Below are 115,343 nucleotides of genomic sequence, written 5' to 3'. Positions count from 1 at the left end.
GTCCTTCGACATCAAAAGCAGTTTCGGGTTTTCCAGGCCGTTGCAGGCGAGCACGAAAAGCTTGCCGGTGATGCGGTGGCTTTCCTTGTGTTGGTCGTAATAACTAACGGCTTCGATCTTGTTCTGAGCGTTGGTCTCCACCTTGTAGACGACCGAATCGACCAGCAGTGTCGCACCCTTCTTTTCCAAGCGGTGCAGCGCAGTTTCGGCATCGTACTTGGCGGCAACCGGACAGACCGGAACGCAATTGTTGTTGCCGCAGCAGGCCGGGCGGCCATCATAGGGCATGCCGCTATTACGGGCCTGTGCCACCGGGATGTTGTTATAGCCGAGCGACTTGGCGATCTCCGTGAAGCGGGTCTCGCCCGGAGAGAATGGCAAAGCGGGCATCGGATAGGGAGCCGAGCGAGCGCCGGTCTGCGGCCATTGCAGGCCTCGATCGGACGGACCGCAAATGCCGAGCTTGTTTTCCGTGCGAACGTAATAGGATTCCAGCGTATCGTAGTCGATAGCCCAGTCGCGACCGACGCCGTAGAGGGATTTCAGCCGCATGTCTTCCGGTGTCAGGCGCCAGGAGGTGCCGGCCCAATGCCACGTCGAACCGCCCGCATAACGAATGAAGGTCTGGGCGTAAGAGTCGGGGCCGCTGAGTTGCAGATAGGCGTCTTCGGGCTTCTCGTTGCCCATCGGATGGGGTGCCCAGGGGCGCGACGGATAGGCGACCGACGTATCGCCCTTCACACCGAGCGGCGCATTGCGCCAGTTCTCTACGACTTCAGCGCGCGTAACGCGCGGACCGGCTTCGATCATCAGCACGGAATGGCCTGCATCGAGCAGCTGTTCAGCAATCACGACGCCAACGACGCCCGTTCCGACGATGACGACGTCGGCACTATTCTTGGTAACCATGGGGAAAAGACTTCTCTTAGGTGGGTTTCGTCAGAAGCGTGGCATTGGGGCCGACAACGGAACGTTGGGGCGGGTCCACAGATTCGGGCCGGACAATCCGTAGGACGGAATAGTCACGACATCGCTCGTCGTCCTGAAGGTCAGCGCCTCTTCATAAGTGAAGACGGCGGCGTTGCGCTTTTCCGAGGAACAGCCGCTATACCAGGCCGAAATCACCCAATGGGCAAAATCCTTAAGCTCGCCATCCGGAATATCGGCGAAGAAATCCTCGACCTGCGCCGCATTTTTCTTCTCGGCGATGGCGATGATTGCATCGAGCATCTGCGCCAGGTTCTTGTACTCGCCGCTTGCCATATCGACGATACGCGCCCCGACAGCCGGGTTCAGCTGGTGCTGGATAAGCAGGTTGGACAGCTTCATGAACTGGCCTTGCGTGCCGGCATCAACTGCCGCAAGCGCAAGTGTGGGACAGAGCGAGGCGGCAATGCTGCCGGCAAACAAAGTTGCGCCGCCGAGCAGAATGCCGCGGCGCGACATCATCAGCGTTCCGTTAAGGTCTTTCGGCTGTCTAGTCATCGTTTTCCTGACTATGGGAGAAAGAGGCTAGCGCCCCCGGATTGAAGGGTTCGGCCACAGAGGCGCGTTGCATGTGCGCAAGATGTCGGGCAAGTTCCCGCGCGGAGTCGTTCCCCGAAGCGCAAAGCGTGGGGATAACGAGGGCGGAAGTGGAACAATGAATCTCAGGCATGCAAAAACACAAAAGGCACGAGTGGACACAATGACGCTGTCGCGAGACAGCGCGGTCCTCCCCCGCACCGAAATTAGTTGGATAGCTGATGATCAGCTACGCCACCAATTGATAATTGTCAATCTGGCAAAAGGAGGCATGCCCGCGTGATCGTCACTGCACATGAAATTCTGCATTCGCACGGCATTCTGCTGCGTCGGTGCCAACAGGTAGCGCTTGCGATGTTCACGCAGGAAGCCGGCGATCTGGGGTTTTCTCCGACGCAATATAGCGCGCTCGCCTTTGCCTATATCGAACCGGGCATCCATCAGAACGTTCTGGGCGAGCGCATCGCGCTTGATCGGTCATCAGTGACAAAATGCCTGGAAGGACTGGAGAGCAGAGGTTTCATTCGCCGGGATGTCGACCCGAAGGACAAACGGGCGCGGCTTCTCCATATCACCCCGGAGGGTGAGGAAATGTTGAAACAGGTCAGCGCGGCCGCACGCCGAGCCCGCGAGCGTTTCCACGCCACGCTTGGAGAGGCGGAATTCGGCCAGCTCATGGATCAGCTCAGCGCATTCGGGCGCGTACTCGATCGCGTGGACGAAACCGATAACGGATAGGATCAGGTACCGCGCGTGAGGCAGCGCGAGACGCTGTCCTGCCAGCCTTCGATCGCTGTCTTGCGCTCGTTGTCTGCCATCAGCGGCTCGAAACGGCGGTCGCGCTTCCAATGGGTGGCAAATCCCTTGGCATCGGGCCATACCCCAGCCCTCCAGCCGGCAAGCCATGCGGCGCCAAGCGCGGTGGTCTCCAGTAAGGCTGGGCGATCAACCGGCGCGGCCAGAATGTCTGACAACCGCTGCATCGTCCAGTTGGAGGCCACCATGCCGCCATCAACCCGAAGCACGGTCGTCGCGCCATGGCCCGTCCAGTCCTTCCTCATCGCCTCGAGCAGGTCATGGGTCTGGAATGCGACGCTTTCGAGCGCGGCGCGGGCAAATTCCGCCGGGCCGCTGCTGCGGGTCAGCCCGAAGATCGCGCCGCGAGCCTCTGCATCCCAATAAGGTGCGCCGAGACCGGTAAAGGCCGGCACCATATAGAGTCGTTGCTTGGGATCGGCCTGTCGCGCCAGCGCGCCGATTTCGGACGCGACCTTGATGAAACCCAGTTCGTCGCGCAGCCATTGCACTGCCGCCCCGGCGATGAAGATCGAACCCTCCAACGCATAGGTGGTAACGCCATCCAGCCTATAGGCTATCGTCGTCAGCAGCCGATTGGAGGATGAAACACGATCGGTGCCGGTATTGAGTAGCGCGAAGCAGCCGGTGCCATAAGTGGATTTCAGCATACCTGCCTCGAAGCAGGCATTGCCGATCACAGCCGCCTGTTGGTCGCCGGCCACGCCGAGGATAGGGATTTCAGCGCCGAAGATCGACTTGTCCGTCACGCCAAAGTCGGCGGCGCAATCCTTCACCTCTGGCAGCATCGCATTCGGAATATCAAGAATGGCAAGTAGCTCTTCGTCCCATTCATTGGTGCCGATATTGTAGATCAGTGTGCGCGAGGCATTGGTGGCATCGGTCACATGCGACTGTCCGCCTGTGAGCTTGTAGATCAGCCAGCTGTCGACCGTGCCGAAACAGACTTCGCCCCGCTCAGCGCGAGCGCGCAGTCCTTCGATATTGGAGAGCAGCCAGGAGAGTTTCGTGCCGGAAAAATAGGGATCGAGCAGCAGTCCGGTCTTTCCGGTAAAGGTTGCTTCGAGGCCTTTTCCTTTCAGGTCGTCACAAAGTCCGGATGTGCGCCGGTCCTGCCAGACAATCGCCGGATGGAGCGGCTCGCCGGTCTGGCGGTCCCAGATGACCACCGTCTCGCGCTGGTTGGTGATGCCGATCGCGGCCAGATCGCCGGCTGAGATACCTGCCTTTTCGATCGCCGACCGTGCAGTCGAAAGCACGCTCTGCCAGATCTCTTCCGCATCATGCTCGACCCAACCGGAGGCCGGGAAGAACTGGGTGAATTCATGCTGGCCAAAGCCAGCAATCGCCATCTCGGCATCAAAGACGATCGCCCGGCTCGATGTCGTTCCCTGGTCGATAGCGAGGATGTGGCCACTCATGATGTCGATTTCCCAAAAGTCAGTCGGATAAGGAACCGGGGCGCATGACGCGCCCCGACCGGATTTGTATAATTGATGAAAGCCTATTTCTGCCAGCTCTTGACCAGCTCGTCGTAGTTGACGGTGACCGGCTTTTCCTTCTCGTTGGCAATCTTCAGCTGCGGAGCAAGATTGCCCTTCGAGACGGCATCCTTGTTCCAGTATTCTAGGTCATGCTCCTCGGCGAGTTTCGGCCCCCTCTCCTTCTGGACACCGGCACGTTCGAGACGCTGCAACACCTTTTCCTGCTCGGCGCAAAGTGAATCCATCGCCGCCTGCGCGGTCTTGGCACCTGAAGATGCGTCGCCGATCGCCTGCCACCAAAGCTGTGCCAGCTTCGGATAGTCGGGGATGTTGGTGCCGGTCGGCGACCACTGGACGCGCGCCGGCGAGCGATAGAACTCGATCAGGCCACCAAGTTTCGGCGCACGATCCGTGAAGCTCTTGTGGTTGATCGAGCTGTCGCGGATCAACGTCAGGCCGACATGGCTCTTCTTCACATCCACCGTCTTCGACACGACGAACTGGGCATAAAGCCATGCGGCCTTGGCGCGGTCGTCGGGCGTGGATTTGAGCAGCGTCCAGGAACCGACATCCTGATAACCGAGCTTCATGCCGTCCTTCCAGTAGACGCCATGCGGGCTGGGCGCGAAACGCCACTTCGGCGTGCCATCGTCATTGACCACGGGTAAGCCTTTTTTCACGAAATCGGCGGTAAACGCCGTGTAGGTGAACATCTGCTGGGCGACCTCACCCTGCCCCGGAACCGGACCGGATTCGGAGAAGTTCATGCCGTTTGCGGCCGGTGGTGCATAGGCCTTCATCCAGTCAAGATATTTCTGGATCGAATAGACGGCCGCCGGACCATTGGTATCGCCGCCACGCGCGACGCAGGAACCCACCGGCTGCGACTTGTCGTTGACCTTGATGCCCCATTCGTCGACCGGCAGACCGTTCGGCAGACCCTTGTCCCCATTGCCGGCCATCGAAAGCCAAGCATCGGTAAAGCGCCATCCGAGCGATGGATCCTTTTTGCCATAGTCCATATGGCCGAAGACCTTCTTGCCGTTCACTTCGCGGCCGGTGAAGAATTCGGCGATATCCTCATAGGCCGACCAGTTGACCGGCACGCCGAGATCGTAGCCATATTTCGCCTTGAAATCGGCCTTGTTCTTGGCGTCGCTGAACCAGTCGTACCGGAACCAATAAAGGTTGGCGAACTGCTGGTCGGGCAGCTGGTACAGTTCGCCATCCGGCGCGGTGGTGAATTTCAGCCCGATGAAATCCTGCAGGTCGAGACCGGGATTGGTCACGTCCTTGCCCTCGTTTGCCATCCACTTGGTCAGCGAACGGGCCTGCTGGTAACGCCAATGGGTGCCGATCAGGTCGGAATCGTTGACATAGGCGTCATAGACGTTTTCGCCCGACTGCATCTGCGTCTGCAGCTTTTCGACGACGTCGCCTTCGCCGATCAGGTCATGGGTGATCTTGATGCCGGTTATCGCCGTAAACGCTTTGGCCAGCGTCTTCGATTCATATTCATGCGTCGTCAGCGTTTCGGAAACCACCTTGATATCCATGCCGGCAAACGGTTTTGCCGCATCGATGAACCACTGCATTTCCTTTTCCTGCTCGGCGCGGGAAAGCGAGGACTGATCGCCGATTTCCGCGTCGAGGAACTTCTTGGCGGCCGCCATGTCGGCATGGGCCGCACCCGTCATTACCAGCAGCATCACTGCCGTCGTCGTCATAAGATGCCGTCGCATATCTAGTCCTCCCGGTTGATGCGATTGCAGTTCACTTGAACCCGAAAGTTCAAGCCTTGGCAGCCGGACCTCCTCCCGCTGCCATATCGTCTTGGCCTTAGACGAAACGGAATACGCCGATCGCGTAAACCACCGACAAGGCCAGAGCCCACCACAGGCTGGGGCCTCCAAGACCCAGCCATGCGAGATTGATGAAAGCGGAACCGAGCAGCGAAACGAACAGACGGTCGCCCCGCGTCGTCTCGAACCGCAAGATGCCGACCCGCGGGCTGCCGCCCGGCGAAAAATATTCCCAAACGCCCATGCCGGCGATAAGCGTAAATATGACGATGAAGAACAGAGCCGTCGGCGGCGTCCAGGCCATCCACGAGAAGTTCATGTGATCCCTCCCCTTGTTAAACGCGGCCCAGGGCAAAGCCCTTGGCGATGTAGTTGCGGACGAAATAGATGACGAGCGCTCCGGGAATGATGGTCAGCACGCCGGCTGCCGCCAGCACGCCCCAGTCCATGCCGGACGCCGAGACCGTCCGCGTCATCGTTGCGGCGATCGGCTTGGCATCCGTCGTCGTCAAAGTGCGGGCGATCAAAAGCTCGACCCACGAGAACATGAAGCAGAAGAAGGCGGCCACCCCGATGCCGGATGCGATCAGCGGCATGAAGATCTTTACGAAGAAGCGCGGGAAGGAATAACCGTCGATATAGGCAGTCTCGTCGATTTCCTTCGGCACGCCGGACATGAAGCCCTCCAAAATCCACACCGCCAGCGGCACGTTGAACAGGCAATGGGCGATCGCAACCGCAATATGCGTGTCGATCAGCCCGAAGGCGGAATAGAGCTGGAAGAACGGCAGAGCGAAGACGGCTGGCGGCGCCATGCGGTTGGTCAGCAGCCAGAAGAACAGGTGTTTGTCGCCTAAAAACCGGTAGCGCGAGAAGGCATAGGCTGCCGGCAGCGCTGCCGACACCGAGATCACCGTGTTCATCACCACATAGATGATCGAGTTGATATAGCCGTTATACCAGGACGGATCGGTGAAGATCACCATGTAGTTGCGAAACGTCGGATTGGTCGGCCACAGCGTCAGCGGCCCTAAAATCTCGCCATTGGTCTTGAAGCTCATGTTGACGAGCCAGTAGATCGGCAGCGCCAGGAAGAGGATATAGACAACCGGGATCAGGAAACCGAGGCGGGAGCCGGAACTGTTGTTGACGGGTCTGTTGTTCATGGCGCGCTCCTCAACCCTGCTCGGCATCGCTCTGCGTCATGACGGTGTAGAACACCCATGACAGCAGAAGGATAATCAGGAAGTAGATGATCGACATGGCCGCCGCCGGCCCGAGATCGAACTGGCCGACCGCCATCTTGACGAGGTCGATCGACAGGAAGGTGGTCGAGCTGCCCGGCCCGCCGCCGGTGACGACGAAGGGTTCGGTATAGATCATGAAACTGTCCATGAACCGCAAAAGCACGGCGATCAAAAGCACCCGCTTCATCTTCGGCAACTGGATATAGCGGAACACCGAAAACCGCGAGGCGCCGTCGATACGCGCCGCCTGGTAATAGGCATCGGGGATCGACACCAGGCCGGCATAACAAAGCAGCACGACAAGGCTCGTCCAGTGCCAGACATCCATGACGATGACTGTCGCCCAGGCCGCCGTCGGGTCCTGCGTGTAATTGTAATGCACCCCGAGCGAATTCAGCACGTAACCGAGCAGACCGATATCGACGCGACCGAACACCTGCCAGATCGTGCCGACGACATTCCACGGGATGAGCAGCGGCAGCGCCATCAGCACGAGGCAGAGCGGCACGCCAATCCCGTGCTTGGGCATATTGAGCGCGATCAGGATGCCGAGCGGTACTTCGATGGCGAGGATGACCGCCGAGAAAACGAGATTGCGCCACAGCGCATCCCAGAACCGTGGCGAGGTGAGCGTCTGGGTGAACCAGTCGGTGCCGGCCCAGAAAAATTCGTTGTTGCCGAACGTGTCCTGCACCGAATAGTTCACCACCGTCATCAGCGGAATGACGGCGGAAAAGGCGACCAGCACCAGAACCGGCAGAACCAGAAACCAGGCCTTGTTATTCCAGGTCTTTTCCATGGTCAGCCCTCCTGCCTTGCAGTTTCAGTCTTGGCACGCCAGCTATCGACAAAAATGCCGATGGCACTTTTCTCGAACGACACTTTCGCATCGGTGGGGATCTCGTCATCCTCGGCGAGCACGATCGCCAGCGGCTGGCCGCAGAACGTGGCGCGGACGATCTTCTGCCGGCCGATATCCTCCACCTTGGTAATCGTCACCGGCATGCCCTCGCGCCCGAGCCGGACGAATTCCGGCCGGATACCGAGTTCGATCCGCCCGCCGGCCTTCACCGCGGGAGCGCCGCTCAAGCTTATCGTCTGGTCGCCGACACGGGCACTTGCCCCGTCGATCGAAGCCGGCATCAGGTTCATCCCCGGCGAACCGATGAAATAGCCGACGAAAGTATGGCTTGGCCGTTCGAACAGTTCCGCCGGCGTACCGATCTGCACGATCTGCCCATCATGCATGACGACAACCTTGTCGGCAAAGGTCAAAGCCTCGGTCTGGTCATGGGTGACATAGACCATGGTAAAGCGAGACTGCCGGTGCAGCCGCTTCAGCTGCGAGCGCAGCACCCATTTCATATGCGGATCGATCACCGTCAGCGGTTCGTCGAACAGGATGGCGTTGACATTGGCCCGCACCAGCCCGCGCCCGAGCGAGATCTTCTGCTTCTGATCGGCCGTCAGCCGCTGCGCCCGTCTCTTTGCCATACCGGCAAGATCGGTCATCTCAAGGATTTCGTTGACCCGCTTTTCGACCTCGGCCTCCGGCACTTTCCGGTTTCGAAGCGGAAAGGCGAGATTGTCGAACACCGTCATCGTGTCGTAGACGACCGGGAACTGGAACACCTGCGCAATATTGCGCTCCTCGGTCGACAGCTGGGTGACATCCTTGCCATCGAACAGGATGCGCCCGTCGGAGGGCTGCAGCAGGCCGGAAATGATGTTGAGCAGCGTGGTTTTACCGCAGCCGGAAGGCCCCAGCAGCGCATAGGCGCCGCCATCCTCCCATTCGTGATGCACTTCCTTCAGCGCATAATCCCCGGCGGCCTTGGCCTTGTCACTATAGGCGTGGCGGATATGTTCGAGCGAAATACGTGCCATACCGTCCTCCTTTACGCCGCGGCCGGCAATGCGGCGACGAGCGCCTTGCCGGTCTGTTGGTCGAAAGCCATCAGGTGGCGGCTGTCGAGATGCACCTCGATCTGCCGGTCCTGTTCTATGTCGTGAATGCCATGCGCAAGCATCACCCAGCGGCGCCCGGCAAAATCGAGATGGATGAAGCTTTCCGAACCGGCGATTTCCGACACCAGCGTGCGGGCCTTGAGCGGCGTCGTATGGCCGTTGGCCGCATGGAGAAACAGGTGATGCGGCTGGAAGGCGAGCGTTACCGGCCCGTCGGCAATCACCGACAGATGCGCCGGCACCGGAATGACCGGCTCCCCGTCGAGCAGGAAATCATTGCCCGAACGTATGAGCGCAATCGTGTTGAGCGGCGGATCGGCAAAGATTTCCGCGGTGACCAGATCGGCAGGCCGGCGATAGACATCCACCGTCCGGCCGAACTGCGTCACGGCCCCTTCGTTCAGGGTCGCCGTATTGCCGCCGAGCAGCAGCGCCTCGGAGGGTTCAGTCGTTGCGTAAACGAAGATCGCACCGGACGCGGCAAAGATTTTTGGCAGCTCCTCGCGCAATTCCTCGCGCAGCTTGTAGTCGAGATTGGCAAGCGGCTCGTCGAGCAGGACGAGATTGGCATTCTTGACGATCGCCCGTGCCAGCGCCGTGCGCTGCTGCTGGCCGCCGGACAGATTGAGCGGCGTGCGATCGAGATAAGGCGTCAGCCGCAGAAGCTCGGCGGCCTTTTTCACCTCACGGTCGATCGTGGCTTTATCTTTGCCGGCAATCCGCATCGGCGAGGCGATATTCTCATAGACAGAAAGCGCCGGGTAATTGATGAACTGCTGGTAAACCATCGCGACATTGCGCCTCTGCACCGGCACATTGGTCACGTCGGCGCCGTCGAAATGCACCGAACCTTCGGTCGGTTTGTCGAGACCGGCCATCAGCCGCATCAGCGATGTCTTGCCGGCGAGCGTCGGCCCGAGCAGGACATTCAGCGTTCCCCGCTTTAATGTCAGGTCGGTCGGGCGAATATGATATTCGCCGGCCACCGTCTTCGACACGTTGCGCAATTCCAGCATATGGACCTCGGGCCTCCCAACCCTTGGTTACAAGCGGTGATGTTGCGGGGGCCTCAGGCGGCCCGGCGAACTCCCGCCATGTACTCCTCCAGACCTGCGGCCTCCTCGGCCGTCAGGAACAATCCCTGTTTGGTGCGGCGCCACAACACATCCTCAGCCGTGCGCGCCCATTCCCTGTCGATCAGAAAGCGGACTTCCGCCTCGTAAAGCGTACCGCCGAAAAACCGTCCAAGCCCCTCTATCGTCTTGGCCTCTCCCATGATCCCCTTGGCATCCGTGCCGTAACAGCGGATCAGCCGTGCCGCATGGCGCGACGTGAGAAACGGATAGGCCGAGACCAGTCGACGTTCTTCTTCCAACGCTCCCGTCACCGGAAAATCACCACCCGGAAGCCGGCTTTTGGCCGTCCATGGACCGCCTTTGGTACCGATCGCCTCGCCGACCTTTTCCAGCGCATGTTCGGCAAGCCGCCGATAGGTGGTGAGCTTGCCGCCGAAAACGTTGAGCAGCGGCGCACCATCGGCCTCGTCGACCTTCAGCACATAATCGCGTGTCGCTTCCTGCGCCTTCGATGCACCATCGTCATAGAGCGGACGCACAGCCGAATAGGTCCAGACGATATCGTCGGCCTTGACCGGTTCGGCAAAATATTCGCTCGCAGCCTTGCACAGATACTGGATTTCCTCCGGGCTGATCCTGACATCTTTCGGATCGCCCGGATAGTCGCGATCGGTCGTGCCGATCAAGGTGAAATCCTGCTCGTAAGGGATGGCGAAAAAGATCCGGTTGTCCGGGTTCTGGAAGAAGTAGGCCCTCTTATCCTCGAACTTCTTCTTCACGATGATATGGCTGCCCTGCACTAGGCGGACATTATGGACATTGTTGCGGCCGATCGCACCGGCCAGAACCTGATCGACCCATGGCCCGCCGGCATTGACCAGCATCCGCGCCTTGTGGGCGGTGGTCACGCCGGACGCCTCGTCGCGCACCTCGACCAGCCAGAACCCGTTTTCACGCCGCGCCGAAACAACTTTCGCGCGGCTGAGGATCGTTGCACCCTTGTTGGCCGCATCGCGGGCGTTCAAAACCACCATGCGGGCATCGTCCACCCAGCCGTCGGAATATTCGAACGCCTTGCCGAAGACAGGTTTCAGCGGCTTTCCGGCCGGATCGGTCTTCAGGTTCAGGGTCTTCGTCGCCGGCAGAAGCTTGCGGCCGCCGAGATTGTCGTAAAGGAACAGGCCGAGCCGGATCAGCCAGGCCGGACGCACGCCACCTTTCTGGAAAGGCAGCACGAAGCGCAACGGCCAGATCACATGCGGCGCCATCGCCCACAGGATCTCGCGTTCCATCAGCGCCTCGCGCACCAGCCGGAATTCGTAATGTTCGAGATAGCGCAATCCGCCATGGATCAACTTGGTGGCGCCGGAAGACGTGCCGGAAGCGAAATCGTTCATCTCGGCAAGTGCGACGGAATAACCCCGGCCCGCCGCATCGCGCGCGATGCCGCATCCGTTGATGCCGCCGCCAATCACGAAGAGATCGAAAACCGTATAGCCTGCCATTGCCCCACCGATGACTTAAGCTTTCGCATTGCACAAAATTACGCAGTTGCGAAACCGATCCAAGTCTAATGTGAAAGAAAAACGAATGTCAAATGAAGATTGACAGAAAGCAGGAATGAGATGATTTCAACCGGTCTCGACCAGCCGAACCTCGCTCGCAGCACAGATTTTACGGATCTCCGCAGACGGACAGCGGTCGGTAATGAACGTGTGCACCTGCGAGATATGCCCCATGCGAACGGGTGCAGTGCGCTCGAATTTCGATGCGTCGGAGACAAGGATGACATGCCGCGCATTGGCGATGATCGCCTGAGCCACCTTGACCTCTCGAAAGTCGAAATCGAGCAATGCCCCGTCCGCATCGATCGCCGACACGCCGATCACTGCATAATCGACCTTGAACTGGCGGATGAAATCGACCGCAGCTTCCCCGACGATACCGCCATCGGATCCGCGCACCACGCCGCCGGCGATCACCACCTCGATCGATGGAAAAACACGCAAGCGATTGGCAACATTTATATTATTGGTGATCACCATCAACTCCCGATGATCGATCAACGCTTCGCCGACCGCTTCCGTCGTCGTGCCTATATTGATGAACAGCGAGGAATTGTCGGGAATGATCTCGGCCGCCGCCCGGCCGATCGCCTGTTTTTCGGCCGCCGCCATCGAGCGTCGCGCCTCGTATTTGACATTCTCGTTGCCGCTCGGAAACACTGCCCCGCCATGAATGCGGTTTAGCGCCTTGGCATCACACAGATCGTTCAAGTCCTTGCGGATCGTCTGCGGCGTCACCTGGAAATGGCCGGCCAGATCCTCGACCAGCACTTTTCCCTGCTCCTTGGCGAGCGCCAGAATGTCTTCCTGCCGACTGGATAAATGCATGGCCCCCTCGACTTTCGTTTTCTTCATTCTAGGCGAAAACGAAACTGCAAACAACATCGCACCAAATATCGTTGCCGATCGTTCGAGATAGACCGCAAATATCAACCACGGCGCATTTTTCGCAGGTGGTGGGGACTCTGTACGGTAGAGTCTTGGTGAATGCGCTGGAAAACGCAGCGCTGTTGCTTCACTGCCCTAGATGGTGTTGCCGCACCCCCATATTATACAAGCAACGCTACGCAGCTTGTGACGGCCGATCAGGCACGCTTGATGATGGAATAGTGATGACGCAGTTTGTCTTGGATTTTGTGGATCTCGAACAATGGAGGCTTGCCGGGCATGGCGCCTCTCGAAACCTTTTCGAAAACAGAATGTATCCCGACATCCTCATCAAGACCGTAAAACCTTCGGCGCAGACCGCGGGAGGCAATCGAAAAGTCAAAAGCAGGATCTACTTCTTCAAGAAGTGGCGGCGCTTTGGTGCCTACATGGTGTTCCGGCGGGAGCTGGAAGAATATCTCAACCTCGCGCGCAAATTTGGAGGTGAGCGGAAGAAACTGCCCATCGCCAAGATTTTTGGTTTCGTGCAGACCAGCCAGGGGCTTGGCATGATCGTTGAACGGGTCGCCTCCCGGGACGGGTCGTTGGCGCCGACGCTTCGCAGGATTATTCAGGAGCGGCGCTTCGAGCAGAAACATCTGGACGCGCTGAACGAATTCTTCCGAGAGGCGACGCGGTTCCACATCGTTCTGATGGATTGCAACCTCGGCAATTTCGTCTGGAGCGATGCACAGGACGGTGATCCCCGGGTCATCTGTGTCGATGGGACGGGCGAAAAGTCGCCAGTAGGACTTTATGCTACGAGCAACCTGCTCAATCGCATCAAACTTCGGCGCTATCAGGCACGACTGCATGGGCAGATCCGCAAGCAAGCAGAGACAGCCGGAATAAATGTGTCATCTCTGATCGGTATGAGCACATAACGAGCCGTTCAGCCTGCTGTCAGCAACGGCGGCTAAACGGACACTCTTCGCAAGGGATCATTCGCATGAAAAGTGATAGAGATATCGCAAACGACATACTCGCTCACGCGATCGATGGCGATATCGATAGGGCCAATGCAATTCTGGATACGACGCTCGCGGTGAAGCGTCAGAGTTCCTTCCGTGCCCATTCTGCCAAATATCTTGTGGCCCTCTTTTGCCTGGTGGTAATCTGCCTGGGTATCGATGCCCTGGATGGACACATTATCGACCATCTTTGAGGCAGCAGGACCGCCTTCCTAAACCAAAGCCCCTCGCCCGCGGCTAATCTGCGGATGCCAGCAGCTGCGGGCTGTCTTCCTTTACCGTCTGCATCACCACGTTCGTCGATGTGCTTGCCACGAAGGGAAGGGTTGAAATCTTCTCGCCGAGCACAATTCTATACCTTCTTATGTCTCTGGTGCGAACCTTCAGCAGATAATCGAAACGGCCGGCGATCATGTGGCAGCCTTCGATCTCCCTGATTTTGCGCGCGGCATCGTTGAAGCTTTTCAGCGCCTCCTCGCGGGTGTCGGTGAGTTTTACTTCGACAAAGGCGATATGATCGAGGCCAAGTTTCTGCGAGCTGAGGATAGCCCTGAAGCCCTCAATGAAGCCTTCATCGATCAAACGACGCAGGCGCAACTGGCACGGCGTTTTGGACAGGCCGATACGGCTCGACAGCTCGGTGATCGACAACCGGCCATCTGCCGAGAGTTCCTGAAGAATCTTCTTGTCGAACTGGTCTAATTCACTAGACATGATGCCCTGTCATTCCATTTTGTATAGAAAGTCGCCGATAATCAGGCATTATGCATAGAATAACCCGAATAACTGGGCAACTCTAAAATTCCCGTCATGTTATCTTTCGCGCCTTGTGGACGCCTCTCCTACAACCGGGACACCCTATGACGATTTCTCGCCCCATAAAAACGACCGACCTCTCAAGGGCATTTGCAAGCTTCGCACCCGCGCTGCGCGAGCAGACCGAGTTGCGCCGTGCGATCACGGCAGAATATCGCCGGCCAGAGAGCGAAAGCGTTGCGATGCTGCTGGAGCAGGCGACCCTGCCAGAGGAGGCGCGCCGCGCCATCCGCGCAACTGCCAGCCAGCTGATCAAGGCATTGCGCACCAAGCACAAGGGTACCGGCGTCGAAGGTCTGGTGCATGAATATTCGCTTTCCAGCCAGGAGGGCGTGGCCCTCATGTGCCTTGCCGAAGCGCTGTTGCGTATTCCCGACACGGCGACACGCGACGCATTGATCCGCGACAAGATCTCGGACGGCGACTGGAAGTCCCATGTCGGCGGCGGGCGTTCGTTGTTCGTCAATGCCGCCACCTGGGGGCTCGTCGTCACCGGCAAGCTGACCAACACCGTGGACGGACGCAGCCTTTCGGCTGCGCTGACCCGGCTAATCGCCCGTTGCGGCGAACCGGTCATCCGCCGCGGCGTCGATATGGCGATGCGGATGATGGGCGAACAGTTCGTCACCGGCGAAACAATTGCCGAGGCACTGAAGCGCGCGAAACCGCTGGAGGAACGCGGTTTCCGTTATTCCTACGACATGCTGGGCGAAGCCGCGACGACTGCCGCGGATGCCGAGCGTTACTACAGGGATTACGAGACGGCGATCCATGCGATCGGCAAGGCGTCTGCCGGCCGTGGCATCTATGACGGCCCCGGCATTTCCATCAAGCTGTCGGCGTTGCATCCCCGTTACGTCCGCGCCCAGGCTGATCGTGTCATGGCCGAACTTCTGCCGAAGGTGAAGGCGCTCGCCGGACTGGCAAAGAAATACGACATAGGCCTCAATATCGATGCCGAGGAGGCCGACCGGCTCGAACTTTCGCTCGATCTTCTCCAGAGCCTTTGCGAAGATCCGGATCTTACAGGCTGGGAGGGCATGGGCTTCGTCGTGCAGGCCTATGGCAAGCGTTGCCCGGCGGTTCTCGACTTCATCATCGATCTTGCCCGCACCAACAAGCGCCGTATCATGGTCCGCCTGGTCAAGGGCGCCTATTGGGATGCCGAGATCAAGCGTGCCCAGGTCGACGGGCTTGACGATTTTCCGGTCTTCACCCGCAAGGTTCACACCGACGTCTCCTATATCGCCTGCGCCCGAAAACTCCTGGCCGCGACCGACGCCGTATTTCCGCAATTTGCCACCCACAATGCCCAGACGCTGGCAACGATCTATCATCTCGCCGGGCCGGACTTCAAAAGCGGCAAGTATGAATTCCAGTGCCTGCATGGCATGGGCGAACCGCTCTATGACGAAGTCGTCGGGCCGGCCAAGCTTGGTCGCCCGGCGCGTATTTATGCACCCGTCGGCACCCACGAGACGTTGCTTGCCTATCTGGTGCGCCGCCTTCTGGAAAACGGTGCCAACTCGTCTTTCGTCAACCGCATCGGCGACAAGAACGTCTCGATCGACGAACTGGTTGCGGATCCGGCGGATGTGGTTCGCGGCATGGCCGAGATCGGCGCCCGCCACGACCAGATCTCCCTACCCCAGGATCTCTATGCCGGCCGCCGGAACTCTGCTGGCCTCGATCTGTCGAACGAGACGGTGCTGACCGCGCTTTCGGCATCGCTGAAGGGATCCTCCCCCCGTGAGTGGATTGCCCGCCCGCAACTCGGCAACACGCAAGTCGCCGGCACCAGCCGCCCCGTGCTTAACCCCGGCGACCGGCGAGATCTTGTCGGCACCGTGACCGAAATTTCGGAGGATGGCATTGAACAGGCCATGTCCATCGCCAGCACGGCGGCCGCAAGCTGGGCTGCCGTCGCACCGACTGAGAGGGCCGCATGCCTGGAGCGTGCCGCCGACATCATGCAGACGGATATGCCCGACCTGCTCGGCCTGATCATGCGCGAGGCAGGAAAATCCATGCCGAACGCTATCGCGGAAGTGCGCGAGGCGATCGACTTCCTGCGCTATTACGCCGAACAGGCGCGCCGCACGCTCGGACCGGGGCACAAGCCGCTCGGCCCGATCGTCTGCATCAGCCCATGGAATTTCCCGTTGGCGATCTTCACCGGCCAGATCGCTGCGGCCCTCGTTGCAGGCAATCCGGTTCTGGCGAAACCGGCGGAAGAAACGCCACTGATTGCCGCACAGGGCATCCGCATCCTGCACGAAGCCGGCATTCCGACAGACGTGCTTCAGCTGCTTCCGGGCGATGGCCGCATCGGCGCGGCGCTGGTCGCATCAAAAGAGACCTGCGGCGTGATGTTTACCGGCTCGACCGAAGTTGCCCGGCTGATCCAGGCAGAACTTGCCGGGCGCCTTTTGCCGAACGGCAAGCCGATCCCGCTGATCGCCGAAACCGGTGGCCAAAATGCGATGATCGTCGATTCCTCGGCGCTTGCCGAACAGGTGGTCTTCGATGTGATCGCCTCGGCCTTCGACAGCGCCGGTCAGCGTTGCTCGGCGCTGCGCGTGCTTTGCCTGCAGGAAGATGTCGCCGATCGTATCCTCGCCATGCTCAAGGGTGCCGTGAAGGAGCTCACAATCGGCCGCACCGACGAACTGAAGATCGACATCGGCCCGGTTATCACCGAGGAAGCCAAGGGCGGCATCGAAAAACATATCGACGGCATGCGCGCGCTCGGCCGCAAGGTCGAGCAATTGCCGCTCGGTCCCGAGACCGAAAACGGCACGTTCGTTGCCCCGACGATCATCGAGATCACATCGCTGAAGGACCTCAATCGTGAAGTCTTCGGCCCGGTTCTCCATGTCCTGCGGTACAAGCGCGACGATCTGGAGCGTCTGATCGAGGATATCAACGGCACCGGCTACGGCCTGACCTTTGGCCTGCATACCCGTCTTGACGAGACGATCGCGCAGGTGACCGGCCTCATCCGGGTGGGCAATATCTATGTCAACCGCAATGTCATCGGCGCCGTTGTCGGCGTGCAGCCGTTCGGCGGACGTGGTTTGTCGGGCACCGGCCCGAAGGCGGGCGGACCGCTTTATCTCGGCCGTCTGGTCGACAAGGCACCCGTGCCGCCGCGCCACAGCTCGATACACACCGATCCGGCGCTGACGGATTTCGCCCGCTGGCTCGGACAGCGCGGCCGCAACCGGCTGGCGCAGGATGCACGCGAAACCGGCGCGGTTTCAGCGCTTGGCCTTGCGACCGATCTCCCCGGCCCGGTCGGGGAACGCAACATCTACGCGCTGCATCCGCGCGGTCGTATCCTGCTGGTTCCGCAGACGGAAATCGGCCTCTATCGCCAACTCACCGCGGCGCTTTCCACAGGCAACGATGTGGCAATCGATGCGGCATCGGGTCTGCAGGCATCGCTTTCGGACCTGCCGGCCAGTGTCGCTGCACGCATCCGCTGGAGCGCGGACTGGGCCACGGATGCGCCTTTCGCCGGCGCGCTGATCGAAGGTGCAGGCGAGCCCAGTGTCGAGATAACGAAAGCGATTGCCGGCCTGCCGGGACCGCTCGTTCTCGTTCAGGCGGCAACGTCCGAAGAGCTTGGAACGGATGCGGAAGCCTATTGCCTGAACTGGCTGCTGGAAGAGGTTTCGACCTCGATCAACACGACGGCAGCCGGCGGCAATGCCAGCCTGATGGCGATCGGCTGATCGCCACATCAGACAGCGTGCACCCGACCTCGCGGCCGGGTGCGACGACATCCCTACCAAATGTAATCGACATCCGGCGTTGTTTTCGTTTCTAGATATTCGGTCAGCCGCTCGACAATCTGCCCGCAGGAAAGGCTCAAGTGTTCGCGAAGCCGCTCACCGGCGTCCCTGCTGCGACCATCGAGTATGAAGGAGATGATCTCCTTGTGGTCGTGCATGAAGGTCTCGATCGTCGGGTTGTCCGATAACGTGACCTGCAGGTATTTGCCGCAGATATAGGTCGGGGCGGTGCGCGATAGCGCCTCGATGATTTCCGGGTTGGGGCAATAACCGAGGCAGCGTTGGTGGAGATCGTTCTCCAGCCCGTCGAGATCGACGATATCGAGCGCAGGCGATACCGCTATCGCCTCGACAAGACGGCCTCGCATGGCCTCAAGCTCATGGCGCGGAATGAGAGAGGATGCGGCCTCCAGGGCGACCGGCTCCAGAATCCGTCGCAGGTCATAGAGATTTCGGCAGCGATCAACGTCGAGGCCGACGATCTGCCAGTGGCCGCCGTTTCCCCGCGCCACGATTCCGAGTTTGTTGGCCCGGAAGATGAGATCGCGCGCCACAGTCCGGCCGATGCCGAAATGCCGGGCGAGTGCCAGTTCATTGACCCTCAGATGACCGGACATCGAATGCAGGATCAGTTCGCGCTCGATCCTGAAATAGAGCTCGTCATGGGCGCTTAAGCCGGCATCATCATCGTCACCCAACGTCAGGTGATCGGGTGTCAGAGTAAAACGGAAAGGCTCGCTGTCGTTACCAACGACGAAACCCTGCCCGTCATGGGGGCGCACGCTGCCTTGCGCCTCCAGAATTTCGAAAGCCTGCTTTACCGGAGAGCGGCTTGATCCGAAGATCTTGGCAACTTCAGCGATCTTGATGATCGCGCCGGTGGCGATCCGCTCGTCACGGATCGCCCCATCGAGATGTTCGGCTATTCGCCGATAGGCCGGCTGTCGCTCCAAGTTCCTCTCCGTTACAGGCTGCCGTCAAGTGATCGCGCCGAGCTGCCAAGGCACGAATTCGTTGTTGCCGTAGTCATAGATCTCGCTCAGCGTCCGCTGCCCGGATGCGACCGCGATCAGCGTTTCGAAGATCCGCTCACCGGCTTCCTCGATGCTTTCGCGTCCATTAACGATAGCGCCGCAATTGACGTCCATGTCCTCGCTCATGTGGTCGAACATTTCCGTATTGGTTGCAACCTTGATCGTCGGCACCGGCTTGAAACCGGAGACGGAACCGCGACCGGTGGTGAAGATCAACATGTTGCAGCCGCCGGCGATCTGGCCGGTAACAGCGACCGGATCGTAACCGGGCGTATCCATGAAGACGAAGCCGGTTTCGTCAATGATCTCGGCATATTCGTAGACGGCCTGCATCGGCATCGAGCCGCCCTTGGCGACCGCGCCCAGAGACTTTTCCAGGATCGTCGTCAAGCCGCCGGCCTTGTTGCCGTGCGACGGGTTGTTGTTGAGTTCGGCACCGTGGCGCGAGGTGTATTCGCCCCACCATTCGATCCGGTCCATCAACTTCTGCGCAACTTCTGGCTTTACGGCGCGCATGGTCAGCAGATGTTCGGCGCCGTAGATTTCCGGCGTTTCGCTCAAGACCGCCGTACCGCCATGTCTGACAAGCAGATCGGATGCATGGCCAAGGGCAGGATTGGCGGAAATGCCGGAATATCCGTCCGAACCGCCGCATTGCAATGCAAGCTTCAGCTTGGAAAGCGGCTGCGTCGTCCGTTCCTGCCCCTTCAGCGCATCGAGCATTTCGACGATGATCGCCGAAGCGACCTCGACTGTCTTGCGCGTGCCACCAAGCTGCTGGATCGTCATGGTTCTGAGGAACTGGCTTTCCTCCAGACCATATTTCTCCTGGATCAGCGAGATCTGGTTCACCTCGCAACCAAGCCCGATCATCAGGATGCCGGCAAAATTCGGGTTGCGCGCATAACCGCTCAGCGTGCGGACCAGATATTCGTATCCCTCGGTTCCAGTGCCGATCGCGCAGCCCTGCCCGTGCGTCAGCGCAACGACGCCGTCGATGTTGTCGTAACCCTTCAACCCGCCGCCGCGATTGAAATGATCGGCGATCGCATGGGAGACCGTGGCGGAACAGTTCACCGACGAGATGATGCCGATATTATTGCGGGTGCCGACCTGGCCGTCCGGCCGCAGATAACCTTCAAAGGTGCGCCGCTCGGCGTCCGGGACGAAATCGATCACCGGAACGTGCGACGAGAAATGGTGCGTCACGTCGCTGTCCTGCATGGCGATATTTTGCAGATGAACGTGGTCTCCGGGCGCGATATCGCAGCTGGCAATGCCGATCGTCTGGCCGTATTTCGTCGCCGCCTCACCTTTGGCAATTGCGCGGATCGCAATCTTGTGACCTCGTGGAATGACGGCTTCAGCCACTATGCCGTTGACGCCGGACGCCTCCCCAATCGCGATCTCGCGTCGGGCCACGGCAACATTATCCAGTGAATTCAATAGAATGGCGGCTGGAATATTCGAGCCGGCCTGCACATCAATTTTCATCTTATCCTCCCAAAGAAAGAAATTGACTTTGTCGACAAAAGTCATTTCACTGACGACATCGAACTGTCAAGGAAAATAATCGGAGCAGTTTTCCGGTTTCGTGCCGTCGAGGAGGACGACACTAAACACGCTGCAAACGACCTGATGGGGAGGAGGAGGAATAATTTGGACTATGTGTTCGATTTCAGCTTTCTCGAAAGCTTTCGATCCGAGATCATCAGCGGCGTACGCTTGACCATCCTGTTGACGGTGGTCTCGATCCTGCCGGGCTTTGCGCTCGGCACGGCCTGCGCCGTCGGCCGGCTTTATGGCCCGCGCTGGCTGCAGACGGCCGTGACGATCTATATCGAGGCGATCCGCAACACACCGCTGATCATCCAGGTCTTCTGGCTATTCTTCGGCCTGGCCGTGCTTGGCGCCCGCATCGGTCCGTTCAACGCAGCGGTCATTGCACTCGTCATCAACACCGGCGCCTATTCGGCGGAGATCATGCGGGCCGGCTTCCAGGCCATTCCGAAAGGACAGCTGGAAGCGGCGAACTGTCTCGCCATGACCCGCCGCCAGATTTTCTGGAACATCCAGCTGCCGCAGGCCGCCGAACTGGTCTATCCGGCACTGGTCAGCCAGTTCATCCTGATGATGCTGGCAACTTCGATCATGTCGCAGATCTCGGTCGAAGAGCTGACTGGTGTCGGTTATCAGGTCCAGTCGATCACCTTCCGCGGCTTCGACGTCTATCTGGTGATCGCGGCGCTCTATCTTGCACTCGCCACCATGCTGCGGCTCTGTCTTCACGGCGCGGCGCAACTCGCCTTCACCCGCCTGCGCAGGCTGAGGACGCCGCTATGAGCCACTGTCCCGCCTCTATTTCCGACCGTCCGAAAGGAGATCGCCCATGCTCGGTGTGAGCCTCGATCAATACGGCTTTCTGGTTCAGGGCGCCTTCTGGACCGCCGTCCTCTCGCTGATGGGGTTTGTCGGCGGCACGATCGTCGGCCTGCCGGTGGCGCTTGCCCGCATTTCGCGCGGCTGGTTCCTCTGTCGTGCCTCAAGTGCCTATGTGCAGTTCGTGCAGGGCATTCCTTTGCCGGTCATCATGTTCGTCGTCTATTTCGGCGTCAGCATCTATGGTTTCGACGTCAATGCGCTGGTGGCAGCAGCCATTGCCATGACCCTTTATTCCAGCGCCTATCTCGGCGAGATCTGGAAAGGCTGCATCCAGGCCGTGCCCAATACCCAGTGGGAAGCCGGAGAATGCCTGGCGCTCACCAGCCTGCAGCGTTTCATCTATGTGATCCTGCCGCAGGCATTGCGCATTGCCGTACCACCAACCGTCGGCTTCCTGGTTCAGATCGTCAAGAACACCTCTTACTCGGTGGTCATTGGCTTCTTCGACCTCACCTACTCGGCCAAGATTCTTAACAACGCCACGTTTAAGCCCTTCGTCATCTTCACCGCCGCGGCGCTGATCTATTTCGCCATCTGCTTCCCGCTGTCGCGTTATGCCCGCCGGTTCGAGCTGCGCCTTAACAGGAGAAACGCATGACCGTCATTTCCATGAACTCCGTCCACACCCCGGTCGCGCCTCAAACCGGCGTCCAGCCAATGGTCTCGTTTCGCGACGTGCATAAAAGTTTCGGCGCACTGGAAGTGCTGAAGGGCATCGACCTCGATGTCATGCCGGGCCAGGTCGCGGCGCTGATCGGCCGAAGCGGATCGGGCAAGAGCACGGCTCTGCGCTGTATCAACGGGCTGGAGAAGATCAATGGCGGTGAGCTGACCGTCTGCGGCCGCAATCTGCGCGCCCGCGATTTCGAACTGCGGGACCTGCGCAAGGAGGTCGGCATCGTCTTCCAGAGCTACAATCTCTTCCCGCACCTGACAGTCGAACAGAACGTCACCCTCGCACCAAGAAAGGTGAACGGTCTCGACGCAGCCCAGAGCCGGGCCTTGGCTGCCGAAGTGCTGGAGCAGGTCGGGTTGTCGGACAAGGCTTTGAGCTATCCCGAACAGCTTTCCGGAGGCCAGCAGCAGCGCGTCGCGATTGCCCGCTCGCTCGCCATGCGCCCGCAACTGATGCTGTTCGATGAGGTTACATCGGCGCTCGATCCGGAACTGACGGGCGAGGTTTTGCGCGTCATCGGCAAACTCGCGGCCGGCGGCATGACGATGGTGCTCGTCACCCACGAAATGGCGTTTGCCCGGCAGGTCGCCGATCTCGTCGTCTACATGCATCAGGGCCGTGTCTGGGAAGCCGGCAAGGGCACGATGCTCGACGATCCGCAGACCGTTGAACTCAGGCAGTTCGTCGGTAGCGGGCTGTAAAACGGATCGGATTTGATTTTGCCGCCGTCATGGGACGGCGGATGGAGGAGGAGAAAGCATGAATATCAAACTGTCTCGCCGCGTCCTGTCCTGCGGCCTTGCCATGACTGTATTGCTCGGCGGTGCTGGAGGAGCATTCGCCAACGCGCTCGAAACCATCAAGCAGCGCGGCCGCATCCAGATCGCCGTTGATGTCGGCCATCCGCCTTACGGCATGCTGGACGACAAGGCACAGCAGACCGGCCTCGACATCGATACAGCCAAGCTGCTGGCGAAAGATCTCGGCGTCACGCTTGAAGTTGTGCCGGTCTCCGGTGCAAATCGAGTGCCGTTCCTGATTTCCAACAAGGTCGATCTTGTAATCGCTTCCTTCTCGATCACCGAGGAGCGCAAGAAGGTCATCACCTTCTCGAAACCTTACGGGGTCATCCCAGTGGTGATCCTCGGCCCCAAGGCCGAAGACCTGAAGGATGCCTCCGGCCTTGACGGCAAAAGCGTTGCGGTCGCACGCGGCACCACGGCCGATATCGAGCTGACCAAGGCGGCCAAGGAAAAAGGCGTGACAGCGAATATCGTCCGTTACGAGGACGAGGCGACCACCAATACCGCGGTTGGCACCGGCCAGCAGGACTACATGTCGGCAGCTCTTTCGACCGCCCAGGCTGTGGCCGATCAGAATCCAAGCCGAAATCTCGCCATCAAGGTCGAACTGGCCGCCTATCCGATGGCCGTCGGCATGCGCCAGAAGGAACCTGAGCTCGAAGCCTGGGTCAACGAATGGATCACAGCGAACCTCAAGAATGGCGAGCTGAACAAGGTCTACCAGCACTACTTCAAGCAGTCGCTGCCGGAAGAAATGCTCAATCAGTAAGCCGGACGGCTTTTGATACCATAAGGCAGGCCCCGCGCGGCCTGCTCCAATTCCCTTACATTTCAGGAGAGACTATGAAGCTGGTTCGATATGGAGAGCCGGGCGCGGAGCGCCCTGGCATCTTGGATGACGAAGGTCGCATACGCGACGTAAGCAGCCTCGTTGCGAATTTCACCGGTGATGCTCTATCGCCGGCAAGCCTTCAGCGGCTTCGCAATTCTGACCTTGGTGCCCTGCCCGCCGTAGAAGATGGTGTGCGGCTCGGCTCCTGTGTGGCGAAACCCGGGCATTTCATTGCAATCGGTTTGAACTATGTCGATCACGCGCATGAATCCAACATGCCAATCCCAAGCGAGCCAGTCGTATTCAGCAAGGCGCCATCCTCTATCTCGGGTCCAACCGACGATGTCGTGATGCCGGAAGGATCTGAGAAGTCGGACTGGGAAGTGGAGATCGCGATGGTGATCGGCACCGCCGCATTCAACGTTTCCGAAGCGCAGGCGCTCGATCACGTGGCGGGTTTCTGCGTCTGCAACGACGTGTCCGAACGCTCTTACCAGATCGAGCGCGGCGGCCAGTGGATCAAGGGCAAGAGCCTGCCGACCTATGGCCCCATCGGCCCCTGGCTCGTCACTCGTGACGAGATTGCCGATGTCCAGGATCTCGGTCTCTGGCTCGATGTCAACGGCGAACGCCGGCAGACCGGATCAACCAGTTCGATGATCTTTTCGCTTGCCCATATCGTCTCCTATCTGTCGCGCTTCATGCGGCTGGAGCCCGGCGACATCATCACCACAGGCACACCGCCCGGCGTCGGCATGGGCATGAAACCGCCGACCTATCTGAAGCGCGGCGATGTGATGACGCTCGGCATCGATGGCCTAGGCGAGCAGCGGCAGACCGTCCGGTAACAAATATCTCTGCGGTATTGGCTGCAAAATGACCCGTCGAACTCATGCGTCATGAGCTATGTTCATGGCGCGTGTGACACAATCGTTCGACGATGCCCGTGTCCACCTTGGTCGAGGGCATCATTCTGCTTGCCTTGATAAATCCACGTGTTCTGCCGAAAGTGTCCTAGCTTGCCAATTCAGGCACTTCTCCGCCGACAATGCGATCAGAGAAGGAGATTTTGGAGACGCCGTAACGGCTCAGAAGTTCTTGGTCCTCGTGCGAGCGGAATTCGGCCTGTTCTGTCGGCGAAGAGTAATATTTTCCGATCAGAATTGGCAGGCGCACCATCTTCAGACCCTTTTGCTGGATTGCGCCCCAAAACAGAGTATCTCCAATCGATTTGATGATCGATCCGTCATTGAAATAGCTCGGATAGTATTTTCCGATCGCCGCGGCATGCCACAATGTTGCCGGACCAAAGGTGCCGCGCTCGCCGGATCCTGAGCCCAGCCTGAGACGCTGGTGCGGCTTGGGCGGCCAGTCCGGCACGAACTCGGATGCCACGAGCAGTGGCGCCTTGAACGGCTGGTCGAGATGAGAATGATCGAAGGCAATCAGCCACTCGCCGCCAACAAGGGCAGCAGAAGAAGCACAGGAAGCACCGACCATCATCTCTACCGCATTGGTGGCCAGGCGATCGTCAAGGTTGAGGTTCATGACATAGAACGACTTGTTGAGCGCCACCGCTGCAGCCCATGCTTCGTAAATCGAAAGCGGGCCTGAAAACACATAGCAATCCGCGTCGAGCCAATCCGGCGGCGTATCGCCATTATCAAAGATGTAGAGTATGCGCACGCCAATGCTCTGACGGCGCAGATTGATATAATGTGACTTCAACAGATCGAGCTTGTTATGCTGGCGATGCCAGACCGCGCAGTACACAGTAACCAGCGCGCCTTCGAAATCGCTCTGCGTCCTCACTCGGGTATAATGCATCTCGGGGAATTCCTTCGCCGTAAGGTTCGCGCATGGCACAAGCGTCATTTACTGATTTCGAGGCATGGCATGCGTCGGGCGTTCGCGTCAATTGCCAATGGTCACGTTTTCTGGGGGGCGACCGACGAGCGTTCGCACCCCGATATGTGGGTGTATTTTCTGCGTTGCGAAGCCATTCGTCACGCATAACAAGGGTATTGGATGCAGCAGACGTTCGGCCTCACTCCTCATTGCCTGCGGATTCCGGTGGGGCGCCTGCTCCACAGAGAGTATGATCAATGCGCGTCCTGGTAACCGGGGCGGGCGGAATTCTGGGACGGCATGTCATCCGGCACCTGACACGTTTGGCCCCCGATACCGAAGTGATTGTCAACAAGGCCGATTTGACCAGTCTCGATGCAGTTAGGGCGCAGCTTGCCGCATCGCCATCAATCGACAAAGTCATCCACCTTGCAGCTCTCGTTCCTGTAGCTTCGGTCACTGCCGAACCTGCGCGCGCCTATGCTGTCAATGTCGGCGGTACGATCAATCTCCTTTCCGCTCTGGAGGGAAAAAACACCTCTTTCTTGATATGCTCATCAAGTCACGTCTACGCGCCGTCCCCGAAGCCAATCCGCGAGGATGCTGAAAAAGCACCGGCATCATTTTATGGCCGCACGAAATGGCAGGCCGAAAGTGTAGCTGCCGACATATGCGAGGCCATCGGCCGACCTTTTCTCGCGACGCGCGTGTTTTCCATTCATGACCCAGCTCAAACTGGTTCTTTCCTGCGCCCGTCCATAGAGCGGCGCCTGGCCAGCGAAGACCTACGGCAACCTTTCGAACTGCCCGGTGGCGATAGCGTCCGCGATTTCCTGCCGGCCGAGAAAGCTGCCGAATACGTCGTTCGTCTCGCCCTTTCCTCTGCAACCGGTCCGGTCAATGTCGCATCCGGCAAGGGTACGACCATCCGCGATTTTGTTCAGGGCCTAAATCCGCACCCTCTCGAAATACGTGCCACTGGTAGCGCCGACACTCTCGTCGCCGATATTTCCCGGCTTAGACAGATCCTAGGAGACCTTGATGTCTGAGACTGTTTCCATCGTCATCCCAACTTTCAACCGTGCCAACATGCTGCCCCTGGCGATAGAGAGCTCGTTGAACCAAACAAGACCAGTGGAGGTCATTGTCGTCGATCATGGATCGACCGACGAGACCCCAAGAGTGGCCGAGGCCTATGGCGACCGAATCCTCTATATCCGCCGCGAGCGCGACTTCGGGCCGCATTTTTGCTGGCTGGAGGGCGTGCTGCATGCGAAAGGTGAACTGGTGCATCTGCAGTATGACGATGACTGGATCGCTCCGAACTTCATCGAGGCCTGTGTTTCCGTTATTGCCGAAGACACCGGATTCGCATTCAGCGGTGCCGATGTCGTCGATGGGCCGGGCCTTCCGACGAAGCTGCGCCAATTTGTTGAATGGCTTCCCGAAACTGGGATATTCCCGGTCGAGGCAGTCGAGAAACAGATCCTCGGCTCGCTGATCTCGCCCGGCGCGGCGGTCTATCGTCGCCAGATCCTGATCGATGCGCTCTATCAGGGTCGCCTTCCACTGCAGACAAACGAGTATCGCGGCGTTGGCCCCGATGCCTTCATTACCCTGCTTTCGATGCTGCGTTATCCGAAAGTCGGTTTCGTGCGCGAGCCACTTGCCTTTTTCCGAGCGCATGAAGGTTCCATCACGATCGACGCCTTTGCGTCCGGCGAAAAGACAGCAAAGCTGCGTGCCGCCTATGCTGAGGTCACCCGCTATTATCTCGAAATGAAAGTGATGCGCGCGGCGCGTATCAGGGAGGCATCTTAATGTCTGGACTTCGTCCTATCCGCCTGGCTGAAGAAACCATTGCCCAGGAAGAGCTTGAAGCACTCTCCGAATGGATGCTCGCAGGCAACCGGTTGACCAAGGCCGGGCAGACGCTCGCCTTCGAAGAGGAGTTTGCGATCTGGATGAACAGCCGCCATGCGGTCTATGTGAATTCCGGTTCGTCAGCCAACCTTCTGATGATCGCCGCGCTGAAAGAGGCAGGTCGTCTACGCAATAACAAGGCTATCGCTGCCGGCGTCAGCTGGGTCACGACCGTCTCACCGCTACTGCAGCTCGGCTTCGACGTTCGCCTGTGCGATTGCGATCCGAATTCGCTCGGCATCGATCTCAATCATCTGGAGGACCTTTGCCGTACCGATCCTCCGGCGCTGCTGATTCTCGTCCACGTTCTCGGCCACACTGGCGACATGGATGCGATCCGCGACATCTGCCAACGCTATGACGTCGTGTTGCTGGAGGATTCGTGCGAAGCACTTGGTTCGACCTACAAAGGCCGCAAGCTCGGCTCGATCGGCACTGCTGGCAGCTTTTCGTTTTATTACGGCCACCATATCTCGACCATCGAGGGCGGCATGGTGGTGACTGACGACAGTGATCTGCACCAGCTCATGCTTTCGCTTCGTTCACACGGATGGAGCCGCGATCTCAGGCCGGAATTGCGCAAATCGCTGGCCGACGACAACGGCATCGACGAGTTCAAGAACCTCTACACGTTCTATCACGCCGGCTATAACCTGCGCTCTACCGACCTTCAGGCTTTCCTCGGACGTTCCCAGTTGAAGAAGCTCGATCATATCGTTGAACGCCGTCGCTTCAATTTCGAGCTGTACCGCAAGGCATTGCCCGACTTTTTTTCGCAGTCCGGCGATACTGAAGTCCTTTCGTCCTTCGCTTATGGTACCTTCATCGAAAACAGGCTTGAAACCTACAAGCATATCAACGCGCTGGATATTGAATGCCGTCCGCTGATCTGCGGTAATATTGGGCGCCATCCCTTCTGGCTTCGAGACCATAAGCAGCTTGCGCTGCCGAATGCTGACAAGGTGCACGATTACGGCATTTACCTGCCGAACCATCATAACCTGAACGAGGCGGACATCGCGCGCGTGGCTGAGGCCTTCGCTGCTGTCGCCCGTCCCTGCTGAGGAACGACGATCATGACCAATAAGGATGCGAAACGCGCACTTATAACCGGCGTTACCGGACAGGACGGTTCCTATCTGGCTGAACTCCTGCTCTCCAAGGGCTACGAGGTACACGCCATCAAGCGCCGCTCCTCCAGTTTCAATTCCGGGCGCATCGATCACCTTTACGAAGACCCGCATGAAACCCATCGCCGTTTTACGTTGCATTATGGCGACATGACCGATTCCACCAACCTGATCCGTATCATTCAGGAAGTGCAGCCGGACGAAATCTATAACCTTGCTGCACAGAGCCATGTGCATGTGAGCTTCGAGACGCCAGAATACACGGCGAATGCTGACGGCATGGGCACGTTGCGCATCCTTGAAGCATTGCGGATTCTGCACCTGGAAAAGAAGACGCGTTTCTACCAGGCATCCACATCGGAACTTTACGGCAAGGTGGTAGAAACGCCGCAGAAGGAAACGACTCCTTTTTATCCGCGCTCGCCCTATGGCGTCGCCAAGCTTTATGCCTTCTGGATTACGGTCAACTATCGTGAGTCCTATGGCATGCACGCGTCGAACGGAATTCTCTTCAACCACGAAAGCCCGCGTCGTGGCGAAACCTTCGTGACCCGCAAGATCACCCGCGCTGTTGCGGCAATCACCGCCGGCGATCAGGAGCGGCTATATCTTGGCAATCTCGACGCCAAGCGCGACTGGGGCCATGCTCGCGATTACGTTGAGGGCATGTGGCGCATCCTCCAGCAGGACGAGCCTGATGATTACGTGCTGGCCACCGGTCGCACTGTCAGCGTGCGCGATTTCGTCACCACCGCCTTCAAGGTTGCCGGTGTCGAGGTCGAATGGAAGGGCGAGGGTGTGGACGAGCGTGGCTATGAGCGCGGTACCAACCGTTGCCTCGTCGAGGTCGATCCGCGATACTTCCGCCCGACGGAAGTCGATCTCTTGCTGGGCGACCCTACCAAGGCCAAGGAAAAGCTCGGCTGGGTGGCGACAACCACGCTTGAAGAGATGATCACGGAAATGGTCCAGTCCGACATTAGCGAACATGCGAATTCCGCCCATCAGAGGGACAAGGACTGACCAATGAGCCGCTTGTTTGCGCTTGAGGGAAAAAGGATCTGGGTGGCCGGCCATCGCGGCATGGTCGGCTCGGCGCTCGTGCGGCTTCTCTCCAGGGAGAATTGCGAGGTGCTGACTGTGCCTCGCAGCGAGGTGGATCTGCGTGATCAGGCTGCAACACGCCGCTGGCTCGCGGATACAAAGCCGGACGCCGTCATCATGGCGGCTGCGCGCGTTGGCGGGATAGCCGCCAACAGCGCTTCTCCGGTCTCCTTCCTCTATGACAACCTGATGATCGAGGCGAATGTCATCGAAGGTGCGGCACGCGCCGGAGTGGAAAAACTTCTCCTTCTCGGTTCGACCTGCATCTATCCGCGTGATGCAGAACAGCCGATCCGTGAAGAATCCTTGCTGACAGGCCCGCTGGAAAAGACCAACGAATGGTACGCCATTGCCAAGATCGCCGGCATCAAGCTTTGCCAGGCGTATCGACAGGAGCAAGGGCTGGATTTCATTTCGGCCCAGCCCACTAACCTTTATGGTCCCGGCGACAATTACGACCTGGAAACAAGTCATGTCCTACCGGCGCTGATCCGCAAGGCACATGAAGCCAAGGTGAGAAAAGCCGACAGACTGACGATCTGGGGCAGCGGCAACCCGCTTCGGGAATTCCTGCATGTCGACGACCTTGCCGAGGCCGTCGTCTTCCTGTTGCGCAACTACTCCGATGCCCTACCGGTCAACATTGGTTCGGGAGAAGAGTTTTCGATCGCGGATCTCGCGCATCTCGTTTCCGATACCGTCGGCTTCGAGGGTCCGCTCGCCTTTGATCGCTCACGACCGGATGGCACGCCGCGCAAGCTTGCAGATTTAACTCGTCTGCACAGCCTCGGCTGGGACAATGCCCGGCCGTTGAAGGTTGGTTTGCAGCAAACCTATGAGAGCTTTCTCACCACACAAGGCGTATGATTTTCGAAGCCAGGATTTTAAGAAGCCGTGTTTCTGCCGGATGACGACAGATACGCTCAGGCCTTCCTGCGCATCATCAACATCAGAAACGGCGCGCCGATAAGTGTCGAGACGAGACCGGCCGGGATCTGATAAGGCGAGACGATCGTCCGGCCGACGAAATCAGCGGCCACCATGAGACCCCCGCCGATCAGAGCGGCACCGATCATTTGCGGCATGGCTCGCGTCAGGCCAGCTTCCCGCGCGAGATGCGGCCCCATGAGACCGACGAAGGACAAGGGGCCGACGGTGAGAGTTGCCGCCGCGGTCAGCAATCCGGCAAGCCCGAAAAGCGCCAATCTGGATTTCGCCAGCGGTATGCCGACCGCTGCAGACGGTGCAGGCCCGAGCGGCAGGATATCGAGCCAGTGCCGCGCAGCAAGCGCTGCGGCGATGAGAATGGTGGCAAACGCCACTTCCGCGATGGCCGACGTGCCATCCACCAGATAGGTCGAACCGCTCATCCAGCGCATCAGCAGAACCGCGCGCGGATCGCCCGTCGAACTCAATACGCCGACAACCGCATCGACCATCGCACTGAGCGCAATACCGGCCAGCAATACCCGTTCCGGAGCAAATCCGGATCGGCGGGCGCCGAGCAGGATGATCGAAACAACGATGATCGCCCCGATCATGGCAAAAGCGAACTGCCCGGAAAAGCCGGGGGCAATGGCAAAGAGGGCGACAGCAACACCGAATGTTGCGCCGGCACTGATCCCCATGACCTCGGGACTGGCCATCTCGTTGCCGGTAAGCCGCTGGAGGATCGAGCCGGCGACGGCAAGCATGGCGCCCGATGCCAGCACGGCGAATATTTTTGGTGTCCTGATGGCCAGAATATCCCGCGAGTAATCACCAAAAACGAGCACCCAGCTACCATCGACCCCTCGCCCGACAAAGATGCTGATCAACAGCAAGAAGACGAGAGCGACAGCCGCGACGGCGATCGGCACTTTTGCATCCCAGCGTCGCGCTCGTTTCCATACCGGTGCGGCCTGAATCCTGTGGCGGATCTTCAGCCGCGGCAGAAGCGCCAGAAGCAGGGGCGAACCGAAGATCGCCGTGACCGCTCCGGTCGGCAGGAACTCACCAAAGCCGCCCGCGACGAGCTGCAGGACGGAATCCGCAAAAAACAGCAGCCCAGCCCCGATCAGAGGGGACCAGAAGATCAACTGTGCAGGACGCCGCGCACCGGCTAGTCGCGCGATGGTGGGAGCCACCAGTCCGATGAAGCCGATGACACCAACGGCGCTCGTTACGAAGGCGGCAAGCGACACGGCGCAGGCGATGACGACGACACGCAGTCGAACCAGCCTGACCCCGAGCGCAGATGAACTGCTCTCGCCAAGATCGATCAGGGACAGCGGCCGGATGACCAGGCCGCAGATGATGGCGACAACAGCCAGCTTCCAGACCAGCGACAAAGGAATGACCCAGCTCTGCTGCGCCAGCGATCCGGCCCCCCAGATGAACAGGCTGGCCAGGTATTTCTGGTTCAGATAGGTCAGGATTGCCGCCAGACCGCCGCACCACAGGCTGAGGACAAGGCCCGAAAGAACCAGCGAATAGGGCGAAAAACCTCGGCGCGCCCCGAGGCTGACGACGATCACCGCCGCCGCCGCGCTACCGATCAAGGCGACGACATCACGACCGGCGCCGAGCAAACCCGGCAGAAACAATGAAGTCACGACGATCGCCAGGTTTGCCCCGGCCGAAACGCCGAGTGTCGTCGGATCGGCAAGCGGATTGCGCAAGACCTGCTGGAACAGGGCACCGGACAAGGCAAGCGCCGCACCCGCAAGCAGCGCCGTCGCAAGCCGTGGAAGCGTCGAATAATAAAGCACCATCCGCTCGATATCGTAGCCCGGAGCAACCGGCTCTGACAGTGACGGCGCAACGAGAAACCAGGATGCCGCCCCGCCTGCGCAAAGCAGAAAAAGGGCCAAAAGAGCAGGCCCGAAAGTGTCGCGACGGGATGCGGTCATGCGTCTTTTTCCAGAAGATCCGTCACCAGGGCGGCAAAACGCATCGCCTCGTTGACCATGCCGAACATCAGCGCCGGCGGGAGAATGGACATATGGCCGGGCCGCGAAAACGGAAGGCTTTTCCAAAGCGGACTATCGGCCAGTTTCGGCAGCACATCCGGCGGAACGGGATCGAACGCGATCAGGCGCGCGGCCGGATCGGTGATCGTCGACAACTGCTCGATACCGATTGTCTCGAAACCCCAGTAGTTCGATTGCTTCTCCCAGGCGTTGCGCACGCCGATACGCTCAAGCGCGTTGTGAAACAGGCCGGGCGCCGAATAGATACGGGCGTGACGGGCATCCATGAAATTCACCAGTACGACCGGAGGCACATATCTGCCCGCCAGACGCTGGCGGCAGGTTTCGAATAAGGTATCGGACCGCGCCAGAAACTGCTCTGCCTGATCTTCCCGGCCAATCTCGGTTGCGAGCCTGCGCGTCGCAGTGATGGCTGCCGGAAGGATAGGACCGCCACCTGGCATAAAAACTTCCAGCCGGACAACCTTTGCAATCGGCTGGAGCTTGGGCAGGAGATCGTCGAGATAAGGCGTCGTCAGGATGATATCCGGCCTCAGCTGCACGAGTATTTCGAAATTCACCTCGTAGGCACTGCCGATATCGACGACCGATTGCGGCATTTCTGGTGCGACCACCCACCTGCCCCAGTCGGCAAGGTCGGAAATCCCGACAGGCGGCAATCCGAGCGACAGGAGCGTCGAGGCCAGCCCATAGTCGAGGCTGACGATCCTCTGACCGGCCACTTCGGCAAACAACGGCGTCGGCATCACCGTTGCCGCCGCCGCGCATTGCAGAAATGATCGTCGCAAGATCGCCATCATCCCTGTACCTCAGCGAGCATAGGCGAGCGGATGGGACAGGCTCGATGTGGCAATGACATCCATGTCTATTCCGTAAATGGCCCGAAGCGTGTCGGGCACGAGAATGTCGGCAGGCGTTCCACTTGCGACCACGCGGCCGCCTTTAAGCGCATGGATCCGGTCACAGAAGCGGGCGGCCATATTGATATCATGAAGAACGATGATAACGCTCCTGCCGCCCTCATGGGCCAGCCGCCGCACGAGCGACAGCACCTCGATCTGATGAGCGATATCGAGCGCTGCGGTCGGCTCATCGAGCAGCAGGCAACGCGCATCCTGGGCAATCAGCATGGCTATCCATGCACGCTGGCGTTCTCCGCCGGACAGCGTGCCCACCACCCTGTCGGCAAATCTGCCTATATGTGTCGCCTTGATGGCTTCCTCGACCTTTTTCCGATCGATCGCAGAGAACCGGCCGAGCGCTCCATGCCAGGGATAACGCCCGCATCCTACGAGTTCGCGGATCGTCATCTCCGATCCGGTGCTCAGATCCTGCGGCAGATAGGCAACGGAACGTGCGAAATCGCGCCCATCATAATCCTTGAGATCGCGACCAGCATAGGCGACCGAGCCGGTGGTCGGGGTCAGCTGCCGTGCCAGGATTTTCAGCAGACTGGATTTGCCCGACCCATTGTGACCGACCAGGGCCACCACTTCTCCTGCCGGAAAATCGAGACCAACATCCGACAGGATCGCATTTCCATCGATCGAAAGACCGACCTTGTCGATCGCAAAGACTTGCGTCGTATCAAGCGCTTCGTGTGCGAGCTGAACCGAGGTCATGCCGCCCGTCTTATGTCGAGGAGAACATACAATGTGCGGCTGCCGGTTTTACCACTTATACTTCAGCGAACCCAGGACAGTGCGGCTTTGGCTGGTATAGCAATAACCGTCCGTGCACACCTGCTCGCGCCGGTCAGCGAGATTGGTAGCGCTGACCGAAAGGGACAGGCCCTTGAGGTCTGGAGTAGTGGCACCAAAGTCGTAAGACAGTGCGGCATCAAGATAAGCTACTCCGGCGTTCTTGCCGGTATTCGCGTCGCTGGTGAAGGAATCACTCATCGCGCGTATGCCGCCGCCGATGCTAAGGCCCGCCAATGCAGTGTCCTCTGGCACAGCGTAGTTCACCCATAGAGACGCAACGTGACGCGGTACAGTCGAAGGCGCGTTGCCAATCAATGATGCGTCGATATTCTCTGTGACTTCGGCATGAGCATAGGTGTAGGCGGCAATCAGGCTGATGCCGTTATCAAATTCGGTGCGCCCTTCGAGCTCAAAGCCTGTATATGTGTTTTCCCCGGAATTGTGGGAAAACAGGTAGCTCGGGATATCATACTGAGGCTTACCGGTTTCGACCAACCGATAGACAGCGCCGCTCAAAGAGTAGTTCTCGCCCTCGGGCTGGTACTTCACACCAACTTCGATCTGGCGGCCCTTGGTCGGGTCGAGCACGGAGCCATCGGCTGCAAGCGCCGTAGAGGGGACGAAAGACGTGCCGTAGCTAACATAGGGCGCAAGGCCGTTGTCAAAGAGGTAAAGCAGCCCCACCTGGCCGGAGAGGACGCCGTCATCTTTCTCGCTGGTCGAGCCGCCGGCACCCTTCACAGTGGACTCCTGATGCGCCCAGTCATAACGAAGACCCGCTACAGCACGCCAATTGCCGAATTCGATCTGGTCCTGGGCATAGATGCCAGTCTGGTTGAGGTCGCTACCAGTGAAATAGTTGAGGTCCGGAATTGTGACGTCCGAGCCAGGAGTGCCAGGCGCTACGCTGGCGCCGCCCATGGCGAAGTCCGACGTGACCCCGGTGTAGTCAAGGCCGGTGAGTAGCGTGTGTGAAAAGCTGCCGGTATCGAACTTGCTTTCGAGCTGGTTGTCTATTTGATAGGTGCGCATGTCATCCGTCACCGAAGTCGTCGGCCAAGTGCCATCCGTATTGACGTTGACGCGATCAAGATAATGCGCCTTTAAGTCTACATCGCCGATGCGGGCATTCTGGCGGAAGGTCAGGCCGTTATCGAACTTGTGCTCGAGCTGATAACCGAGCTGATATTGCTCCACCTTCTGACTGTTGAAGTCCGGATCGGTATAAAGGAAGACATCCTTCCCCTGCAGATAGCTCCAGGCGCTTGCGCCAGTCTCGCCTTTTTGTGCCAGACCGTAGACGGTTAAGGTCGTATCGTCGCTTGGCTTCCAGGTGAAGGATGGCTGCAGGAGATATCGATCATCGGGAATGTCGTAGCTGCCTTCACCCTCGCGGACGAGTCCGACTACGCGATAGAACAGTTCGTCGTTAATCGGCCCACCAAAGTCGAAGGCCGCTTGCTTGCGGCCAATGGTGCCGTATTGCAATTCGACTTCGTGATGTTCTTCTTCCAACGGCAGCTTGGAGATGCGGTTGACGATACCCGCAGCGCTCGCCGCACCATACATCACCGAGACCGGCCCCTTCAGGATCTCGATGCGATCCAGCGTATAAACTTCGGTGGCGAATGAGCCGTAGGTCATGATCGGCTGTCGCAGACCGTCGCGAAAGTCTCCGGTGGTCGTGGTTTCGATGCCGCGGATGTAGATCTGGTCAAAACGCGGATCGTAGCCGAAGGCGCCGGTCGTGACACCGGAACTGTAGCGGGCCGCTTGGATCATGTCAGTGACAGCGCGCTGCTCCATTTCCTCGCGGGTCACCACAGAAATGGAGCGCGGTGTCTCAACCAGCGGCGTATCGGTCTTTGTGGCTGAAACGGTGCGCTTGGGCACGATCGTGTCGTTATCTTCGCTGATCGTCTGGGCGCCGCCTTGGAGAACGATGGGTGCAAGTTGCGTCGCATCACCAGTCGCATCCTGCGAAAAAGCCGTCATCGGGATGAACGCAGTAGTCATCACGCCGACGAGCATTGAGGAGCCGAGAAGGCGACGGCGCGCAGGGAACTGGTAGGTAGAGAGCGTCATTGCCCGATCCTTTTGACAAGCGGCAGAGTGAATTGAGTGACCCGAAAAGGCCACGACGGTAAGGGTCGCGAGAAATGTCGCCGGGCGACATAGCTCACCGGCAGCACCAATAAGAGTTCGATTTCTCGCGATCAACAAAATATGATAAATTAAATCATCTTTCGCGAAGGCGGCGTAAATATGTCACTGATATGGCAGAGCATAAGCCCGATGGTGGCCGAGAATGATGATCATTGGTGGATCGCAAACGCGATGCCGACTGCACGGTTGACGGCCGGTCCAAGCACGGACATATGCGTTTCCCCGGCAAAAACCTCAAATTCCGTGCGGATTCCGTCCGCTGAGCCGTTCAGGCGCTCCGCCATCTCCGTTGCCAGTGCAACAGTTCTTTCCGTTTTCCTTTTTTCAAGGCGGGCCGCTGCATCCTCGTTCCGGTACTGGAACGGTGCCAGCTCATCCCCCTCGTACTCACCCGCCGACAGATGCAGAAACGGTGTATTGCCCGGTGCAGCCTGACGCCGCGCTTCGTTGTTGAGGATCTCGCTCCCCTCCCAGTAGATGGTCGGGCTAGCGGCAATCCAGCTGGCGAACAGACCCGGCCGTTCGAAAAGAGCGAAAAGTGTAAAGAGGCCTCCGAACGAGTGACCAAAAAGCGATCGCCGCGCCGGATCGAGCCGAACCATGCCGGCAATTTTGGGAATCACTTCGTTCTCGATGAAGTCGAGCAGCTCGCCGGTTCCGCCGATCAAAACCGGAGGGCCGCCCTCAAAATACGGCGGATAGGACTTTACCGGCGGCGGCCCGAGATCCCAGGCCCGGCGAAGTGGATTATAGGGCTCGCCGGACGGATAACCGATCGCTGCGACAACACCCCAGCCGACATTCGTCGCAGCCGGATAGGGCGCCTGCGTGACAAGGCTGGAGACGGCAAAAGGAAAGGTCGCATTGCCGTCCGTCGTTACCAGAAGGGGCCAGCCGCCTGCAGGCGGCTCCCCGGCCGGAACATAGAGGAATATGCGATAGGGTTCGCCGCCCACGGACGGAACCAGATCGAAAAAACACGTGCCGGGCATCGCGTAGATTTCGGTACCATCGACCATGCGTGTCTCCCAATCGGCTTTGAAGCGAAGACCTGATGGCTAGGATAGGAGCCCATGGCGCGGCAAGCCGCGCAGCCAAAATCTGGAGAAAAGCCCACAGGTTTTTACTCACCCACATTTGCCGGGTACCGGGCGCAAGTTGCATTAAGGCCCACAAGTCATTCAAATGTCATATCGCGGGACTAGGAGGGGTTGTGGTTTTCACATGTCCGTGAGGGGAATATGCGCACACTTTTTTCCGCGTTGGTCGCTACGACCATTCTTGCCGGCGCCGCTCAGGCTGCCGAAATTTATCCGCTTGATCGCGCGACGATCCTGACCGGCTCGCCATTCGATTTCAAAGCCGAGTTCAGTGCCGTCGTAAAGCCTGAAGACGTCAAGATCACCGTCAACGGCCAGGATTACAAGGCAGCACTCGGCAAGGAAGTCGAGTTCGTCGCCGAGGAAAAGAACAAGGACAAGGTCCTTGGTTCGGCCGTCATTCTGCGCGGCGTCACGCTCGCCAAGGCCGGTGACTACAAGGTCGAGGTTTCGGCCGGTTCCGAAACCAAGAACGTGACCTGGAACGTTTACGGCACGCCTGAACAGGCAAAGGCCAAGAACGTCATCTTCCTGATCGCCGACGGCCTTTCGGTTGCTCATCGCACGGCAGCCCGCATCATGTCCAAGGGCATGACCGAAGGTAAGGCCAACGGCCGTCTCAACATGGACGACGTGCCGCCGGTTGCCTTCGTCGGCACCTCCGCTACGGATGCCGTCGCCACCGATAGCGCCAACACGATGTCGGCCTACATGACCGGCCACAAGACCGCCGTGAACGCCATCGGCGTCTACGCCGATCGTACGCCTGCCTCGCTGGACGACCCGAAGGTCGAGACGCTCGCAGAAGCCCTGCGTCGCCAGACCAAGAAGTCGATCGGCATCATCTCGACTGCCGAACTGCAGGATGCAACGCCGGCTGCCGTCGTCGCCCATACCCGCAAGCGCGGCGACAAGGCCGAGATCAACGGCATGCTGTTCGACGTGAAGCCTGACGTCCTGCTCGGCGGCGGTTCCGCCTACTTCCTGCCGCAGGCAACTGCCGGTTCCAAGCGCAAGGATGACAAGGACTATATCGCCCTGTTCAAGGAGGCCGGTTACACGCTGGCAACCAGCAAGAGCGAACTGGCAACGGCTGCCGGCACCAATACCGGCAAGATCCTCGGCCTATTCCACACCGGCAACATGGACACCACACTCGACCGCGAGTTCCTCAAGAAGGGCACCGTTTCCAAGTTCCCGGAACAGCCCGGCCTCGTCGAAATGACCAAGGTGGCGCTCGACAACCTGTCGAAAAACCCGGAAGGCTTCTTCCTGATGGTCGAAGCCGCGAACGTCGACAAGATGTCCCATCCGCTCGACTGGGATCGCGCCGTCGTCGATACGATCGAATTCGACAAGGCCATCGGCGCTGCTCGCGAATTCGCTGCCAAGAACCCCGGCACGCTGATCGTCGTCACCGGCGACCACACCCACGGCGTCTCCATCATCGGCACGGTCGATGACGACAAGCCGGGCACCGAAATGCGAGAAAAGGTCGGCACCTATGCCGAAGCCGGCTTCCCGAACTATGAAGACAAGGACGGCGACGGTTATCCGGATAAGGTCGACGTCTCGCGTCGCCTGTTCCTGAACGCCAATAACGGTCCGGACCATTACGAAACCTTCCGTCCGAAGCTCGATGGCCCGTTTGCGCCGTCAATCCAGAACGAAAAGAAGGAATACGTCGCCAACGAACAGTACAAGGACGTTCCCGGTGCAGTTCTCGTCACCGGCATCATCCCCAAGAGCGCCGATAGCGGCGTGCATGCTGTCGACGATATCGTTCTGCAGGCAGAAGGCCCCGGTGCCGAAGGCTTCCGTGGCTACATGGAACAGAGCGATGTCTACAAGGGTCTGGCCGAAGCTTTCGCCCTCGGTGCAAAGCAGACCAACTAAGATATAAAACCGTGAGGGCACGCCGTTATCGCGGCGTGCCCTTGCCGATTTTCGGGCCTTGTCTCGCAAGTCCTAACGTATCACGATGAACCTGTATTTTCGAAGAAGGAGAACGGGGATGGACAAGCTTCGCAGCGCGACATTCAGCCGCCGCCAGACCCTCGGCCTGATTGCCAGCGTGCCCCTGATTGCAGCGGGTAGCCGGGCCGAAGCAAAGAGCGACATCACCTTCGACGAACTGTACGGCAAGGTCAGTGTTCTCGGACTGGAATTTTCCGAAAAGGTCAAACAGCTGAACGGCAAGGACATCGCCATGCGCGGTTTCATGGCGCCGCCACTGAAAGCCGAAGCCCAGTTCTTCGTGCTCACCGAAATCCCCATGTCGATCTGCCCCTTCTGCTCCACAGATGCCGACTGGCCGGACGATATCGTCGTTGTTTATCTCGGCGAAAAGCAGACCTTTACCCAACCCAGCCAGACGATCGAAGTACGCGGCAAGCTCGAAATGGGCTCATGGACGGATCCGGAAACCGGTTTCGTCAGCCTGCTGCGCATCCGCCAGGCAGAATACGCGACGGTCTGAAACATGCTCCCCCTCAAGATCGAAAGTCTCGCCGTCTCCTTCCCCGGTCTGGCGACACCGGTGCTCGCCATCGATAATCTCGCGATCGCTGCCGGCAGCCGGATCGCGCTGACTGGCGGCTCCGGTTCGGGCAAAAGCACGCTCATCAATATCATCGCGGGTCTGGAGCGCATCCGCACCGGGCGTGTCGTCTGGGGTGAACAAAACCTCGCCGATCTTTCAGAAGGCAGACGCGACCGCTGGCGGGCCGCCAATATCGGCCTTGTCATGCAGGATTTTCATCTTTTTCCGGGCCTTTCGGCGTTGGACAACATCCTTTTACCCGCCCGCCTGTCGCGCGTCGCAAGTGCCGACGTCATCAAACGCGCCCATATGCTGCTCGACACCGTCGGCCTCAAGCGCCCGGAGCAACATGTCGAAACAATGTCACGGGGCGAGATGCAGCGTGTCGCGATTGCCCGCGCGATTCTGCGCAGACCCGGCGTGATCATCGCCGACGAACCGACCGCCAGCCTCGATCTCGAAAGCGGCGCGGCCGTCGGCGATCTTCTTCTTTCCGTCGCGTCCTATGCCGGTTCGACGCTGATCATCGCCACCCATGACCAGCGTCTCGTCGAACGCCTCGATCGCCGCCTGTTGCTCAAGGGCGGCCGTATCACCGGCGATACCGATCACAAGGAGATCGCGGCATGATCGGCTTCATCCTTGCGGACCTGCGTCGCCTGTGGCTGGGCGGTGCGGTGGTGATTCTGTTGGTGGCATTGGCGACCGCGCTCGGCGTTGCCGTCACGCTGCAGGAGCGCTCGCTGCGCCTTGGAAGCGCCCGTGCCGCCGACAAGTTCGATCTCGTCATCGGTGCTGCCGGCAGCGAGACCCAGCTGATCCTCTCCTCCATCTTCCTCCAGCCAGCGCCGCTGCCGCTGGTCGATGGTGCAGTTCTTTCCAAGCTTGCAGCCGATCCGCGCGTGGCCTGGGCCGCACCGGTCGGGTTCGGCGACAGCTTCGCCGGCTACCCCATTGTCGGCACCACGACCAGTCTTGTCAGCAGCACGACGAGCGGGTTCACCGAAGGCAAGATGTTCGCGCTGGAAGGTGAAGCGCTCCTTGGTGCTGCGGTAAACTTGCCGCTGGGTGCCGAAATCAAGCCGATGCATGGAACGGCAGAAACCGGTGGCAACACCCATGCAAGCCCCGCCTACAAGGTCGTCGGCAAGCTGCAGCCGACCGGCACGCCGTGGGACCGTGCCATTCTCGTACCGATACAGGCTGTGTGGCATGTCCACGGTCTGGGCGAGGAGCACGGTCATCACGACGAAGGCGAGCATCATGAGGGCGAGGCAGGTCAGGCCGAGCCTGTCGCCCAGATCTCTGCCTCGCAAGGACGCAAATACGCCCTCGCGCTCGGCGCGGCGTCATCCAGGCATGTCGAAGAAGAACACCACGGCAGCGTCGATCCCGATGCGCCGATCGTCGAAACCTTCGGCGCCGGCACGCCCGGTCTTCCAGCGATCCTCGTCAAACCGAAAACGATCGCCGATGCCTACCGTCTGCGCCAGGAATATCGAACCGGCAGCACGCTCGGTGTCTTTCCAGGTGAAGTGCTGACCGGGCTTTATGCCACGCTCGGCGATGCCAAGATGGTGTTGAGCGCGGTTGCCGCTGGCTCTCAAGGGCTTGTCGCCGCGGCATTGGTTCTGGTCACGGTCATCCATGTCGGACAAAGGCGCCGGCAGATCGGCGCATTGCGGGCATTTGGCGCACCACGCGGCTCCGTCTTCCTGATCGTCTGGCTGGAACTCTTCGTGCTGGTCGCGCTTGGCGTCGGCATCGGCTTTCTGCTTGGGCTCGGTGCGGCCCATATCGGCTCGCAAGTGTTCACCGCCAAAAGCGGCGTTATCCTGCCAGTCGGGTTTACCCGCGAAGATCTACGACTGGCGCTGATCCTGCTTGGGTTTGCCGCCGTTCTCGCAGCAGTACCTGCACTGCTTGCCTACCGTCAGTCCCCGGCAACCGCCCTGCGCGCCTGAATGGCGCGCAGAAGCAAGCCTTGGATCAAAGCCGTTTTCCGGCTTTGTCGAAACGATGCACCATCTCGGGTGCATAGGAAAGCCAGACGGTCTCCCCCGAAGCATAGACCGCATCACCCACAGCACGGGCAATGATAATGCCGATATCATCGACCGCGACGTGCAGGAACGTGTCGCTGCCCAGACGCTCGGAAAACTGTACGCTGCCTGATAGAAGCCCACGTTTTCGATCGACCTCCAGATGCTCCGGCCTGACGCCAAGCGTATGCGCGCCGGCTGCTATAGCCAAAGGCCCGGTGAAGAAGTTCATCTTCGGAGAACCGATGAAGCCGGCGACGAACAGGGTCTGCGGTTCGTTGTAGAGGTCGATCGGCGCACCAACCTGCTCGATCAATCCCTTGTTGAGCACGACGATCTGGTCCGCAAGCGTCATCGCTTCGACCTGATCGTGGGTCACGTAGATCATCGTCGCGCCAAGCCGTTTGTGCAGTTGCGCCAGCTCTACACGCATCTGCGTGCGCAGCGCCGCATCCAGGTTAGACAGCGGTTCGTCGAAGAGAAACACTTTCGGCTGGCGCACGATGGCGCGACCGATGGCCACGCGCTGTCGCTGGCCGCCGGAAAGTTCAGCCGGCTTGCGCCTCAGGAGCGGTGTCAGCTGCAGCACGTCCGCAGCGGCTTCGACCTTCGCCTTGATCTCCGCCTTCGGCACCTTGGCCATTTTCAGCGCGAAGCCGATATTTTCCCCCACATCCATATGCGGATAGAGCGCATAGGACTGGAAGACCATGGCGATGCCGCGTTCGGTCGGACGTTCTTCGGTGACGTCGCGGTCATCGATAAAGATTTTCCCGTCGGTCGCATCCTCGAGCCCGGCGGTCAGTCGCAGCAGCGTCGATTTTCCGCAGCCCGAAGGTCCGACGAAAACGGTGAAGGATCCATCCGGAATATACAGCGACGCGTCGGGAATGACGGTGACCGACCCGAAGTCTTTCTTGATGTTTCGATATTCGACAACGGCCATGGGATCATTCCTTGGGAAGGTTCTTGTAGGTGAAATGCGAAAAATCGGCCGGCATCGCGAGACCGCCGAGATCGTATGCCGCCATGCCAACGAACGCGCCGGTGAAGTTGCCGATACCGACGAAGGAGCCGGTGATCTTGCTTTGCTCCCCCTCGCCGCTTTCGTCGGACAAGACGGAATTGTCGAGAACAGGCCCGATCCGTGTCCAGGCGCCATTCTTCACATAGAAGAAGCGCAAAGCCGCTCCGCGCACCTCGACCCGCAGACGGACCGGGCCATCCGGTATTGAAACCGGATTGTCGAGGCCGAGCATGGTCATGCCGTTCGGCCATTGACCGTTGCAGTAGAAGATCTGCAGCGAACGCCCGGCCTTCTCGTCCTGGCTGACGCAGAGGTAGTGGTAGGCAAAGCGGTTATAGTAGGCGATCAGTCCAGCCATCTGCAGATGCGAGGTCGGGTCGCAATCAACCTCTGTCTCGGCGTCATAGTCAAAATCCGTCTGCCGTCGTGCGACCAGCGATTGCTCGAACCATGATCCGATCGACTCGCGTCCGAAAAGGCGCAAGTGGCCGGGCCGCTTCGTCAGCGAGAACAGCCGTTCGGGATAGGGCGAACGCAGCCACTGAAAGGCGAGCGGCAATCCGTTTTCCGGGCTGAACTCATAACGTTCGGGCTCTGCGGGGAATGGATGGACCGGAAGAACCGGAGCCGGAACCTCGTCCTGCGGCACGAATTTTTCGCCCTCCAGACGCAGCCAGCCGTCATCGCCCCAGACGCATTTCTGGATGGAGGTCTCGCGGCCCAGCACCGAACGGTAGAGGCCGGGCAGCGGTCGGCTGCACAGATGCACCATGTAGGTTGCGCCATCCGGGGTCTCGACGAAATCGCCGTGCCCCCCCCGCTGCAGGGTCGCATCCGGATGGAAACGCGAGGTGATGACATGGGTGTCGGGATGCAGCTCATAAGGCCCGGTGAGATTTCGCGAACGCGCCATCGTTACAGCATGACTGTAACCCGTGCCCCCCTCGGCAACGATCAGGTAATACCAGCCGTCCCGCTTGTAGAGATGCGGGCCTTCGGAAAGGCCGAGCGGCGAGCCCTTGAAGATGTTGGAAATCGGGCCGACAAGCTTCTTCTCTATCGGATCATATTCCTGCAGCACGATGCCGCCGAAACGCGACGGGCGCCCGCGGTGATCCCAGAGCAGGTTCACATGCCATTTGCGGCCATCGTCATCATGGAAGAGCGACGGATCGAAGCCGGAGGAGTTCATATAGACCGGATCTGACCACGGACCTTCGATCGACGGTGCGGTGAGCACGTAGTTATGGGCGTCCTTGAACGAGCCGCTCTTACGCTTCACGTCCGTGTAGACCAGCCAGAACAGGCCGTCGGAATAAGTCAGGCACGGCGCCCAGATGCCGCAGCTGTCGGGATCGCCGCGCATATCGAGCTGCGAGGCGCGGTTGAGCGGGCGGGTGACGAGACGCCAGTTCACCAGGTCGCGCGAATGGTGGATCTGTACGCCGGGATACCACTCGAAAGTCGACACGGCGATGTAATAGTCGTCACCGGCGCGGCATATCGAAGGGTCGGCGTTAAAGCCCGGAAGGATCGGGTTACGGATCATTGTCGGTGTCATGAAGTCAGCCTTTCACGGAGCCGCGGGTGAGACCGGCCACGATGTATTTCTGGGTGAAGGTGAAGAAAATCAGCGCCGGCAGGATCGTGAGCGACACGAAGGCGAGGATGCGGTTCCACTCGACCATGAATTCGCCCCGATACCGCATGATGCCGAGCGGCCAGGTGTAGCCCGCGCTGTTATTGATCACGACCAGCGGCAGGAGATAGTTGTTCCAGCTCTGGACGAAAACGAAGGTGCCGACGGTCGCAAGGATCGGAGTCGAGAGCGGCAGGGTAAAGCGGAAGAAGAAACCGATATATCCGCAGCCATCAACATAGGCGGCCTCGAACAGTTCCTTCGGCAATTGCTGGAAGAAGCTGCGCAAAAGCACGATCGCAAATGCCATCGAAAAGGCCGTCTGCGGCAGGATCACGCCGAGTGGATTGTCCAGCAACCCGAAATCGCGAATCTGCAGGAAGAGCGGCACGATCGCCGTGGCGAAGGGAAACATTAGCCCAAGCAGCAAATAGGCCTGGATATATTTCGAGCCGAAAAAACGGATCTGCGCGAAGATGTAGGCCGCCATCGAGGCCAGCAGCAGGGTCAGAAACACGGCCGAGAACGAGATGATCAGCGAATTCTGGATATAGCCCCAGAAGACCGATCCGCCGAGGATGTCGGTATAGGTCTCGACACGCCAGACGGAAGGCAGGCCCAAAGGTGATGCCCTCAACTCGCCAACAGATTTGAACCCGCCCATAAAGGTTGCGATAAGCGGCACGATGACCAGCGCCGCCACCAACGACAGGATCGCGGCACGAATAAGGGCTAGGAAGAAACCGGGGCGGATCATAACGCGCCTCCTTTACCCATGGCGAGGCGTTTGTAGCTAAAGGCCGTCACCATGCAGAGAATGAACAGGACAACACCAACGGCAGCGCCGTAACCGACATTCAGCTGCGCCAGACCATAGGTGTAAAGGTAACTGACGATCGAATGGGTGGAGTTCGACGGCCCGCCATTCGTGAGCGGAATGATGATGTCGAAGACCTGCAACGCGCCAACGATCGCAAAGAATGCAGATAGCTTGATCGCGTGCATGATCAGCGGCAGCTTGACGTAAAACACCTTCTGCAATCGGCTCGCGCCGTCTATGTCCGCGGCTTCGAGCAGGTCGTCGGGCACCGCCTGAAGTGCCGCGATAAAGATCATCATGTGATAGCCGAAATACTTCCACACCACGACGGTGATGATTGCCAGGAAGGCAAATTGTCGGTCAGCCAGGATATAGAACGGATCGATTCCGAGTGCGGCAGCGATCTGGCCGGACACCCCGAAATCACCATCAAAGATGAAGCTCCAGATCACGCCGGAGGCGATCTCGGCCAGGATGTAAGGCGCAAAGAAGATCAGCCGGAAAGCGGTATTGGCCGACGTCTTTTTGTAGATAAGCAGCGCCAGCGTCAGGGCCAGCGGTATCTGGATAAACAGCGACGCCAGGATCAGCTTTACCGAATTCCACAGCGACTGGTGGAAGACAGAGTGATTGGCAAGCCGCTGGTAATTCTGGGTGCCGACGAAATTGTCGATCGCGCCGTAACCGCTCCATTTGAAGAAGCTCAGATTGGCGGCGTTGAAGATCGGCCAGATGACGAAAAGGGTGAACAGCACCAGGGCCGGCGGCAGAAACAGCAGGAGAGCCGTCAGCTTTCCTTGTCGGTGCATGCGCGCAATGCGCGCCGCCGGGCTAAGCGTCGGGCGTGAGCCGATCATGGTCGTCATGTCATTCCTCGATATGTCCGGGGGTTGCATGAGGCGTGGCGAGTGAACGCCACGCCCACCTCAGCGAGGTATCAGCGCATTTCGCGCGCTTCTTCCACGAGGGCAGCCGCTTCTTCCGGCGAGATGTCGCCGGTCACGATCTGTGCTGCGGCATCGTTGAGGGCTGCTCCGACGCTGGCTCCGAGCATCTGGTCGAGATAGAGCTGGTGATGCGGTGCCTTGGAAAGATCTTCGGCGATCCGGCGCAGACGCGGGTCGGCAATGCCGGATTGGGCATTGGTGCCGATCGGCAGCCAGATCTTCAGGCGACCACCTTCCGTCTGGTTCTTGTTGTTGGTCAGGAATTTCAGGAACTTGACCGTTGACTGGCCCGCATCCTTGGTCACCAGCCAGCCATTGACGCCGCCGAATGTGTCGGCATGTTCACCCTTGCCGCCGTCAACGGCCGGGAAGGTTATGAAGTCGAGATCATCACCGAGACCCTTGCCCGAGGCAGAATTCTGCGCCTGCGCACCGACCAGGAAGTTGCCGGCAAGATAGAAGGCACCCTTGCCGTCACCGAACAGGCCGGCGGCCTTGGGCTGCGTCGTATCCATGTAACCCGGCTGGAACGGCTTGAGATCTGCCAGTTGCTTCAACGCGTCGCCGGCCTGAATGAAGGCGGGATTGTTGAAGCCTTCGTTCTCACCCTTGTCAGCGGCTGCGACGCCGTCCGTGCCGGCGATACGGGCAGCAAGCTGGCCATAGAAGAGGGCGATCGGCCACTTGTCCTTGCCACCCATGACGATCGGCACAATGCCGGCGCCTTGAATTTTCTTGGAGGCAGCAAGCAGGCCTTCCCAGTTCTTGATCGCCTTCGGGTCGATACCGGCCTTCTCGACGAGCGCCTTGTTGTACCAGAGCACGACGCTCGCGGCATACATCGGTACGCCGTAGAGTTTTCCGTCATGGCTCATCGACTGAATGCCGGAAGGCGAATAGTTCTTACGGTCGGCATCGGTGAAATCGGTCGAAATGTCCTTCAGCACACCGGCCTTTGCCTGTTCGTAGAATACGCCGCCGGTCCATGTGAAGAAAGCGTCTGGACGCGCAGATGACTGCAGCAAGGTCGGCAGCTTGGATTTGAACGATGTGTCATCGAGGAAGTCGAACTGCACTTTCGTGCCGGGGTTTTCCGCCTCATACGCCTTTGCGACGTCGAGATAATACTGCCGCCCTTCCGGAACATTCGGCTCGATCGCCAGCATGCGGACGTCATCCACCAAGGCAGAGCCAGCCAAAGTCAATCCCAGGACCGTTGCGGCCCCGAGGCAAAATGATTTCATGACAATTTCCTCCAATGTGTCCGGCTGACGCCAGATCCCTCCGAACCGAGGCTCCACACCCGGCTCATGGTCGAAAGCTAGACCATGCGGTTTTGCACCCACCGTTATGATTTTTAACAGTCTTGATGAATGCGAAGGTTTTTCTTGCAAACGCCGCCAAGTTGATAGCGCTGATGAAACGGGGTCTGATGGAGGATGAGATGACCGCGAAGAAACGCAATGGATATCAGGTAGCGCTGCTCTTCAAGGCACGCGGGAGTTACGGGCGGGAGATCATCGCCGGCGTTTGCGACTATGTGAAATCGACGCGCGCCGTCTGGGACATGCTGCTGCACGAGGATTTTCGCGACAGCGTTGCAGGAATTTCGGACTGGTCCGGAAACGGTATCATCGCGGACTTCGACGATCCCGACTTTGTCACGGCGCTGTCGGAGGTTTCGATACCGGTGATCGGCGTCGGCGGCTCCTATCATCGCAACGCCGACTATCCGCGCAACTTCCCTTATGTGGCGACGGACAATGAAAAGCTGGTGACGGAAGCCTATACCCATCTCGTCGACATGGGCCTGCCGCGCTTTGCCTTTTACGGCCTGCCGGAAACCCGTTCATACCGCTGGTCGGAGGAGCGGGAGAAAGCCTATCTGAAGCTCTGCGCGCGGGATCGCGCCAAGCCGGAGATCTTCAAGGGACAGGGAACGTTCGGGCCTGATTGGGACGAGATCCTGGCCGACGTGATCGCATGGCTGAAAGGACTACCCAAACCAATAGGCGTGATCGCAGTCACTGACTCGCGTGCACGCCATATCCTGCAAGCGTGCATCCTTGCCGATATCGCCGTTCCCGAACAGGTATCGATCGTCGGTATAGATGACGACCCGCTCCTGCGCATGTTGACGCGAATACCGATCAGCTCCGTGCGGCAGGGAACCCGCAGCATGGGACGGACAGCGGCCGCCATGCTGCATCGCCGTCTGATCGGCGCGACATTGGACGAGACCCGCGTCATCATTCCGCCGGAAGGGTTGAACGCACAGATGTCCTCCCGATACCAGCCGATCTACGACCCTTACGTGATGCGGGCGAGGCATTTTATCCGGCAATTTGCCGGACAGGGGATCAAGGTCGCCCAGGTCGCCGCCTATGTCGGAGTTTCCCGAACGACGCTGGAGACGCATTTCCGCCGTGCATTCGGCTACACAGTCCATGACGACATGCTGGCCTATCGGCTTCAGACAGCTCAGAAATTATTGATGGACCTCGGCCTACCGCTTGAGAGGGTGGCGGAACTCAGCGGCTTTACCAGTAATCAATACATGCATACCGTGTTCAAGCGTGAACTCGGATGCAGCCCGCGCGAATACCAGAGAAACACCGTCGCTCGTTGATCGATCGGCAGGGATGGCGCCTATCGATAAGCGTCCTCCGTGCAGCGGAAATCCTCTCGTTCCGGAAAACGTCGCCACCCACAGATGTGATAAATTGTCGCATTTGAGGTACGTGCATCATATCATCCTTGCAACCTACCAAAGCACCGTATCAAATGCATCTTGAGGAGGTAACTGCCGCGTCTTCGCGGAGAGGTTACGGAGGTGGCTCACGCCATATCAAGAGGCAACGACCGTGGCAGGGCATTACCCTGCCTGCGGGCTGCATGCTCGACGAGCATGGGCGTTGGGAAAGCGCGCCGGTTACGGCCGCCATCAAGAGGAGGTTAGGTTATGAAGAAATTTCTTTTGTTTACGACAGCGGCGTTCGGGATCGCAGCCGGTTTTTATGCAACCACCGGGGTGGCAAATGCATCTCCTGACAAGCCTGTGATCGGTTTCTCGATCGATGACCTGCGCGTAGAGCGCTGGGTGCGGGATCGCGACTATTTCACCGCTGCCGCGGAGAAACTTGGTGCCAAGGTCAGCGTCCAGTCCGCTGATGGCAATGAAGAAAAGCAGGTGAAGCAGGTCGAAAACCTGATTGCCCAAGGCGTCGATGCCATCGTCATCGTGCCGATGAACTCGAAGGTTTTCGATGCCGTGATCGCCGATGCAAAGGCATCGGGCATCAAGGTTCTTGCTTATGACCGCCTGATCCTCAACGCCGATGTCGACGCCTATATCTCGTTCGATAACGAACGCGTCGGTTATATGCAGGCCGAAAATGTGCTGAAGGTGAAGCCCGAGGGCAATTATTACCTCCTCGGCGGGTCGCCGACCGACAACAATGCGAAATATCTGCGTGCCGGCCAGGAGAAGGCTCTGAAGGCGGCCGTCGATGCAGGCAAGGTCAAGATCGTCGGCTCGCAGTGGGTCAAGGAGTGGAGCCCGACCGAAGCACTCTCGATCATGGAAAATGCGCTGACTGCTGCAGATAACAAGATCGACGCCGTGGTGGCATCCAATGACGGAACCGCCGGTGGTGCCATCCAGGCGCTTGCCGCGCAGGGCCTTGCCGGCAAGACCGCCGTTTCCGGACAGGATTCCGACCTTGCCGCCGTCAAGCGGCTTCTCGACGGAACGCAGACTGTTACCGTCTACAAGCCGCTGAAGCTTATCGCGTCCGAAGCCGCAAAGCTCACGGTGCAGCTGGTGAAGGGTGAAAAGCCGGCATTCAATTCGAAAATCAACAACGGGACCAAAGACGTGGACACCCTGTTGCTGACGCCGACCGCCGTCACCAAGGACAATGTCGACGTCTATGTGAAGGATGAGTTCTACACCAAGGAACAGATCGGCCTGAAGTAAACGAGGCGAACGGCCTCGGGACCAGCAACTGATTCCGGGGCCTTCAACTACATTACGAGGGTACGATGAGTGACTTTCTTCTCGAAATGAAGAATATCTCCAAGAGCTTTTCCGGCGTGAAGGCTCTGGATAGAATTCACCTTGAAGTTCGCCGCGGCGAGTGCGTCGGCCTCTGCGGTGAGAATGGAGCCGGCAAGTCGACCTTGATGAAGGTCCTGTCGGCAGTTTATCCCTATGGCAGCTGGGAAGGCGAAATCCTGTGGGAGGGGCGGGAACTGAAGGCCTCGTCCATCCGCGAAACGGAAAAGGCTGGCATTGCCATCATCCACCAGGAACTGATGATGGTCCCGCATCTGTCCGTGGCAGAAAACATCTTCCTTGGGTCCGAGATCAGCAATCACGGTTTTCTCGATTACGATGCAATGAACGCCCGGGCGCAGGAACTGCTCGCCAAACTGAATGTCCATGACATCAATCCGGCGCTGCCCGTCCTCAACTATTCCGGTGGCAAGCAACAGCTCATCGAAATCGCCAAGGCACTCAACAAAAATGCCAAACTGCTGATCCTCGACGAGCCGACCTCGGCGCTGACCGCCACGGAAATCCGAACGCTGCTCGACCTCATAAAGGGTTTGAAGGCGGAGGGTCTTGCCTGCGTCTACATTTCTCACAAGCTCGAGGAGGTGGCTGAAATCTCGGACACAGTCACGGTCATTCGTGACGGAACGCATATCGGCACACGCCCGATCGGCGAGCTGACGACGGCCGGCATCGTGACCATGATGGTCGGCCGGGAAATGAAGAACCTCTATCCCAAGGAAGACCACGATATCGGTGAGGTCGTTCTGGAGGCGCGCAACATCTCCTGCTGGGATGTCACGAACCCCGAGCGGAAGGTGGTCGACGACGTTTCGTTCAAGATCCGCAAGGGTGAGATTTTGGGGATAGCGGGCCTCGTCGGCGCAGGGCGGACCGAGCTGGTCTCAACCCTGTTCGGTGCCTATCACGGCACCCATAAGGGGAGCGCTTATCTCGAGGGCAAAGAAATTACGATCCGGTCACCGCGCGATGCCGTGAAGGCGGGTATCTGCATGGTGCCGGAAGATCGGAAGCGAAGCGGCATTCTTCCGATCATCGGTGTCGGCCATAACATGACGATTTCGGTTCTTAATCGCTTCGCCGCGTTCGGCCTGATCGACGAGCATGAAGAGCTTGCACAGATTCAGGGCGAAATCCTGCGCCTGAAGATCAAGACTGCCGATCCGATGCTGCCCATTGCATCGCTCTCCGGTGGCAATCAGCAGAAGGCGGTGCTCTCCAAGATGATGCTGCCCGATCCACGGATTCTCATTCTCGACGAGCCGACCCGCGGAGTCGATGTCGGCGCAAAATATGAAATCTACAAGCTGATTTTCGCGCTCGCCAAGGCAGGCGTGGCAGTTCTGATGGTGTCGTCGGAACTGACCGAAGTCCTGGGCATCTCCGATCGTGTCCTCGTGATCGGGGAAGGCCGGCTGCGCGGCGATTTCGTCAATGACAACCTGACTCAGGAACACGTGTTGGCCGCGGCTTTGGGCCAGACCACGCAAATGGCCTGAAACGTGTGGCCACGGCTGCAGAAGGCATTTTTAAAATGGCGAATATAAATCTTCGAAAATTCCTTTCCGAAAACAAGATTGTAGCCCTGCTGATCGTCGTCTGCCTGATCTGGGCCCTGTTTGGATATCTCACGTTTAACACCGATACCGGCGTGTCCGGTTTTCTGACGGCGCGCAACTTTTCCAACCTGCTCCGCCAGATGGCAATCACCGGGATACTGGCAGCCGCGATGGTTTTCGTCATCGTGGCAGGTGAAATCGACCTCTCGGTCGGGTCTCTGCTTGGGCTTCTTGGCGGTATCGCTGCCATTCTCGATGCGGTCTATGGCTGGCCTTTAGCAGGAACGATATCCTTCGTTCTTCTGGCAGGGGCGGCGCTTGGCCTGATGAACGGCTGGCTGACCGCCTATCTCGGCATCCCGTCCTTCATCGTGACGCTTGGTGGACAGCTTGCATTTCGAGGGTCCGTACTTGGCTTGACCGGCGGCATAACGATCGCCCCCGTTTCTCCGAGCCTGCGTTACATCGGACAGGGTTACCTTCCTGGCTGGCTGGGCAACGGATGCGCCATAGCGCTCTTCGTTCTCCTGCTTTTCATGGCGTTCCGAACACGCCGCAAACGCCTGCAGCATAGTCTGCGCGTCCCCACGCCGGTCATGGAAGCAACGAGGCTCGTCGGGATCGGCATCCTCATTCTCGGTTTCGTGCTGGTTCTGAATTCCTATCAGGGTATCCCCGTCCCGGTCCTCGTCCTGCTGTTCGTGCTCGGCATCTTCACGATCATCGCCAAGGGAACGGTCTTCGGCCGCTATATCTATGCCGTCGGCTCGAACGCAGAGGCAACCCGCCTTTCTGGCGTCAACGTCAATCTGGTCAAGATGGTCGTATTCGGTCTGATGGGCGTCATGGCCGCGCTGGCGGGTCTGACGACCACCGCAAGACTTGCGGCCGGTACACCTTCGGCAGGCTTCGGCGGCGAACTCGATGCCATCGCCTCCTGCTTCATCGGCGGCACATCGATGCGTGGCGGCGTCGGATCCGTCATCGGGGCACTCGTCGGTGCATTGATCATGGCAAGCCTCGACAACGGCATGTCGATGCTCGGTGTCGATACGTTCTGGCAGCAGATCATCAAGGGCATCATCCTTGTCATCGCCGTCTATCTCGACATCATATCTTCCGGTGTGAAGCGGCTCTGAAACCGCTCACTCTCGACGCGTAACGGAACGATACTGAATCGCCCCTGCCGAACTTCGATTGGTTCGGCAGGGGCGATCTGTCCGGTTGCCGGCTGAGACGACAGGCCTTCCGCAAAAAAGATCGATGCCACCTCATCTTCCAACCGCTTCGGATTGCACCAGATCTAAAGGCACAGTCGGGCAGCATTCGCCGCCTCGAGCCATGCCAGGAGACCACCATGACTTCGCCGCATCCGTCAAAGACCAGCATCGGCAATCACCTGCTACATCCGGAAACCCAGATGCTGAATTACGGGTATGATCCCGAGCTTTCCGAAGGCGCGGTGAAGCCGCCGGTGTTTCTGACCTCCACCTTCGTCTTCAAGTCGGCGGAGGACGGTCGCGATTTCTTCGATTACGTATCCGGCCGCAAGGTGCCGCCGGAAGGGCGCGGCGCGGGGCTGGTCTATTCACGCTTCAACCATCCCAACAGCGAGATCGTTGAGGATCGTCTCGCCGTCTACGAAAGTGCTGAAAGTGGCGCCGTCTTCTCCTCCGGCATGGCGGCGATTTCGACGACGCTGCTCGCCTTCGTCCGACCCGGCGACGTTATCCTCCATTCCCAACCGCTTTACGGCGGAACCGAAACCCTGCTTACCAGGACATTTTCGAACCTCGGCGTCACGCCGGTCGGGTTCGCCGATGGCGTCGAGGAAAGCTCGATCACGTCGGCTGCCGAGGAGGCGATGAAAAAAGGGCGCGTCTCGGTCATCCTCATCGAGACACCCGCCAATCCGACCAACGGCCTTGTCGATGTCGCGCTGGTGAGACGGATTGCCGACAGGATCGGCGAGCAGCAGGGACACCAGCCGATCGTCGCTTGCGACAACACCCTCCTCGGTCCCGTCTTCCAGAGGCCGCTGCAGCAGGGCGCCGATATCTCGCTCTATTCCCTGACGAAATATGTGGGCGGCCATTCGGACCTGATTGCAGGGGCAGCCCTCGGCAGCAAGGCCCTCATCACCCAGATACGATCGCTCAGAAGCTCGATCGGCACGCAGCTCGATCCGCATTCATGCTGGATGCTCGGCCGCTCGCTGGAAACGCTGCAGATCCGGATGGACCGCGCAAACAGCAACGCGAAGGCGGTCGCCGATTTCCTGAAAGAGCATCCCAAGGTCGCGAAGCTTCATTATCTGGGTTTTACCGATCCGGAATCGGCTGTCGGGCGTGTCTTCTCGGCCCAGTGCAGCGGCGCCGGCTCGACATTCTCGTTCGATATAGAAGGCGGGCAGCCTGCTGCATTCCGCTTTCTCAATGCACTGCAGATCGTCAAGCTCGCCGTCAGCCTGGGCGGCACGGAATCTCTCGGTTCCCACCCCGCCACGATGACCCATTCGGGCGTGCCTGCCGATGTGCGCCAGCGCATTGGTGTGCTTGACTCGACGATCCGGCTGTCGATCGGCATAGAACATCCCGACGACCTGATTGCCGACCTCGTTCAGGCGCTCGATCAGGCATGATACCGATGGCGCGCCGCCCCGGCGGGACAGGCCTGCCGCTTGACTACGCCCGGATCAGGATGCCCGCCTCGCGGGCAGCATCGACGAAGGCCTGCCGGGCGTCTTCCGGCTTTTTCTTGCCGGCATCGACAGCGGCGCAGATTTCCAGCGCCCTGTCCAGCAGAGTGCCGTCTTCCGTCGGCCAGTCTTCGATCATCGCCCAGGCGGCACCTTGCGTCGTCTCGATCACGGTCTCTTCCGGTGGTTCTCCAACGGTGACGACAACCGGTTTTTTCCAGGGCGTGTTCATAAGTCTCGTTCCATCTCTTCGATCGCAGGCGTCTTAGACCGATTCAACGCGGCTGGCGAGGCATCCGCAATTTAGGGCTTTGAGAAAGGTCGCAATTTGAGCCAAAGTCGCGGCGCATGAACCGAAACGATGATCCATGACCTCCAGCCTATTCCGACCAACGTCATCCAGTTCCCCAAAACCCGTCATTGCCATTATCGGCGGCGGCGTCACCGGCGCGGCGGTCGCCTATCATCTTGAGAAGGATAAGCCCGGTGCCGCGCAGATCGTCATCTTCGAGCCGAGGCAAGCGATCGGCAAAGGTCTCGCATACGATACGTCCGATCCCGTACACCGGATCAACGTGCCGGCAACGCGCATGAGCATCCTGCCGGACGACCCCGATCATTTCACCCGATGGGTCGAGGCAACAAGCGTTCTCGCCGATGATCCGGCAGCAACCCGCCCGGACGGAAACGTCTTTCCGCGGCGGAGCGTTTTCGGAGACTACGTATTTTCGAACCTCAAGCCGCTGCTGGATGCCGGCACCATATGCCATGTCCACTCTGCCGTCGCACAGGTCGACAAGAGAGAGGAGCGCTGGCATCTGACGAGCGACAATGGTGACGTGTTGCTTGCCGATATTCTCGTCATCGCCACGACGCATCCCGCACCGGTCTCCCCTGCCCGCCTGGCAAACGCTCTTGCCGGCCATCCGCGCTTCATCGAAGACCCGACGGCATCCGATGCGCTGGCACCAATCCGGAAAGACGACCGCGTTCTCGTCGTCGGCAACGGCTTGACATCCGCCGATGTCATCGCATCGCTGAAACAACGAGGGCATCGCGGCAAGATTACCGCGATCTCCCGACGCGGCCTGCGTTCGCGAGGCCATGCGCCCTTTCCGCAGGAGCCGTTCGGCGAATTCCTCTCCCCCCCAAGCACGCGTGCATCCGCCCTCGTCGCCCGTATCCGCGCGGCGATCCGTGCTGCGGCCGACGAGGGGCTTACCTGGCATGCCGTTCTGGATCAGCTGCGCGCCCAGGGCAGCGCAATGTGGTCGCATCTCCCGGTCGCGGAACGCCGCAGGATCGTCCGGCATCTTCGCCCTTACTGGGACGTTCATCGTTTTCGCATAGCCCCGCAGGTGGAAGATGTTCTCGACGAGGATATCGTCGCAGGAAAACTCGAAATTCTCGCAGCCTCGGTCGATCAGGCCGAAATAGAGGGCGACGTCATCCACGTCCTCATCAAGCGGCGCGGTCAGGAGCAGACGGAAAAGCGTGAATTCGATGCCCTGATAGTCACGACCGGGCCTGCCCACGGCCGTCTCCTGTCAAGCCAGGATTGGCTTCACCACCTCGGAGAAGAAGGGCATCTGCATATCGATCCCACCGGACTTGGGCTTGCCTGCAATGAACAGGCGCAGGCGCTCAAGGCAGATGGAACAGCTGATCGCAGCCTCTTCATTGCGGGGCCCTTGGCCCGCGGGCAGTTCGGCGAGCTGATGGGCTTTCCACAGGTCCCCGAACATGCGGTCTTCGTCGCGAAATTGATCGCGGCAAATCTGCCTTAACGTGCCGCATCTACTCGAGCGTGAGGTTGTCGAGGACCGAGGAAATGGCGTCGAGAACCTCCACCATCGAATGACGCACCTGACAGTCATCGGGGTGATCGCAATCCTTGCATGCATCGACGCCTGAAAGTCCGCTCAGCCGGCACGACTGCCGCTTACCATTGACCGATCCAGGACCGGAGCAAGAACTTCGACAATCTGTTGTCGGTAGCGGCTCCGGCGCGTGGCGTTCAACGCCTGCTTCATTGGATGTCTGTCAGTTTTAAGAAACCGCAAAGACCTCGCTATGCGTGGCGACGAAGAACTGTCCTTCCGGCGTGACCCAACCACGGAACATTCCATCGGTGTTGTAGGGCGCGGCAATCGAGCCGTCGGCCGCGACCGCAACCAGCCCCGCGCCGATTTCATGCGGCTTGAGATCTTCGATGATTACATTGGTCGCCGCCTTTTCCAAATTCTCGCCAAGGTAGTTCATGCGGCTCGCCACCTCATGGCCGACAGCATAGCGGATGAAAAATTCTCCCTTGCCGGTGCCCGATACCGCACAGATACCATCACGTGCATAGGTTCCGGCACCGACGATCGGCGTGTCGCCAATGCGACCGGCCGGCTTGTTGTTGTAACCGCCGGTGGATGTCGCAGCCGCCAGATGGCCTGCTCTATCGAGAGCTACCGCTCCGACCGTACCATGCTTCTCGGCCTCGCTTGCCTTTACCGCTGTTCCGGCAGCGGCATGCGCCTTCATAGCGGCCAGCGCCCTAACGCGGCGCTCGGTGGTGAAATAGTCGGGTTCAACGATGTCGAGACCTTCTGCTCGAGCGAATTCGTCCGCGGAGGATCCGCCAAGAAGCACAGCCTCACCCTTTTCCATCACGCGGCGCGCCGCCTTGATCGGATTGCGGATCCGCCTTGCGAGCGTCACGGCGCCGGCCTCCAAGGTCCTGCCGTCCATGATCGAAGCGTCGAGTTCATGCTCGCCATCGGTATTCAGCGCCGCGCCGTAGCCGGCATTGAAGTGCGGGCTGTCTTCCATCACCAAGACGGATGCCTGAACCGCATCAAGAGCCGAACCGCCGGCGTTCAACACAGCCCAACCAGCCTGCAACGAACGATGAAGATCGGCGCGAGCGGCCGTCCACTCCTCCTCGCGCAGATCGAGTTTCGCCATAACGCCGCAGCCACCGTGAATGGCGAGTGCTATCTTGCTCATCATTTGCCTCGTATTTACCTGCAAAAAAGGCCGGACAAAGCGCCCGGCCGATCGTTCGCATATCTGACTTGTTACTGCGCCGAGCGAATGTTCATCGCAAGCGTGTCTTCGTCCGAACGCGGCGTGATCGTGATTGCCTTCTTCATCCCCCATGCCGAGACGATCGAAGCGATAGACAGATTGGGGCGGTCACTGGCGACCAGCGCGTTGGCATCCTTCAGGAACTGCTCACGCTTCTTGGCATCCATCTCGACGCCCGCATCCTCGATCAGCTTGTCCAGCGCCGGATTGGAATAAGCGCGGATATTGAAGGCGCCGAGTTTCTTTGCCGGATCGTTGGTATGGACAAGCGAGGACAAGGTGTAATTCGCCTCACCCGTCAACGTGCCCCAGCCAGACATGGTCAGCGAGTAATCGCCACGGGTGTTTGCAGGGAAGTAGACGGCACCCGGCTGCGCATTCGCATCGACCTGAATGCCGATCGCCGTCAACATCTGGGCAATCGTCGTGCCGGTATCCTTGTCGCCCGGCAGGCGGTCGTTGGTGAAGGTGAAGACAACCTTGAAACCGTCCGGATAACCAGCTTCGGCCAGAAGCTTCTTCGCCTTTTCGACGTCCGACGCCGGCACTTTCACATCTGGATTGTAACCGAAGATATTGGGCGTCACGAGCTGCGACTGTGCGGTGCCCATACCTTCCATGGCTATCTCGGTGATCGTTTCGCGATCGATGGCAAGATCGAAGGCCTCACGGACCTTGGGGTCGAGGAAGGGGTTCTTCGGCAGCGGCGAACCGTCCTTGGCCGTAATCTGCGGCGGCTTTTCGCGGAAATCGAAGGCGATGTTGAACAGGTAAACACTGTCCTGACGGACGATAGTCAGCTTGCTGTCAGTCTCCAGCGTCGGCACGTCCGATGCGGGAATGCGGGCGATCAGGTCGACCTGACCAGCCTTCAGCTGCGCAACGCGAGCGGCATCGTTGGGGATTTCCTTGCGGGTGACCTTGCCCCAAGGCTCCTTGCCGCCCCAATAGCCGTCGAAGCTTTGCAGTACGAGCTGTTCCTTCGGCGTCCATGAAACGAATTTGTAGGGGCCGGTACCGATCGCAGCCTTGCCGGAATTGAAGCCTTCGGCAGCCTTCTCGGCGCTGTCAGAATAATCCTTTGCTGCAACATGCGATACGACGAAGAGGCGGATGAAATCGTTCGGCAGGTTCGGGGCCGGACCGTCGGTCTTTACCCGGATCGTATGGGCATCGACGATCTCGGTGCTCTTCACGCGGCGGACATAGATGGTTGTCGGGTTGGGGCCGGCAACCTTGGGAATGCGCTCGATCGAAAATTTGACGTCTTCAGCTGTAAAGTCGGAACCGTCGTGGAATTTCACGCCTTCGCGCAGCTTGAATTCCCAGGTCGTGTCGTCGATCGCCTTCCAGGAGGTCGCAAGCCCCGGCTCGAGTTCGAGATTGTTGCCGGACTTGATGAGCGAGTCGTAGATGTGCTTCATCGCTTCGGCATGAGTGCCGGCAGCAGTGAAATCAGGATCGATGGACAGTGGGCCGGCGCGAACACCGATGGTGAGATCGGCCGCAAGAGCCGCGCCCGAAACGCCGCCGAGCAGCATCGCTGCAAGCGCAACTGTACGAAATGTCTTGGAAATCGTCATTCTTCGTTCTCCTCAATATTTGTGATTGATGGCCAATTTGGGGAATCGACGACGATCTTGGCGAGCAGTTCCGACAGCATCAGCTGTTCGGCCGGCGTCAGCGCGGAGGCCATGGCCTTTTCCCGCTCCACCATCGGCTGCATGGCCTGATCGACGATACGTCTGCCTTCGTCCGTGATGTAGAGGACGAAGCTTCTCAAATCCGCCTGATCGACCTCACGGCGGATGATCTTCTTGTCGATCAGCTTCTGGATGGCGCGGCTGATCGTGTTTTTAGGGAAACCGGAAGAGCTGCAGATTGCGCTTGCCGTCAGCCCGTCCGAGAGGCCGAGCGAATAGAGCACCACGAATTCGGGACGGGGGAGCCCGTACTCCTTCTCGAACCGGCGATAAATCGGCTCGTTGAACTGCAGCGCCAGAAAATTGATCCGGAACGACAGCCAGCATGGATTTTGCCAGAGTTTGACGGCGACAAGATCTTCCACACGGCGATTTCCGGCGGCAACAAGACCACCTTCCCGCAGTAGATTATCCAGCGCATATTCGTCAGCTTCGCGCACGTCCTGCTTCCTACCCAACTTGAATTTAGTCCCGTATGGAACTTGACGCTGCATTAATTGGCTGTCAATTTCTTTTTTTAGTCCCGTATGGAACTTTGCACACGGCGTGACATCACGCCAAAAAGCATATTTTTTGTGCGTTTCGGTCATATTTAGCAAATTCTTTGCGCAGGCAGGCCGAAACGGAGAATGGAGATGGATTAGGTGAAGATCGCGGATATGAACTGGATGCAGGTGGAGGCGCGAACCGGCAGTGACGATCGCTGCATTTTACCGATCGGCAGCATCGAACAACACGCCTATCTGAGCCTCGCGACCGACATGATCCTTGCGGAGAAAGTGTCCGTCGATGCCGCCGAGCCGCTGGGCGTTCCAGTCTTTCCGGCCCTGCCCTACGGCCTTGCCTCATCCTTCGCGAGCTTTCCCGGCACACTCACCCTGTCGCTCGCAACCTATATCAACGTCATTCGTGATCTTCTTGACGGCCTCTATCGCTCCGGCTTTCGCCGTATCCTCGTGGTCAACGGCCATGGCGGCAACACGCCGGCGATGACCGTGATCTCCGAGTGGCTGAACGACCACACAGACGCATCGGTCAAATTCCACGACTGGTGGCGCGCGCCGAAGACGATGGCCAAGGTTGTCGAAATCGATCCGGCGGCCTCGCATGCCTCCTGGATGGAGAATTTCCCGTGGACACGTACGGGAGATCCCCGCCAGCCATCGACACAGAAGCCGCGGATCGACTTTGCAGCCCTTGCGCGGGTCGATACGGAACGCAAACGCACCCTGCTCGGCGACGGCAACTATCACGGCCTCTACCGACGACCAGACGATGAAATGCTTGCGATCTGGTCGGTTGCCGTGGCCGAGACCCGTGAACTTCTTGAGAACAACTGGCACTGAACGCGGCCATCAACGGCGCGCGAATGCGCGCCGCATTTTGACCCCCGCAGAAGACGGGAGAACGGGAACAGATGTTGGGCTTCATCTTGCAAAGGCTGTGGCAGGCGGCAATCGTCGTGCTTGCCATGTCGGCACTGGTCTTTTGCGGCGTCTATGCCGTGGGCAATCCGATCGACGTGCTGATCTCGCCGGATGCGACGCAGGACATTCGCGCCGCCGTCATCGCGCAATACGGACTGGACCTGCCGCTCTGGCAGCAATATTTCGGCTTCCTCGGCCGGGTGTTCGACGGTGATTTCGGCCGTTCCTTCGTTTACAACATGCCGGTCAGCGAACTGATCCTGTCCCGCCTTCCGGCAACACTGGAACTGACGCTGGCGGCAGTGCTGTTCGCCAGCCTCGTCGGCATCCCGATCGGGATGTATGCCGGTTATCGTCCGAACAGCCCGGTGTCTCGCGCCATCATGGCGCTTTCCATCCTCGGTTTTTCCGTTCCCACCTTCTGGTTCGGCCTGATGCTGATCATGCTGTTTGCCGTGCAATGCGGCTGCATGCCCGCAGGCGGGCGCGGCGACACCGTGAGCCTGTTCGGCGTCGATTTCAGTTTCCTGACAACTGACGGCCTGTCGCACATCATCCTGCCGGCCTTGAACCTCGCCCTTTTCAAGTTCTCGCTGATGATCCGGCTGGCTCGCGCCGGCACCCGCGAACTGATGCTCAGCGACACGGTCAAATTTGCACGCGCGGCCGGCATTTCGGAATTCACCATCCTCAGCCGACATGTGCTGAGACTGATCTCGATTCCGCTCGTCACCGTCTTCGGGCTGGAACTCGGCTCGACGCTCGCTTTCGCGGTGGTCACCGAAACGATATTCTCCTGGCCCGGTCTCGGCAAGCTCATCATCGACAGCATCACCTCGCTCGATCGCCCCGTCATGGTCGCCTACCTCATGTTGGTCGCCATGCTGTTTATCGTCATCAACCTTGTGGTCGATCTCACCTATGCGCTGCTCGACCCGCGTCTGCGAAAGGGCCGAGCCTGATGCGCGACACCCCATTTTCCCGTTTTCTCGAAGAATTCCGTCGCAACAAGGTCGCAGCCGGCGCCGCCATCGTTGTCGGGGTGATCGTCTTCATCGCGCTCATAGCTCCACTGGTGACACCGCAGGATCCCTATGACCTTGCCCATCTCGTGCTGCGCGATGCGCGAAGACCGCCTGGTTATGTCGGCACCGGTGGATATACCCATTGGCTCGGCACGGATTCGCAAGGGCGTGATCTCCTGTCGGCGATCATCTATGGCCTGCGCATTTCGCTGCAGATGGGCGTGATCGCCGGCGGCGTTGCCCTCGTCATCGGCGCGGTTGTCGGTTGCGCGGCTGCTTATATCGGCGGGCGTTTCGAAAGCCTGGTCATGCGCATCGTTGACCTGCAGCTTTCGTTTCCGGCGATCCTGCTTGCCTTCGTCATCGCCGCCGTTCTCGGCCAGGGGCGCTACCAGTTGATCCTTGCTCTGATCTTCGCCCAATACGCCTATTTCGCCCGAACCGCGCATGGTGCGGCATCTGCGGAGCGGCAGAAGGATTATGTCGAGGCCGCACTCTCTATCCCGCTCTCTCCTTTGCGGGTTGTGTTGCGGCACATCCTGCCCAATTCCTTGCCGCCGCTGATCGTCGTTGCAACCGTTCAGGTGGCAAGCGCCATCTCGCTCGAGGCAACGCTCTCCTTCCTCGGCGTCGGACTGCCCCCGACCGAACCCTCGCTTGGCATGCTGATTGCCAACGGTTTTCAGTATCTGCTTTCCGGCCGTTACTGGATCTCGATCTATCCCGGCGTGGCGCTGATCCTGTTCATCGTGTCGCTCAACCTCGTCGGCGACCAGATCCGAGACCAGCTCAACCCGAGGCTTCGCCGATGACCACACCTCTTCTCGAAGTCTCCGATCTACGCACTTGGTTCCCCAGCGGCAAAAGCGAGGTGAAGGCGGTCGATGGCGTTTCCTTCTCGCTCGCTCCCGGCGAGGTTCTCGGCTTGGTCGGCGAATCCGGCTCCGGAAAATCGATCACCGGCTTCTCCATCATCGGCCTGATCGATGAACCCGGTCGTATTGTCGAAGGCTCGATCAAGCTCGAAGGTCGTGAACTCATCGGCCTTTCCCCGCATGAACTGCGGGCAATCCGCGGCAAGACCATTTCCATGGTTTTCCAGGATCCGATGATGACGCTCAATCCGGTGCTCAGCATCGGCACGCAGATCAAGCTCGCGCTCGAAGCACATGAGACGATCAGCTCTGCGGACGCCCGCGAAAGAGCGATCAAGGCGCTGGCGCAGGTCCGCATCGCTGAGCCCGAGCGCAAGGTGGATTTCTTCCCGCATCAGTTTTCCGGCGGTATGCGCCAGCGCGTGGCGATCGCTATCGCGCTGCTCCATCGCCCGAAACTCATCATCTGCGACGAGCCGACGACCGCGCTCGACGTGTCGATCCAGGCGGAAATTCTTGCCGAGATGAAGGACCTGGTGGCGGAACTCGGCACGGCGCTGATCTGGATCAGCCACGATCTCGCAACCGTATCATCGATCGCAGACCGTGTGGCTGTCATGCGCTTCGGCAAGGTCGTAGAGATCGGCCCAGCGCTCGGCGTGCTGACGAAACCGCAGCATGATTATACCAAGGCGCTGCTCGATGCCCTGCCCTCGCGGGCAAAGCCGGGTGAACTCCTGCTGCGCGGCAGCGGTATTGCCGACGCCGCCCCGCCGCCACGCAAAGCCGCAACAAGCGACCTGCCGCCGCTCGGAAGCCCCTATCTGGTGATCGATGCGGCCGTGAAACGCTTCGAAAAGCCGGCCGGGCTGTTCAGGAACCTCGCAATCCGTTCCGGCATTGCCCAGCCCCGGCCCGTCGTTCAGGCCGTGGACGGCGTCTCTATCACTTTAAAGCGTGGTGAAGTGCTTGGCCTCGTCGGTGAATCCGGCTCCGGCAAATCGACCCTCGGGCGCATGGCGGCCGGCATCACCGTGCCGACATCCGGCACGATCCGTCTGGCCGGCAAGCCGGTGATGAGCGGTGGCCGCAGTCCGCACAAAGTCACCACGCGCGTGCAGACCATCTTTCAGGACCCGTTCGCCTCGCTCAACAGCCGCATGCGCGTCGGGGACATCGTTGCGGAAGGCCCGCTGGCTCACAAACTCGTCTCACGTGCCGAGTCCGCTGAATATGTTGCCCGATGGCTGTCGGCAGTCGGTCTCGATCCGTCTTTCGCCAATCGCTTCCCGCACCAGTTTTCCGGCGGGCAACGGCAGCGTATCGCGATTGCCCGCGCTCTCGCCATGCAGCCGGATGTCATCGTCTGCGACGAACCGGTTGCCTCGCTCGACGTGTCTATCCAGGCGCAGATCATCAACCTGCTCATCCGCCTGCGTTCCGAACTCGACCTGTCGCTGATCTTCATCAGCCACGACCTCTCCGTCGTGCGGCACCTCTGCGACCGGGTGGCGATTATGTATCAAGGCCGGATTGTCGAAGAAGGCGGCGCAGCAACAATCTACGACAACCCGCAACACGACTACACCAAGCGGCTGCTGGCAGCCGTTCCTGTTTTGCCGACAGCGGCATGATCATCATCGGAGGATAGGACAGATGGAACCATGGGAATGGGATGAATCGATCTGGCGTGGCAAGGTTGAAAAGGTCCGCGCCGGCCGATCGTTGAAGCCGAAGGCTTGGAAAGGCGGCGCGCGCTGCGCCGTGGCACTTTCCTTCGACAGCGACCACGAGACCAACGAGCTGCGCGATGGCGGCGAATCTATCGGCCGGATGTCGCAGGGCCAGTACGGCAACCGCAAGGGCGTGCCGCGCATTCTCGAAACTCTGTCTGCAGCTTCGGTTCCGGCCACCTTCTTTGTGCCGGCCGTCACCGCGCTGCTTTATCCCGACGAACAGCGCCGCGTGATTGCCGAAGGCCATGAGATCGGCCTGCATGGCTGGATCCATGAGGTGAACACCAAGGTTCCGCCAGAAAATGAACGCGAGCTGCATTTCCGCGCCGCCGATACGCTGGAAAAGATCACCGGCATCCGCCCCGTCGGCATGCGTACGCCGTCCTGGGATTTCTCCTCGGTAACGCTGGAGATCGAGCGCGAACTTGGCCTGATCTACGATTCCTCGCTGATGGCGGATGACGATCCTTACGAGCTGATCGAGGAGGGCGAAGCAACCGGCATGGTGGAACTGCCGGTCGAATGGATCCGCGACGACGCGGTCTATTTCAACATGAACCGCTTCACCGCCCTCCGCCCTTATACACCGCCGACAGACGTTCTCGACATCTTCAAGCGCGAATTCGACCGTGCCTATCAGGAAGGCGGCCTCTTCCTGCTGACCATGCATCCGCATGTCTCGGGTTATCGCTCGCGCATCTTCATCCTCGAAGAGCTGATCCGGCATATCCAGTCCCATGACGATGTCTGGTTCGCCACCCACGCGGATATCGCCCGTTTCGTGAAGGAGGATTCCGGTGTCTGACGAACAAAGGAAGGTCGCGCTCGTCACCGGTGGCGGTCGCGGTATCGGCAGGGGTTGCGCACTCGATCTCGCGCGTCACGGCTTCGATGTCGTCCTCGTCGATCTCATCGAGGACGACCTTGCTCGCACGGCGGCAGAAATCCGCGAACTTGGACGGAAAGCGCTGACCTTCGTTGCGGATGTCAGCGATCACGCCCGCGCTGCCGAAATCGTTACCGAGATCGACCAAAAATGGGGCCGGATCGACGTCCTTTTCAACAATGCCGGCCGCTCGATGTCGAAGGGGATCGAGGAGATATCCGAACAGGAATTCGACGATACGATCGCCATCAACCTCAAAGGCGCATTCAACTATATCCAGCCGACAGTGCCGGTGATGCGCCGTAATGGCGGCGGGCGGATCATCAACATGTCGTCGATGAACGCCCATACCGGCGGCGTCACAAGCGCCGTCAGCAAATTCTCCTATACCGCCGCCAAAGCCGGCATTATCGGCATGACGAAGGCGCTGGCGAAAGAACTTGCACCTGAGATCGTCGTCAACGCCGTATGCCCCGGCGTGATCAAGACCGAGCGCTCGAACGCCATGATCGATGCACGCGAGGCCAGCCTGGCCGCAGGTATTTCACTCGGCCGCGTCGGCACCCCGGAGGATGTCGCGAGTGTCGTAACGTTCCTCGCCACCGCGGAGCCCAATTTCATCACCGGCCAGGATATCCAGATCGACGGCATGCAATGGGTGCGCTGAGCGCCACCTCTCTGACGACCGATAATGTTGCCGAAATGTAACGCCGACGAGGTATCGACAGGCCGCAAAGTCTGCCACTTACGGATGAGGAAACGAGACCGCTTTCCACACAATGTAAAGAAATCAAAGAGTAAACTTGATTTTATAAGTCATGTTTATTGCAACATCGCCATTACCCGCTGAAATTCCTCTAATCAATTGCGATTGCGAAGGAATTCATTGTTGCTACTAGAGCCCTGGGGTAACTGGCGGAAGACGCCTTACACGTGGATAGGGGGTCTATCGGATGACAAGCCGTGCATTGCACATGGCCGATCTTTACCGAACGGAGCACGGGCGCCTGCGTTCATTCGTACGACGGATCGTCGGCAATCACGCGGTCGCTGACGATCTCGTCCAACAGGCTTTCACCAATCTTCTGGCACGGGCAGAGCCTGCCATTGAAAACCGTGCCTATGTCGGAAAAGCGGTCCGCAATCTGGCTCTCAACCATTTGAGGAACGAAAGACGTCGTGCCGAGGTCGAGATCGCCGGCGTCGATGCCGCGCTTGTCGCAGATCCTGTCCCCTCGCCCGAAATGACCGTTCTCTTCCGCAGCGAATTGCGCAAATTGCTGGAGGCGATCCTGCAACTGCCCGAGAGACGCCGCGAGACGTTTATGCTCAGCAGGGTCGACGGGCTTTCGCATGATGAGGTTGCAGCCCGCATGGGCGTCTCACGCAATACCGTGATCTCACAGATCGTTGTAGCCATGGCGGATCTGGAACGTCTTCTTGCCAACGCATAGGTCCGAACATCTCATGAAGGAATACGAGACCGATCCCACCTATATCAAAGCGCTGGAATGGTTTGTCCGGATAAAGGACAAGAGCGTCACCAGCGCTGATCGGATCGCCTTTGAACGGTGGATCGAGGAAAACCCATCCCATGCGGAAGCGTTTCAACGCGCGGAAGCGCTGTGGAAGCGGTTCGATATCGTCGTGCCGGAATATAAACAGCTGAAGGCTTCCGGCCGGATCAATCGGCGTAGCGTCGTTTTTGGCGGCCTGACGCTGCTTGCCGGCGGACTGTTACTCTACAATCTGTCTCGCAATCGCCTCTTCGCCGATTACAAGACCGACATTGCCGAGCGGCGCAGCTTCACCCTGCCTGACGGCAGCATGGTTGAGCTCGGCGGTTATTCGGCTCTGTCGATAGAGTTCGGCGCTGGTCAACGGCGCATCTTGCTCCATCGTGGCCAGGCGTTTTTCAAGGTTGCAGCAGACCCGGCACGGCCATTCGTCGTTCAGGCGGCAGGCGGCAACACGAAGGCGCTCGGAACCCAGTTCGACATCAGACTGTCTGGCGATAGCGCCGTCGTGTCGGTGATCGAACATGCAGTAGAAGTGCAAGGACATGATGCGTCCTCCGTCACAGTCGATGCCGGCTGGCAGGTCAGTTATGACGGCTCCGGCATCCGTGCCGCAACGCAGATCGATATCGAGACAGTGCAGGCCTGGAGAAGCAACCGACTTGTCTTCGAGGATGTGCCGTTGCGGCAGGTCATAACGGAGATCGAGCGGTATCGGCGCGGCCGTATCCTGCTCGCCGACAGTACGATCGGCGACATCCCGATTACCGCGGTGTTCGATACCGCGCAGATGGATAGCGTTCTCGTCAACATGGCGGAAACCCTGCCGGTCAAGGTCATCAATGCGCGCGGTTATCTCGCCGTCATCTACCGTCGGTGACCCAACGCTTAAAAAATTTCACGTCCCGATCATTAGTTCGGCCCGCTTCGGTGTCTGACCATATGAGGGAGATTGAAAGATCCCCTCATCGACAGAGTGAGCCCGCGCTGCGGGCTGTCAGGTAGGGGTTAGTCATGCAGGCCGTTGAAGCGTCGCAGCAGAACATGCGCGGGACCAGAAATCGAGATGATCGCAAAAGCCGTTGGAACCGGTCGCGAATTTTCTTTCTCACCATGACGACGGCGCTAGTCGGCAACCCGGTCGTCTTCAATCAATCGGCAAAAGCCCAATCGACCGTCTCTGCCCCCAGCGCCGAGCGTGTAGCCTTCAACATTCCCGGCCAGTCGCTCAGCCGCGCCCTCGTCGCCTATTCAACCGCGACCGGCAACCAGATGTTCTTCGACGCGAACCTCGTGCGCGGCAAGAATGCGCCTGCGGTGACCGGAAACCTCACGCGCGGCGAAGCTCTGGAACGGCTTCTTGCAGGTTCGGGTCTCAGCTATCGGTTCAGCAGCGGCAACACGGTTCAGCTTATTGATGCCCAATCGGCGGCGGATGCCGCAACGGAAACCGATCTGAAGCCGATCGTTCTTTCAAACGGCACCGGTTATTCGCCGGACGCGCCCTATCAGAACGCCGGCTCCGCCGCCTACATTTCTGAAGAACAGATCGAGCGGTTTCGCGGAACCTCGGTCGGCGATTTCCTCGGCGGTGTTCCCGGTGTGCTGAACGGCGACAGCCGTAATTCGGGTGCTGTCGATGTCAATATCCGCGGCATGCAGGGACAGGGGCGCGTGCCGGTCATCGTCGATGGCGCGACGCAGGAAACCAGCGTCTATCAGGGTTATAACGGTTCGACCGCCCGCACCTATATCGATCCCGATTTCATCGGTGACGTGGCGATCGAAAAGGGCGTCAGCATGGGCGCCGACGCGACGGGGGCGACAGGCGGCGTGGTGCGAATGCGCACCATCGAGGCGAAGGACATCCTGCTGCCGGGCAAGGATTTCGGCATGCGGGTGAAGGGCAGCTTCAACACCAACAGTTCGTCGCCGCCCACCCCGGCCACGCTTGGTGGAATGGAGGAGGGTAGCGGTGCGCTACCTCCAGGGGGCATGGACCGCCCGGCCTTCCTCAACCCGACGGGCGGCTCCGGCAGCGTCTCCGGCGCCGCATCGACGGAATTCCTGGATATTGTTGCAGGCTATGCTCGGCGCAAGAACGGCAATTATTATGCCGGCAGCCATGGTAAAGGCGCCCCCGTTATAAAAATGGTACCGGATGATTTTTATGGGGAGCTGAGCAAGATCGTTGGCATTTCCAAGTATCGCCAGGGAGAGGAAATCCTCAACACCTCGCTCGACAACGAATCCTGGATGGGGAAGGGTACGATCAAGCTCGACGAAGACCATACACTGGAACTCGGCTACAGCAAGTACAAGAGTGACTATGGCTATCTCCTGGGCTCCCAGACGTATCTCGTCGGCTCGAACTATCAGAACATCCTCAGCAGCATCGACCTCGACACTTATACGGCGCGCTATCGTTACAATCCTTCCGACAACGACCTGATCGATCTGAAGGTCGATAGCTTCCTGTCGCAGGTGGACAGCCGAGCCAACTCCACGAACTATAATTCGACGACCAAAACGCTCACCCCCGCCTTCTACTGGACAGGGTCTGAACGTTGGGGTGCCACGGTCTCGAATACCTCACGTTTCTTCACGGATTTCGGCGATTTCGCGCTCGAATATGGCGGTGCTTTTACCCGCGAGGATGCCGGTCTGCCCGGCGGCGTGACCTATGACAGCAGCCGCATGTGGCTGCCGCGCCAAGGATCCCGCGAAGAATACAGCGCCTTCACGTCACTGGAGTGGAAACCGACCGACTGGCTGAAGCTGAACGGAAACATGCGCTATTCGCATTTCGAGAGCGTCGACAAAAGCGATACGCTTCTTGGGCCGTTCGAACGCTCGGACGACGGCGTGTCACCGATCGGCACGGTGACTTTCGGCCCGTTCGACGGGTTCGAATTTTATGGCAAGATCGGCAGCGCCTTGCGTTCGCCCAGCATCTTCGAGTCGCTCACCGGTCCTTCTTTCGGCTTCCCGGTCGACCTCAATCCGGTGGCACCGGAGCGTGCGCGCAACATCGAAGTCGGCATGAACTATGTAGACGACAGCGTCTTCATGGCCGGTGACAGGCTGCGCTTCCATGCCGCCTATTTCGACAACAAGATCGACGATTACATCACCCGTTCCAATGTCCCGCGTGACTTCAGCAGCATCGGCTTCGGCACGATCTACGTTCTCGGTCGCCTCAACCTCGACTATGCGCGCATGCGCGGCATCGACATGTCGGCGGAATACGATACCGGCGATTATTTCGCCGGTATTTCCTGGAACCACTATACCGACATGATGTTCTGCGCACGGCCGGGCGATGTCGACCCGCTTTGGGACCGTTGCAGTGCAGGCGGTATCTTCAACAGCTTCTCGGCACAGCAGGTTCCGCCGAAGGACACGGTAACCGTCAATCTCGGTGCCCGCCTGCTGGATGAAAGACTGACGCTGGGTACCCGCCTCACCTATGTCGGCAGCCGTTACATTGAGGGCACCGGCTGGGGTGGCAACACCATCAACACGGCTCTGGGTATCGGCGGCATAAAGCCGTCCAACTGGGAGCCCTATACGCTTGTCGACCTTTATGGCAGCTACAAGGTAAACGAGAATGCGACGCTCGATTTTGCCGTCGATAACGTTACCGACCGTTATTATGTCGATGCGCTCAGCGCGATCGGCGTTCCTGCGCCGGGACGAACCTTCAGGGCAAGCTTTACGGTGAAGTTCTGACGGGTAGTAAAACATCTTCCGGAGGTGTGGCAACCGCATCTCCGGGCAAAAACGCCTGAGTTACCGTCCGTCCGTATCGGTTATTCTTCTTCGATACCTTCCGTCAGGCCGTCATAGACTTCCATCAGGGCATTGGTGATGGCCTGGCCGAGCGCGTTACCCGCAGCACGAACGTCTTCATCGTTTCCATCGCGGGCAGCGCGTGCGAGTTCAAAACCCTGGTCAGCGACGAGCTGTTTTGCGACCTCTATCGCCCAAAGACCGAAGTCACCGCGATTGTCGATCTCCATCGTCTCGTTCATGTCAGTGCTCCCTCGGTTGCGGCTTCCATCTAACGTAAACCGCGGTCAAGACAAGTCTCGGATTTGGCCTCTTTCGCAAGCATGCGTTCTGTGTGAGGCGTCATTCTCCTATACGAAATACGTATAATTCTAATTTGATTATAATAATAAATTATATTGCGGTGCGGCATTTTCGGTGGAACTATGGTTGCAACAAGGGTCGCTAAAGGCCTGGACCACCAGTAGGAGAACATCGATGAATCCCTTTATCAAGGCCGGCATTGTCGGCTTATCGGCACTGCTTGCCTGCACGCCAGCCTTTGCCCTCGGCGATCCAATCAAGACCGCCATCGACGCGACTTTTGCGCCCCATGCCATGCCTACCCTCGACGGCAAGATCGAGGGGTTTAACGTCGACATGGCCAATCTGATCGGCGAACGTCTCGGCAAGAAGGTCGACCTCACCGGCGCCCAATTTTCCGGCCTCATTCCGGCATTTCAGGCCGGCACATACGATTTTCTCGTTGCACCGGTGACGGTCAACAAGGAGCGCGCCGCGAACCTTCTCTTCACCGAAGGTTTCATGGACACCAATTTTGCTTTCGTCGTCCCGGCCAATGCCCCGGAATACAAGACGCTCGAAGACTTCAAGGGCAAGACGATCGCTGTGAACAAAGGCTCCGCCTATGACAGCTTCCTGCGCGAGAAGGAAAAGGAATTCGGCTGGAAGGTCGAGAGCTACGGCACCAATACGGATGCAGTCGCCGCCGTGATGGCAGGCCGCGCCGATGCCAATCTCGCCGGCAATACGGTCGCTGCCTGGGCCGTCAAGCAGAACCCACGGCTGAAACTGTCCTACGAATACGCAACCGGTCTCGTTTGGGCTCTCTCCTTCCGCAAGGGCGATGAGGCCAATCGCGACCTGGTAGACCGGGCGATCGAATGCCTGAAGCTGGATGGCTCCATGGCCAAGCTTTCCGAAAAGTGGTTCGGCGTCACGCCCGTTGCCGGCACGACCATCGTGACCCCCACCAAGGGATTCGGCACTCCAGGCTTCGATGGCTACAAAGACGACGACCATCAGGCATCCTGCGAAAACCTGAAATAATCCCCGCATCGTGGATGGGCGGGGCCTCCCACTCGCCTGTCCACACTCTTTTACAGAACGGCATGTGACCCGCTCCTGCAGGTCGCATCCAGGTAGAAGCGCTGCCGGCCCGATGCCGGCTCAACGACCCGCCTTATACCGTGCCTGCCGGAGTAGCCTGAATGGCCAATCGCCCCATGCTGGAAATCGTCTCGCTGGAAAAGCGCTTCGGTCCCAACACCATCCTGAAGAAGATCGACCTCAAGGTTACCGAAGGCGAACTCGTCTTCGTCATCGGCCCGTCCGGTTCGGGAAAAAGCACCATGCTGCGCTGTTGCAACCGCCTTGAAGAACCGACTTCCGGCGATATCATCGTCGATGGCCGCAACATCATGGCCGGCACGCGCCGCGATCTCGACCGCATGCGCCTGCAGATCGGCATGGTTTTCCAGGGTTTTCACCTTTATCCACATATGAGCGTCCTGAAGAACGTCACGCTCGCCCAGCGCAAGGCGCTGAAGCGCAGTAAGACCGAGGCGGACGCACGGGCAATGGACATGCTCGAACAGGTCGGCATGGCGCACAAGGCCGATGCCTATCCGGGCGAACTCTCGGGCGGCCAGCAGCAGCGCGTCGCGATCGCCCGCTCGCTGGCGCTCGATCCGAAGGTCATGCTGTTCGACGAACCAACATCGGCGCTTGATCCAGAACTGGTCGGCTCCGTCCTCAAGGTGATGAAGGATTTGAAATCCAAAGGTATGACGATGGTCGTCGTCAGCCACGAAATGGGCTTTGCCCGCGAAACCGCCGACCGCGTCATCTTCATGGATGGCGGTGTCGTCGTCGAACAGGGCACGCCGGACGAGATTTTCGGCGCGCCGAAAGCCGAGCGCACGCGCGCCTTTCTCTCGCGCGTCTCCGGGTGACGGCCATGGAACGGTTTCTCGAAACCTTCTTCAACCCGACGGTGATGGCGAAATATACGCCGGATATCATCGCCGGCATCTGGGTGACGCTGACGATTGCCGCCGCCGTCATCGTTGCCGGCATAGCGGCCGGCCTGGCGCTCGCCTGCCTGCGCAGCTACGGCATAAGGGTTCTGAACTTCTTCATCATCTGCTACGCCGATATCTTTCGCGCGCTGCCGCCGCTGGTCGTTATCCTGATCCTCTATTTCGGCTTTCCCTCGATCGGCATCCAGCTGTCCGGCCCGATGGTGCTTTTCATCGTGCTGGCGGCAACGCTTGCGGCCTTTGCCGAGGAGATCTTCTGGGCCGGGTTCTCGTCGGTAGAAAAAGGCCAGTGGGAAGCCGGCATTGCCACCGGGTTGGGCTTCACCCGTACACTCGCCTATGTCGCACTGCCCCAAGCAGTCAGGCTTGCCATTCCACCACTGGTCAATCGCGTGCTGGCAATCACCAAAATGACCGCGCTCGGCTCCGCCATCGGCGTGTCGGAAATCCTGTCGAGCGCCACGACGGCGCAGAGTTTTTCCGGCAGCGCCACGCCGCTGACCATGTCGGTCGTCGCCTATCTGGTGATCTTCCTGCCCATGGTTGTCATCGCGCGCTGGCTGGAAAGCCGCACCGCCTGGAAGAAGCGATAGGAGGCCGACATGGACATCTTTATCGATCAGTTCTTCAACATCGACATCATGCGCAAGTCGTTGCCGCTGCTCTTCAAGGGACTGTGGATGACATTGCAGCTCTGCAGTGCCGTCATCCTGCTCGGCCTGATCGGCGGCCTGTTCGTTGCGCTCGGCAATATGAGCGAACGCCGCTGGCTGCGCTGGATCTCGATTGGCTATACCGATCTCTTCCGGGCGCTTCCGCCGCTGGTGCTGCTGATCTTCATCTATGCCGGTCTGCCCTTCGCCGGCATCAACATCTCCCCTTTTGCCGCCGTCGTCATCGCCTTCCTGCTCAACAACTCCTCCTATTATGCGGAAGTCTATCGCGCCGGCCTCATATCCGTCGCAAAAGGCCAATGGGAAGCGGCGGAATCGACGGGCCTGAGCCCGGCCCAGACGCTGATCCATGTCGTCCTTCCTCAGGCGGTGCGAAACGTCCTGCCGGACCTGCTGTCGAACACGGTCGAAGTAGTGAAGCTTACCTCGCTCGCCTCGGTCATTTCGCTCTCCGAGCTTCTTTATAATGCCGGCATGGCGCGTTCGGTGACCTACAATGCCTCACCTCTGGTGCTGGCCGCTCTCTTCTATCTCGTGCTGCTGTGGCCGCTCGTGCGCCTCGTCAGCCATTTCCAGCGGCGCCTTGCCGCCTGATTGCTTCGAAAGGAACCCCGATGACCGTCATGAAGATTGCAGGTGCCCAGCTCGGCGCCATCCAGAGGGCCGATAGCCGCGAAAGCGTCGTTAAGCGCATGATCGCGCTGCTCGATGAGGCAGCCTCCAAAGGCGCCGACATGGTCGTTTACCCCGAACTGGCGCTGACCACCTTCTTCCCACGATGGTACATGGAGGATCAGGCCGAGGTCGATTTCTGGTTCGAAACGGAAATGCCCAACGCCGCCACCCAGCCGCTTTTCGACCGCGCCCGACAACTGAACATAGCCATCACCTTCGGCTACGCGGAAAAGACGCCCGACGGCCACTATTACAATACCTCGATCGTCACCGACCGACAGGCCAATATCGTCGGCAAATACCGCAAGATCCATCTTCCCGGCCATTCGGAATACGATACCGAACGCGCCTTCCAGCATCTCGAAAAGCGCTATTTCGAGCCCGGAGACATGGGCTTCAACGTCTGGCGCAACGAAGGCGTCATCATGGGCATGGCGATCTGCAACGACCGCCGCTGGCCGGAAACTTTCCGCTGCCTTGGCCTGCAAGGCGTCGAACTGGTGACGATCGGCTACAACACACCATCCGTGAACGCCCAGATGAGCGCGGAAGGCTTGGAAAAGCGCCTGTTCCATTCGGAACTTTCGCTACAGGCGGGCGCCTACCAGAATTCAACCTACGTGGCCGGCATTGCCAAGGCGGGCGTCGAGGACGGCCATCCGCTGATGGGCGGCTCGATTATCGTCGATCCTGACGGCTTCATTCTCGCAAGGGCAGTGACCGAGGAAGACGAGCTGATCATCGCAGAATGCGACTTTGCCAAATGCGACTTCGGCAAGAAGACCATCTTTGATTTCGAACGCCATCGTCGTATCGAACACTATGGCCGCATCACCAGCCAGACCGGCGTGATCGTCGAAGTCTAAGGAACAGCGAGAATGACAGAGTTCGACACCGTCATCCATAGCGGCCGCATCGCCACCGCGTCCGATATCTTCGATGCCGATATCGGCATCGTCGATGGCCGTATTGCAGCAATCGGTGAAAAGATCGCCGGCGGCGCTCGCCGTATCGATGCGGGCGGCAAGCTGTTGGTTCCGGGCGGTATCGAGGCACATGCCCATATCGCCCAGGAAAGCTCGACCGGACTGATGTCCGCCGACGATTATTATTCGGGCTCTGTCTCTGCCGCCTTCGGTGGCAATTCCACGTTCATTCCGTTTGCCGCCCAGCATCGCGGCCAGTCGATCGCCGATGTCATCGCCACCTATGACGGCCGTGCGGCCCCGCAATCGGTACTCGACTATTCCTACCACCTGATCATTTCCGATCCGTCTGCAGCCGTGCTGGAAGAGCTGCCGGGCGTCTTTGCCCGTGGCATTACATCCTTCAAGGTCTTCATGACCTATGACCTGATGAACATCGGCGACGGCGGCATGCTCGACATTCTGACGGTGGCGAAAACCCATGGGGCGCTGACCATGGTCCATGCCGAAAATAACGACATGGTCAAATGGATGAACAAGCGCCTGGCCGCATCCGGCCTGACCGCGCCGAAATACCATGCTATCAGCCGTCCGGAACTGGCAGAGGAAGAAGCGATCAACCGCGCCGTCTCGCTGGCGAAACTCGTTGATGCCGCGCTCTTCATCGTCCATGTCTCGACCGCGGGCGGTGCTGCCATCGTTCAGCGCGAAAAGCTCGCCGGCACGAAACTGTTTGCCGAAACCTGCCCGCAATATCTGGCGCTGACCCGCAACGACCTCGACCGTCCGGGCATGGAAGGCGCGAAATTCATGTGTTCGCCTCCGGTGCGCGATGCGGCGACACAGGTGGCGCTGTGGCGACATGTGCAGTCGGGTACGTTCGAAAGCGTCTCCTCCGACCACGCGCCTTACCGCATGGATGCATCGGGCAAGTTCGCCAATGGCGCGGAAGCCCCCTACCCGAAGATTTCCAACGGCATGCCGGGCATTGCCATGCGCCTGCCCTATCTCTTCTCCGAAGGCGTCGCCAAGGGCCGCATCACGCTACAACAGTTCGTGGCGCTTTCGAGCACCAATGCGGCAAAGACCTTCGGTGTGGCGAAGAAAGGCACGATCGCGCCCGGTTACGATGCCGATATCGCCATATGGGACCCGGAAGCCCGTCGCACGGCGACGCTCGCCGATCAGCATGACAACATGGACTACACGCCTTTCGAAGGCATGGAGACCGAAGGCTGGCCGGTTCTGACCATGAACCGCGGCGATGTCGTCGTCGAGAATGGTGAGCTGAAGGCGGAGCGCGGCCGCGGCCGTTTCATCGCCCGCAACCCGGTCGACCTGACGGGCAAGCCCGGCCACCGCGCCAAGGAACTCGACACGGCCCAGAATTTTGGCGCGGAGATTGCCCCATGAGCACACTCGGACCGATCCTCGTCATCAATCCGAACAGTTCCGAAAACGTCACCGAAGGACTGCGTGAAGCGGTTGCCGGCATGCAGTTTCCCGGCGGCCCGGTGATCGAATGCATCACGATCAAGGAAGGCCCGCCCGGCGTCGTCACCCAGCGCCATGTCGACGAGGCATCGCTGCGCACCGCAGACCTTATCGAAAGCCGGCCGGATGCCTCAGCCTATGTTCTCGCCTGTTATTCGCAGCCCGGACTTGATCTGGCCCGTTCGATCACCGTCAAGCCAGTTTACGGCATCCAAGATGCCGGTGTCCTGAGCGCGCTGGCACTCGCCGATCTCTTTGGTGTCATCGCGGTGGCGGAAGCCTCTATCCCCCGTCACCTGCGCAATCTTCGTCGCCTCGGCGTCGATGGCAGGCTTGCCGGCGAAGTGGCATTGGAAGGTTCGATCAGCGTCGCCGACAGCGGCCATGGCGAAGAAAGCTACGCAGCCCTCCTGAAGGCCGGCACGAAGCTTCGCCAGATGGGTGCGGGCGCGGTCGTGCTTGGCTGCGCCGGCATGTCCGGCCATCGCCGCAGGCTGGAAGAAGAACTCCGCATCCGCGTCATCGACCCGACCCAGGCGGCTGTCGCCATGGCGCTCGGCGCCGTGCTCGTGTAGCGGTCATGGCCGAGATCGAGCACAAGCCGGATATCTCGCTACGTCTTCTCGAAATCTTCGGCGCGATGATGCGCTGCGAGACGACGGTGGAGGCCGCCGAGCAGCTGGGCATTTCCCAGCCGGCCGTTTCCAACGGCATCCGCCAGCTCGAAAACCAGCTCGGCGTGACCCTGTTCGAACGCTTGCACCGGCGGCTCGAGCCGACCGAAGAAGCGCTGCTTCTATTCGAGGAAGTGCGCCCCGTCTTCAGCATGCTGCGCAACTTTTCCGCCCGAGCCCGCTCGATCCGGCATGGCACGTCGGGGCGGCTGCGCGTCATATCGACGCCGCCACTCGGCAATACGGTGGCACCCATGGCGCTTGCCCGGTTCCTGAAGGACCGGCCGGATGTCTCCGTCGCCTATGATGTGCGCCGCCTCGAACACGTGATCGAGGCAGTGCAGAGCGGTGCGGCCGATGTGGGGCTGGCGATCGCTCTGGAACGCCATCCTTCGGTCAATGTCGAGGTTCTGGCACGCACCCATATGGTGGCTCTGGTTCCAAAGGGTCACGAAGTCGCGGAACGTCAGGAAGTAACCGTCAGCGATTTGACGGAGCACGGCTTCATCGGCCTGGAAGTCGAATCGCGCATGGGCCAGATGCTGCGCGACGCCTTCGAGCGTGACGGCATGACTTATGAGCCGCGTGTCGAGGTGCGCTATTGCGCGACAGCGGCAGTTCTTGCCGGAGCAGGGGTCGGGGCTGCTATCGTCGATCCCTATAGCGCTGCCTATCAGCCGTCTGAGGGGCTGGTTCAACTCCCCTTCCAACCACCTTGCGAGATCCCAGCCGTGATGATTACCCGCAAGGGCGTGCCGCGATCGCGCCTGCTGCATGGCTTCATCGCCGAACTGAAACGGGCCGTCGGCGATGTGCTGTGACCCCAAGTCCAGGCCGGCCGACGGCCGGCGCCCTCATTTTGCCCCATCGGCGCTGCGTAGCATCCGCTGAACGCCGCCCATCATCCCGAAGGAGAATGTATCTTGTCCCGTACCGTGTATCTCAATGGTGAATGGCTGCCTGAAGCCGATGCCAAGGTTTCCATCTTTGATCGCGGCTTCCTGTTTGCCGATGCGATCTACGAGGTGACCGGCGTCATCGGCGGCAAGCTGCTGGAATATGCCGGCCATTCTGCCCGCCTGAAGCGCTCGATCGCCGAACTGGGCATGGAGCTGCCGGTCTCTGCGGAAGAACTGCTCGAAATCCATCGCGAGATCGTTCGCCGTAACGACCTCAAGGAAGGCCTGATCTACCTGCAGATTTCCCGCGGCGCAGCCGACCGCGATTTCGCTTTCCCGAAAGAGCCGAAACCGACGCTGGTCCTTTTCACCCAGGCAAAATCGGTCATCGAGAACCCCAAGGTGAAGACCGGCATGTCTGTGGCGTTGCTGCCCGACTGGCGCTGGGAACGCCGCGACATCAAGACCGTGCAGCTGCTCTATCCGTCCATGGCCAAGATGCAGGCGATGGAAAAAGGCGCCGACGATGCATGGCTGGTGGAAGACGGTTTCGTCACCGAAGCAAGCTCGGCAACCGCTCACATCATCGACAAGGCCGGCAAGCTGATCACGCGCCCGCTGTCCAACGCCATCCTGCATGGCATTACCCGTGCCAGCGTGCTCGATATCGCCGAAGAGGCTGGCATTCCTTACGAGGAACGCCCGTTCTCGCCGGAGGAAGCCAAGAACGCGGCCGAAGCCTTCATCACCTCGGCCACGAATTTCGTTCTGCCGGTCACGGTAATCGACGGCCAACCGGTCGGCGACGGCAAACCCGGCCCGCTTAGCTTGAAACTGCGCGAGCTTTATATCGCTCACAAGACAGCCAGCGCCATCTGATCTCCAGCGTCGCGTGACGGGCACAGCATGGGGTTCGCCATCCATGCTGTGCCTCACGACATGGCTGACTGCTCCTTCATCGCAACGGGCCAGTCTGTAGTTAGCTGAAAAAACGCGCCTCAAATTTCGTTGTGCATCGCAAAAACGATTAAACTTGACTCAGGAAATCACATTATCTAGGTCAGCATAGTTGACTTATTTTCTGTGGGAGATTGAGCATGGAAGCGACGACTAAGGGCTTCGGTCTATATGATCCCACAGAAGAAAAAAGCAGCTGCGGCGTCGGCTTTATAACGCGAAAAAGCGGCGTTCAGACCCATGACGTATTGATAAAGGGACACGAGGCTCTTTGCGCTGTTCCCCATCGCGGTGGCATGTCTGCCGAAGGTGTCGGCGACGGAGCCGGTATTTCCGTGGACCTATCTCTTGGCTTTTTCCGCAAGCTGACCGGACGCCCCGATCTTCAGCCGCGCCGCTTCGGTGTCGGCAATTTCTTCTTACCCGCAGATCCCGCATTCCATGAGGAAGCGGAGCGTGTCGTCGAGGCGGCATTGGCGGAACAGGGATTTGAAATTCTCTCCAAGCGTGACGTGCCGGTATATAATGACGCGATCCGCCCCGCCGCCATCCGTCATCAGCTGACGATCCGCCAATGGGTGTTTGGCTGTCACAGCGAATCCGCCTTGGCGATCGAATTCGATTTCCGCATCCACAAGGCGCTGCTGGCTATCGAGGCACAGGCCTATACGCGTGCCGAACTTGCCGGTCTTTATCCGATATCGCTCAGCGCCCGCACGCAGGTTCTGAAGGGCCGCCTCAACTCCAACGAGGTCATTCCCTATTTCCGCGATCTGGTGGACCCTGATCACACGATCCACACCATGTATTTCCACACGCGGTTTTCCACCAACACGGACCCGCATCCGTCGATGGCCCAGCCGTTCCGGCAGATGGCGCATAATGGCGAGCTGAACACCGACCGAAAGAACCGCCTGTCTGAAGCGGCGATTGCCGCCGCGAAAAACGCTGCGATCATCCGCCCCAAGGGACAGTCGGATAGCTGCCGTCTCGACCAGACGCTGCAGTCCCGCATTCTGGAAGACGGCCTGGATCTGGTGACTGCCGTCGTCTCGATGATGCCGCCGGCATGGGAAAACGACGAGACGCTATCGGCCGAAGTCGTCGCCATGCTCGAATATTTCTCTCTCTACGAGGAGAAGAATGACGGCCCGGCGGCGCTGATCTTCGGCAATGGCGACGTCATCGGCGCAAGGCTGGACCGACTCGGCCTGCGTCCGCTGCGTACTGTCGAGACCGACGAATATCTCTGCGTCATGTCGGAAGCCGGCCAGATCGCCTTCCCGCCGGAAACCGTGCGCCATCGCGGCCGCATCGAAGCCGGTGGCATGCTGGTTTACGACCACGTCGAAAAGCGCAGCTATGCAACTGTCGAAGCTCTCGAAATGCTGGCCGCCCGCAAGCCCTATCGCGATCTTCTGGCCGACGCGCGCGTGCGTCTCGGTGACCTGCCGGAAATCCCGGCAGAAGCTCAGGGCTCGCCGCTGCGTTACAATGGCGATCTGGAGCGCCACCAGCGTTACGTCGCCTATTCCCACAATCAGGAAAGCTTCAAGTTCCTGATGGATCCGATGCTGGCAACCGGCGCGGAAAAGATTTCCGCCATGGGCTACGGTAATGCCATCAACGCCCTGTCGGACCAGGAAGGCGGCGTCGCAAAGTATTTTTCGCAGCGTTTTGCCCAGGTCACCAACCCGCCGCTCGACAGCATTCGCGAAGCCGACGGCATGACGCTGCGCATCGCGCTCGGTGCCAAGCCGAATATCGGCGCAAAGGCGGCACGGCAGATCGTCGTACCCTCGCCCATCCTCACCCATCTCGACATGCTGAAGCTGCGCGAACAAACGGAAACCCCGGTTCGCCGCTTCGAGATGCTCTACACGCCGGTGCTCGATGATACCGAAAGCAATGCACAGGCCCTTGAGGCCAGCATCGGCCGGCTGTGCAGTGCGATCGCTGCTTTCGCCCGCGAAGAGGGCGGCATTGCCGTCATTACCGACCGGCATGTGGCGCGCAACCGTGCAGCCCTGCCGATGATCCTCGTCGTCTCGGCGATCAACCAGAAACTGATCGAGGAAGGCGCGCGTCTGCGCGTTTCGCTGGTGGTTGAAAGCGGCCAGATCTCGTCGTCCCACCACGTCGCAACCGCCTTGGGTTTCGGCGCGTCGGCAGTCTATCCGCTCGGCGTGCAGTTCCGCGCCGAGGAGAAGTTTGCGGCTGAAGCGGATAAAGCTTTCAAGCGCTTCGCCAAGGCGGCCGAAAAGTCACTGATGAAGACCATGGGCAAGGTCGGCCTCTGCACGGCCGAAAGCTATGTCAGCGGCGAATTCTTCGAGCCGAATTTTCTCGATACCAGCGATCCGGTTCTGAAGCGTTATTTCCCCAATGTGAAGACGCCGGTTGGCGGCGTTAACTTCAAGGTCATCGCCCAGGCCGTTGCCGACTGGCACGCCAAGGCACTGACAGTGAAGGGTGAAGACGACATTCCGCTGCTCGGCCTGTTCAAGGAACGCGCCGAAGGTGCCGGCCATTCCTTCGGTACTACGGCCGTGCGCGGTTTCGTCGACATGACGGAGGAAAAGCCCTCCTTCGCCGAGTCGGATGGCGAAGAAGATCCTTTCCTGCGCCTGCTCACCCTCAATCGCCTCGATGACGCCTTCGGCATCGACGACGCGGCCTATACGAATACAAGCTACGATCGGCTGTCTTCAGACGCGATCGACCGCTTTACCATCACGCCAGGCTACCGCGCCTTCGCACGGATGATGACGGAAGAGCGCGCCCGTCGTCCTGCCGCGCTTCGCGATGTTCTGGCCTTCCCGGCAGATATCACCTATGCCACCTCTCCGGACGATTTCCGCAAGGAGATGAAGCGTTTTTCCCGCAAGGGCAATAACAGCTTTCTCGTGCGCGGGCTGACCTGCGAAGCCTTGCCCGACGACCTCTTCCGCCTGACACTGACCGGTCCGCAGGGCGGCGATCTTGCCCGGCTTGCGGCGCTCGGACAGTCGCTTGTCGTTCGTTTCGGCACCGACATTCTCGGCCATTGGCTCGAGGGCGGCGCTCTTGCCATCCATGCGGAAGGTCAGGCACTGGTCTATTTGAAGCATCTCGACACCGCGCCTGCCGGAATCGCACTGGAAGATGTGCAGCCGGCAAGCGAAATCACGCCACTTCTCGCCTCCGGCGCCATGAGCCATGGCGCGCTTGTATCCAGCGCGCACGAAGCGGTCGCCCACGGCGCCAACATGGTCGGAGGCATGTCGAATTCCGGCGAAGGCGGCGAACACATCTCGCGTTACGGCACGATCCGCGCCTCGCGTATCAAGCAATTCGCATCGGGTCGTTTCGGCATCTGGGCAGGCTACCTCGCCGATCCGATGCTGGAAGAGCTGGAAATCAAGATCGGACAAGGCGCCAAGCCCGGCGAAGGCGGCCAGTTGCCGGCCGCCAAGGTGACGGTCGAGATCGCGGCTGCGCGTGGCGGTACGCCGGGTGTCGAACTCGTTTCGCCCCCACCACATCACGATACCTATTCGATCGAGGATCTGGCGCAGCTGATTCATGACTGCAAGGCGGCACGCGTGCGCGTCATCGTCAAGCTGGTCTCATCGGAAGGTATCGGCACGATCGCGGTCGGGGTCGCCAAGGCCGGCGCCGATGTCATCAACGTCGCCGGCAATACCGGCGGCACCGGGGCTGCTGCCGTCACCAGCCTCAAATATACCGGCCGCGCCGCCGAAATCGGCATCGCCGAAGTGCATCAGGCGCTCCGCGCAAACGGCCTGCGCCAGAAGGTTCTTCTGCGTTGCTCGGGCGCGCACCAGACGGCGAGCGACGTGGTCAAGTCGGCGCTTCTCGGCGGCGACAGCTTTGAATTCGGCACGACGGCGCTGATGATGCTGAAATGCGTCATGGCGAAGAACTGCAACATCAAGTGCCCGGCAGGCCTCACCACCAACGCTGAAGTGTTTGACGGCGACCCACGGGCATTGGCGCAATACCTGCTCAACATCGCGCATGAAACACGCGAAATCCTTGCGTCGCTCGGCTTCAGGTCTCTCCGTGAGGCGCGTGGCCGCAGCGATCTTCTTCACCTCCTCGATCATCCGTCCAGCGTCGGACAGCTTGACCTCCGTGCGATGCTGCAGGTGGTCGAGGAGGTGAAGATCACCGATCCGGTCTATATGGAAAAGGATTACGCGGTCGATGATGCCTTCATCGACATGGTGCGCTCGGCGCTGATCGATGGCGGCCTGCCGGTGGTGGAGCTTGGCGGCAACCAGCATCTCAACAACTGCAACAAGAGCGTCGGCGGACAGTTGGCGGTCGATATCGAGCGAATGCTGAACCACGAACTGACCGAGGACGAGACCCGTCACCTTCCGGCCGTGCGGCAGGACAAGCGCGGCCGCCGTTTCCTCGACGCAGGCTCTGTGAAGATCGCAACATCCGGCTCGGCCGGCCAGTCCTACGGCGCGTTCTGCAATGACGGCATGATGCTGACCCATACCGGCACCTGCAATGACGGCGTGGCCAAGAGCGCCAATGGCGGCACGATTTCCGTCCGCTCACCGGGCGGCGGCTCGCATGAAGCGGGCGGTAACGTGCTGATCGGCAATTTCGCCCTGTTCGGTGCGACCGGCGGCCGGCTCTTCGTCGAAGGCCAGGCGGGCGACCGGTTTGCCGTGCGCAATTCCGGATCCACCGCCGTCGTCGAAGGGGTCGGCGATTTCTGCTGCGAATACATGACCAACGGTGCCGTGCTCAATCTCGGCGCATTCGGCAAGGGTGTCGGCAACGGCATGAGCGGCGGCTTCTTCTATCAGTACGATCCCTATCGCGACCTGCCGAAGAAGATGAGCCATGACTCGATCCTGATCGGTTCGATCGCCGATCCGACCGATCCGTATGTGGCTTTCCATGCGGATGCGATCCGGATGATGCTGGAATGGCATGTAGAAGCCACCGGATCGGAAAAGGCGCGATGGCTGCTCGAAAACTTCGAGAGCGAGCGGTCGAATTTCGTCTACTGCCTGCCGCGCGCGCTGCTGCTCTATCAGGACAGCGATGCCATCCTGAAGGCGAAGAGCCGCAAGGATCTGATCGAGGAACTGTCGACGGCGCTGGCCGGCCATCAGGTTCGCAAGTTCAAGCTCGCCTATCGCGACCGCAAGCCGATCCTCAACGGCAAGGCTCCGGGCCACGGCGAGACGGATACGCAGGACATGTTCACGCTGCTGAACAATTACACGGTTCTGTCGATGGCCCAGTCGCTCGCTATGGCCCGCGTGCCGAACGCGCTCGGACCATCCGAACCGGCGGTGGAAAAGGCGGTGCGCAACCTGATCCTGACGGAGGATTTTGCGCTGATGCAGAAGCTCTCGCGTTATGCCCGAGAGGCGATTGCCGATTACGACGATCAGGATCTTGCTGTTCTCGTCTCCGAAAAGCGCCTGTCGGACTATCGCCAGGCGCTTGCCGGCCGCAACACGCTGTCGATCGACAGCCCTGGCACCTACGGCTGGATTATCCAGCAGACGCAAAGCAACCGCGACCGGATCGGCCGCATCCCGAGCTTTGAGGAACTGTTTGCAGCCAAGGCTGTCGGCAGCCTTGCAACGGTCAGATCGTGAGACCCGGATGATGATGATCCCACATATTCCCGAGGAAGCGCCCTTCAACAGCGACCAGCGCGCCTGGCTTTCCGGCTTCATGGCCGGGCTGAATTCGCGCCTTATCGCCGGTGAGAGCATTGCCAGCGCCCCTGCCGCCGACGCTGCGCAGACGATTCACATCCTCTACGGCACCCAGACCGGCAATGCCGAAAATCTGGCAATGGATGCCGCGGCTTCCGCCAAAAGCCTTGGCATGGCGCCGGAGGTGCGCGGCCTCGACGATATCGAGATGGACGCACTCGATGCCATGCGCCATGTGGTAATCGTCACCTCCACCTATGGCGAGGGCGAGATGCCGGACAATGCCCAGCTTTTCTGGGAGGCCTTGTCTGCCGATACCGCGCCGCGCCTCGAGGGCATGAAGTTTGCCGTGCTTGCACTCGGCGATACCGGCTATGACGGCTTCTGCCAGGCGGGCAAGCTGATCGATACGCGCCTCGAGCAGCTCGGCGCCACGCGCATCGCGACCCGTCTCGATTGCGATATTGATTTCGAAGATGCCGCAGCCGCATGGCTCGGCGAAACCCTGCCGCTTGCCGCCGAAAAGCCCGTCGCGGCTGCCACCACCACCGTGGCGCCAAACCTGTCGCGCGAAGCAACCGGCTGGAGCCGCAAGAACCCCTATTCCTCGACAATGGCGGTGAACCGCTGCCTGTCCGGTCCGGCCTCATCCAAGGAAATCCGTCACTTCGAATTCGATCTTGCAGACAGCGGTCTTATCTACGAGGCGGGCGACGCACTCGGCGTCATGCCGGTCAACGATCCGGCATTGGTCGATCTGCTGATCGCGAGGCTCAGCGCTTCGACTGAAACAGAAGTCAGTGGTGGCTCACTCGGCGCGCTGCTCTCGACCCAGTACGAAATCTCGACGCCTTCACGCGACCTGATTGCCGAAGTCGAACGCCGCGCCGACCACGAGGAACTCACCCATGTCGTCCGCAAAGGCGACAAGGAGGCACTCGACGCGTTCCTCTGGAGCAAGGACACACTCGACCTGATCTCGCTCATTCCCGAAGGCAGCCTGAATGCCGGCGACTTCATCAGCCTTCTGAAGCCGCTGCAGCACCGCGCCTATTCGATCTCGTCCAGCCCGAAAGAGGCAGAGGGTCGCGTCCATCTCACCGTTGCAAGCGTCCGCTACCACGCCGCCAACCGTGATCGCGGCGGCGTGTGCTCGACCTATATGGCGGATCGGGTTGCCGAGGGTGCCTCCGCAGGCATCTTCGTCTCGCCGAACAAGGCTTTTCGCGTACCGGGAAATGACGATGCGCCGATGATCATGGTCGGTCCCGGCACCGGCATCGCGCCCTTCCGTGCCTTCCTGCAGGAACGCCGCGCTAGCGGCGCAAAGGGCCGCAACTGGCTGTTCTTCGGTGACCAGCGCCGTGACAGCGATTTCATCTACGAAGACGAGCTTTCCACCATGAGCCGAGACGGCCTGCTCACCCGCCTCGACCTCGCCTTCTCGCGCGATCAGGATGCCAAGATCTACGTTCAGACCCGGATGAAGGAAAACGGCAAGGCGCTGTTTTCCTGGCTGGAGGACGGCGCATCCTTCTATGTCTGCGGCGATGCCAGCCGCATGGCGCGCGATGTCGATACCGCACTCGGCGAGATCATCGTCGAACATGGCGGCATGACGCCGGAAAAGGCGGCCGATTATCTGGCAGGCCTGAAGCGAGACAAGCGATATCTGCGGGATGTCTATTGACGTACCACCCGGACAAATGTTTGTGCGAGATTGAAACTTAACGGGCGCGGCCACGCGGGTGCCGCATTTCCGGCTCGCCGCATATGAAGCGGCAGCGAATATCTTGTCATGCTACCGGTGAAGCAGAAACCCGCCTTGACCGAAGACATCAATCGCTCGCCGATGCAACGATCTCGATGACGAAATAAGACTCCGGAGTTTCAATTCTCAGCTCGCCGCACTCCGTTGCATTTTCGAGGATCATAGCGTCGAGCGAGTTAAGCTCGACCTGCGCGACCTTCGCATTTCCCGTCACAATGACGATCACCCACGCCACCTCCGAAGGGAACCCGATCTCGCCAGCCTGCGCGAACCGCGTCACCCGGTGCGAAAAATGCCCGCGCCGGGTCATGACATTGAGATCGGTAATCGGCCCCGCCTGAAGCACGGCTTCGGTCTTCGCATCGCCTCGAAACGAAAATGGCGGCGACTTGGGGCCGAGCAATATCGGCGCCAAACCTTCAACCGAAAGCATCATGCCCTCGCCAGTCAAAATGCTGAGCGTCCGGTCAATGCATTCGAAAATGGAGAATGGGCCATCGGAGACCACGGGCGCCATGCTGACGCGCCAGTCGAACGTATCGACGGTTGCGCCATCGGGAAAGACGGCAATCTCGACCGTCTCTCCCTTGCCGTTTTTCCACGGCATGCGCTTGTGATCGGCTGCGCGAAGAATGCGCATCGGCTCAGTTTCCGAGGATGCCGGGCAGACGAAGCCCCTTTTCGGTCGCGCATTCCACTGCGATCTCATAACCTGCATCCGCATGGCGCATGACGCCGGTTGCCGGGTCGTTCCACAACACGCGCTCCAGACGGCGATCGGCGTCTTCCGAGCCGTCGGCGCAGATCACCATGCCGGAATGCTGCGAATACCCCATGCCGACCCCGCCGCCGTGATGCAGAGACACCCATGTCGCGCCCGATGCGGTGTTGAGCAGCGCGTTCAGGAGCGGCCAGTCGGACACGGCATCCGATCCATCCTTCATCGCTTCCGTCTCGCGGTTGGGCGAGGCGACGGAGCCTGAATCGAGATGGTCGCGGCCGATGACGATTGGAGCGGAAAGCTCGCCGTTGCGCACCATTTCGTTGAAGGCAAGACCGAGCTTGTGGCGGTCACCAAGGCCAACCCAGCAAATACGGGCCGGCAGGCCCTGGAAGGCAATGCGCTCGCGCGCCATGTCCAGCCAGTTATGCAGGTGTTTGTTGTCAGGCAGCAGCTCCTTCACCTTGGCATCGGTCTTGTAGATATCCTCTGGATCGCCGGAAAGGGTGGCCCAGCGGAACGGGCCGATGCCGCGGCAAAAGAGCGGGCGGATATAGGCCGGGACAAAACCCGGAAAGGCAAAGGCATTTTCCAGGCCCTCATCCTTGGCGACCTGACGGATGTTGTTGCCGTAATCGAGTGTCGGCACGCCGGCATCCCAAAAGGCGACCATGGCTTCGACATGGGCTTTCATCGAAGCGCGGGCAGCGACTTCAACCGACTTCGGATCGCTCTCGCGCTTGGCCTTGGCTTCCTCGACTGTCCACCCGATCGGCAGATAGCCGTTGCGCGGATCATGCGCCGAGGTCTGGTCGGTGACGATGTCTGGGCGCGGGCCGCCGGCCTGCATGCGCTTGACCAGTTCCGGAAAGATTTCGGCGGCATTGCCGAGCAGACCGACGGATTTGGCTTCGCCCTTAGCAGTCCATTCTTCGATCAGGGCCAATGCTTCGTCCAGCGTCTTTGCCTTGGCGTCTACGTAACGGGTGCGCAGGCGGAAATCGATGCGGGTTTCGTCGCATTCGACGGCAAGGCAGCAGGCCCCGGCCATGACCGCTGCGAGTGGCTGGGCGCCGCCCATGCCGCCGAGGCCGCCGGTCAATATCCACTTGCCTTTAAGGCTGCCGTCATAATGCTGGCGGCCGGCCTCGACGAAGGTTTCGTACGTGCCCTGCACGATGCCCTGCGTGCCAATATAGATCCACGAACCGGCAGTCATCTGGCCGTACATGGCCAGTCCCTTCTTATCCAGCTCGTTGAAATGGTCCCAAGTCGCCCAATGCGGCACGAGGTTGGAATTGGCGATCAGCACACGAGGCGCATCCTTGTGGGTGCGGAATACGCCGACCGGCTTGCCGGATTGGACGAGCAGCGTCTCTTCCTCGGTCAATGTCTTGAGCGTTGCAACAATCTTGTCGAAATCGTCCCAGGTGCGGGCAGCACGGCCGATGCCGCCATAGACGACCAATTCATGCGGGTTTTCCGCCACGTCGGGATCGAGATTGTTCATCAGCATGCGCAGCGGCGCTTCGGTCATCCAGCTTTTGGCGTTGAGTTCGTTTCCCCGGGGGGAGCGGACATCGCGGATATTGTGGCGCGGATTGGTCATTGCTTCTGTTCCCGTTGTTCTTTTGTGATCAGATGTCCAGCACCGGCAGGATGCCGGGCGAAATGGCAGCCGCGAGCGCTCCTGAAGCAATCAGCCCCGATGCGGCGGCAAGATCCGGCGCCATATAGCGATCATCTTCGAGCGACGACACGGAAGCGCGGAGCACGCCTGCGGCTTTTTCCAGCTCCGGGCTGGTCTTCAACGGACCGCGCAATTCAACGCCCTGCACGGCGGCAAGTGCCTCAATGCCGAGAATGCCGAACAGGTTTTCCGTCATGACCAGCAGGCGACGCGCGCCGTGGCAGGCCATCGACACATGGTCTTCCTGATTGGCGGAGGTTGGCGTCGAATCCACGGATGCCGGGTGCGACATCTGCTTGTTTTCGCTCATCAGCGCCGCCGAGGTCACTTCTGCAATCATCAGACCGGAATTCAGCCCCGGCTTTTTCGACAGGAAGGCCGGCAGTCCGTAGGAGAGGGCCGGATCGACCAGCAGAGCGATGCGGCGCTGCGCGATCGCACCAATCTCGCAGATCGCGAGCGCTGTCTGGTCGGCGGCAAAGGCGACGGGTTCCGCGTGGAAATTTCCGCCCGAGACAACCGAATTATCCGAGAGCACCAATGGATTGTCTGTCACGGCATTGGCTTCGATTTCCAGCGTGCGCGCCACCTGGCGCAAGATATCAAGGCAGGCGCCATCGACCTGCGGCTGGCAGCGGATGCAATAGGGATCCTGAACACGCTCGTCGCCTTCGATATGGCTGGCGCGGATTTCCGAGCCTTCGAGCAGGTTGCGCAGTGCAGCGCCGGCATCGATCTGCCCCTTGTGGCCACGCAACGTATGGATATCCGGATGAAAGGGCGCCGATGAGCCCATCGCGGCATCCGTTGACAGCGCACCGGTGACAAGCGCCGTCTGGGCGGCGCGATGGGCGCGAAAAAGGCCGGCCAGCGCCAGCGCGGTCGAAGTCTGGGTGCCGTTGATCAGCGCCAGTCCTTCCTTGGCGGCCAGCACGACGGGTGTCAGTCCGGCCTTGGCCAGGGCATCGGCCGAACCCAGTCGCTCACCGCCGAAAAAGGCTTCGCCCTCGCCCATCATCGCGGCGGCCATATGGGCAAGCGGAGCAAGATCTCCGGAGGCGCCGACAGAGCCTTTTTCGGGAATGACCGGGATGACGCCCTTTTCGAGCATTCCCTCGATCAGCCGTATCAGTTCCAGCCGAACGCCCGAAGCGCCCCGGCCGAGCGAGATCAGCTTCAAAGCCATGATCAGGCGCACGACATTTTCCGGCAAAGGCGCACCGATGCCGCAGCAATGGGAAAGGATGAGATTGCGCTGCAGGGTGGCAAGATCGGCACTGTCGATCTTGATCGAGGCGAGTTTGCCGAAACCTGTGTTGATGCCGTAGACCGGCGCGTTGCCGGCAGCGATTTCGGCGATACGGCGGGCGGCTTTCTCGATGCCCGCATCGAAGGAACGACCGAGAACAGCGGCCTCGTTGTTCCAGTAGATATTGGCAAGATCGGCAAGCGGGACGCTGCCCGGATGAAGTGTGATCGTCATGCGGTTACCTGCTGGCCCCTATGATTTGGCCCTTGAATATACGGGAATGGAGAGGGTTGAAGCCAATGCGGTAAACGAGCTCCGCAGGGCGTTGGATGTTCCAGATGGCAAAGTCGGCGGACTTGCCGACTTCAAGCGTGCCGGTTTCACCAATCAGACCGAGTGCTCGTGCCGCCTCGCGGGTCGCACCGGCAATGCATTCGTCAACCGTCAGACGGAACAGGGTAGCCGACATATTCATTGTCAAGAGCAGAGACGTCAGCGGCGAGGTGCCGGGATTGCAGTCGGTGGCGATCGCTATTCTCACACCGGCATCGCGCAGCGCCTGGATCGGCGGTTTCTGCTTTTCGTTGATGGCGTAAAAGGCGCCGGGCAGGATGACGGCAACCGTACCGGCCTTAGCCATGGCAGCCGCACCCTCGGCATCGAGATATTCCAGATGATCGGCAGACAGGGCGTCATAGGACGCTGCCAATTTTGCGCCGCCAAGGTTCGACAATTGTTCGGCATGAAGCTTTACAGGGATATCAAGCGATTTGGCATGGTCGAAGACGCGCCGCATCTCATCGACCGAAAAAGCGATGCCCTCGCAAAAACCATCGACGGCATCGATCAGGCCGTCCGCATGGGCCTTGTCCATGCCCGGCAGCACGATATCCGCAATGTAATCGCCGTTGCGGCCCTTGTACTCGACAGGCGTTGCATGGGCCGCGAGATAGGAAGTTACGACGCGGACCGGCCGGACCTTTGCCAGCGCGCGCGCAGCGCGCAGCATGTTGAGTTCGCCTTCAATCGAAAGCCCGTAACCGGATTTGATCTCGAGCGTCGAAACACCTTCGGCAAGCAGCGCATCGACGCGAGGCAGGGCCGCCTCCACCAACCCGTCGACGGACAGTGCGTTGGTGGACTTAACGGAGGAAACGATGCCGCCGCCCGCACGCGTCACTTCTTCATAGGTAGCGCCTTCGAGCCGCATCTCGAATTCCATCGCCCGATCGCCACCGAAGACGATATGCGTGTGGCAATCGATCAGGCCCGGCGTAATCCAGCGACCCTCGCAATCGACCACTAAGGCATCGCGCCTCAAATCCGGAGGAAGATCCGCTTCCGCGCCGACGAAGACGATCACCCCATCCCTCGCCGCAATCGCACCGATTTCGACCGTGCCAAGACCCTCAGAGCCTTCGACAAGAGTCGCCAAGCGCGCATTTGTCCACACGGTTACGCCCGTCCGAGATTCGGAATGAATGGAGAAAACATCACCCAAGTTTTCGTTCCCGCACATGGATTGCGCCTTTCATTATGGAGAAACATGTATATACATAATAACCATCTTGGCAAGCACGTTCTTTCGCTCAAAACTGCATCCGGGATCAGGCCATTTAACGACGGATCGGGAATCATGATCAATTCGGCTGCCTCGACGCTCCATGCCGCATCGGCTCTCCTGCCCCAAGGATGGGCTTCCAATGTGCGCCTGACGGTCGTTGGCGGGGCCATCTCCAGCGTCGACATCGGAGTAACGGCTGAAGCCGGCGATGAGCGTCATTCGGTCCTCGTCCCGGCCATGAGTAATCTTCACAGCCACGCTTTCCAGCGCGCCATGTCGGGCCTAGCCGAACTCCGCGGGCCGACGGATGATAGTTTCTGGAGTTGGCGCGTGCTGATGTATCGTTTCGCCTTGCAGATGACGCCGGAACAGATCGAGGCGGTCGCGGCGCAGCTCTATATGGAAATGCTCGAAGCCGGTTTTTGCCGGGTGGGTGAATTCCACTATCTGCATCACGATCGTGATGGTTCGCTCTATGCCAACATTGCCGAACATGCCGAACGGATTGGCGCGGCGAGCGCGGAAACAGGCATCGGCCTAACGCTGCTGCCGGTCTTCTATGCGCATTCCGGCTTCGGCGGACAACCACCGATCGATGGCCAGCGCCGCTTCATCAATTCGGTCGAGAGCTTTTCCCGGCTGATGGATGCCTGCCGGAAGATGCGAGCCTCGCTGCCCGGCATGCAGCTAGGCATCGCACCGCACAGCCTGCGTGCCGCGACACCCGACGAACTGACCGCCATCCTCCCGCTTGCCGAAGGCGGTCCGGTGCATATTCATGTCGCCGAGCAGACAAAAGAAGTAGACGACTGCATCGCCTGGTCCGGCGCCCGCCCGGTCGAGTGGTTGCTGGACAATACCACTGTCGATGATCGCTGGTGCCTGATCCATGCCACGCACCTGACGGAGAAGGAAGTGGCGGACATGGCGGCCACCGGCGCGATCGCAGGCCTCTGCCCGATCACCGAAGCCAATCTCGGTGACGGCACTTTCGCCGCTGCCGAATTTCTTGCGAAACGCGGCCGTTTCGGCGTCGGATCGGATTCCAACGTGCAGATTTCACTGGCGGACGAATTGCGCCAGCTCGAATATTCGCAGCGCCTCGCCCATCGTGCTCGCAATGTCATTGCCGAGCCGAATGGCTCGACCGGACGCCGTCTTTTCGACGCAGCCATTGAAGGCGGTGCGGCCGCACTAGCCACGAGGGCTGGGATTGCCGAGGGCGCAGCTGCCGATGTCATTGCCCTGGATATCACCAATGCCTCCTATCTCGCAGAAGACAATCTGCTCGATAACTGGATTTTCGGTGGCGATGTCGCAGTAGATACCGTCTGGGCTGCAGGTAAGAAGCAGGTGACGAATGGACGCCACATTGCCCGAAACCAGATTCGCACACGCTTTGCAGCGACCATGCAGACCTTACTTCGCGGTTGAGCCCCGATTGACGGGGCGAACCTGCAGTATAGACGTGCGTCGACGCCGCCCCGAACGGAGACCATCAGCATTTCCACGAACCTGACGCTTCACCGCAAAATCCTGGCGGATATCGAGGAAAAGATTGTTTCCGGCACATGGCCACCCGGTCACCGGATCCCCTTCGAGGTGGACCTTGCCGCATATTACGATGTCTCCCGGATGACGGTGAACAAGGTCATGGGGCAGTTGGCGCAGTCGGGCCTGATCGAACGTCGCAAGAAAGGCGGAAGCTTCGTCGCCCACCCCAAGGCACAATCTGCCGTATTGGAAATTCACGATATTGCCGACGAGGTACGCTCGCTCAACGTCGACTATTCCTATCAGCGGCTGTCAATCACGCGCCGCAAGGCAATCGGTGAAGAGCTGGCGTGGTTCCCCGGCGATACGCCTGGCGACGTACTCTTTTTGACCTGCCTACATCTTGCTGCTGGCGAGCCCTTTTGCCTTGAAGAACGTGCTATCAATCTTGTGACCGTACCGGCAGCAATTGAAGCCGATTTCATCTCGGCAGCGCCCGGCCCCTGGCTCTCTTCGCAAATTCCCTGGATCACGGCCCAGCACCGCATACAGGCCGTGCCTGCGGACCGTAAGGAGCACAAGATCCTCAAGCTGACCCCGAAGGATGCCTGCCTCGTCATCGAGCGCCGCACCTGGAACGCGTCGGGCGCAGTGACCTGGGTTCGGATGACCTACCCGGGCAACCGCCACGTCGTGACGGCGGATTTTCGACCCGCATCAGCCTGATCAGCTTGTGGGGGCAGATGTATGCAACCGGCGACGGCACTTTCATCACCGATAAAGCGAAAGTTCCAGAAATTTTGGCAGTGCAGCAAAGAAACTTCCGGGCTTGGCGTTAAAATAGAATAGCAAATCCATAGAAGTTTGCCGCAAGTGGATAGGTTGATGGTCATCGAACAACGGCGAGACCGGACCCATGACGCACTATCGGACACTTATTGCTTTCAGCCTCGGGCTTTTGGCGACGACGACATTTGCAACGGCCGGCCTTGCCGCAGATGCCCCCGCCAAGGGTGGCACGCTCGTCTATCTCGAGCAGCAGGCCCATACCAACCTTTACCCGCCGGCCGGCGGCTTTTATCCGAATGGCGGCGTCCTCAACCAGATCACCGACAAGCTGACCTACCAGAACCCGAAGACGCTGGAGATCGAACCATGGCTGGCAACGTCCTGGACGGTCAACGACAATGCCACCGAATACACGTTCAAGCTGCGCCCCGGCGTCACCTTCTCCGACGGAACGCCGGTCGATGCGGCAACAGTGGCGAAAAACTTCGACACGTTCGGCCTCGGCAACAAGCCGCTGAAACAGCCGGTGTCCGAAGTGGTCAACAATTACGACCACAGCGAGGTCATCGATCCGCTGACGGTGAAGTTTTATTTCAAGAAACCCTCGCCCGGTTTCCTGCAGGGCACATCCGTCATCGGCTCCGGCATCGTCTCGCTTTCGACGCTGGCCCTGCCCTTCGAACAGCTTGGCGATGCGACGAAGATCATCGGATCCGGCCCCTTCGTGGTGAAGGCCGAGACGATCGGCAAGTCGCTCGATCTGACGGTCCGCGAGGACTATAACTGGGGACCGGCCAAGCTCGAACATCAGGGCCGCGCCTATCTCGACGGGATCAACTATATCGTCACCGCCGAAGACAGCGTGCGCATCGGCGCGCTTCTCGCCGGCCAGGCGGACTTCATCCGCCAGATCCAGGCCTATGACGAAGGTCAGGTGGAAGCCCAGAGCTTTACCATCTACGCACCCGGCACGCGCGGCGTGAACAACTCGATCGTCTTCCGCCCGGACAATCCGCTGGTGTCCGACATCAAGGTGCGCAAGGCGCTGTCGCTTGCGGTCAATCGCGATGAGATCCTGTCGACGATCTTCTCGAAGAACTATCCGAAGGCCACCTCGATCATCGCATCGACAGCGATCGGCTATGTGGCGCAGGAAGACAAGCTCGGTTACGACCCGGAAAAGGCCGAAGCCCTGCTCGACGAAGCCGGCTTCAAGCTCGGGGCAGACGGCATCCGCGCCAAGGACGGCCAGAAGCTCGTGCTGACCTCGTATGAATCGCTGCCGCAGCCGCAGAGCCGTGCGGTGCTGCAGCTGATCGCACAGCAATGGTCGAAGCTGGGCGTCAAGCTCAACGTGCTGGCCGGCGATGCCGGCAGCAAGGTGATCGACGAGCTTGACCCGCTGAAGACCCCGGTTGCCGTCGCCATGGTCGGCCGCGCCGATCCCGATGTGGTCAAGAGCCAGTATTATCCGACCAACCGTAACCTGCTTTTGCAGAAGGGCGGCGTCAGCGACAAGGTCAAGACCTTCTCCGACGACAGGCTGAATGCCATTCTCGACGAGATCGCCTCGCAGCCGGACCGCGAAAAGCGGCTGAAGGCCGTGGCGGATGCGCAGGCCTACGTTCTCGATCAGGCCTATGCCGTTCCGATCTTCGAGGAACCGCAGGCCTTTGCCGGCGCCCCTTACGTCAAGGGCGTCGCCTTCGAAGCCGTCGGCCGCCCCGCATTCTACAGCACATGGCTCGATAAGTAACAGAGCTCGACAAGTAACAGAACTCCAAACCAACAGGCCTCCCAAGCCGAAGGGATGGCAGTCCACGGGCTGCCATCCGACCTTCTTTTCTTGCCGGTACGGTCTCCCTCGCGTGATCTTTTCACCCGTATCGTCTTCGGCATCCTCCATTCGTTGCGGGTGCAACCGCTTTAACCGGCCATGTCGCCGGCGATCCCCAATCCTTCGATCTGACGAGGAAAAATCATGACCCATCCAGTGCTTGGGGTAGACCACAGCTATCTGCTGGTCGATGACCTCGATGCCAGCGCCGAACGTTACCGCCGCCTCGGCTTCACCCTCTCGCCCCGCGGACTTCATAGCCCGCAGAAGGGAACGGGCAATTACACCATCATCTTCCAGAATGATTATCTTGAACTTCTCGGGGTCGTCGCCGAGACCGAACTCAACGCCGCCCAACGCAAGACGCTCGCCACCTATGGCGAAGGTTTGCATGCGATCGCCAATCGCACCGCGAACGCAGATGCAGCAAAGCCTGCTCTTGCAGAACTCGGAATCGGTACGGGAGAAGTCAGCGCATTTTCACGGCCGCTCCCCCTACCTGGTGGCGGCGAGGGCATTACCAGCTTCAGAACACTGGGGTTCGATCCGAATGATGTTCCGCTGGGACACTTTTTCCTTTGCCAGCACGAAACGCGCGACATGGTTTGGCGACCGGAGCTGCAGGACCATGCCAATGGCGCGGTCAGTCTCGGCGGCATAATCGGCGTCAGTGATGATCCGCGCAGAACGGCTGAAACCTATGCGAGGTTTTATGCTGCTGGCCGCATCGAGGAAGCGCAGGGTGGTTTCCGTGTAGAAACCGGTGAAGGTTCGGCGCCCCTCTTCTTCTTCGATCCTGCAGCGATAACGGCTCTTTATCCCGGACTCGATATCGGCAAGACACCCTCTAACGGTTTTGCCGTGCTTCGTGTTCGCGTGAGGGATACGGAACGGACAGCCAGTGTTCTTTCCGGTCAGGGCATACCGTTCATAAAGACATCCACCGGAAGCATTGCTGTCGCTCCGGCTGACGCCAGCGGAGCGGTTGTCGAATTCATCTGAGATACATCGGGTGCCGCGGTCATCCCGGCACCCAATCGACCTCTGGCCTGGCAGGGAAAAGAATTACCTTCGTGGCATCTACGGGCATAAAAGCCGGAAGATTTTCAATCAGGCGGCAGGCCCCGGTTCGACAACCAGCTTGCAGCACCCCTCATCACCCGGCCTCCAGGTTTCGCCCTTGAACACGAACCCTGCTGCCTTGAAGAGACCACCATCGATCGCACCTCCGGCCTTGCACAGCAATTCGAGGTCGTCATCCGATCTCCCCATTGCCTGCCATGCTTCCTTCAAGGGACAGCGATGGAACTTGATCTCCAGGCGCTCGTCGTCGCATTGGCGAACGTCCGGCTGGAACAGGATATCGCCCGCCGGAATATTGCCGAGAAAACGTTCCTTCAAGGCAATCAGCCTGTCCGGGCCAAGATCGGCGAATTGCCCACCGGCGATAACGCCCATGCGGCGCGTCGCTTCGGATAGAAGCTCCACAGCCCTCTGCGGTCCGAAGGCGTCACGCAGAACGTCAAATATATTGGCATAGGCTGCGGCACGCATGTTGAAGGCCGCCTGCAGCCATTCGATCGGCACCATGCGGCCGGTTTCATTATTTTCAGTCATCACGTGGATCGTCTTCCTGTCTTAATGATAGGCGGGCTCGAGCCTGTCCTTCACGCGGTACCAGCCGAGCACCGTTGGCGCGACAAGCTTTGCAACCGGATGAAAGGGAATGGGGAGGACCGGCGTAATAGGAACGGCCAGATCCTGCTGGCCAACACCTTCGATCGCATCGGCAAAAACCTTGCCGAGCGAGGTTGCCAGGGCCACGCCGCGCCCGTTACAGGCCGCCCAGGTCCAGAGGCCGGGCGCGGGGTTATAGAATTGCGGCATCCGGTCAGCGGTCATGCCTATGCGACCGTTCCAGACGAAATCGAATTTCGGCACGCCCATCTGCGGAAAGATCCTGGCCAATCGTATGCCTATCCGCTGTTTCAGGCGTTCGGCACCGTTGAATGGAAACATCAGCGCACCACCTGTCACAAGGCGGCCACGGGCATCCCAGCGAAAGAACCGCAGGTCCCCGTGTGTGTCCGACAGGGCCTGCCGCCCTGGCAGCACGCTGGCGCGGACGGCGTCCGGCTGCGGCTCAGTGGCCATTTGCCAGGACAGAATGGGCACAAGCGAGTGCGCAATCTTCGGCGCCAACCGGCTTTCAAACCAATCCGTGTACCCGTTCGAGGCAAGTATGATCTGGTCGGAGATGACGCGGCCTTCCGGTGTCGAAACGACCCAGCCCGCCGGTGTTTTCTCGATCGATCGGACCGGCGTGTTTTCATGAAGCGTTGCCCCTGCCGCGACCATGCGGTCGGCAAGCCCCTTGGCAAAGGCCAGAGGATTGATATGGCCGCCGCTGGAGTTGAGCATGCCGCCATACCAGTCTCGCGAGCCGACGAGATCGGCAGTTTCTGCTGCGTCGAGCAGGCGTACCGGTGCACCACGGCGCGACCAGGCCTCGACGCGATTTGCCGACAGGCGAACGCGTCCGGACGAGTGTGCCGGCTGGAACCAACCGCTCTGGACAGACTCGCAGTCGATGTCATGCCGGCGCACAAGATCGAAAAGATAGGATGCGCTATCGCAGACGAGCTGGGCGAAACGCTCTCCCGCCTCGCCGTGGCATTTGGCGATAGTATCGGGCTCTGCACCAGTCATTGTTGGAATGACCTGGCCGTTATTGCGGCCGGACGCTCCCCAGCCTGCTTGGGCAGCTTCGAGGACAACAACCTTGTGCCCACGCTCCGCGAGGTGAAGGCCGGCGGAAAGACCGGTAAAGCCGGCGCCGATTATGGCGACTTCAACCCTCACCTCGTCAACAAGGCTGGAGGCTGGGCGTCTCGGTCGCGTGACCGCATTCCACAACGAGGGAGGAAAATCGGGCGATGTAATATCGTTCATAAAAAATAATCCAGAATATCGATGCCGTTAGTCGCACGGAGATATCCATGCGGCTTTTGGAGATGAAAAATACGGCAGGCCCGTCAGTGCAACCCGCAACGATAGTACTATTGATCTCGTGACTCCGTTGCGAGCCGACCCTTTGTGAGGCCGGCCCGATGGGTTACCAGGTTGCATCCATCCCGAGCTTTTCGAACGCTTGGTGGCGGAGTTCCGCGAGATAAGGATCGCCGCGTCGCCGCGGATAAGGGCGGTCGTTGATGATCTCGGTGATGATCCCCGCCGGACGATCGCTCAGGATGATGATGCGCTGTGCAAGAAACAGCGCCTCTTCGATATCGTGCGTGACCAGAAGCGTCGTAAAGCCTCGTTTCTCCCAGAGATCCACGATCTCGGTCTGCATCGAGATACGTGTCAGCGAATCGAGTTTTCCGAGCGGTTCGTCGAGAATGAGGATGCTAGGATCGTTTACCAATGCGCGCGCAAGTGCGGCGCGTTGCGCCATGCCGCCGGACAATTGCCGCGGATAGGCATTGCCGAAGCCTTCTAGGCCGACGAGCCTGATCGCATCATCGACCGTCGATCTTCGTTCTTTGAGCAGCCCGCGCGCTTCCAGACCGAGTGAAACGTTTTTCCAGACTGTTCGCCACGGATAAAGCGTCGGGTCCTGAAAGACCACGATGCGTGACGGGTCCGGTCGTTCCACCGGCTCGCCATCGACCAGAATGCGACCCTCCAACGGGAGTTCGAGGCCGGCGACGAGACGCAGCAACGTTGATTTCCCGCATCCGCTGGGCCCCAGGAACGCCACGAATTCGCCCGGCTTGATGTCGAGATCGATGCCGGTCAGAACCGGCAGCGCCTGGCCGTCGAGATCGAAGGCATGGCTGAGCTCATTGATCTGTATGCGGGCACCCGGCCCTTTGACCGCTCCGGCAGGCACTCGCTGATGAAGAGCTACCATTTGACGACTCCCTTCTGCCACGCAAGCAGGCGGTCACGGACGGCAAAGAGAAGCGTGATAAGCCCCGAGAAGATGATCGCCATGACGATGAGCGCGCCGTACATGTTGGAATAGGCTGCCCATCCCTGCGCCCACTGAAGATACCAGCCAAGCCCCGATTTGACGCCCATCATTTCCGCTGCGACGAGTACGGAAAACGAGGCACCAAGCCCCATGAAGAGGCCGACGAAGACATGCGGGAGGGCGGCCGGTATCGCCACCTTGAAAATCAGGAAACGCTCGTCGGCCCCGAGTGTGCGCGCGACATCGTAATAGGCCTTGTCCACCCCTGCGACACCGGACCATGTCAGCACTGTTACGGGGAACCATGTGGCCAGTGCGATCAGGAACACAGCTGCCGAGAAACTTGTTGGAAAAAAGAAGAATGCCATCGGCAGAAGCGCCGTCGATGGTATGGGGCCTAGAAAGCGAAGGATCGGGTGTACCCAGTATCCGAGCGACCGGGACCAGCCGATGGACACACCGGTGACGAATCCCCAAGCGGCACCGAAACCGAAGCCGAAAGCCAGAAGCCGAAGGGAATTTACGAGACTGTCGCCAAGACGCGGCCAATCATCGGCATAGACCTCGACAAGGGCGGAAGGTGGGGCAAAGAACGGAACGGGTAGAAGGACAAATTTTGCGGTACTGAGTTCCCAGCTGATGAAAAAGATGCCGAGCACCGTCAGCCAAGGCCACCAGCCCAGAGAGCGCGTCCTCAAAGCGGAGGAAAATACACTTGCGACAGCGAGCAACGCGAGTGCCAGGGCCCACACGGCAAAGCCGATCGAGGTCTGTCTCCCATAGATCGCGTCGCCAAATCCGACAGGCTGATCAGGTACCCCTAACGAGATTACGGCAAGGGCAATCCAGACGAGGACGGCAGCGGCAACCCAGACCGGATGCCGCAGCCAGGAGGCTTCGCCGGGCTTTGCCAAAACCTCGCGAGACCTGATGGAAGGTTTCCCCGAGGAGACCTTGGCGAAAAGCGAGACCTTGTGGTCCGGAACGTTGCGGGCAAGAATATCAGATGAGGACATCGGGCACGATCTTCTTGGCAAAGGCTTCCGCGTCGGTGTTCTGGCGGATGACGTTGATGGTCTTGAGCTTGTTGGTGAAGAAAGCCACATCCCGGCGTAATGCCTCTCCGGTAGAGTGGTGCCCATGCGTATGGCTGCGCAGGATCGTCGCCAGCGTGGCCGCCGGTACGTTTGCAGGCACGAAGGGCGCAAAAATCTCCGCCGCTTCATCCGGATTAGCAGCAGTCCAGGCCTGAGCATCGACGATAGCCCGGGTTATCGCCGAGGCTACATCCGGCTGGTCACGGACCAGACTGCCTCGAAGGCCAAGAACGCAGCAGGTGGATGCGGCATAGGGACCTTCCAGATTATTGGCGATTTCCGTCAGCTTTTCCCGTTCGCGAATGAGATAGAGATGTGGATCATCCCCAGCCAAGGCGTCGACCTCGCCCTTCTTGAGCGCCTCGCCGAAAAGATCCTGAGGATATTGAAGCCATTCGACTTCCTTGTCGGGGTCTATCCCGATCTCCGCAAGGCGGATGGCGAAGAAGTTCCGCACCGGGCTGGCTGCGTCGGTAACCGCCACCTTCTTGCCCCGCAGGTCCTCGATCTTCGATATATTCGCACCCGGCGCCGCCAGAAGACGCATGCAGCCGCCATGGGTCCCGACGGTCAGGGCGACATCGAAGCCCTGTTCCAGCGGCTTCAACCACCGGAGTGCCATGCCGATGCCGCCATCGGCGTGGCCGGTCGCAATGGCTTGCAGCAGTTGGTCTGTCGGGCCGGAGAAATTGATCGGCTCGACCGTGAGATTGTACTGCTCGAAGAAACCACGCTTGAGCGCCACCGAGATCGGCGATTGGCAGACTGCGGTCTGACCCCAGGCAAGCTTGACGACGGCATGTTCCTTGAGCGCATTGACCTGCCCAATGGCTGGCTTGCCGAGAATGCCGATCGGGTCAAGTGCTCCGAACGCACCGATACCGACTGCTGCACCGGTTATCTGCAGCAGCTTTCTGCGGCTGGACGGAAATTCGCTGAAATTAGAAGACATTATATACCTCTCGTAAAATTCCTGCAGAATGACAGGCGTTAAGCAGCATCCGCTGCTTTAGAAGCAGGCAGCTGATGGTCGACACGACCGGTGACGTTCGTTGCGCGCTTGAGAAGATTGAGGATCGGGCAGGCTTTTTCGACAGCTTCCGCGACACGGGCGATCTCTTCCGGGCTAGCGTCCGAGATCAGCGAGACTGTGTAGTCGAAATCATGCGGATAGATCGGGATGTCCTCATGACCATCCGAGCCGCCTCGTGGGTCGATCTTGGCCGACACTTCCGCATGTAATTCTTCCAGCGCTATTTGCTGGTCGGCCGCCTGGATCAGCCAGGTATGCGTCAGGCAACTCGAAAGCGCCCCAACCAGAAGTTCGGGAGAGGATGGGCCAAGATTGTAACCTGCGAAATCCGGCGGGCTATCGGAGACAACCTGGAAATCTCGAATCCGTATACGACGGACGCCGCTACGCCCTTCCGCACTGGCGCTTGCTTTCAAGGTCGCGACACCGAGTTCGCCCGACTTGATGCGCACCCGCCTTTGCAGAAGTGCTGCCCGTTTTTGAGCCAAATATTCCTTCAATGCCGACATACGCTTCATCCCCTGTTTGACGATAACCGGCTGCTGCCAAAGTGCCGGCCACCGGACGAGAGGAGATTACTGCCGTCAGATTCCTGTAGTATACAAAAATTATGTACTATTGCCGCGCATTCACGGGAACGAAGTTGCAACCTTCGGCTGAAAGGAGGAAATTCCAACTCAAGTCAGAGAGCTGTTGACGAATGCCAGAAGTGTCAGAGCAATCAGAAAGGCGGATTTGGGGATAGTGGGAGCCTGACAATCCAAATCGACAGCGTGTCACGGTCAGTAGCTCTTCCCACCCATCGATACGACCACCTCATCAATTTGCCACTCGTCAGCAAAGTAGCCGCACAACCACCTTGAGACGAAATCACCCAAGTGCAAGGGCCAGCCTTCCCTCACACCTAAAACAAGGGCCTAAAAGTAAAGGGCTACCTGCACTCAGCCGAACCAGAACACCGGAGCTGTAGCCCCGACGTTTCGATTCACGCGACAAGTCCCTTTGTCAGTTCCAGCGCCTGCCGCTCGAACAACCGGCGATAAATGCCATCCTGAAGACGGATCAGCGCCTGATGGTCACCTTCCTCGACAATCTTGCCCTTGTCGAAGACCAGCAGGCGGTCCAGCGACCGTACCGTGGACAATCGATGAGCGATGACCAGTGTCGTGCGGCCAACCATCAGGCGTTCCATTGCCTGTTGGATCTGGACCTCGCTTTCGCTGTCCAAGCTCGAAGTCGCCTCGTCCAGGATCAGCACTGGTGCATCGGCCAGAAAAGCCCGGGCGATGGCGACACGCTGCCGTTCACCACCCGACAGCTTGACCCCGCGTTCACCCACCATCGTTTCATAGCCTTTGGGCAGGTTTATGATGAAGTCGTGCGCGCTTGCCTGTCTGGCTGCCTGTTCGATCTGGCGACGCGAAGCGTTTGGCTGACCATAAGCGATGTTTTCCGCCAGCGTGCGGTGAAACAGGATGGGCTCCTGCTGCACGATGGCAATTTGGCCGCGCAGGTTCGCTTGCCTGACCTCGGCTATATCCTGCCCGTCGATTCGGATGGAGCCCGAATTGACGTCATGAAGGCGTTGAATGAGCTTGACGAAGGTCGTCTTACCCGAGCCCGAATGTCCGACGAGGCCCACACGCTCGCCTGGTTTAATGGTGACCGAAAAGTCATCGTAAAGCGGCCTGGGATGCGCACCGTACTGGAAGCTGACCCGATCGAATACGATCGCACCTTCGCTGATCCTGATGTCCTTGGCACCGGGTTTATCCTCGATGCCCAGCGGCATCTTGTCGAGTAGAACCAGTTCTTCCATGTCGTTGACAGCGCGCTGCAGATTGCGGATGTCCTGGCCGACATTGCGCAGATATCCCTGAAGAACGAAGAACATGGCCAGCACGAAGGTAACGTCACCCGGTGTCGCCAGGCCTTTTTGCCACATGATCAGACCCGTGCCCAGAATACCGGCCTGCATCGAAACCATCATGAAGCCCTGGATCGTGCCGCTCAGCGTGCCGCGTTTCCATGTCCTTCGCGTACGCTTGTCCCACTTTGCCAGCACATGACCCAGGCGCGTTTCCTCCCGGCTTTCCGCTCCGAAGGCCTTGACCACCGAATTGCAGCTGATGGCATCCGCCAGCGCGCCGCCAAGCCTGGTATCCCAGGCATTCGCAAGCCTTGCTGCCGGCGATACGAAACCCATGGAAAGCGCCACCGTCACGCCGACATAGATCAATGAACCTGCCGCCACGATCAGGCCCATAACCGGCCAGTAGCTGCCGAGCACGACACTGGCGCCTACTAGCATGACGATGGATGGCAGCAGCGCGATCAGCAGAAGGTCATTGAGTGAGTCGAGCGCCCACATGCCGCGGGTTACCTTGCGCACAGTCGAACCGGCAAAGCTGTTGGCGTGCCAGTCGGCCGAGAACCGCTGAACCCTGTGAAAGCCGTTATTGGTGACGTCCGCCATAATGCGCAACGTCAGCCGGATGATAGCGTTGAAGATGAACCAGCGCAGAGTGACGCTGGTCAGGCCAAGCAACACGACGACGACGAAAGCGCGAAGAGCGTCATTCGCCGCACGGCCGCCAGCAATCGCGTCGACGATCCGGCCGGAAAATACCGGCACCATGACTTCGGCGAGCGTGCTGGCAATCACCAGGCCAATGATTGTGCCCACTAATAGTGGCCGGTGGCGCCAGTAATGAAAGACAAAGCCGAGCACATGGCGATAGGCATCGGCGCGGAAATCGAGCTTCTTGCGAGACATTTTAACCAGCCCGGCGCGTGCTTTTGCAACCGGTCCTCAAAATCGAGAGTTGGATGACACGGCCCGAACGGGAGACGAAATAATGCCGTCGGATCAATCAGGCCATGAGGAAGAACAAAACCACATATCGCGCGCGCCTGTGGCGGGCCGCGATCGGCAACGACCTAGCGTCGGGACATGCCGTATGGGAAGGTCTCGATGAATGTGTGTGCCATGCAATGCCTCCCCTTGGTTTGATCTGAAGCGATGCGTGTTTGTAGCGAAACAGTTCGCAATTGCCAACCGGGCTTTTACAACCTCACAGAAAGTGATGCGAAAACGACACAGCCTCCAGGCGTGGGATGTTGATCGATGATGACCAATACGAACTCCGACTGAAATCTCTCGCAAGGGTTTTGGGTCGGATCTCACTCCGGCCGGTGTGAACAAGATCCACACGGACATGTTCGGCATGAACGAAACAGCTCAGCGCCCACGGTCACGCGCCAAACGTAACTTCAAAATCTTTTCTTCTTCTTCCTCAAGAAGTTTCAAGAGCGTCTGCCGTTCAGAATCGCTCCACTCTTTTTCGCCTAGAAGCTTTCTGAAACGCTCCATGTTCAGGCGCGCGATGTACTCCTCCAATCACAGCTCCCTGCTTCCAGATGTCGCGGCGGTAAAAGTTGATCACATGTTTCTAATCAACGAAACCGGTCGAACCGGGCCATAAGTTGCAACGATCCCGACAGGCCGCACTGACAAAAGTCAGTTTGCGGAGATTTTGCCGGTTTCGATGCACATTTGGTTTGATATGAAATTGACTGCAGCTCAGCTGGACGGGTCGAACATGAGCGTTCGAGCGCAGCATCCCTGGCCTTTGGAAGATGACGAGGAAGCATCCGGTCTTGATCTGACGCTTGACGAGAAAACCGAGCTTTCACACTTTTGCGACGTCATAAGTGTTGGGGCGAAGGGCCCGCCGATTTTTACGCAAGGTCAACACGCCGATCATGTTTTCTATGTTAATGAAGGCATCGTCCAGGGGCGCCATACAATCCGCAGCGGCGTCCGGCAAAGCGTAGCGCTCTACTGGCCCGGAGACTTTTTTGGACTGGCGCGCGACGGGATGTTTTTTAATTCCGCCGAGGCAGTTATCGACTGCACGCTTTATCGATATCCAATCAGGAAGCTTGAGAAGTTCCTGATCAGCCGCCCCCGCATTCAACATAAATTTCTTATGAAAGCTGTGCACGACATTCGCAAGACACAGCGCCAGCTGATCATCATGGGGGCGCTGGACGTCGCGCGAAGACTGGCCGTTTTCCTGGTCGATTGCTGTGGTCACCGCGAATATTTCGATACGGGGACTCAGCATCTCACAATCCCTATTTCGAGGCACGATATTGCCGACCATATAGGCACGTCGGCGGAAACGGTGACGCGGGCAATAAATACATTGGAGAAAAAAGGCCTTATTCGGCGCGAGACCCCTTGGAAGCTTGAAATCAAGACCTCTGAACTACTCGCCTTCTCCTCCCTGGATTAAAGTCAAAGCCCCTTTTTTGGTGGTACGGATTGGTCCTGCAGGATCGGCCGCGGAAGCGTTGTCATCCTTGATGACGAACGAGCCGATGCGGCAATCCCGGACGTGAATCCCAGGGCTCACGATTTGCTGTTTGTCTGAAGTCGCTTGGCGTGTCGTTCGTGCTGGCAACCGCCAGCACTGCGGCTGAGCTTGAGATGTCGGGGTTCGCTGACGCAGCTAAGCTCGGAACCATACGAGCCTAAGGCCATTTGTCGAAGCGGTGCAAAATCTCGCGAATACACAACTTGGATCGGGAAACCCCAGACTATGTGGGTGATCACCGCGAGCGCGAAATCATGGCGCCTGTATCTCGCCCTAGCTTGGACGATGACCACATCTTGTCCGCCAACAGCTTCATGCCGGTTAACCTGACAACAGCCTCCGCGCTATTGGTTGCTGTGACACCTGCCTTGCAGCCTGACTTCCCAATATTGCTTCCGGTTATTTTCCGCAGTCGTGGCTAACCATTCTCCTGCTTCCGAAGTTCAGCCCTTTTACGCGGATCACTACGCCTCACAGTTCTTGGGGGCGCTTCGCCATACGCGGCAGCGCTCCTTCGCTAGACGAAATGACGCACGCAGCGATTGATGAACCGCAACGACCATTAATATGGTGGTATATTACAGCTCTTCCCATGACCATGTTGGAAGCGACGCGCCGCGAGGATGATTACGGCAGTGTCTCTTGGTGGTCAGTCAACGTTTGGGAGATAGAGATGACAAGCGAGCTTATAGGCGACCAGCCATCACTGCCTGCAAAGGCATTAAAGACGGTGGGCCGATATCGATGGACAATCGTCGGATTGCTGTTTTTTTCAACGACGATCAACTATATGGATCGTCAGGTCCTGGGCCTTCTCAAACCGACCTTGATGGGCGATCTGGGATGGACGGAATCCGACTACGGCGACATCGTCGCGGCTTTTTCGCTCTTTTACGCATTTGGTTATATCGGCGTTGGCCGCTTGATGGACAAGATCGGCGTTAAAACCGGCCTGCCTGGTGCAGTTGCCGCGTGGAGCCTCTTCGGCATGATCCATGCCTTTATGAGCAGCGTATGGGGCTTCAAGATCGCACGCGCCGGTCTTGGCCTGACGGAAGGTGGCAACTTTCCGGCTTCGATCAAAACGGTGACAGAATGGTTTCCGGCCAAGGAACGTGCACTTGCAACCGGGATATTCAATGCCGGCAGTAATGTCGGAGCGGTCGTGGCTCCGATCATGGTTCCGCTGATCCTTATGACTTGGGGCTGGCGCGCCTGCTTCCTCATCACCGGCGCGATCGGCTTCGTGTGGGTTGTCGCCTGGTATCTCATCTACGAGAAGCCGGAGAAGAACCGGCGGCTTTCTGCAGGCGAACTGGCTTACATCCAGAGCGACGCCATTCCTCCGCAGGTCCATGTTCCCTGGCTGCAGTTGCTGAAATACCGCGGCACCTGGGCCAATATAGTCGGCACCTGCTTCAGTGCACCGGTCTGGTGGTTCTACTTGAACTGGGTTCCCGGCTTTCTGCATCAGCAATATGGCCTAAACCTGATGGCTGCGATGTTGCCGCTGATCATCATTTACTGCATGGCAGACGTCGGCAGTATCGGTGGCGGCTGGCTGTCTTCTTACCTGATCAAAAAAGGCGTCAAGACGCTGCGGGCTCGCAAGATTGCCTTCCTGGTCTGCGGTCTCTGCGTCGTTCCGGTTTTCATGGCCTCGCAGGTTTCCAACATGTGGATCGCCGTGCTTCTGATCGGTGTCGCAGCGTCCGCTCACCAGGGATATTCAGCCAACGTCTACACGATCGTAACCGATACGATGCCGCGGAACACGGTGGGTTCGGTCGTCGGTATCGGTGGGTTCTGCGCCTATATTGTCGGCATGTTCGTCTCAATGGGCGTCGGCCGCCTGCTCGATGCTACGGGGGGCAATTACCACATCCTCTTCATCATCGCTTCCTCGCTTTACCTTATCGGTCTCGTTCTGATGCATTTCATCCTGCCGAAGACGGGTTCGGGCATGACCCCTGCCGGCATCGAAACGTAAGCCTTTCGTCCATCAAGGAGACTCCCCGGCAAAGGGGGATCTCCACTATCTGCAGGCCGCCTCAAATCGGATTGATGTTTTATGGAAACTCATTTGAAAAATAGTGTTTTGGCGAAGCGTCTCGACAGTGCACAGATTTCCAAATTGCCTCCCGCCGTTCAGCGCCCGTCTTATGATCGCGATGCCGTGTCTCCAGGCATCGTGCATATTGGTCTTGGCGCCTTCTGCCGGGCTCATCTGGCCGTCTACACGGACGATGTTCTCGAAAACGGCGCAAAGGACTGGGGTATCGTCGGTGTCGACACCATGTCACCCGCGATCCGTAATGCACTGAAGCCACAGGATTGCTTCTACACCCTGCTCGCTCGCGACGATGGCGAGGACAAGCTGCGCGTCATCGGATCGATGCTCGACGTCATGATCACCAGTGACCAGAGACGCGAGATTTTCGATCTTCTGATCGATCCGAAAATCCGCATCGTCACGCTGACCGTTACGGAGAAAGGCTATTGCCAGGACGCAGCAACCGGCTCTCTTGACGAAAAGCATCTCGCAATCATCGCCGATCTTGCCAACCCGACCACGCCGAACAGCATTCCAGGCTTTCTGACGGAAGCAATTCGGCTGCGGCGGCAAGCGGGGCAACCGGCCTTTACCGTGCTGGTCTGCGATAACCTTGCCCAGAACGGCACCAAGGTTCGCGACATCGTTGCCCGCTTCGCAACCCTTCGCGATGCGGAATTGGGCCGGTTCATCCTGGACAACGTGTCCTTTCCCTGCACGATGGTAGACCGGATCACACCGGCAACCCAGGACGCCGACCGCGCGATCGTCGCCGCCGATCTCGGCGTCGAGGATGCCTGGCCGGTCGTGACCGAGCCGTTCCGCCAATGGGTGATCGAAGACCGTTTTCCGCTTGGTCGACCAGATTGGGAAAAAGTCGGCGCCATCATGGTGGATGACGTGCATCCCTTCGAGATGATGAAGCTACGCTGCCTGAATGGGGCTCATTCGATGCTTGCCTATCTCTCGGTCGTCGCCGGCATCGAAGCGATCTCAGATGCGATGGCAGATGCCGATCTCCCGAAAATCATCCGCCTGCTGTGGGACGAGGATCTAATCCCCAGCCTGCCGGTCGTCCCCGGCACGAATGTCGAAGCCTATACGCGGGAGCTTGAAACGCGCTTCCAGAACAAGGGCGTTCGCCACCTGACGCTGCAGATTTCCTCCGATGGATCCCAAAAACTTCCGCCCCGTCTTCTGGAGGCGGCCCGCGAACTTTATGCGGCCGGTACGGAGCCCAAGGTCATACCGCTGACAATTGCGGCTTGGATGCGTTTTCTGTCCGGCAGGAACGAGCGGGGGCAGGACTACAAGATTGCCGATCCTTATGCCGAACGGTTGGCGACCCTTGCCGCCAATGCCGGCGACGACCCCGAACTGCTCGCCGATAGCCTCTTTGCCGTCCGAGACATCTTTGGCGAGGATCTTCCGGCCAATCAGCATTTCCGCACTGCCGTGATCGGCCATCTGTCCAGCCTCATGGCACAGGGCACCGCAAAAACTCTCAAGACCTTTCTTGCCGGCAACAAAGGCCCTGCGTCTACCAATACGAATATCAGATAAGGAGAATATCGATGGAACAGACATGGCGCTGGTTTGGCCCGGAAGATCCCGTCAGTTTGCAGAAAGCCCGGCAGGCAGGCGCCACCGGCATCGTTTCTGCCCTGCACCATATGAACCAAGGCGGCATCTGGCCGATCGATGAAATTGCAAAGCGCAAATCCGTCATCGAGGCGGCTGGACTTAATTGGTCGGTGGTCGAGAGCATCGGCGTAGGTGAAGAGATCAAGACACGCACCGGCAATTTTCGCGAGAAGATCGACAATTACAAGCAGTCGATCCGCAATGTCGCGCGATCAGGCGTGAAGGTGATCTGCTACAATTTCATGGTCATCACCGACTGGAGCCGCACCAATCTGATGTACCAGCTGCCGAATGGTGGTTTTGCGCTGCGCTATGACAGTGTCGATTTCGCCGCTTACGACCTATTCGTGTTGAAGCGCACGAATGCTCAAAGTTCGTATTCAAGCGAGCATGTCGACAGAGCGGAAGAGCGTTTCAAAGCGATGAGTCCGGAGACGGTCGCTGAGCTGGAACGGACACTGATCGATTGGCTGCCAGCCCGAGACTTCGCCTATACCCGCTCGACGTTCAAGGACATGCTGGAAATCTACCAGCAGATTGGCACCGAAGATCTGCGCGCCAATCTGATCGAGTTTCTGCGTGAGATCACGCCGGTCGCCGAAGAGGAGGGTGCACGTCTGTGCATCCACCCGGATGACCCGTCCTTCCCGATCTTCGGCCTGCCACGCGTGATGTCGAGCGCCGACGATGTGAGGGCGCTGTTTACGGGCGTGCCTCAGGAGGCTTGCGGCCTGACCCTGTGCACGGGATCTTTCGGCTCCAACCCGAAAAACGATCTTCCGGCAATGGCGAAGGAATTTGCGCCGCGCATTCATTTTGTCCATCTGCGCAACACAACACATGAACCGGACGGCTCATTCTACGAAGCGGACCACTTGTCTGGCGACACCGATCTTGTCGCGGTGACAGCCGCGATGATGGCGGAGGAAACGCGGCGGGCGTTGATCGGCCACCCGGCGCCGCAGATACCGATGCGACCCGACCACGGCCATCTTCTCGGTGACGATATTGGCCAGACGATGAACCCCGGCTATTCCTTCGTCGGTCGCCTCAAGGGACTTGCCGAACTCCGGGGTGTGATGCATACGGTCAGCGCATTCAGAGATGGAAGAATAGCCTGAAACTGCGCTATTTTGCGCAAACACGAGCATTGGCGCTGTGACGCGCCGATGCCTTGATCACAGTAGCATCTTCCTCGTGAATGGCGATTTTGACATAGGGCAAAAGAGAAGCGAAGAGACCATGATGAACCGCAGTCGATACCGTTTGACGAACCAGGTGTTCGACAAAATCAGGGACGATATCGTGAGCGGCCGTCTGGCGCCTGAGTCCCCGCTTTCGGAAGCAGATCTATGCGAACAATTGGAGGTCAGCCGGACGCCCGTCCGCGAGGCGCTCATCAAGCTTAGCGAGGAAGAGCTGGTCGTCATCTATCCTCACGTCGGCACGTTTGTCGCTCCGATCTCTCTGGAGGCCGTCAGGGTCGGTCAATATATTCGCGAACATCTCGAATGCGCGCTGGTCGCCGATGCGGCTCGGCGTATCGATGACGACGGGCGCAAGCGCCTGCGTGAAAATATCCGCGAACAGGTCGCCGCCGCGAAAAACCCCGACGAGTTCTATCGTCTCGATAACGTATTCCACGCTCTTATCGCCGAGCTGGGCGGTTACGCCGGAGCCTGGAATGCGATCCTGCGCGCCAAAACGCAGTTTGACCGAGTGCGGTATTTGACGGTGCAAGACAAAAGCCGGGTTAAGGAAATTCTCGCCGAGCACAATCTCATTGTTGATGCCATCATCAGCGGAGATGCGGAAACTGCGACGAATAGTGTTCGCAGTCACCTGCGGACTGTTTTCGCCAATATCGACAAGCTCGGTCTGCAGGACAAAAAAGAAACGCCAGCGTTGCGCAAGAAGCGCAACACGCAGCGCGACCAATAGCTTGATGTAAGCGTGCCAACAGGACCTCCGGCTTGGTTATCTGTTGGAGCACGGTCGCCTCTGAAGTTGGCTACAATGCAAAATCAGTATTCGGGATTGCCGCGAATTCTGCATGCGGTGGCGACCGTATCGCACTGTCTCCCAAACACGATTTGGTCCGGGGACGCAGCACCCCGGACCAAACATGTCAGCACATGGCGTTTTCTTTAAAGCCCACCTTTTCTCCCGGTCGGTGCACTTATCGCTTGTAACGTTCGATCAACCTGGCAAGCATCTGCTCTTCTTCTGCCGTGAGGTCGACCAGCGGCGCGCGCACCGGGCCGGCATCAAAGCCCTGCAGGCGGACACCTGCCTTGACGGCAGATACCGCGTAACCTTTGGAACGGTTGCGGATTGCCATGAACGGATAGAAGAACTCATTCAGGATCGTTTCGCATTTTGCCCGCTCGCCAGCGCGCAGCGCCTTGTAGAATTCGATGGCAAGGCCCGGGACGAAATTGAAGACGGCAGACGAATAGGTCGTGAACCCTGCGCCGAGATAAGCTTCCGCGAAAAGTTCCGCCGTCGGCATGCCGCCGAGATAAGTCAGGCGATCGCCCATCTTGGCGGTAACCTGGCGCACCAGGCCGATATCGCCCGTGCCGTCCTTGAAGCCGACGAGGTTTTCGCATTCGTCGCAGAGGCGTGCCAGCGTATCGGGCTGGAGAACGGAATTGTCACGGTTATAAACCATCACGCCCATGCCGGTCGCCTGGCAGACGGCCTTGATATGGTGGTAGAGACCTTCCTGCGGTGCATCGATGAGATAGTGCGGCAGAAGCAGGATGCCGTCACCGCCGACCTTTTCGACCGATTTTGCGATGGAAACGGCGATGTCCGTGCCGTACCCACAACCCGAAACGATCGGCGTTGTACCGGCAGCCTCCTTGGCCACGCGCACGATCTGCGGTATTTCCTCCGGTGACAGCGAGAAGAACTCACCCGTTCCGCCGGCTGCGAACAAGGTGGTGGCTTCGAAACCAGACAGCCAGTTGACGTGTTCGGCATAGCTTTTCGGGTTGAATTTTCCCTCGGCGTCGAAATGCGTCACCGGAAAGGAAAGCAGGCCTGCACCCAGCGCGTGTTTCAGGTCTTCAGTCTTCATGTTCAAGCTCCTTGGCGTGCGGCAGCAGTGATGGACGCCGTTTCGATATTTCTGGGAGAATGGGGAATGCCGGATCAGTCCTTCAGCGACCCAACCATGGCAGCCAAGCGGTCGCATGCGCCTTCGAGTTCACGGTCCGAAGCCGCAATCGACAGGCGGATGAAACCGGGAGCGCCGAAGGCAGCGCCGGGCACGCTGGACAGGCCAAATTGCTGCAGCAGATGTGCGGCAAAGGCCGGGTCGTCGTCGAGGATGTCTCCCGTCGCCGTCCTGCGACCGAGCAATCGCTGAACGCCGATGAACGCGTAAAAAGCGCCATCGGGCGGCGTGAAATCCAAGCCCTCAATCTGTGCCAGACGATCGGCGACGATTTTGGCGCGACCGGCAAAAGTCTGAGCTCCCTTGCCTACAAAAGCCTGGTCGCCTGTCAGCGCCGCCAGCGCTGCGGCCTGCGCGATGGTGCAGACCGAGGTGACGCTTTGCGACTGCATCTTGTTCAGCGCTGCGATCAATGCCTTCGGTCCGGCGGCATAACCGACGCGCCAGCCGGTCATCGCATAGGCTTTCGAGACGCCGTTGACGATCAGCGTACGGTCGCGCAACTCCGGACATGCCTGGGCGAAGGAAACGAACGGCACGTCCTTCAGCAGTACATGCTCGTAGATCTCGTCGGAGATGACCAGAACGCGCGGGTGGCGGGCCAGAACCCCGCCAAGCGCCTGATATTCCGCCTGCGAATAGATGGCGCCGGTCGGGTTGGACGGCGAATTCAGCATCAGCCAGCGGGTTTTGGGCGTGATCGATGCTTCGAGCGTCGCTGCATCGATCTTGAAGCCGGCTTCTGGTCCGCAGGATACATAGACCGGCTCACCGCCATGAAGCGAGACGATATCTCCATAGGACACCCAGCAGGGCGTCGGGATGATCACCTCGTCGCCCTGCTCCAGCGTGGCGAGAAAAACGTCGAACAGGATCTGCTTGGCGCCATTGGCCACCATCACCTCGTCAACCGTATAGTCTAGCTGGTTTTCGCGGCTGAACTTGACGACGATCGCCTGACGCAGGCTTTCCGTGCCGGCGGCGGCACCATAACGAACGCGGCCCTTGCGGATCGCCTCGGCGGCCGCTTCAGCCACATGTGCGGGCGACTCGAAATCCGGCTCTCCCAGCGATAGGTCGATGATGTCGCGGCCCTCCGCCGCCAGCTTTTTTGCCGCCATCGCAATGGCCATGCTCGGCGACGACTTGATGCCGGCCGCGCGCTTGTTCTCGAACGTCATATCCAAATTTCCCGGAAAGCAGTTGGTCGGAACCGGCGGGGCTTTTCCCGCCGACAACCTCTCTGATCAGCCCTTCGACGCGTAGTCGAAATCCTTGTCGCGCTGTGCCGCGGCCGGATCGCGCTTGTCCGGCGCACCGTAGCCGCCGCCGCCGGGAAGCTGCAGGATCAACCTGCGGCCAACCGGCACATATTGACGCCCTTTGGTCTGAAGGCGGGTTCCGTCGTCGAGCAGGACAG

General features: G+C 59.4%; 98 protein-coding genes (2 of these 98 cut by a window edge). 53 read left to right on the top strand and 45 right to left on the bottom strand.

All coding sequences use genetic code 11. The annotated features are described in order from the left end of the window. Window positions 1-909 carry the 5' portion of a GMC family oxidoreductase gene (locus FHP24_RS20990; protein WP_139678183.1) on the bottom strand. 726 nt of this gene lie to the left of the window's left edge, so 909 of the gene's 1,635 nt are visible here — the first part of the coding sequence; it begins with the start codon at window positions 907-909; its stop codon lies off the left edge, out of view. A 30-nt stretch (window positions 910-939) separates the two neighbouring features. Further along, window positions 940-1,485, bottom strand: a complete 546-nt coding sequence (locus FHP24_RS20985; RefSeq protein ID WP_139678182.1) for a sugar dehydrogenase complex small subunit — start codon at window positions 1,483-1,485, stop codon at window positions 940-942. Window positions 1,486-1,803: 318 nt separating this feature from the next. On the opposite strand from FHP24_RS20985, the gene FHP24_RS20980 reads away from it, so the two are divergent. Further along, window positions 1,804-2,262 (top strand): MarR family winged helix-turn-helix transcriptional regulator, encoded by a 459-nt coding sequence (locus tag FHP24_RS20980; RefSeq protein WP_139678181.1) that lies wholly within the window; start codon window positions 1,804-1,806, stop codon window positions 2,260-2,262. 2 nt (window positions 2,263-2,264) lie between these two features. Here the strand turns inward: FHP24_RS20980 and glpK are convergent, their stop codons facing one another. The 9 genes from glpK to FHP24_RS20935 form a co-directional block, all read right to left on the bottom strand. Further along, window positions 2,265-3,761, bottom strand: coding sequence for a glycerol kinase GlpK (gene glpK / locus FHP24_RS20975; protein ID WP_139678180.1), 1,497 nt, complete (start codon window positions 3,759-3,761; stop codon window positions 2,265-2,267). Between the two features lie 83 nt (window positions 3,762-3,844). Continuing rightward, entirely contained in the window at window positions 3,845-5,566 is a 1,722-nt protein-coding gene (locus FHP24_RS20970) for an ABC transporter substrate-binding protein (protein ID WP_139678179.1), read from the bottom strand. Window positions 5,567-5,663: 97 nt separating this feature from the next. Continuing rightward, window positions 5,664-5,945 (bottom strand): DUF2160 domain-containing protein, encoded by a 282-nt coding sequence (locus FHP24_RS20965; protein ID WP_139678178.1) that lies wholly within the window; start codon window positions 5,943-5,945, stop codon window positions 5,664-5,666. 16 nt (window positions 5,946-5,961) lie between these two features. Then, on the bottom strand, window positions 5,962-6,792 hold the full coding sequence (locus FHP24_RS20960) for a carbohydrate ABC transporter permease (RefSeq protein ID WP_139678177.1): 831 nt from the start codon (window positions 6,790-6,792) through the stop codon (window positions 5,962-5,964). A gap of 10 nt (window positions 6,793-6,802) precedes the next feature. Beyond that, window positions 6,803-7,672 (bottom strand): carbohydrate ABC transporter permease, encoded by an 870-nt coding sequence (locus FHP24_RS20955; protein WP_139678176.1) that lies wholly within the window; start codon window positions 7,670-7,672, stop codon window positions 6,803-6,805. A gap of 2 nt (window positions 7,673-7,674) precedes the next feature. Further along, window positions 7,675-8,760, bottom strand: a complete 1,086-nt coding sequence (locus tag FHP24_RS20950; protein ID WP_139678175.1) for an ABC transporter ATP-binding protein — start codon at window positions 8,758-8,760, stop codon at window positions 7,675-7,677. A gap of 11 nt (window positions 8,761-8,771) precedes the next feature. Beyond that, window positions 8,772-9,857 carry an ABC transporter ATP-binding protein gene (locus FHP24_RS20945; RefSeq protein WP_139678174.1) on the bottom strand — a complete coding sequence of 362 codons (1,086 nt, stop codon included), beginning with the start codon at window positions 9,855-9,857 and terminating at the stop codon, window positions 8,772-8,774. Window positions 9,858-9,910: 53 nt separating this feature from the next. Further along, a complete protein-coding gene (gene glpD / locus FHP24_RS20940; RefSeq protein ID WP_139678173.1) occupies window positions 9,911-11,422 on the bottom strand; it encodes a glycerol-3-phosphate dehydrogenase in 1,512 nt (503 codons plus the stop codon). A gap of 126 nt (window positions 11,423-11,548) precedes the next feature. Continuing rightward, window positions 11,549-12,310 carry a DeoR/GlpR family DNA-binding transcription regulator gene (locus tag FHP24_RS20935; RefSeq protein WP_139678172.1) on the bottom strand — a complete coding sequence of 254 codons (762 nt, stop codon included), beginning with the start codon at window positions 12,308-12,310 and terminating at the stop codon, window positions 11,549-11,551. Between the two features lie 284 nt (window positions 12,311-12,594). On the opposite strand from FHP24_RS20935, the gene FHP24_RS20930 reads away from it, so the two are divergent. Both FHP24_RS20930 and FHP24_RS20925 read left to right on the top strand, forming a co-directional pair. Then, entirely contained in the window at window positions 12,595-13,293 is a 699-nt protein-coding gene (locus FHP24_RS20930) for a YrbL family protein (protein ID WP_139678171.1), read from the top strand. A 65-nt stretch (window positions 13,294-13,358) separates the two neighbouring features. Beyond that, on the top strand, window positions 13,359-13,574 hold the full coding sequence (locus FHP24_RS20925; protein ID WP_139678170.1) for a hypothetical protein: 216 nt from the start codon (window positions 13,359-13,361) through the stop codon (window positions 13,572-13,574). A gap of 43 nt (window positions 13,575-13,617) precedes the next feature. Here FHP24_RS20925 and FHP24_RS20920 read toward each other — a convergent pair whose 3' ends face one another. Then, the gene (locus FHP24_RS20920) at window positions 13,618-14,094 is read right to left on the bottom strand and encodes an Lrp/AsnC family transcriptional regulator (RefSeq protein WP_139678169.1); all 477 of its coding nucleotides are present in this window, start codon (window positions 14,092-14,094) and stop codon (window positions 13,618-13,620) included. Window positions 14,095-14,240: 146 nt separating this feature from the next. On the opposite strand from FHP24_RS20920, the gene putA reads away from it, so the two are divergent. Next, window positions 14,241-17,933 carry a trifunctional transcriptional regulator/proline dehydrogenase/L-glutamate gamma-semialdehyde dehydrogenase gene (gene putA, locus FHP24_RS20915; protein ID WP_139678168.1) on the top strand — a complete coding sequence of 1,231 codons (3,693 nt, stop codon included), beginning with the start codon at window positions 14,241-14,243 and terminating at the stop codon, window positions 17,931-17,933. Between the two features lie 53 nt (window positions 17,934-17,986). Here the strand turns inward: putA and FHP24_RS20910 are convergent, their stop codons facing one another. Together FHP24_RS20910 and FHP24_RS20905 are read right to left on the bottom strand one after the other, a co-directional pair. After that, on the bottom strand, window positions 17,987-18,946 hold the full coding sequence (locus tag FHP24_RS20910; protein WP_139678167.1) for a GntR family transcriptional regulator: 960 nt from the start codon (window positions 18,944-18,946) through the stop codon (window positions 17,987-17,989). A 24-nt stretch (window positions 18,947-18,970) separates the two neighbouring features. Continuing rightward, on the bottom strand, window positions 18,971-20,521 hold the full coding sequence (locus FHP24_RS20905; protein WP_139678166.1) for a UxaA family hydrolase: 1,551 nt from the start codon (window positions 20,519-20,521) through the stop codon (window positions 18,971-18,973). Between the two features lie 174 nt (window positions 20,522-20,695). On the opposite strand from FHP24_RS20905, the gene FHP24_RS20900 reads away from it, so the two are divergent. The 5 genes from FHP24_RS20900 (at window position 20,696) to FHP24_RS20880 (ending at window position 24,628) form a co-directional block, all read left to right on the top strand. Continuing rightward, window positions 20,696-21,370, top strand: coding sequence for an amino acid ABC transporter permease (locus FHP24_RS20900; RefSeq protein ID WP_342782353.1), 675 nt, complete (start codon window positions 20,696-20,698; stop codon window positions 21,368-21,370). Window positions 21,371-21,416: 46 nt separating this feature from the next. Next, window positions 21,417-22,067, top strand: coding sequence for an amino acid ABC transporter permease (locus FHP24_RS20895; RefSeq protein ID WP_139678164.1), 651 nt, complete (start codon window positions 21,417-21,419; stop codon window positions 22,065-22,067). A gap of 11 nt (window positions 22,068-22,078) precedes the next feature. After that, window positions 22,079-22,846, top strand: coding sequence for an amino acid ABC transporter ATP-binding protein (locus tag FHP24_RS20890; protein WP_139678352.1), 768 nt, complete (start codon window positions 22,079-22,081; stop codon window positions 22,844-22,846). Between the two features lie 58 nt (window positions 22,847-22,904). Then, window positions 22,905-23,717, top strand: coding sequence for a transporter substrate-binding domain-containing protein (locus FHP24_RS20885; protein WP_139678163.1), 813 nt, complete (start codon window positions 22,905-22,907; stop codon window positions 23,715-23,717). 74 nt (window positions 23,718-23,791) lie between these two features. Next, entirely contained in the window at window positions 23,792-24,628 is an 837-nt protein-coding gene (locus FHP24_RS20880) for a fumarylacetoacetate hydrolase family protein (protein WP_139678162.1), read from the top strand. Between the two features lie 166 nt (window positions 24,629-24,794). Here the strand turns inward: FHP24_RS20880 and FHP24_RS20875 are convergent, their stop codons facing one another. Continuing rightward, complete coding sequence (locus FHP24_RS20875) at window positions 24,795-25,607, bottom strand: glycosyltransferase family 2 protein (protein ID WP_139678161.1); 813 nt, start codon at window positions 25,605-25,607, stop codon at window positions 24,795-24,797. 278 nt (window positions 25,608-25,885) lie between these two features. Here FHP24_RS20875 and FHP24_RS20870 point away from each other — a divergent pair, with 278 nt between their 5' ends. The 5 genes from FHP24_RS20870 to FHP24_RS20850 are packed head-to-tail and all read left to right on the top strand — an operon-like array spanning window position 25,886 to window position 30,652. Continuing rightward, window positions 25,886-26,677, top strand: a complete 792-nt coding sequence (locus FHP24_RS20870; RefSeq protein ID WP_139678160.1) for an NAD-dependent epimerase/dehydratase family protein — start codon at window positions 25,886-25,888, stop codon at window positions 26,675-26,677. Continuing rightward, entirely contained in the window at window positions 26,670-27,449 is a 780-nt protein-coding gene (locus tag FHP24_RS20865; protein WP_139678159.1) for a glycosyltransferase family 2 protein, read from the top strand. Before FHP24_RS20870 ends, FHP24_RS20865 begins: the two co-directional genes overlap by 8 nt. Continuing rightward, window positions 27,449-28,615 carry a DegT/DnrJ/EryC1/StrS family aminotransferase gene (locus FHP24_RS20860; RefSeq protein ID WP_139678158.1) on the top strand — a complete coding sequence of 389 codons (1,167 nt, stop codon included), beginning with the start codon at window positions 27,449-27,451 and terminating at the stop codon, window positions 28,613-28,615. The genes FHP24_RS20865 and FHP24_RS20860 overlap by 1 nt, the downstream gene beginning before the upstream one ends. Window positions 28,616-28,627: 12 nt before the next feature. Next, window positions 28,628-29,704 carry a GDP-mannose 4,6-dehydratase gene (gene gmd / locus FHP24_RS20855; RefSeq protein ID WP_139678157.1) on the top strand — a complete coding sequence of 359 codons (1,077 nt, stop codon included), beginning with the start codon at window positions 28,628-28,630 and terminating at the stop codon, window positions 29,702-29,704. A 3-nt stretch (window positions 29,705-29,707) separates the two neighbouring features. After that, window positions 29,708-30,652, top strand: a complete 945-nt coding sequence (locus tag FHP24_RS20850) for a GDP-L-fucose synthase family protein (protein ID WP_139678156.1) — start codon at window positions 29,708-29,710, stop codon at window positions 30,650-30,652. Between the two features lie 56 nt (window positions 30,653-30,708). On the opposite strand, the gene fhuB is transcribed toward FHP24_RS20850, so the two are convergent. The 5 genes from fhuB to FHP24_RS20825 form a co-directional block, all read right to left on the bottom strand. Beyond that, window positions 30,709-32,676 (bottom strand): Fe(3+)-hydroxamate ABC transporter permease FhuB, encoded by a 1,968-nt coding sequence (fhuB, locus tag FHP24_RS20845; RefSeq protein WP_139678155.1) that lies wholly within the window; start codon window positions 32,674-32,676, stop codon window positions 30,709-30,711. Continuing rightward, window positions 32,673-33,554, bottom strand: a complete 882-nt coding sequence (locus tag FHP24_RS20840; protein WP_139678351.1) for an iron-siderophore ABC transporter substrate-binding protein — start codon at window positions 33,552-33,554, stop codon at window positions 32,673-32,675. Before FHP24_RS20840 ends, fhuB begins: the two co-directional genes overlap by 4 nt. A 12-nt stretch (window positions 33,555-33,566) precedes the next feature. Then, a complete protein-coding gene (locus FHP24_RS20835) occupies window positions 33,567-34,379 on the bottom strand; it encodes an ABC transporter ATP-binding protein (protein ID WP_139678154.1) in 813 nt (270 codons plus the stop codon). A gap of 48 nt (window positions 34,380-34,427) precedes the next feature. Further along, window positions 34,428-36,545 carry a TonB-dependent siderophore receptor gene (locus FHP24_RS20830; protein ID WP_139678153.1) on the bottom strand — a complete coding sequence of 706 codons (2,118 nt, stop codon included), beginning with the start codon at window positions 36,543-36,545 and terminating at the stop codon, window positions 34,428-34,430. Window positions 36,546-36,775: 230 nt separating this feature from the next. Continuing rightward, window positions 36,776-37,645 (bottom strand): alpha/beta hydrolase, encoded by an 870-nt coding sequence (locus FHP24_RS20825; RefSeq protein ID WP_139678152.1) that lies wholly within the window; start codon window positions 37,643-37,645, stop codon window positions 36,776-36,778. Between the two features lie 222 nt (window positions 37,646-37,867). Here FHP24_RS20825 and FHP24_RS20820 point away from each other — a divergent pair, with 222 nt between their 5' ends. From FHP24_RS20820 to FHP24_RS20805, 4 genes are all read left to right on the top strand, one after another. Next, on the top strand, window positions 37,868-39,622 hold the full coding sequence (locus tag FHP24_RS20820; RefSeq protein ID WP_139678151.1) for an alkaline phosphatase: 1,755 nt from the start codon (window positions 37,868-37,870) through the stop codon (window positions 39,620-39,622). Window positions 39,623-39,740: 118 nt separating this feature from the next. Further along, on the top strand, window positions 39,741-40,205 hold the full coding sequence (locus FHP24_RS20815; protein WP_139678150.1) for a hypothetical protein: 465 nt from the start codon (window positions 39,741-39,743) through the stop codon (window positions 40,203-40,205). 3 nt (window positions 40,206-40,208) lie between these two features. Next, on the top strand, window positions 40,209-40,898 hold the full coding sequence (locus FHP24_RS20810) for an ABC transporter ATP-binding protein (RefSeq protein WP_139678149.1): 690 nt from the start codon (window positions 40,209-40,211) through the stop codon (window positions 40,896-40,898). After that, window positions 40,895-42,232 (top strand): FtsX-like permease family protein, encoded by a 1,338-nt coding sequence (locus FHP24_RS20805; RefSeq protein WP_139678148.1) that lies wholly within the window; start codon window positions 40,895-40,897, stop codon window positions 42,230-42,232. The genes FHP24_RS20810 and FHP24_RS20805 overlap by 4 nt, the downstream gene beginning before the upstream one ends. Window positions 42,233-42,257: 25 nt before the next feature. Here FHP24_RS20805 and FHP24_RS20800 read toward each other — a convergent pair whose 3' ends face one another. The 5 genes from FHP24_RS20800 to FHP24_RS20780 form a co-directional block, all read right to left on the bottom strand. Then, on the bottom strand, window positions 42,258-43,256 hold the full coding sequence (locus FHP24_RS20800; RefSeq protein WP_139678147.1) for an ABC transporter ATP-binding protein: 999 nt from the start codon (window positions 43,254-43,256) through the stop codon (window positions 42,258-42,260). A gap of 4 nt (window positions 43,257-43,260) precedes the next feature. Next, the gene (locus FHP24_RS20795) at window positions 43,261-44,898 is read right to left on the bottom strand and encodes a glycoside hydrolase family 43 protein (RefSeq protein WP_139678146.1); all 1,638 of its coding nucleotides are present in this window, start codon (window positions 44,896-44,898) and stop codon (window positions 43,261-43,263) included. Between the two features lie 4 nt (window positions 44,899-44,902). Beyond that, complete coding sequence (locus tag FHP24_RS20790) at window positions 44,903-45,733, bottom strand: carbohydrate ABC transporter permease (RefSeq protein WP_139678145.1); 831 nt, start codon at window positions 45,731-45,733, stop codon at window positions 44,903-44,905. Further along, entirely contained in the window at window positions 45,730-46,662 is a 933-nt protein-coding gene (locus tag FHP24_RS20785; RefSeq protein WP_139678144.1) for a carbohydrate ABC transporter permease, read from the bottom strand. Before FHP24_RS20785 ends, FHP24_RS20790 begins: the two co-directional genes overlap by 4 nt. Before the next feature lie 71 nt (window positions 46,663-46,733). Next, a complete protein-coding gene (locus tag FHP24_RS20780; protein WP_139678143.1) occupies window positions 46,734-47,987 on the bottom strand; it encodes an ABC transporter substrate-binding protein in 1,254 nt (417 codons plus the stop codon). A gap of 200 nt (window positions 47,988-48,187) precedes the next feature. On the opposite strand from FHP24_RS20780, the gene FHP24_RS20775 reads away from it, so the two are divergent. The 5 genes from FHP24_RS20775 (at window position 48,188) to FHP24_RS20755 (ending at window position 55,021) form a co-directional block, all read left to right on the top strand. Further along, window positions 48,188-49,372 (top strand): AraC family transcriptional regulator, encoded by a 1,185-nt coding sequence (locus FHP24_RS20775; RefSeq protein ID WP_139678142.1) that lies wholly within the window; start codon window positions 48,188-48,190, stop codon window positions 49,370-49,372. A gap of 333 nt (window positions 49,373-49,705) precedes the next feature. Next, a complete protein-coding gene (gene xylF, locus FHP24_RS20770) occupies window positions 49,706-50,722 on the top strand; it encodes a D-xylose ABC transporter substrate-binding protein (protein ID WP_139678141.1) in 1,017 nt (338 codons plus the stop codon). A 65-nt stretch (window positions 50,723-50,787) separates the two neighbouring features. Next, on the top strand, window positions 50,788-52,320 hold the full coding sequence (locus FHP24_RS20765; RefSeq protein WP_139678140.1) for a xylose ABC transporter ATP-binding protein: 1,533 nt from the start codon (window positions 50,788-50,790) through the stop codon (window positions 52,318-52,320). Between the two features lie 35 nt (window positions 52,321-52,355). Continuing rightward, window positions 52,356-53,519: a sugar ABC transporter permease gene (locus tag FHP24_RS20760; RefSeq protein ID WP_139678139.1), complete on the top strand. Its 1,164-nt coding sequence runs from the start codon at window positions 52,356-52,358 to the stop codon at window positions 53,517-53,519. A 218-nt stretch (window positions 53,520-53,737) separates the two neighbouring features. Beyond that, on the top strand, window positions 53,738-55,021 hold the full coding sequence (locus tag FHP24_RS20755; protein ID WP_139678138.1) for a cystathionine gamma-synthase family protein: 1,284 nt from the start codon (window positions 53,738-53,740) through the stop codon (window positions 55,019-55,021). Between the two features lie 43 nt (window positions 55,022-55,064). Here FHP24_RS20755 and FHP24_RS20750 read toward each other — a convergent pair whose 3' ends face one another. Then, window positions 55,065-55,310: a DUF982 domain-containing protein gene (locus tag FHP24_RS20750; RefSeq protein ID WP_139678137.1), complete on the bottom strand. Its 246-nt coding sequence runs from the start codon at window positions 55,308-55,310 to the stop codon at window positions 55,065-55,067. 136 nt (window positions 55,311-55,446) lie between these two features. On the opposite strand from FHP24_RS20750, the gene FHP24_RS20745 reads away from it, so the two are divergent. After that, complete coding sequence (locus FHP24_RS20745; protein WP_139678136.1) at window positions 55,447-56,865, top strand: FAD/NAD(P)-binding protein; 1,419 nt, start codon at window positions 55,447-55,449, stop codon at window positions 56,863-56,865. 262 nt (window positions 56,866-57,127) lie between these two features. Here FHP24_RS20745 and FHP24_RS20735 read toward each other — a convergent pair whose 3' ends face one another. The 3 genes from FHP24_RS20735 to FHP24_RS20725 form a co-directional block, all read right to left on the bottom strand. Further along, window positions 57,128-58,075, bottom strand: a complete 948-nt coding sequence (locus FHP24_RS20735; RefSeq protein ID WP_139678135.1) for an isoaspartyl peptidase/L-asparaginase family protein — start codon at window positions 58,073-58,075, stop codon at window positions 57,128-57,130. Between the two features lie 71 nt (window positions 58,076-58,146). Then, on the bottom strand, window positions 58,147-59,739 hold the full coding sequence (locus tag FHP24_RS20730) for an ABC transporter substrate-binding protein (protein WP_139678134.1): 1,593 nt from the start codon (window positions 59,737-59,739) through the stop codon (window positions 58,147-58,149). Further along, window positions 59,736-60,449, bottom strand: coding sequence for a MarR family winged helix-turn-helix transcriptional regulator (locus FHP24_RS20725; RefSeq protein ID WP_246091877.1), 714 nt, complete (start codon window positions 60,447-60,449; stop codon window positions 59,736-59,738). The genes FHP24_RS20730 and FHP24_RS20725 overlap by 4 nt, the downstream gene beginning before the upstream one ends. 54 nt (window positions 60,450-60,503) lie before the next feature. On the opposite strand from FHP24_RS20725, the gene FHP24_RS20720 reads away from it, so the two are divergent. From FHP24_RS20720 to FHP24_RS20680, 9 genes are all read left to right on the top strand, one after another. Continuing rightward, a complete protein-coding gene (locus FHP24_RS20720) occupies window positions 60,504-61,205 on the top strand; it encodes a creatininase family protein (protein ID WP_139678133.1) in 702 nt (233 codons plus the stop codon). A 71-nt stretch (window positions 61,206-61,276) separates the two neighbouring features. Beyond that, window positions 61,277-62,248, top strand: coding sequence for an ABC transporter permease (locus FHP24_RS20715; protein WP_139678132.1), 972 nt, complete (start codon window positions 61,277-61,279; stop codon window positions 62,246-62,248). Continuing rightward, window positions 62,248-63,123: an ABC transporter permease gene (locus FHP24_RS20710; RefSeq protein ID WP_139678131.1), complete on the top strand. Its 876-nt coding sequence runs from the start codon at window positions 62,248-62,250 to the stop codon at window positions 63,121-63,123. The genes FHP24_RS20715 and FHP24_RS20710 overlap by 1 nt, the downstream gene beginning before the upstream one ends. Next, window positions 63,120-64,820 carry a dipeptide ABC transporter ATP-binding protein gene (locus tag FHP24_RS20705; RefSeq protein ID WP_139678130.1) on the top strand — a complete coding sequence of 567 codons (1,701 nt, stop codon included), beginning with the start codon at window positions 63,120-63,122 and terminating at the stop codon, window positions 64,818-64,820. Before FHP24_RS20710 ends, FHP24_RS20705 begins: the two co-directional genes overlap by 4 nt. 22 nt (window positions 64,821-64,842) lie before the next feature. Beyond that, window positions 64,843-65,727, top strand: coding sequence for a polysaccharide deacetylase family protein (locus FHP24_RS20700; protein WP_139678129.1), 885 nt, complete (start codon window positions 64,843-64,845; stop codon window positions 65,725-65,727). Then, window positions 65,720-66,475: an SDR family NAD(P)-dependent oxidoreductase gene (locus tag FHP24_RS20695; protein WP_139678128.1), complete on the top strand. Its 756-nt coding sequence runs from the start codon at window positions 65,720-65,722 to the stop codon at window positions 66,473-66,475. Before FHP24_RS20700 ends, FHP24_RS20695 begins: the two co-directional genes overlap by 8 nt. Window positions 66,476-66,761: 286 nt before the next feature. Continuing rightward, window positions 66,762-67,262, top strand: coding sequence for an RNA polymerase sigma factor (locus tag FHP24_RS20690; protein WP_139678127.1), 501 nt, complete (start codon window positions 66,762-66,764; stop codon window positions 67,260-67,262). Then, window positions 67,249-68,205, top strand: coding sequence for a FecR family protein (locus FHP24_RS20685; protein ID WP_246091875.1), 957 nt, complete (start codon window positions 67,249-67,251; stop codon window positions 68,203-68,205). The genes FHP24_RS20690 and FHP24_RS20685 overlap by 14 nt, the downstream gene beginning before the upstream one ends. Window positions 68,206-68,339: 134 nt before the next feature. Next, complete coding sequence (locus FHP24_RS20680) at window positions 68,340-71,057, top strand: TonB-dependent receptor (protein ID WP_139678126.1); 2,718 nt, start codon at window positions 68,340-68,342, stop codon at window positions 71,055-71,057. Between the two features lie 80 nt (window positions 71,058-71,137). Here FHP24_RS20680 and FHP24_RS20675 read toward each other — a convergent pair whose 3' ends face one another. Next, complete coding sequence (locus tag FHP24_RS20675; RefSeq protein ID WP_139678125.1) at window positions 71,138-71,359, bottom strand: hypothetical protein; 222 nt, start codon at window positions 71,357-71,359, stop codon at window positions 71,138-71,140. A gap of 235 nt (window positions 71,360-71,594) precedes the next feature. Between FHP24_RS20675 and FHP24_RS20670 the strand changes: the two genes are divergently transcribed. The 11 genes from FHP24_RS20670 to FHP24_RS20620 all read left to right on the top strand — a co-directional run bounded on the left by FHP24_RS20670 (window position 71,595) and on the right by FHP24_RS20620 (window position 87,126). Beyond that, a complete protein-coding gene (locus tag FHP24_RS20670) occupies window positions 71,595-72,446 on the top strand; it encodes a transporter substrate-binding domain-containing protein (protein WP_139678124.1) in 852 nt (283 codons plus the stop codon). Window positions 72,447-72,607: 161 nt separating this feature from the next. Then, window positions 72,608-73,351 (top strand): amino acid ABC transporter ATP-binding protein, encoded by a 744-nt coding sequence (locus FHP24_RS20665; RefSeq protein WP_449224056.1) that lies wholly within the window; start codon window positions 72,608-72,610, stop codon window positions 73,349-73,351. Between the two features lie 5 nt (window positions 73,352-73,356). Beyond that, window positions 73,357-74,031: an amino acid ABC transporter permease gene (locus tag FHP24_RS20660; RefSeq protein ID WP_210237850.1), complete on the top strand. Its 675-nt coding sequence runs from the start codon at window positions 73,357-73,359 to the stop codon at window positions 74,029-74,031. A gap of 9 nt (window positions 74,032-74,040) precedes the next feature. Next, a complete protein-coding gene (locus tag FHP24_RS20655; protein ID WP_139678122.1) occupies window positions 74,041-74,706 on the top strand; it encodes an amino acid ABC transporter permease in 666 nt (221 codons plus the stop codon). 20 nt (window positions 74,707-74,726) lie between these two features. Beyond that, window positions 74,727-75,653, top strand: a complete 927-nt coding sequence (locus FHP24_RS20650) for an N-carbamoyl-D-amino-acid hydrolase (RefSeq protein ID WP_139678121.1) — start codon at window positions 74,727-74,729, stop codon at window positions 75,651-75,653. A gap of 12 nt (window positions 75,654-75,665) precedes the next feature. Further along, window positions 75,666-77,126 carry a dihydropyrimidinase gene (gene hydA / locus FHP24_RS20645; RefSeq protein ID WP_139678120.1) on the top strand — a complete coding sequence of 487 codons (1,461 nt, stop codon included), beginning with the start codon at window positions 75,666-75,668 and terminating at the stop codon, window positions 77,124-77,126. Beyond that, a complete protein-coding gene (locus tag FHP24_RS20640; protein WP_139678119.1) occupies window positions 77,123-77,782 on the top strand; it encodes an aspartate/glutamate racemase family protein in 660 nt (219 codons plus the stop codon). Before hydA ends, FHP24_RS20640 begins: the two co-directional genes overlap by 4 nt. 5 nt (window positions 77,783-77,787) lie before the next feature. Then, entirely contained in the window at window positions 77,788-78,702 is a 915-nt protein-coding gene (locus tag FHP24_RS20635) for a LysR family transcriptional regulator (RefSeq protein ID WP_139678118.1), read from the top strand. Window positions 78,703-78,804: 102 nt separating this feature from the next. After that, window positions 78,805-79,659 (top strand): D-amino-acid transaminase, encoded by an 855-nt coding sequence (locus FHP24_RS20630; RefSeq protein WP_139678117.1) that lies wholly within the window; start codon window positions 78,805-78,807, stop codon window positions 79,657-79,659. Window positions 79,660-79,877: 218 nt separating this feature from the next. Beyond that, a complete protein-coding gene (locus FHP24_RS20625) occupies window positions 79,878-85,373 on the top strand; it encodes a glutamate synthase-related protein (protein WP_139678116.1) in 5,496 nt (1,831 codons plus the stop codon). Window positions 85,374-85,380: 7 nt separating this feature from the next. After that, the gene (locus tag FHP24_RS20620; protein ID WP_210237849.1) at window positions 85,381-87,126 is read left to right on the top strand and encodes a sulfite reductase subunit alpha; all 1,746 of its coding nucleotides are present in this window, start codon (window positions 85,381-85,383) and stop codon (window positions 87,124-87,126) included. Window positions 87,127-87,274: 148 nt separating this feature from the next. On the opposite strand, the gene FHP24_RS20615 is transcribed toward FHP24_RS20620, so the two are convergent. From FHP24_RS20615 to hutI, 4 genes are read right to left on the bottom strand one after another with little or no spacing between them, the layout of a single operon-like run. Next, window positions 87,275-87,847 carry a HutD/Ves family protein gene (locus tag FHP24_RS20615; protein ID WP_139678115.1) on the bottom strand — a complete coding sequence of 191 codons (573 nt, stop codon included), beginning with the start codon at window positions 87,845-87,847 and terminating at the stop codon, window positions 87,275-87,277. 4 nt (window positions 87,848-87,851) lie between these two features. Further along, window positions 87,852-89,537 carry a urocanate hydratase gene (hutU, locus tag FHP24_RS20610; RefSeq protein ID WP_139678114.1) on the bottom strand — a complete coding sequence of 562 codons (1,686 nt, stop codon included), beginning with the start codon at window positions 89,535-89,537 and terminating at the stop codon, window positions 87,852-87,854. A 28-nt stretch (window positions 89,538-89,565) separates the two neighbouring features. Next, window positions 89,566-91,101 carry a histidine ammonia-lyase gene (hutH, locus tag FHP24_RS20605; RefSeq protein WP_139678113.1) on the bottom strand — a complete coding sequence of 512 codons (1,536 nt, stop codon included), beginning with the start codon at window positions 91,099-91,101 and terminating at the stop codon, window positions 89,566-89,568. Window positions 91,102-91,105: 4 nt separating this feature from the next. Next, on the bottom strand, window positions 91,106-92,386 hold the full coding sequence (gene hutI / locus FHP24_RS20600; RefSeq protein WP_139678112.1) for an imidazolonepropionase: 1,281 nt from the start codon (window positions 92,384-92,386) through the stop codon (window positions 91,106-91,108). A gap of 117 nt (window positions 92,387-92,503) precedes the next feature. Between hutI and FHP24_RS20595 the strand changes: the two genes are divergently transcribed. The 4 genes from FHP24_RS20595 (at window position 92,504) to FHP24_RS20580 (ending at window position 97,553) form a co-directional block, all read left to right on the top strand. After that, complete coding sequence (locus tag FHP24_RS20595) at window positions 92,504-93,865, top strand: formimidoylglutamate deiminase (RefSeq protein ID WP_139678111.1); 1,362 nt, start codon at window positions 92,504-92,506, stop codon at window positions 93,863-93,865. A gap of 63 nt (window positions 93,866-93,928) precedes the next feature. After that, on the top strand, window positions 93,929-94,651 hold the full coding sequence (gene hutC / locus FHP24_RS20590) for a histidine utilization repressor (RefSeq protein ID WP_139678110.1): 723 nt from the start codon (window positions 93,929-93,931) through the stop codon (window positions 94,649-94,651). 190 nt (window positions 94,652-94,841) lie between these two features. Then, on the top strand, window positions 94,842-96,470 hold the full coding sequence (locus FHP24_RS20585; protein ID WP_139678109.1) for a TIGR04028 family ABC transporter substrate-binding protein: 1,629 nt from the start codon (window positions 94,842-94,844) through the stop codon (window positions 96,468-96,470). A 225-nt stretch (window positions 96,471-96,695) separates the two neighbouring features. Further along, window positions 96,696-97,553, top strand: coding sequence for a VOC family protein (locus FHP24_RS20580; RefSeq protein ID WP_139678108.1), 858 nt, complete (start codon window positions 96,696-96,698; stop codon window positions 97,551-97,553). Window positions 97,554-97,661: 108 nt separating this feature from the next. Here the strand turns inward: FHP24_RS20580 and FHP24_RS20575 are convergent, their stop codons facing one another. The 8 genes from FHP24_RS20575 to FHP24_RS28795 all read right to left on the bottom strand — a co-directional run bounded on the left by FHP24_RS20575 (window position 97,662) and on the right by FHP24_RS28795 (window position 106,060). Beyond that, on the bottom strand, window positions 97,662-98,168 hold the full coding sequence (locus FHP24_RS20575) for an L-2-amino-thiazoline-4-carboxylic acid hydrolase (RefSeq protein WP_139678107.1): 507 nt from the start codon (window positions 98,166-98,168) through the stop codon (window positions 97,662-97,664). Window positions 98,169-98,189: 21 nt separating this feature from the next. Further along, window positions 98,190-99,503 carry an NAD(P)/FAD-dependent oxidoreductase gene (locus tag FHP24_RS20570; RefSeq protein ID WP_139678106.1) on the bottom strand — a complete coding sequence of 438 codons (1,314 nt, stop codon included), beginning with the start codon at window positions 99,501-99,503 and terminating at the stop codon, window positions 98,190-98,192. 163 nt (window positions 99,504-99,666) lie between these two features. Beyond that, window positions 99,667-100,467, bottom strand: coding sequence for an ABC transporter ATP-binding protein (locus FHP24_RS20565; protein WP_139678105.1), 801 nt, complete (start codon window positions 100,465-100,467; stop codon window positions 99,667-99,669). Continuing rightward, the gene (locus tag FHP24_RS20560) at window positions 100,461-101,546 is read right to left on the bottom strand and encodes an ABC transporter permease (protein WP_139678104.1); all 1,086 of its coding nucleotides are present in this window, start codon (window positions 101,544-101,546) and stop codon (window positions 100,461-100,463) included. The genes FHP24_RS20565 and FHP24_RS20560 overlap by 7 nt, the downstream gene beginning before the upstream one ends. Beyond that, the gene (locus FHP24_RS20555; protein WP_139678103.1) at window positions 101,533-102,579 is read right to left on the bottom strand and encodes an ABC transporter substrate-binding protein; all 1,047 of its coding nucleotides are present in this window, start codon (window positions 102,577-102,579) and stop codon (window positions 101,533-101,535) included. Before FHP24_RS20555 ends, FHP24_RS20560 begins: the two co-directional genes overlap by 14 nt. A gap of 38 nt (window positions 102,580-102,617) precedes the next feature. Further along, on the bottom strand, window positions 102,618-103,169 hold the full coding sequence (locus FHP24_RS20550; RefSeq protein ID WP_139678102.1) for an OsmC family protein: 552 nt from the start codon (window positions 103,167-103,169) through the stop codon (window positions 102,618-102,620). 476 nt (window positions 103,170-103,645) lie between these two features. Next, on the bottom strand, window positions 103,646-105,436 hold the full coding sequence (locus FHP24_RS20545; RefSeq protein ID WP_139678101.1) for an ABC transporter ATP-binding protein: 1,791 nt from the start codon (window positions 105,434-105,436) through the stop codon (window positions 103,646-103,648). Window positions 105,437-105,901: 465 nt separating this feature from the next. Next, window positions 105,902-106,060, bottom strand: a complete 159-nt coding sequence (locus FHP24_RS28795; RefSeq protein WP_180356070.1) for a hypothetical protein — start codon at window positions 106,058-106,060, stop codon at window positions 105,902-105,904. 202 nt (window positions 106,061-106,262) lie between these two features. On the opposite strand from FHP24_RS28795, the gene FHP24_RS20540 reads away from it, so the two are divergent. From FHP24_RS20540 to FHP24_RS20520, 5 genes are all read left to right on the top strand, one after another. Next, window positions 106,263-106,961 (top strand): Crp/Fnr family transcriptional regulator, encoded by a 699-nt coding sequence (locus FHP24_RS20540; protein ID WP_180356069.1) that lies wholly within the window; start codon window positions 106,263-106,265, stop codon window positions 106,959-106,961. Between the two features lie 754 nt (window positions 106,962-107,715). Beyond that, window positions 107,716-109,032, top strand: a complete 1,317-nt coding sequence (locus FHP24_RS20535) for an MFS transporter (RefSeq protein ID WP_139678099.1) — start codon at window positions 107,716-107,718, stop codon at window positions 109,030-109,032. A gap of 93 nt (window positions 109,033-109,125) precedes the next feature. Beyond that, entirely contained in the window at window positions 109,126-110,658 is a 1,533-nt protein-coding gene (locus FHP24_RS20530; RefSeq protein WP_246091874.1) for a mannitol dehydrogenase family protein, read from the top strand. An 11-nt stretch (window positions 110,659-110,669) separates the two neighbouring features. Continuing rightward, window positions 110,670-111,860, top strand: a complete 1,191-nt coding sequence (uxuA, locus tag FHP24_RS20525) for a mannonate dehydratase (RefSeq protein WP_139678097.1) — start codon at window positions 110,670-110,672, stop codon at window positions 111,858-111,860. Between the two features lie 124 nt (window positions 111,861-111,984). Then, window positions 111,985-112,680 carry a GntR family transcriptional regulator gene (locus FHP24_RS20520; RefSeq protein ID WP_180356068.1) on the top strand — a complete coding sequence of 232 codons (696 nt, stop codon included), beginning with the start codon at window positions 111,985-111,987 and terminating at the stop codon, window positions 112,678-112,680. Window positions 112,681-112,918: 238 nt separating this feature from the next. On the opposite strand, the gene kdgD is transcribed toward FHP24_RS20520, so the two are convergent. From kdgD to FHP24_RS20505, 3 genes are all read right to left on the bottom strand, one after another. Beyond that, a complete protein-coding gene (kdgD, locus tag FHP24_RS20515) occupies window positions 112,919-113,824 on the bottom strand; it encodes a 5-dehydro-4-deoxyglucarate dehydratase (RefSeq protein ID WP_139678095.1) in 906 nt (301 codons plus the stop codon). A 74-nt stretch (window positions 113,825-113,898) separates the two neighbouring features. Then, window positions 113,899-115,104, bottom strand: coding sequence for a pyridoxal phosphate-dependent aminotransferase (locus FHP24_RS20510; protein ID WP_139678094.1), 1,206 nt, complete (start codon window positions 115,102-115,104; stop codon window positions 113,899-113,901). 66 nt (window positions 115,105-115,170) lie between these two features. Next, window positions 115,171-115,343, bottom strand: the end of a protein-coding gene (locus tag FHP24_RS20505) for a hydantoinase B/oxoprolinase family protein (protein WP_139678093.1). Its footprint extends 1,465 nt past the window's final position; the window shows 173 of its 1,638 coding nt (coding positions 1,466-1,638); the start codon falls outside the window, past its right edge; the stop codon is at window positions 115,171-115,173.

The sequence above is a fragment of the Aliirhizobium smilacinae genome (assembly GCF_006335145.1).
In the GTDB taxonomy this organism is placed as follows: Bacteria; Pseudomonadota; Alphaproteobacteria; order Rhizobiales; family Rhizobiaceae; genus Neorhizobium; species Neorhizobium smilacinae.
Note: the sequence above shows the minus strand (reverse complement) of the source record. Positions and strands in the feature narration are given on the sequence as shown.

Excerpts from the sequence above, each read along its gene's own strand:
- FHP24_RS20555 (WP_139678103.1), bottom strand. The coding sequence starts at position 102,579 with ATGTCTTCTAATTTCAGCGAATTTCCGTCCAGCCGCAGAAAGCTGCTG.
- xylF (WP_139678141.1), top strand. The coding sequence starts at position 49,706 with ATGAAGAAATTTCTTTTGTTTACGACAGCGGCGTTCGGGATCGCAGCC.
- FHP24_RS20745 (WP_139678136.1), top strand. The coding sequence starts at position 55,447 with ATGACCTCCAGCCTATTCCGACCAACGTCATCCAGTTCCCCAAAACCC.
- FHP24_RS20945 (WP_139678174.1), bottom strand. The coding sequence starts at position 9,857 with ATGCTGGAATTGCGCAACGTGTCGAAGACGGTGGCCGGCGAATATCAT.
- gmd (WP_139678157.1), top strand. The coding sequence starts at position 28,628 with ATGACCAATAAGGATGCGAAACGCGCACTTATAACCGGCGTTACCGGA.
- FHP24_RS20715 (WP_139678132.1), top strand. The coding sequence starts at position 61,277 with ATGTTGGGCTTCATCTTGCAAAGGCTGTGGCAGGCGGCAATCGTCGTG.
- FHP24_RS20705 (WP_139678130.1), top strand. The coding sequence starts at position 63,120 with ATGACCACACCTCTTCTCGAAGTCTCCGATCTACGCACTTGGTTCCCC.
- kdgD (WP_139678095.1), bottom strand. The coding sequence starts at position 113,824 with ATGAAGACTGAAGACCTGAAACACGCGCTGGGTGCAGGCCTGCTTTCC.
- FHP24_RS20865 (WP_139678159.1), top strand. The coding sequence starts at position 26,670 with ATGTCTGAGACTGTTTCCATCGTCATCCCAACTTTCAACCGTGCCAAC.
- FHP24_RS20820 (WP_139678151.1), top strand. The coding sequence starts at position 37,868 with ATGCGCACACTTTTTTCCGCGTTGGTCGCTACGACCATTCTTGCCGGC.
- FHP24_RS20870 (WP_139678160.1), top strand. The coding sequence starts at position 25,886 with ATGCGCGTCCTGGTAACCGGGGCGGGCGGAATTCTGGGACGGCATGTC.
- FHP24_RS20840 (WP_139678351.1), bottom strand. The coding sequence starts at position 33,554 with ATGGCGATCTTGCGACGATCATTTCTGCAATGCGCGGCGGCGGCAACG.
- FHP24_RS20710 (WP_139678131.1), top strand. The coding sequence starts at position 62,248 with ATGCGCGACACCCCATTTTCCCGTTTTCTCGAAGAATTCCGTCGCAAC.
- glpK (WP_139678180.1), bottom strand. The coding sequence starts at position 3,761 with ATGAGTGGCCACATCCTCGCTATCGACCAGGGAACGACATCGAGCCGG.
- FHP24_RS20800 (WP_139678147.1), bottom strand. The coding sequence starts at position 43,256 with ATGGCCGTTGTCGAATATCGAAACATCAAGAAAGACTTCGGGTCGGTC.
- hutU (WP_139678114.1), bottom strand. The coding sequence starts at position 89,537 with ATGACCAATCCGCGCCACAATATCCGCGATGTCCGCTCCCCCCGGGGA.
- FHP24_RS20615 (WP_139678115.1), bottom strand. The coding sequence starts at position 87,847 with ATGCGCATTCTTCGCGCAGCCGATCACAAGCGCATGCCGTGGAAAAAC.
- FHP24_RS20930 (WP_139678171.1), top strand. The coding sequence starts at position 12,595 with ATGACGCAGTTTGTCTTGGATTTTGTGGATCTCGAACAATGGAGGCTT.
- FHP24_RS20535 (WP_139678099.1), top strand. The coding sequence starts at position 107,716 with ATGACAAGCGAGCTTATAGGCGACCAGCCATCACTGCCTGCAAAGGCA.
- FHP24_RS20675 (WP_139678125.1), bottom strand. The coding sequence starts at position 71,359 with ATGAACGAGACGATGGAGATCGACAATCGCGGTGACTTCGGTCTTTGG.
- FHP24_RS20875 (WP_139678161.1), bottom strand. The coding sequence starts at position 25,607 with ATGCATTATACCCGAGTGAGGACGCAGAGCGATTTCGAAGGCGCGCTG.
- FHP24_RS20805 (WP_139678148.1), top strand. The coding sequence starts at position 40,895 with ATGATCGGCTTCATCCTTGCGGACCTGCGTCGCCTGTGGCTGGGCGGT.
- FHP24_RS20625 (WP_139678116.1), top strand. The coding sequence starts at position 79,878 with ATGGAAGCGACGACTAAGGGCTTCGGTCTATATGATCCCACAGAAGAA.
- FHP24_RS20520 (WP_180356068.1), top strand. The coding sequence starts at position 111,985 with ATGAACCGCAGTCGATACCGTTTGACGAACCAGGTGTTCGACAAAATC.
- FHP24_RS20700 (WP_139678129.1), top strand. The coding sequence starts at position 64,843 with ATGGAACCATGGGAATGGGATGAATCGATCTGGCGTGGCAAGGTTGAA.
- FHP24_RS20835 (WP_139678154.1), bottom strand. The coding sequence starts at position 34,379 with ATGACCTCGGTTCAGCTCGCACACGAAGCGCTTGATACGACGCAAGTC.
- FHP24_RS20935 (WP_139678172.1), bottom strand. The coding sequence starts at position 12,310 with ATGCATTTATCCAGTCGGCAGGAAGACATTCTGGCGCTCGCCAAGGAG.
- FHP24_RS20665 (WP_449224056.1), top strand. The coding sequence starts at position 72,608 with ATGGCCAATCGCCCCATGCTGGAAATCGTCTCGCTGGAAAAGCGCTTC.
- FHP24_RS20585 (WP_139678109.1), top strand. The coding sequence starts at position 94,842 with ATGACGCACTATCGGACACTTATTGCTTTCAGCCTCGGGCTTTTGGCG.
- FHP24_RS20970 (WP_139678179.1), bottom strand. The coding sequence starts at position 5,566 with ATGCGACGGCATCTTATGACGACGACGGCAGTGATGCTGCTGGTAATG.
- FHP24_RS20680 (WP_139678126.1), top strand. The coding sequence starts at position 68,340 with ATGCAGGCCGTTGAAGCGTCGCAGCAGAACATGCGCGGGACCAGAAAT.
- FHP24_RS20960 (WP_139678177.1), bottom strand. The coding sequence starts at position 6,792 with ATGAACAACAGACCCGTCAACAACAGTTCCGGCTCCCGCCTCGGTTTC.
- FHP24_RS20595 (WP_139678111.1), top strand. The coding sequence starts at position 92,504 with ATGATCAATTCGGCTGCCTCGACGCTCCATGCCGCATCGGCTCTCCTG.
- FHP24_RS20755 (WP_139678138.1), top strand. The coding sequence starts at position 53,738 with ATGACTTCGCCGCATCCGTCAAAGACCAGCATCGGCAATCACCTGCTA.
- putA (WP_139678168.1), top strand. The coding sequence starts at position 14,241 with ATGACGATTTCTCGCCCCATAAAAACGACCGACCTCTCAAGGGCATTT.
- FHP24_RS20905 (WP_139678166.1), bottom strand. The coding sequence starts at position 20,521 with ATGAAAATTGATGTGCAGGCCGGCTCGAATATTCCAGCCGCCATTCTA.
- FHP24_RS20550 (WP_139678102.1), bottom strand. The coding sequence starts at position 103,169 with ATGTCGGCATTGAAGGAATATTTGGCTCAAAAACGGGCAGCACTTCTG.
- FHP24_RS20850 (WP_139678156.1), top strand. The coding sequence starts at position 29,708 with ATGAGCCGCTTGTTTGCGCTTGAGGGAAAAAGGATCTGGGTGGCCGGC.
- glpD (WP_139678173.1), bottom strand. The coding sequence starts at position 11,422 with ATGGCAGGCTATACGGTTTTCGATCTCTTCGTGATTGGCGGCGGCATC.
- FHP24_RS20810 (WP_139678149.1), top strand. The coding sequence starts at position 40,209 with ATGCTCCCCCTCAAGATCGAAAGTCTCGCCGTCTCCTTCCCCGGTCTG.
- FHP24_RS20985 (WP_139678182.1), bottom strand. The coding sequence starts at position 1,485 with ATGACTAGACAGCCGAAAGACCTTAACGGAACGCTGATGATGTCGCGC.
- FHP24_RS20760 (WP_139678139.1), top strand. The coding sequence starts at position 52,356 with ATGGCGAATATAAATCTTCGAAAATTCCTTTCCGAAAACAAGATTGTA.
- FHP24_RS20655 (WP_139678122.1), top strand. The coding sequence starts at position 74,041 with ATGGACATCTTTATCGATCAGTTCTTCAACATCGACATCATGCGCAAG.
- FHP24_RS20730 (WP_139678134.1), bottom strand. The coding sequence starts at position 59,739 with ATGACGATTTCCAAGACATTTCGTACAGTTGCGCTTGCAGCGATGCTG.
- hydA (WP_139678120.1), top strand. The coding sequence starts at position 75,666 with ATGACAGAGTTCGACACCGTCATCCATAGCGGCCGCATCGCCACCGCG.
- FHP24_RS20540 (WP_180356069.1), top strand. The coding sequence starts at position 106,263 with ATGAGCGTTCGAGCGCAGCATCCCTGGCCTTTGGAAGATGACGAGGAA.
- FHP24_RS20765 (WP_139678140.1), top strand. The coding sequence starts at position 50,788 with ATGAGTGACTTTCTTCTCGAAATGAAGAATATCTCCAAGAGCTTTTCC.
- FHP24_RS20660 (WP_210237850.1), top strand. The coding sequence starts at position 73,357 with ATGGAACGGTTTCTCGAAACCTTCTTCAACCCGACGGTGATGGCGAAA.
- FHP24_RS20920 (WP_139678169.1), bottom strand. The coding sequence starts at position 14,094 with ATGTCTAGTGAATTAGACCAGTTCGACAAGAAGATTCTTCAGGAACTC.
- FHP24_RS20725 (WP_246091877.1), bottom strand. The coding sequence starts at position 60,449 with ATGACCGAAACGCACAAAAAATATGCTTTTTGGCGTGATGTCACGCCG.
- FHP24_RS20795 (WP_139678146.1), bottom strand. The coding sequence starts at position 44,898 with ATGACACCGACAATGATCCGTAACCCGATCCTTCCGGGCTTTAACGCC.
- FHP24_RS20825 (WP_139678152.1), bottom strand. The coding sequence starts at position 37,645 with ATGGTCGATGGTACCGAAATCTACGCGATGCCCGGCACGTGTTTTTTC.
- FHP24_RS20620 (WP_210237849.1), top strand. The coding sequence starts at position 85,381 with ATGATGATGATCCCACATATTCCCGAGGAAGCGCCCTTCAACAGCGAC.
- FHP24_RS20750 (WP_139678137.1), bottom strand. The coding sequence starts at position 55,310 with ATGAACACGCCCTGGAAAAAACCGGTTGTCGTCACCGTTGGAGAACCA.
- FHP24_RS20775 (WP_139678142.1), top strand. The coding sequence starts at position 48,188 with ATGACCGCGAAGAAACGCAATGGATATCAGGTAGCGCTGCTCTTCAAG.
- FHP24_RS20545 (WP_139678101.1), bottom strand. The coding sequence starts at position 105,436 with ATGTCTCGCAAGAAGCTCGATTTCCGCGCCGATGCCTATCGCCATGTG.
- hutH (WP_139678113.1), bottom strand. The coding sequence starts at position 91,101 with ATGACGATCACACTTCATCCGGGCAGCGTCCCGCTTGCCGATCTTGCC.
- FHP24_RS20790 (WP_139678145.1), bottom strand. The coding sequence starts at position 45,733 with ATGATCCGCCCCGGTTTCTTCCTAGCCCTTATTCGTGCCGCGATCCTG.
- uxuA (WP_139678097.1), top strand. The coding sequence starts at position 110,670 with ATGGAACAGACATGGCGCTGGTTTGGCCCGGAAGATCCCGTCAGTTTG.
- FHP24_RS20560 (WP_139678104.1), bottom strand. The coding sequence starts at position 101,546 with ATGTCCTCATCTGATATTCTTGCCCGCAACGTTCCGGACCACAAGGTC.
- FHP24_RS20880 (WP_139678162.1), top strand. The coding sequence starts at position 23,792 with ATGAAGCTGGTTCGATATGGAGAGCCGGGCGCGGAGCGCCCTGGCATC.
- FHP24_RS20640 (WP_139678119.1), top strand. The coding sequence starts at position 77,123 with ATGAGCACACTCGGACCGATCCTCGTCATCAATCCGAACAGTTCCGAA.
- FHP24_RS20575 (WP_139678107.1), bottom strand. The coding sequence starts at position 98,168 with ATGACTGAAAATAATGAAACCGGCCGCATGGTGCCGATCGAATGGCTG.
- FHP24_RS20735 (WP_139678135.1), bottom strand. The coding sequence starts at position 58,075 with ATGAGCAAGATAGCACTCGCCATTCACGGTGGCTGCGGCGTTATGGCG.
- FHP24_RS20830 (WP_139678153.1), bottom strand. The coding sequence starts at position 36,545 with ATGACGCTCTCTACCTACCAGTTCCCTGCGCGCCGTCGCCTTCTCGGC.
- FHP24_RS20955 (WP_139678176.1), bottom strand. The coding sequence starts at position 7,672 with ATGGAAAAGACCTGGAATAACAAGGCCTGGTTTCTGGTTCTGCCGGTT.
- hutI (WP_139678112.1), bottom strand. The coding sequence starts at position 92,386 with ATGTGCGGGAACGAAAACTTGGGTGATGTTTTCTCCATTCATTCCGAA.
- FHP24_RS20635 (WP_139678118.1), top strand. The coding sequence starts at position 77,788 with ATGGCCGAGATCGAGCACAAGCCGGATATCTCGCTACGTCTTCTCGAA.
- fhuB (WP_139678155.1), bottom strand. The coding sequence starts at position 32,676 with ATGACCGCATCCCGTCGCGACACTTTCGGGCCTGCTCTTTTGGCCCTT.
- FHP24_RS20925 (WP_139678170.1), top strand. The coding sequence starts at position 13,359 with ATGAAAAGTGATAGAGATATCGCAAACGACATACTCGCTCACGCGATC.
- FHP24_RS20860 (WP_139678158.1), top strand. The coding sequence starts at position 27,449 with ATGTCTGGACTTCGTCCTATCCGCCTGGCTGAAGAAACCATTGCCCAG.
- FHP24_RS20890 (WP_139678352.1), top strand. The coding sequence starts at position 22,079 with ATGAACTCCGTCCACACCCCGGTCGCGCCTCAAACCGGCGTCCAGCCA.
- FHP24_RS20950 (WP_139678175.1), bottom strand. The coding sequence starts at position 8,760 with ATGGCACGTATTTCGCTCGAACATATCCGCCACGCCTATAGTGACAAG.
- FHP24_RS20670 (WP_139678124.1), top strand. The coding sequence starts at position 71,595 with ATGAATCCCTTTATCAAGGCCGGCATTGTCGGCTTATCGGCACTGCTT.
- FHP24_RS20965 (WP_139678178.1), bottom strand. The coding sequence starts at position 5,945 with ATGAACTTCTCGTGGATGGCCTGGACGCCGCCGACGGCTCTGTTCTTC.
- FHP24_RS20570 (WP_139678106.1), bottom strand. The coding sequence starts at position 99,503 with ATGAACGATATTACATCGCCCGATTTTCCTCCCTCGTTGTGGAATGCG.
- FHP24_RS20785 (WP_139678144.1), bottom strand. The coding sequence starts at position 46,662 with ATGACGACCATGATCGGCTCACGCCCGACGCTTAGCCCGGCGGCGCGC.
- FHP24_RS20565 (WP_139678105.1), bottom strand. The coding sequence starts at position 100,467 with ATGGTAGCTCTTCATCAGCGAGTGCCTGCCGGAGCGGTCAAAGGGCCG.
- FHP24_RS20780 (WP_139678143.1), bottom strand. The coding sequence starts at position 47,987 with ATGAAATCATTTTGCCTCGGGGCCGCAACGGTCCTGGGATTGACTTTG.
- FHP24_RS20650 (WP_139678121.1), top strand. The coding sequence starts at position 74,727 with ATGACCGTCATGAAGATTGCAGGTGCCCAGCTCGGCGCCATCCAGAGG.
- FHP24_RS20885 (WP_139678163.1), top strand. The coding sequence starts at position 22,905 with ATGAATATCAAACTGTCTCGCCGCGTCCTGTCCTGCGGCCTTGCCATG.
- FHP24_RS20510 (WP_139678094.1), bottom strand. The coding sequence starts at position 115,104 with ATGACGTTCGAGAACAAGCGCGCGGCCGGCATCAAGTCGTCGCCGAGC.
- FHP24_RS20895 (WP_139678164.1), top strand. The coding sequence starts at position 21,417 with ATGCTCGGTGTGAGCCTCGATCAATACGGCTTTCTGGTTCAGGGCGCC.
- FHP24_RS20580 (WP_139678108.1), top strand. The coding sequence starts at position 96,696 with ATGACCCATCCAGTGCTTGGGGTAGACCACAGCTATCTGCTGGTCGAT.
- FHP24_RS20690 (WP_139678127.1), top strand. The coding sequence starts at position 66,762 with ATGACAAGCCGTGCATTGCACATGGCCGATCTTTACCGAACGGAGCAC.
- FHP24_RS20815 (WP_139678150.1), top strand. The coding sequence starts at position 39,741 with ATGGACAAGCTTCGCAGCGCGACATTCAGCCGCCGCCAGACCCTCGGC.